At 46.8% G+C, this 115,343-nt stretch carries 107 protein-coding genes, 1 pseudogene, 3 riboswitches and 1 other annotated feature (1 of these 112 running past the window's edge); of the genes and pseudogenes, 21 read left to right on the forward strand and 87 right to left on the reverse strand.

Annotated elements, in window-relative coordinates:
• From ABCW45_RS00005 to tnpA, 3 genes and pseudogenes are all read right to left on the reverse strand, one after another.
• A partial coding sequence (locus ABCW45_RS00005) for a transposase family protein (protein ID WP_485020645.1) occupies positions 1-411 on the reverse strand: 411 nt, incomplete at its 3' end.
• A 386-nt stretch (positions 412-797) separates the two neighbouring features.
• The gene (locus tag ABCW45_RS00010) at positions 798-2,123 is read right to left on the reverse strand and encodes an IS200/IS605 family accessory protein TnpB-related protein (protein ID WP_343219919.1); all 1,326 of its coding nucleotides are present in this window, start codon (positions 2,121-2,123) and stop codon (positions 798-800) included.
• A 9-nt stretch (positions 2,124-2,132) separates the two neighbouring features.
• Positions 2,133-2,573 (reverse strand): annotated as a pseudogene (gene tnpA, locus ABCW45_RS00015) (IS200/IS605 family transposase).
• A gap of 295 nt (positions 2,574-2,868) precedes the next feature.
• Between tnpA and ABCW45_RS00020 the strand changes: the two are divergent.
• The 5 genes from ABCW45_RS00020 to ABCW45_RS00040 all read left to right on the forward strand — a co-directional run bounded on the left by ABCW45_RS00020 (position 2,869) and on the right by ABCW45_RS00040 (position 4,693).
• Positions 2,869-2,997, forward strand: a complete 129-nt coding sequence (locus ABCW45_RS00020) for a transposon-encoded TnpW family protein (RefSeq protein ID WP_242990524.1) — start codon at positions 2,869-2,871, stop codon at positions 2,995-2,997.
• A gap of 73 nt (positions 2,998-3,070) precedes the next feature.
• Positions 3,071-3,619 carry a hypothetical protein gene (locus ABCW45_RS00025; RefSeq protein ID WP_015554548.1) on the forward strand — a complete coding sequence of 183 codons (549 nt, stop codon included), beginning with the start codon at positions 3,071-3,073 and terminating at the stop codon, positions 3,617-3,619.
• Positions 3,620-3,669: 50 nt separating this feature from the next.
• A complete protein-coding gene (locus ABCW45_RS00030; protein WP_015554547.1) occupies positions 3,670-3,831 on the forward strand; it encodes a hypothetical protein in 162 nt (53 codons plus the stop codon).
• Between the two features lie 56 nt (positions 3,832-3,887).
• Positions 3,888-4,031: a hypothetical protein gene (locus ABCW45_RS00035; RefSeq protein ID WP_015554546.1), complete on the forward strand. Its 144-nt coding sequence runs from the start codon at positions 3,888-3,890 to the stop codon at positions 4,029-4,031.
• A gap of 290 nt (positions 4,032-4,321) precedes the next feature.
• The gene (locus ABCW45_RS00040; protein ID WP_343219920.1) at positions 4,322-4,693 is read left to right on the forward strand and encodes a DUF2500 domain-containing protein; all 372 of its coding nucleotides are present in this window, start codon (positions 4,322-4,324) and stop codon (positions 4,691-4,693) included.
• 30 nt (positions 4,694-4,723) lie between these two features.
• On the opposite strand, the gene ABCW45_RS00045 is transcribed toward ABCW45_RS00040, so the two are convergent.
• The 3 genes from ABCW45_RS00045 to ABCW45_RS00055 form a co-directional block, all read right to left on the reverse strand.
• Positions 4,724-5,776: a tyrosine-type recombinase/integrase gene (locus ABCW45_RS00045; RefSeq protein ID WP_343219921.1), complete on the reverse strand. Its 1,053-nt coding sequence runs from the start codon at positions 5,774-5,776 to the stop codon at positions 4,724-4,726.
• The gene (locus ABCW45_RS00050) at positions 5,776-6,660 is read right to left on the reverse strand and encodes a tRNA lysidine(34) synthetase (protein WP_425518579.1); all 885 of its coding nucleotides are present in this window, start codon (positions 6,658-6,660) and stop codon (positions 5,776-5,778) included. Before ABCW45_RS00050 ends, ABCW45_RS00045 begins: the two co-directional genes overlap by 1 nt.
• A gap of 396 nt (positions 6,661-7,056) precedes the next feature.
• Positions 7,057-9,291, reverse strand: a complete 2,235-nt coding sequence (locus tag ABCW45_RS00055; RefSeq protein ID WP_343219922.1) for a C40 family peptidase — start codon at positions 9,289-9,291, stop codon at positions 7,057-7,059.
• A 324-nt stretch (positions 9,292-9,615) separates the two neighbouring features.
• On the opposite strand from ABCW45_RS00055, the gene glmS reads away from it, so the two are divergent.
• On the forward strand, positions 9,616-11,433 hold the full coding sequence (gene glmS, locus ABCW45_RS00060; RefSeq protein ID WP_015554534.1) for a glutamine--fructose-6-phosphate transaminase (isomerizing): 1,818 nt from the start codon (positions 9,616-9,618) through the stop codon (positions 11,431-11,433).
• Between the two features lie 138 nt (positions 11,434-11,571).
• On the opposite strand, the gene ABCW45_RS00065 is transcribed toward glmS, so the two are convergent.
• From ABCW45_RS00065 to pyrG, 27 genes are all read right to left on the reverse strand, one after another.
• The gene (locus ABCW45_RS00065; protein WP_015554533.1) at positions 11,572-12,204 is read right to left on the reverse strand and encodes a cytidylate kinase-like family protein; all 633 of its coding nucleotides are present in this window, start codon (positions 12,202-12,204) and stop codon (positions 11,572-11,574) included.
• A 255-nt stretch (positions 12,205-12,459) separates the two neighbouring features.
• Positions 12,460-13,371 carry an RluA family pseudouridine synthase gene (locus ABCW45_RS00070; RefSeq protein ID WP_343219923.1) on the reverse strand — a complete coding sequence of 304 codons (912 nt, stop codon included), beginning with the start codon at positions 13,369-13,371 and terminating at the stop codon, positions 12,460-12,462.
• A 3-nt stretch (positions 13,372-13,374) separates the two neighbouring features.
• Positions 13,375-13,884, reverse strand: coding sequence for a signal peptidase II (gene lspA / locus ABCW45_RS00075; RefSeq protein ID WP_117567198.1), 510 nt, complete (start codon positions 13,882-13,884; stop codon positions 13,375-13,377).
• Between the two features lie 8 nt (positions 13,885-13,892).
• Complete coding sequence (aroB, locus tag ABCW45_RS00080) at positions 13,893-14,993, reverse strand: 3-dehydroquinate synthase (RefSeq protein WP_343219924.1); 1,101 nt, start codon at positions 14,991-14,993, stop codon at positions 13,893-13,895.
• A 12-nt stretch (positions 14,994-15,005) separates the two neighbouring features.
• Positions 15,006-15,761: a YlmH family RNA-binding protein gene (locus ABCW45_RS00085; protein WP_117470267.1), complete on the reverse strand. Its 756-nt coding sequence runs from the start codon at positions 15,759-15,761 to the stop codon at positions 15,006-15,008.
• 12 nt (positions 15,762-15,773) lie between these two features.
• Entirely contained in the window at positions 15,774-16,286 is a 513-nt protein-coding gene (locus tag ABCW45_RS00090; protein WP_117470268.1) for a cell division protein SepF, read from the reverse strand.
• A gap of 17 nt (positions 16,287-16,303) precedes the next feature.
• Positions 16,304-16,987 carry a YggS family pyridoxal phosphate-dependent enzyme gene (locus ABCW45_RS00095; RefSeq protein ID WP_015554528.1) on the reverse strand — a complete coding sequence of 228 codons (684 nt, stop codon included), beginning with the start codon at positions 16,985-16,987 and terminating at the stop codon, positions 16,304-16,306.
• A 12-nt stretch (positions 16,988-16,999) separates the two neighbouring features.
• Positions 17,000-18,424 carry a biotin/lipoyl attachment domain-containing protein gene (locus ABCW45_RS00100; protein ID WP_117470269.1) on the reverse strand — a complete coding sequence of 475 codons (1,425 nt, stop codon included), beginning with the start codon at positions 18,422-18,424 and terminating at the stop codon, positions 17,000-17,002.
• A 159-nt stretch (positions 18,425-18,583) separates the two neighbouring features.
• Positions 18,584-20,524 (reverse strand): threonine--tRNA ligase, encoded by a 1,941-nt coding sequence (gene thrS, locus ABCW45_RS00105; protein WP_343219925.1) that lies wholly within the window; start codon positions 20,522-20,524, stop codon positions 18,584-18,586.
• A 282-nt stretch (positions 20,525-20,806) separates the two neighbouring features.
• Positions 20,807-21,006 (reverse strand) — a binding site (T-box leader).
• A 3-nt stretch (positions 21,007-21,009) separates the two neighbouring features.
• Positions 21,010-22,149, reverse strand: coding sequence for an ABC transporter ATP-binding protein (locus ABCW45_RS00110; RefSeq protein WP_343219926.1), 1,140 nt, complete (start codon positions 22,147-22,149; stop codon positions 21,010-21,012).
• Between the two features lie 25 nt (positions 22,150-22,174).
• Positions 22,175-23,185, reverse strand: coding sequence for a FecCD family ABC transporter permease (locus ABCW45_RS00115; protein ID WP_343219927.1), 1,011 nt, complete (start codon positions 23,183-23,185; stop codon positions 22,175-22,177).
• A 252-nt stretch (positions 23,186-23,437) separates the two neighbouring features.
• The gene (locus tag ABCW45_RS00120; protein ID WP_343219928.1) at positions 23,438-24,736 is read right to left on the reverse strand and encodes an ABC transporter substrate-binding protein; all 1,299 of its coding nucleotides are present in this window, start codon (positions 24,734-24,736) and stop codon (positions 23,438-23,440) included.
• A gap of 6 nt (positions 24,737-24,742) precedes the next feature.
• Entirely contained in the window at positions 24,743-25,684 is a 942-nt protein-coding gene (locus ABCW45_RS00125) for a hypothetical protein (RefSeq protein WP_117504324.1), read from the reverse strand.
• 136 nt (positions 25,685-25,820) lie between these two features.
• The gene (locus ABCW45_RS00130; RefSeq protein ID WP_117470275.1) at positions 25,821-26,846 is read right to left on the reverse strand and encodes a sirohydrochlorin cobaltochelatase; all 1,026 of its coding nucleotides are present in this window, start codon (positions 26,844-26,846) and stop codon (positions 25,821-25,823) included.
• Between the two features lie 56 nt (positions 26,847-26,902).
• Positions 26,903-27,098, reverse strand: a riboswitch (cobalamin riboswitch).
• Positions 27,099-27,264: 166 nt separating this feature from the next.
• Positions 27,265-28,515, reverse strand: a complete 1,251-nt coding sequence (locus ABCW45_RS00135; RefSeq protein ID WP_117470276.1) for a chloride channel protein — start codon at positions 28,513-28,515, stop codon at positions 27,265-27,267.
• An 88-nt stretch (positions 28,516-28,603) separates the two neighbouring features.
• Entirely contained in the window at positions 28,604-29,836 is a 1,233-nt protein-coding gene (ilvA, locus tag ABCW45_RS00140; protein ID WP_015554520.1) for a threonine ammonia-lyase, read from the reverse strand.
• A 100-nt stretch (positions 29,837-29,936) separates the two neighbouring features.
• On the reverse strand, positions 29,937-30,872 hold the full coding sequence (gene ftsY, locus ABCW45_RS00145; RefSeq protein WP_021905056.1) for a signal recognition particle-docking protein FtsY: 936 nt from the start codon (positions 30,870-30,872) through the stop codon (positions 29,937-29,939).
• An 11-nt stretch (positions 30,873-30,883) separates the two neighbouring features.
• Entirely contained in the window at positions 30,884-34,441 is a 3,558-nt protein-coding gene (gene smc / locus ABCW45_RS00150) for a chromosome segregation protein SMC (RefSeq protein WP_343219929.1), read from the reverse strand.
• Positions 34,442-34,482: 41 nt separating this feature from the next.
• Positions 34,483-35,163 carry a ribonuclease III gene (gene rnc / locus ABCW45_RS00155; protein WP_343219930.1) on the reverse strand — a complete coding sequence of 227 codons (681 nt, stop codon included), beginning with the start codon at positions 35,161-35,163 and terminating at the stop codon, positions 34,483-34,485.
• 55 nt (positions 35,164-35,218) lie between these two features.
• The gene (gene acpP / locus ABCW45_RS00160; RefSeq protein ID WP_015554516.1) at positions 35,219-35,449 is read right to left on the reverse strand and encodes an acyl carrier protein; all 231 of its coding nucleotides are present in this window, start codon (positions 35,447-35,449) and stop codon (positions 35,219-35,221) included.
• A 96-nt stretch (positions 35,450-35,545) separates the two neighbouring features.
• Positions 35,546-36,556 (reverse strand): phosphate acyltransferase PlsX, encoded by a 1,011-nt coding sequence (gene plsX, locus ABCW45_RS00165; protein ID WP_117470279.1) that lies wholly within the window; start codon positions 36,554-36,556, stop codon positions 35,546-35,548.
• 372 nt (positions 36,557-36,928) lie between these two features.
• Positions 36,929-38,362 (reverse strand): Asp-tRNA(Asn)/Glu-tRNA(Gln) amidotransferase subunit GatB, encoded by a 1,434-nt coding sequence (gatB, locus tag ABCW45_RS00170; protein WP_343219931.1) that lies wholly within the window; start codon positions 38,360-38,362, stop codon positions 36,929-36,931.
• Positions 38,362-39,834, reverse strand: coding sequence for an Asp-tRNA(Asn)/Glu-tRNA(Gln) amidotransferase subunit GatA (gatA, locus tag ABCW45_RS00175; RefSeq protein ID WP_343219932.1), 1,473 nt, complete (start codon positions 39,832-39,834; stop codon positions 38,362-38,364). The genes gatB and gatA overlap by 1 nt, the downstream gene beginning before the upstream one ends.
• Positions 39,835-39,846: 12 nt before the next feature.
• The gene (gatC, locus tag ABCW45_RS00180) at positions 39,847-40,140 is read right to left on the reverse strand and encodes an Asp-tRNA(Asn)/Glu-tRNA(Gln) amidotransferase subunit GatC (RefSeq protein ID WP_021905050.1); all 294 of its coding nucleotides are present in this window, start codon (positions 40,138-40,140) and stop codon (positions 39,847-39,849) included.
• Between the two features lie 25 nt (positions 40,141-40,165).
• Positions 40,166-41,497: an aspartate--tRNA(Asn) ligase gene (aspS, locus tag ABCW45_RS00185; protein WP_343219933.1), complete on the reverse strand. Its 1,332-nt coding sequence runs from the start codon at positions 41,495-41,497 to the stop codon at positions 40,166-40,168.
• A gap of 385 nt (positions 41,498-41,882) precedes the next feature.
• Entirely contained in the window at positions 41,883-43,097 is a 1,215-nt protein-coding gene (locus ABCW45_RS00190) for an LL-diaminopimelate aminotransferase (RefSeq protein WP_343219934.1), read from the reverse strand.
• A 415-nt stretch (positions 43,098-43,512) separates the two neighbouring features.
• Entirely contained in the window at positions 43,513-45,261 is a 1,749-nt protein-coding gene (pyrG, locus tag ABCW45_RS00195) for a CTP synthase (protein WP_117470284.1), read from the reverse strand.
• A gap of 837 nt (positions 45,262-46,098) precedes the next feature.
• On the opposite strand from pyrG, the gene ABCW45_RS00200 reads away from it, so the two are divergent.
• Positions 46,099-48,198, forward strand: a complete 2,100-nt coding sequence (locus tag ABCW45_RS00200; RefSeq protein WP_343219935.1) for a glutamine synthetase III family protein — start codon at positions 46,099-46,101, stop codon at positions 48,196-48,198.
• Positions 48,199-48,343: 145 nt separating this feature from the next.
• Here the strand turns inward: ABCW45_RS00200 and ABCW45_RS00205 are convergent, their stop codons facing one another.
• Positions 48,344-49,105 carry a creatininase family protein gene (locus ABCW45_RS00205; RefSeq protein WP_117470286.1) on the reverse strand — a complete coding sequence of 254 codons (762 nt, stop codon included), beginning with the start codon at positions 49,103-49,105 and terminating at the stop codon, positions 48,344-48,346.
• 945 nt (positions 49,106-50,050) lie between these two features.
• On the opposite strand from ABCW45_RS00205, the gene ABCW45_RS00210 reads away from it, so the two are divergent.
• Positions 50,051-51,088 carry a PLP-dependent aminotransferase family protein gene (locus tag ABCW45_RS00210; RefSeq protein WP_118598106.1) on the forward strand — a complete coding sequence of 346 codons (1,038 nt, stop codon included), beginning with the start codon at positions 50,051-50,053 and terminating at the stop codon, positions 51,086-51,088.
• Positions 51,089-51,208: 120 nt separating this feature from the next.
• On the opposite strand, the gene rpmF is transcribed toward ABCW45_RS00210, so the two are convergent.
• The 5 genes from rpmF to ABCW45_RS00235 all read right to left on the reverse strand — a co-directional run bounded on the left by rpmF (position 51,209) and on the right by ABCW45_RS00235 (position 55,241).
• Positions 51,209-51,391, reverse strand: coding sequence for a 50S ribosomal protein L32 (gene rpmF / locus ABCW45_RS00215; protein ID WP_015554505.1), 183 nt, complete (start codon positions 51,389-51,391; stop codon positions 51,209-51,211).
• Positions 51,392-51,393: 2 nt separating this feature from the next.
• Complete coding sequence (locus ABCW45_RS00220) at positions 51,394-51,921, reverse strand: YceD family protein (protein WP_343219936.1); 528 nt, start codon at positions 51,919-51,921, stop codon at positions 51,394-51,396.
• Between the two features lie 433 nt (positions 51,922-52,354).
• Positions 52,355-53,548 (reverse strand): acetate kinase, encoded by a 1,194-nt coding sequence (locus ABCW45_RS00225; RefSeq protein ID WP_015554503.1) that lies wholly within the window; start codon positions 53,546-53,548, stop codon positions 52,355-52,357.
• 99 nt (positions 53,549-53,647) lie between these two features.
• Positions 53,648-54,649 (reverse strand): phosphate acetyltransferase, encoded by a 1,002-nt coding sequence (gene pta / locus ABCW45_RS00230; protein ID WP_015554502.1) that lies wholly within the window; start codon positions 54,647-54,649, stop codon positions 53,648-53,650.
• 259 nt (positions 54,650-54,908) lie between these two features.
• Positions 54,909-55,241, reverse strand: a complete 333-nt coding sequence (locus ABCW45_RS00235; protein ID WP_117504344.1) for a cyclic-di-AMP receptor — start codon at positions 55,239-55,241, stop codon at positions 54,909-54,911.
• Between the two features lie 361 nt (positions 55,242-55,602).
• Between ABCW45_RS00235 and ABCW45_RS00240 the strand changes: the two genes are divergently transcribed.
• Complete coding sequence (locus tag ABCW45_RS00240) at positions 55,603-56,805, forward strand: tRNA(Met) cytidine acetate ligase (protein ID WP_117504346.1); 1,203 nt, start codon at positions 55,603-55,605, stop codon at positions 56,803-56,805.
• A gap of 46 nt (positions 56,806-56,851) precedes the next feature.
• On the opposite strand, the gene ABCW45_RS00245 is transcribed toward ABCW45_RS00240, so the two are convergent.
• The 3 genes from ABCW45_RS00245 to ABCW45_RS00255 form a co-directional block, all read right to left on the reverse strand.
• Positions 56,852-59,683, reverse strand: a complete 2,832-nt coding sequence (locus ABCW45_RS00245) for an AAA family ATPase (protein ID WP_343219937.1) — start codon at positions 59,681-59,683, stop codon at positions 56,852-56,854.
• Positions 59,680-60,813: an exonuclease SbcCD subunit D gene (locus tag ABCW45_RS00250; protein WP_343219938.1), complete on the reverse strand. Its 1,134-nt coding sequence runs from the start codon at positions 60,811-60,813 to the stop codon at positions 59,680-59,682. Before ABCW45_RS00250 ends, ABCW45_RS00245 begins: the two co-directional genes overlap by 4 nt.
• A gap of 179 nt (positions 60,814-60,992) precedes the next feature.
• On the reverse strand, positions 60,993-61,307 hold the full coding sequence (locus ABCW45_RS00255; RefSeq protein ID WP_117470292.1) for a LysM peptidoglycan-binding domain-containing protein: 315 nt from the start codon (positions 61,305-61,307) through the stop codon (positions 60,993-60,995).
• 179 nt (positions 61,308-61,486) lie between these two features.
• Between ABCW45_RS00255 and lexA the strand changes: the two genes are divergently transcribed.
• Positions 61,487-62,104, forward strand: coding sequence for a transcriptional repressor LexA (lexA, locus tag ABCW45_RS00260; RefSeq protein WP_015554496.1), 618 nt, complete (start codon positions 61,487-61,489; stop codon positions 62,102-62,104).
• 210 nt (positions 62,105-62,314) lie between these two features.
• Here lexA and ABCW45_RS00265 read toward each other — a convergent pair whose 3' ends face one another.
• Positions 62,315-63,046: an immunoglobulin-like domain-containing protein gene (locus tag ABCW45_RS00265; RefSeq protein WP_117471830.1), complete on the reverse strand. Its 732-nt coding sequence runs from the start codon at positions 63,044-63,046 to the stop codon at positions 62,315-62,317.
• A gap of 205 nt (positions 63,047-63,251) precedes the next feature.
• On the opposite strand from ABCW45_RS00265, the gene ABCW45_RS00270 reads away from it, so the two are divergent.
• From ABCW45_RS00270 to ABCW45_RS00300, 7 genes are all read left to right on the forward strand, one after another.
• A complete protein-coding gene (locus tag ABCW45_RS00270) occupies positions 63,252-63,836 on the forward strand; it encodes an LptM family lipoprotein (protein ID WP_117471829.1) in 585 nt (194 codons plus the stop codon).
• A gap of 9 nt (positions 63,837-63,845) precedes the next feature.
• Entirely contained in the window at positions 63,846-65,249 is a 1,404-nt protein-coding gene (locus tag ABCW45_RS00275; protein WP_343219939.1) for an MBOAT family O-acyltransferase, read from the forward strand.
• Between the two features lie 28 nt (positions 65,250-65,277).
• Positions 65,278-66,429 (forward strand): alginate O-acetyltransferase AlgX-related protein, encoded by a 1,152-nt coding sequence (locus ABCW45_RS00280; RefSeq protein ID WP_343219940.1) that lies wholly within the window; start codon positions 65,278-65,280, stop codon positions 66,427-66,429.
• A gap of 191 nt (positions 66,430-66,620) precedes the next feature.
• On the forward strand, positions 66,621-66,938 hold the full coding sequence (locus ABCW45_RS00285; RefSeq protein WP_015554491.1) for a helix-turn-helix domain-containing protein: 318 nt from the start codon (positions 66,621-66,623) through the stop codon (positions 66,936-66,938).
• A 22-nt stretch (positions 66,939-66,960) separates the two neighbouring features.
• Positions 66,961-67,473 carry a hypothetical protein gene (locus tag ABCW45_RS00290; protein WP_343219941.1) on the forward strand — a complete coding sequence of 171 codons (513 nt, stop codon included), beginning with the start codon at positions 66,961-66,963 and terminating at the stop codon, positions 67,471-67,473.
• A gap of 262 nt (positions 67,474-67,735) precedes the next feature.
• Complete coding sequence (locus ABCW45_RS00295; protein ID WP_343219942.1) at positions 67,736-68,047, forward strand: hypothetical protein; 312 nt, start codon at positions 67,736-67,738, stop codon at positions 68,045-68,047.
• Complete coding sequence (locus ABCW45_RS00300) at positions 68,044-68,295, forward strand: hypothetical protein (RefSeq protein WP_015554488.1); 252 nt, start codon at positions 68,044-68,046, stop codon at positions 68,293-68,295. The genes ABCW45_RS00295 and ABCW45_RS00300 overlap by 4 nt, the downstream gene beginning before the upstream one ends.
• Here the strand turns inward: ABCW45_RS00300 and ABCW45_RS00305 are convergent.
• From ABCW45_RS00305 to ABCW45_RS00330, 6 genes are all read right to left on the reverse strand, one after another.
• Complete coding sequence (locus tag ABCW45_RS00305) at positions 68,261-68,905, reverse strand: hypothetical protein (RefSeq protein WP_117484557.1); 645 nt, start codon at positions 68,903-68,905, stop codon at positions 68,261-68,263. The two genes, ABCW45_RS00300 and ABCW45_RS00305, sit on opposite strands and share 35 nt — an antisense overlap.
• A 262-nt stretch (positions 68,906-69,167) precedes the next feature.
• Complete coding sequence (locus tag ABCW45_RS00310) at positions 69,168-70,007, reverse strand: TIGR02452 family protein (protein ID WP_343219943.1); 840 nt, start codon at positions 70,005-70,007, stop codon at positions 69,168-69,170.
• A 99-nt stretch (positions 70,008-70,106) separates the two neighbouring features.
• A complete protein-coding gene (locus ABCW45_RS00315; protein ID WP_117470300.1) occupies positions 70,107-70,463 on the reverse strand; it encodes a hypothetical protein in 357 nt (118 codons plus the stop codon).
• 21 nt (positions 70,464-70,484) lie between these two features.
• Positions 70,485-70,781, reverse strand: coding sequence for a hypothetical protein (locus ABCW45_RS00320; RefSeq protein WP_117470301.1), 297 nt, complete (start codon positions 70,779-70,781; stop codon positions 70,485-70,487).
• Positions 70,782-71,105: 324 nt separating this feature from the next.
• On the reverse strand, positions 71,106-71,363 hold the full coding sequence (locus tag ABCW45_RS00325) for a type II toxin-antitoxin system death-on-curing family toxin (protein WP_343219944.1): 258 nt from the start codon (positions 71,361-71,363) through the stop codon (positions 71,106-71,108).
• A 124-nt stretch (positions 71,364-71,487) separates the two neighbouring features.
• On the reverse strand, positions 71,488-71,775 hold the full coding sequence (locus tag ABCW45_RS00330) for a transposase (RefSeq protein ID WP_117470302.1): 288 nt from the start codon (positions 71,773-71,775) through the stop codon (positions 71,488-71,490).
• Between the two features lie 692 nt (positions 71,776-72,467).
• Between ABCW45_RS00330 and ABCW45_RS00335 the strand changes: the two genes are divergently transcribed.
• From ABCW45_RS00335 to ABCW45_RS00345, 3 genes are all read left to right on the forward strand, one after another.
• Positions 72,468-73,019, forward strand: a complete 552-nt coding sequence (locus tag ABCW45_RS00335) for a hypothetical protein (protein WP_117470303.1) — start codon at positions 72,468-72,470, stop codon at positions 73,017-73,019.
• A 74-nt stretch (positions 73,020-73,093) separates the two neighbouring features.
• Positions 73,094-73,178: riboswitch (glycine riboswitch) on the reverse strand.
• 3 nt (positions 73,179-73,181) lie between these two features.
• Positions 73,182-73,262: riboswitch (glycine riboswitch) on the reverse strand.
• Between the two features lie 276 nt (positions 73,263-73,538).
• A complete protein-coding gene (istA, locus tag ABCW45_RS00340; protein ID WP_242990515.1) occupies positions 73,539-74,852 on the forward strand; it encodes an IS21 family transposase in 1,314 nt (437 codons plus the stop codon).
• Positions 74,845-75,630 carry an ATP-binding protein gene (locus tag ABCW45_RS00345; protein ID WP_117470305.1) on the forward strand — a complete coding sequence of 262 codons (786 nt, stop codon included), beginning with the start codon at positions 74,845-74,847 and terminating at the stop codon, positions 75,628-75,630. Before istA ends, ABCW45_RS00345 begins: the two co-directional genes overlap by 8 nt.
• Positions 75,631-75,919: 289 nt before the next feature.
• Here ABCW45_RS00345 and ABCW45_RS00350 read toward each other — a convergent pair whose 3' ends face one another.
• The 15 genes from ABCW45_RS00350 to ABCW45_RS00420 form a co-directional block, all read right to left on the reverse strand.
• Complete coding sequence (locus ABCW45_RS00350; protein ID WP_117470306.1) at positions 75,920-76,792, reverse strand: PD-(D/E)XK nuclease family transposase; 873 nt, start codon at positions 76,790-76,792, stop codon at positions 75,920-75,922.
• A 969-nt stretch (positions 76,793-77,761) separates the two neighbouring features.
• The gene (gene rsfS, locus ABCW45_RS00355; RefSeq protein ID WP_117484561.1) at positions 77,762-78,115 is read right to left on the reverse strand and encodes a ribosome silencing factor; all 354 of its coding nucleotides are present in this window, start codon (positions 78,113-78,115) and stop codon (positions 77,762-77,764) included.
• Entirely contained in the window at positions 78,036-78,764 is a 729-nt protein-coding gene (yqeK, locus tag ABCW45_RS00360; RefSeq protein ID WP_343219946.1) for a bis(5'-nucleosyl)-tetraphosphatase (symmetrical) YqeK, read from the reverse strand. The genes rsfS and yqeK overlap by 80 nt, the downstream gene beginning before the upstream one ends.
• A gap of 124 nt (positions 78,765-78,888) precedes the next feature.
• Positions 78,889-79,500 (reverse strand): nicotinate-nucleotide adenylyltransferase, encoded by a 612-nt coding sequence (nadD, locus tag ABCW45_RS00365; RefSeq protein ID WP_343219947.1) that lies wholly within the window; start codon positions 79,498-79,500, stop codon positions 78,889-78,891.
• Positions 79,501-79,570: 70 nt separating this feature from the next.
• Entirely contained in the window at positions 79,571-79,864 is a 294-nt protein-coding gene (gene yhbY / locus ABCW45_RS00370) for a ribosome assembly RNA-binding protein YhbY (protein ID WP_021905028.1), read from the reverse strand.
• Positions 79,865-79,938: 74 nt separating this feature from the next.
• Positions 79,939-81,222, reverse strand: coding sequence for a GTPase ObgE (obgE, locus tag ABCW45_RS00375; protein ID WP_015554474.1), 1,284 nt, complete (start codon positions 81,220-81,222; stop codon positions 79,939-79,941).
• 133 nt (positions 81,223-81,355) lie between these two features.
• A complete protein-coding gene (rpmA, locus tag ABCW45_RS00380) occupies positions 81,356-81,646 on the reverse strand; it encodes a 50S ribosomal protein L27 (RefSeq protein WP_015554473.1) in 291 nt (96 codons plus the stop codon).
• Positions 81,647-81,650: 4 nt separating this feature from the next.
• Positions 81,651-81,980, reverse strand: coding sequence for a ribosomal-processing cysteine protease Prp (locus ABCW45_RS00385; RefSeq protein WP_015554472.1), 330 nt, complete (start codon positions 81,978-81,980; stop codon positions 81,651-81,653).
• Between the two features lie 8 nt (positions 81,981-81,988).
• Positions 81,989-82,297: a 50S ribosomal protein L21 gene (rplU, locus tag ABCW45_RS00390; protein WP_021905027.1), complete on the reverse strand. Its 309-nt coding sequence runs from the start codon at positions 82,295-82,297 to the stop codon at positions 81,989-81,991.
• 259 nt (positions 82,298-82,556) lie between these two features.
• Positions 82,557-83,849: a ribonuclease E/G gene (locus ABCW45_RS00395; protein WP_343219948.1), complete on the reverse strand. Its 1,293-nt coding sequence runs from the start codon at positions 83,847-83,849 to the stop codon at positions 82,557-82,559.
• Complete coding sequence (locus tag ABCW45_RS00400) at positions 83,839-84,567, reverse strand: TIGR03936 family radical SAM-associated protein (protein WP_117484565.1); 729 nt, start codon at positions 84,565-84,567, stop codon at positions 83,839-83,841. Before ABCW45_RS00400 ends, ABCW45_RS00395 begins: the two co-directional genes overlap by 11 nt.
• Entirely contained in the window at positions 84,551-86,416 is a 1,866-nt protein-coding gene (locus ABCW45_RS00405) for a TIGR03960 family B12-binding radical SAM protein (RefSeq protein WP_343219949.1), read from the reverse strand. Before ABCW45_RS00405 ends, ABCW45_RS00400 begins: the two co-directional genes overlap by 17 nt.
• Before the next feature lie 199 nt (positions 86,417-86,615).
• Positions 86,616-88,034, reverse strand: a complete 1,419-nt coding sequence (locus ABCW45_RS00410; protein ID WP_343219950.1) for a tyrosine-type recombinase/integrase — start codon at positions 88,032-88,034, stop codon at positions 86,616-86,618.
• Position 88,035: 1 nt separating this feature from the next.
• Positions 88,036-89,319 (reverse strand): tyrosine-type recombinase/integrase, encoded by a 1,284-nt coding sequence (locus ABCW45_RS00415; protein WP_343219951.1) that lies wholly within the window; start codon positions 89,317-89,319, stop codon positions 88,036-88,038.
• 80 nt (positions 89,320-89,399) lie between these two features.
• Positions 89,400-89,645 carry a helix-turn-helix domain-containing protein gene (locus ABCW45_RS00420; RefSeq protein WP_343219952.1) on the reverse strand — a complete coding sequence of 82 codons (246 nt, stop codon included), beginning with the start codon at positions 89,643-89,645 and terminating at the stop codon, positions 89,400-89,402.
• Between the two features lie 245 nt (positions 89,646-89,890).
• Between ABCW45_RS00420 and ABCW45_RS00425 the strand changes: the two genes are divergently transcribed.
• A complete protein-coding gene (locus ABCW45_RS00425) occupies positions 89,891-90,163 on the forward strand; it encodes an HU family DNA-binding protein (RefSeq protein WP_343219953.1) in 273 nt (90 codons plus the stop codon).
• 201 nt (positions 90,164-90,364) lie between these two features.
• Here the strand turns inward: ABCW45_RS00425 and ABCW45_RS00430 are convergent, their stop codons facing one another.
• The 23 genes from ABCW45_RS00430 to ABCW45_RS00540 form a co-directional block, all read right to left on the reverse strand.
• Positions 90,365-91,099 (reverse strand): transglutaminase domain-containing protein, encoded by a 735-nt coding sequence (locus ABCW45_RS00430; protein WP_343219954.1) that lies wholly within the window; start codon positions 91,097-91,099, stop codon positions 90,365-90,367.
• Positions 91,100-91,226: 127 nt separating this feature from the next.
• Positions 91,227-91,823, reverse strand: a complete 597-nt coding sequence (locus tag ABCW45_RS00435) for a DUF6273 domain-containing protein (protein WP_343219955.1) — start codon at positions 91,821-91,823, stop codon at positions 91,227-91,229.
• Between the two features lie 470 nt (positions 91,824-92,293).
• On the reverse strand, positions 92,294-92,545 hold the full coding sequence (locus ABCW45_RS00440) for a hypothetical protein (RefSeq protein ID WP_330656407.1): 252 nt from the start codon (positions 92,543-92,545) through the stop codon (positions 92,294-92,296).
• A 91-nt stretch (positions 92,546-92,636) separates the two neighbouring features.
• Positions 92,637-93,161, reverse strand: a complete 525-nt coding sequence (locus ABCW45_RS00445; RefSeq protein ID WP_343219956.1) for a PD-(D/E)XK nuclease family transposase — start codon at positions 93,159-93,161, stop codon at positions 92,637-92,639.
• A gap of 971 nt (positions 93,162-94,132) precedes the next feature.
• A complete protein-coding gene (locus ABCW45_RS00450) occupies positions 94,133-96,238 on the reverse strand; it encodes a TasA family protein (RefSeq protein WP_343219957.1) in 2,106 nt (701 codons plus the stop codon).
• Between the two features lie 740 nt (positions 96,239-96,978).
• Positions 96,979-99,570 carry a VirB4-like conjugal transfer ATPase, CD1110 family gene (locus tag ABCW45_RS00455; protein ID WP_215630928.1) on the reverse strand — a complete coding sequence of 864 codons (2,592 nt, stop codon included), beginning with the start codon at positions 99,568-99,570 and terminating at the stop codon, positions 96,979-96,981.
• A 98-nt stretch (positions 99,571-99,668) separates the two neighbouring features.
• Positions 99,669-100,133, reverse strand: coding sequence for a PrgI family protein (locus tag ABCW45_RS00460; protein WP_215630927.1), 465 nt, complete (start codon positions 100,131-100,133; stop codon positions 99,669-99,671).
• Positions 100,134-100,153: 20 nt separating this feature from the next.
• Positions 100,154-101,434: a hypothetical protein gene (locus ABCW45_RS00465; RefSeq protein ID WP_343219958.1), complete on the reverse strand. Its 1,281-nt coding sequence runs from the start codon at positions 101,432-101,434 to the stop codon at positions 100,154-100,156.
• A 30-nt stretch (positions 101,435-101,464) separates the two neighbouring features.
• Positions 101,465-101,797: a hypothetical protein gene (locus ABCW45_RS00470; RefSeq protein WP_343219959.1), complete on the reverse strand. Its 333-nt coding sequence runs from the start codon at positions 101,795-101,797 to the stop codon at positions 101,465-101,467.
• Positions 101,798-101,823: 26 nt separating this feature from the next.
• A complete protein-coding gene (locus ABCW45_RS00475) occupies positions 101,824-102,366 on the reverse strand; it encodes a hypothetical protein (RefSeq protein WP_343219960.1) in 543 nt (180 codons plus the stop codon).
• A gap of 126 nt (positions 102,367-102,492) precedes the next feature.
• Positions 102,493-102,843 (reverse strand): hypothetical protein, encoded by a 351-nt coding sequence (locus ABCW45_RS00480; RefSeq protein ID WP_343219961.1) that lies wholly within the window; start codon positions 102,841-102,843, stop codon positions 102,493-102,495.
• A gap of 87 nt (positions 102,844-102,930) precedes the next feature.
• Positions 102,931-103,353 carry a hypothetical protein gene (locus ABCW45_RS00485; protein ID WP_343219962.1) on the reverse strand — a complete coding sequence of 141 codons (423 nt, stop codon included), beginning with the start codon at positions 103,351-103,353 and terminating at the stop codon, positions 102,931-102,933.
• 109 nt (positions 103,354-103,462) lie between these two features.
• Positions 103,463-103,756, reverse strand: coding sequence for a hypothetical protein (locus tag ABCW45_RS00490; protein WP_215705314.1), 294 nt, complete (start codon positions 103,754-103,756; stop codon positions 103,463-103,465).
• Between the two features lie 375 nt (positions 103,757-104,131).
• Positions 104,132-105,196, reverse strand: coding sequence for a DNA primase (locus tag ABCW45_RS00495; protein WP_343219963.1), 1,065 nt, complete (start codon positions 105,194-105,196; stop codon positions 104,132-104,134).
• Between the two features lie 35 nt (positions 105,197-105,231).
• Entirely contained in the window at positions 105,232-106,596 is a 1,365-nt protein-coding gene (locus ABCW45_RS00500) for a DEAD/DEAH box helicase (RefSeq protein ID WP_343219965.1), read from the reverse strand.
• Positions 106,597-106,608: 12 nt separating this feature from the next.
• Positions 106,609-107,229, reverse strand: coding sequence for a hypothetical protein (locus tag ABCW45_RS00505; RefSeq protein WP_343219966.1), 621 nt, complete (start codon positions 107,227-107,229; stop codon positions 106,609-106,611).
• 284 nt (positions 107,230-107,513) lie between these two features.
• Entirely contained in the window at positions 107,514-107,795 is a 282-nt protein-coding gene (locus tag ABCW45_RS00510; RefSeq protein WP_343219967.1) for a hypothetical protein, read from the reverse strand.
• A gap of 123 nt (positions 107,796-107,918) precedes the next feature.
• A complete protein-coding gene (locus tag ABCW45_RS00515; RefSeq protein WP_343219968.1) occupies positions 107,919-108,518 on the reverse strand; it encodes a TerD family protein in 600 nt (199 codons plus the stop codon).
• Positions 108,519-108,603: 85 nt separating this feature from the next.
• Positions 108,604-109,182: a TerD family protein gene (locus ABCW45_RS00520; RefSeq protein ID WP_215630916.1), complete on the reverse strand. Its 579-nt coding sequence runs from the start codon at positions 109,180-109,182 to the stop codon at positions 108,604-108,606.
• Positions 109,183-109,290: 108 nt separating this feature from the next.
• The gene (locus ABCW45_RS00525) at positions 109,291-109,869 is read right to left on the reverse strand and encodes a TerD family protein (RefSeq protein ID WP_215705309.1); all 579 of its coding nucleotides are present in this window, start codon (positions 109,867-109,869) and stop codon (positions 109,291-109,293) included.
• Between the two features lie 79 nt (positions 109,870-109,948).
• Positions 109,949-111,091, reverse strand: a complete 1,143-nt coding sequence (locus ABCW45_RS00530; protein ID WP_343219969.1) for a toxic anion resistance protein — start codon at positions 111,089-111,091, stop codon at positions 109,949-109,951.
• Positions 111,092-111,093: 2 nt separating this feature from the next.
• Entirely contained in the window at positions 111,094-113,352 is a 2,259-nt protein-coding gene (locus ABCW45_RS00535; protein WP_343219970.1) for a YceG family protein, read from the reverse strand.
• A gap of 128 nt (positions 113,353-113,480) precedes the next feature.
• Positions 113,481-115,343, reverse strand: the 3' portion of a protein-coding gene (locus ABCW45_RS00540; RefSeq protein WP_343219971.1) for a calcium-translocating P-type ATPase, PMCA-type. The gene runs 735 nt beyond the window's last position; 1,863 of the gene's 2,598 nt are visible here — the last part of the coding sequence; its start codon lies off the right edge, out of view; its stop codon occupies positions 113,481-113,483.

Here is a 115,343-nt window from a genome sequence, read left to right on the forward strand (position 1 = left end):
ACGTCCAAATTTGCAGACTGCAAGCGGAAAACTATCAATAATGCAATAAGAACTGACCGGAACCGGAAAAACAGAGAGCATCTTTTGTCTTAATAATTCGGTTGTCTGCATCAGAGCACGCCTCGTTCTGTTAAAACGACTTCTGCTGCAAAGCTTCGGAAAAAGATGTCTGTAATTCTTTTTCACGAAAGAAAACCAGGCATTTTCAGAATCAACGCCAAGCAACTCACCACAAAGACTAATGGTAATGATTTCCGAATCAGATAGTTTTGCATCTAAAACATGCCGTCGCTTGGCAACCTCAGGAAGTGCAAACTGATGATACAATTCGTCAATAATAACGTAAGTGGTTAAAATAAAGTCTTCAAAAGTTGCAATAACAGTGGTATTATTATTTTGGAACTTCAACATAATGATGCCTCCTTTCGTTGTATTGCCTACAAATAGGATAGCACATTTTGTTGAAGTTTCTTTATATTATTTTATCTAGCACAACAGGTTAAATTAAATTTTTACTTAGATAGTTTACATAATATAATTATGTCAATCAAAAGTAAAAAATTTTGTACTTTATAGTTAGCGGTTAATAAATGGCTTAGATACAAGGATTATAGCATAAAGTACAAAAATGTGAACCTCACATGACTAAAGTCACATGCTTCTCAGCCGTTTTAAACGGCAAGACCGGATACCGGCGGATACGCCTGAAACTTAGAACTGCGCAGATATGCGCATCCTCCATGCCGGGTACGGCTGGGTTCCACATAACAGGTAGTCCTCCGGATATCTGCCTGCATTTATGCAGCTTTCGAACATCCATACTCATTCTGAAGGATGAGCAGATCAGCATAAACGCATGAGGTTCTGCGCTTCACCGCAGGTACTTTTGCCTCCAGTGAAGACCTTTCCGTTTCCGGTAAGGTTTTTATGATTTCCCGAATCCAGTATCTCGCTCCGATATTGTAGGATGCTGACAGATCACAGTTATACTGTTTTCCAGATTGGAAAACACACAGGCTGTGGTTCTTCGGATCTCGGCTGACCGGTCCGCTTCCATCATACGCCAGACGGCTGGTATTCCATGCGCAGACACGGGACACACGGATCCCATACCGGTGTGCTTTGTGTTCACACATAGTCTGGATCTCCCGTTTCTTCCAAAGGTGCAGTTTCTGTCGTTTCTTTCCTGAAATCTTTCCCTTCATTTCCAGGTACTCAAACACGATCACATCCGCATGATTCTCATGAGCATATTCTGTGATCGAACGGGCAGTCTTTCTGGCAAGTTCCGTATTCAGACGTTTCGCATACGCCCATCGGCTTCCGATCTGCTTGGAACCGTGTTCCTTCTGGAATCTCCGGATCCTTCCGAGTACATGGGACAGCCGGTCTTTTTCACTGGGGAAATTGATAAATTTCCGGTCCAGGACAGTTCCGTCTGACCGCATGATACTACAGACTGCATCCGTATTGATTCCAAGATCCACACTGCAGATAAGCTGATCCTTTACAGGTGTTTTTGATAATGTAACTTCTTCCGTATAAGAAAAGCGGAGAAAATATTTCTGATGTCGTTTTTCCAAAACCGGAGCAGAAGACTTTTTTCCGGACCAGTGCCTGCGCAGGTACTCCATATCCGTATGAAGCAGACCTGCGCGGAACCATTTCCAGTCATGACCATCATAAAGCTTCAGGCAGGCCGCGTTTTCACTCTCTTCTCCTGGTTTGTACATGACATTCCGATAAAATACCGGCATCGCATGGTTTTCATATACAAGCTTCGGTTTTCCGGAAATCGCTCCATTTTTCCACTGTTCCAATCTTGTATGGTACGAGGAAACACTCCCGAGCGCATGCTGGATCGCCGCTCTTCTCAGATATGACGGCATTTTCGGAAAACGGGCATCGAAGTCAAATCTTGCATGATTCTTCTTTGTTTCATGTACCAGATGTTCCGCCTCGTTAAATCTCCGTTTTATCTGATCGATCATGGATAACTCTGTCCATACGGTCTCATATATCTCCGTCAGACAGCGGACCGCCTCCCGGTAAAGCGCCAGCGTATGGCGGATCGGGATATTCTTGTTTTTAATTTCCGCGCCATAGCTGGATACGACCTGCATAGGTTTCCTCTACTTTCTGTTCTCTTTTTCTTTCTGTCCTTCGATATAAGCCATGATCTGTTCCCGACTTCGGTCACTGACGGTCACAGCGCAGTAAGATGGGTTCCAGAGATGTCCGCCCCACAGCTCCCTTTTCAGTTCCGGATGTGCAAGAAACAACTGTCTCGCAAGATTTCCTTTCATGATCTTGATCATATCCGAAATAAAGAACTGCGGTTTACAATCCAGCAACAGGTGGATATGGTCCGGCATTACTTCCATCGCAAGGATCCGAAATTGATATTCTTGTGCGATTTCCTGCAACATTTCTTTGCACTCCTGATCTACACCATTGGTCAGAACTTTCTTTCGGTATTTCGTGCATCAGACCAGATGATATTGAAGCGAGTACACATATCCTCTACCATACGAAAGAGAATTTTCTTTAATAGTAAATATATATTTTTCCATATGAATATTATACCATATGTTACTAAGCATGTAAACATATGTTCGATATTATTGTAAATAAATAGCGCACCTAACTCATCACTGAAGTAACGAGAATGCGGTGCGTGTTTTTCAACCTGTCAAGCGTATGGTTATCGAGGACTTTATCCTGAAGCATCGCATATTGAGTTATTTTCCCGTTCATGTATCGTTTTCCAAAGCGGTGTATAGTCAACCATGATCCGTCCTCCTACGGACAATCATAGCGAATGTTTTCACAAATCCATATTGTGTATACAAAAACAGAGGGGAACATATTTACAAAGAAAATTGCCAGACAGTCTATGTTGTCCGTTATCATTTCAATGAAGATGCAAAGGAAACAATGCAGGAGAAGATTAAACGGATGCCGGTTACAGAAGCAAGCCGAATGGCAGTGTACTAAAATTTGGTGGATGTAATTGAAGAAAAAATATGATATCATGTGAGTAACAAGTCGGAATTTGGAGGTAAAAAGCATGATGAAGCTCGATAATTTTATTAATATGATGACGGGACACTTTAATAACAAAGAGCAGTTTGATAATATGCAGAGAGAAGGGAAAACATATCCTTATGCAGAACACATTAATACAATCTGTAATGAGAAAATTTTGAATCTTCCTAAAGATTTTAATGGTAAATTTGTTGTTGAAGAAAGCTACTATGAGACAAATGGTAAACGCCATGCTTCCCCACATCTTTTCCTTATTACAGAGAAAGAAGATGGAATTGTGTTGTATTCTTATGAAATACCAGAAGGAGAAGATAAAAGTACGTTTTCATATGATTCTATGAAAAATGCTGACTACACTGAATTGAAAAAATCTGAAAAATTCACTCCGGCGCTCTATCATGAAAAAGATGGAATCTGGGAAGGAGGCAGTACAAGCCAGTTTTCACCGGTAATGACATTTAAGCTTTGGGAAAAGTTTTCTGATAGTTGTCTGGAGGTATCTGAAAGCATGGAAGTTAATGGAAAGAAAACTTTTGGATATGATGAACCAATTATCTATAAGCGAGTATAATCCAAGAATGAAATGTTGCGATAAATTTCAAATTTATGGAGGCATATATTATGAGAGTAATCATTTCAATCATTCTAATGGTAATTGCAGCGTTGGTCGGTTTTTTCTTTGGTGCTGGAATGAACGAAGCAATGGGTGGAGCAATACTACTTTCAATGATTACAGGTTTTGCTTGCACTATTAATGCTATTGAAAAGAACAAGAAGGACTGACAACTCCCTGTTTTGAGAATTGAGAAAATCGATACTTGTAGATGGAGGTAATCAAAATGAAAGAATATCAATATTTGATTGGAAAAATTATTGTCGCAGTGGCAATTATAGTTGCCGCAATCATTATAGCGCAGGCTATTGGTGGAGCTGGAGAAAGTATCCGTAGTAGCTTGTTGCAATTAAGGGATGCTCTTCGATAACTTCCAGTTTGCCGAGGCCAAAAGGTTAAAACAGAATATCGCGGAGGCAATGGCATGAATAAACTATACGATTTATTAAAATATATTATCTATGCAAGTTTCTACATGATTGTGATTAAAACGGGTATGGATTTCTATGGGTATAAGCGCTTTCCGAAACTATACGAATCGTATTCTGCACCGTGGTATACAGAAGCATTACTGTATATCGCTGCCTCGCTTTTCGTGATTGTCGTATGTTTTGTGCTCAGAGTAATCATTGGACGAAAGATGAAGAAGAGGTGAGCTATATGTTTATGCTGTTTGGGTTTATGTTTCCGATTATCTTCGTAATGGTTTTTGGCATGATCATCTTCCAGTTTGTGACAGGAATCGGAACATGGCATAAAAACAATCAGTCACCGCGTTTGTCAGTGAGTGCAGCCATCGTCGCAAAGCGTGAAAATATCACACATCATAGCCATGCAAATGCGGGTGACCTGTCTGGAACGCATGGCTACCATTCGACTTCAAGTACCAGCTACTATGTCACGTTTCAGGTAGAGAGCGGTGACCGGATGGAATTGCCGGTTTCTGGCAGAGAATATGGAATGCTGGCGGAAGGCGACATTGGGAAACTTACGTTTCAGGGAACGAGATATCTGTCATTTGAGCGCGTGTGATTCTGGAGGTGATAGTGTGAAAGAAATATGTCAATCTTCGCGCAGCCTTACAACGTTCCGCGCCGACCGTCTGCGTTCTTCTTCCTGAGCCGCATAATGTTTTCTTGTCGTATTGACATCATTATGGCCTAAGACGGAGGCAACGAGGTAGATATCGCCGGTTTCCCGGTAAAGGCTTGTACCGTAGGTGCTGCGGAGCTTATGCGGGGTGATCTTTTTCAGCGGTGTGACAAGTTTTGCGTATTTTTTTACGAGATTTTCCACGCTGCGCACATTGATCCGTTTCCGCTGCATGGAGAGAAAGAGGGCATCCTCATTTCCTGGAACGGCATCGATCATTTCCCGCTCATCAAGGTAGTCTTCCAGCACATCGCGAACTTCATCGCTGAAGTAGATCACGGATTCCTTTCCGCCTTTCCGGTAAACTCTGGCACCGCAGGTATCAAGGTCGATGTCGTTGATATTTAATCCAACGCATTCAGAAACACGGATACCGGTTCCGAGGAGGAGTGACATCATGGCAAGGTCTCGAACTTTTGTTCGCTCATGGTAAAGTTTCTGTTTCTCGGTCAGTTTATCACCTTCCTCAACTTCATCGAGGAGCTTTGCCACCTCATCGATCTCCAGACGGATAATTTCCTTTTCGTGGAGCTTCGGCATGCGCACGAGGGCGGCGGGGTTCTTCTCGATCCGCTCATTTCGGAAGAAATAGCTGTAGAAGCTGCGGAGAGAAGAGACCTTCCGCATGAGTCCACGTTCTGTATTTATAACATCTTCATTTGTATCACTCGGATGACATTTCAGATAATCAATATATTCCTCCAGATCTGTCACCGTCAGCTTTTCAAGATCAGACGGTGTGAGAGTATGGGACGGATTGCCGAAGGTGCCGGGATTGGCGGTCTTTAAGAACTGAAAAAATATTTTCAGATCATATGCGTAGGCAATCCTGGTTCTTGTGGACGTGCTTGTCTCGATTCCGCGGAAAAAATCGGAACAGAAAGAAGGGAGTTCCTTCTGCAGTTCCCGAAGTTTCTTGATATTTTCAATATCTTTCTGTTCATGGTAGGAGAGTGTGGCCATCAGAATTCCTCCTTTTTATTCTTGCTTTCACGGTCATTTTCATGGCAATTATGTGATTCGGAAAGTTGTTCTTCCGCACCGGTCTGATCTTTCTGCATTTTCACAGATGTCTCTGATCGACAGGTTTTATCAGCCACCTCCTCAGATGTTCCAGCCATTCCGATATTCCCAGAATTCCACCCTTCAATATTTCCGGAAATTACCGCATGAAACAGCCGTTCCTTAATTCCAGGATTTTCTTTATTTAACTGACTGGTTAAATTCTTAACATACTCGCGTTTCGTATGTCCATCCGCAGGGCATGGATTTTTGCACACCGGAAGATTATATTTATTCTTAAATCCGATCACATCCGCCTCAGAGACATACATGAGAGGGCGGATCACCGTAAGTTCTGTGCGGTCCAAAAATGTCTTTGGTGGGAACGTATAAAAACGTCCTTCGAACATCAAAGACAACAGCATCGTCTCAATAATATCATCCTTATGATGCGCGTAAGCGATCTTATTGCATCCGGCGGCCTTTGCCTCAAGGTTTAAGGCTCCTTTGCGCATTTTCGCACACAGCGCGCAGGGATTTGACTCTTTACGGGTCTCAAAAACGATTTTCCCGATCTCGGTGGGGATTATTGTGAGAGGAACCTGAAAGCCGTCGCAAAAAGCCTTTATGCCGCTGAAATCCTGAATTCCGAATCCGAGATCGACTGTGAATGCATGAAGCGTAAAATGTTTCGGGTAAAAGCGCTGCAGTTCATGGAGCGCATAGAGAAGAGCCAGACTGTCCTTACCGCCGGAAACACCGACAGCAATATGGTCCTGATCATCGATGAGAGTATAATCATCAACAGCCTGACGAACCAGGCTTAAAAGTCTTTGTAATTTCATTAGAAAACCTCATTTCATGGAAAACATGGTAAATCACCGGAATTTCGCCATAACTATTCGATAAACTATTCTTTCACGAATAGTTGGAAATCTATCCATATCATACTCTATTCCATCCCCAATGTCAATATTCCGGCTTTCAAAACAAAAAATGCCATAATATATCTATCATTCATTTATTCAGCACACTAAATCTAAATAAAGCAAGCACCTTCTCTCCAGCCGCATTCCAGTCTTTCTAGACCCCTAATGTGCTGTAAAGAAGGTGCTGCACATGATCCGCACAAAAATGTTCATCACAATCATAAAATCAATTTCATACAGATCAAATTATTTAAAATTACTTTTTCGTCCCCAGAACCAGACAAATCGGTTAATTCCCAGAACTACATTCCATTAATCTAGCAGATTTCTATAATACGGCCAGTTCGCGTTCATCACGCCAATTGTGACATTGTTCGCGGACCCCGTCTCATGGACACACTGGATCTGTCCGTTTGAGGTAAATCCGAGGAACATGATAACATGCGGCGTGGATCCCGTGATTACCACGATATCGCCCGGCTTCAAATCCTGACGTTTTACCTGCCGTCCAAGAGTCCTTAAGCCCTCTGTGCCCTCATACGGCAGATGTGTTCCTGTGACGGACCAGTATACCCAGTTGACCCATCCGGAGCAGTCGAGTCCCTTTAAGATACGTCCCTTGTGGTCCGGGATCGTGACGGAACCGAAATTGTTGCCAGTATAATTCTGGGCGCTGGCCTTTCCACCCCAGTAATACGGAACTTTTCCGACAGACTGAAGGGCGTACCGGATAATATTCTTTCTCGTCTCTGAAGTATCTTTTGGAAGTCTGCTCATGTAGGAGTCAATCTCCGTCGTTGAGAGCGGCGCTCTCGTGCCCTCCACGACTACGTTGAGCCCATATGTCTCTGTCCAGTCCTGGCGGTTGATATGGCTTACAAAGGACATCATTCTGCGGTTCCAGCCTTCCCAGCCGGTTCCGTCCGCGGATACGGACTCCGTCTCTCCCACAGTGTTTCCTGTGTCATCGACACTGTAAAGATTTGAATTTTCGTTGAGTGTGCGGATGGTCGCTGAGATCTTCAGATCGATATGTCCGGGACAGATCAGTGCATGGGATGCAGCCGCCGTATGGACGCTATATCCGTTGGCAGCGCTCTCTTCCACTTCGGCTGCCTGTTCCAGACCACCGGTTTCATTGCCTGCTTCACTTCCTGCCGCCGTTTCCGGCTCTAAAAGGAATGTCTCCGCATTCTGCTCTTCCGCTGCCGCCCTGACAGCATAACCGGAATATTCATGGTCCGCTTCTTCATTGCTGCCGACTCGGATGACCTTCACTGAAGTCTCTTCCGTTCCTTCCGTGGAAGGAGCAGTGGTTTCGCGAACCGTCTCCTCTTTCGTTGTCGGCGCTGCAGTCGTTGAAGCTTCCGCCTCCGGAGATTTCGTGGCTGCCTCGGTCTTATCCTCCACGCGGATGATCGTCGCTTTCTTTGTGGTCTCCTGGATCACGCTCTCAGCCGTCTCAGCCAGGGAATCCAGGGCGCTTGTAGTGGACTCTTTCGTCGCGGCACCTTCTGTATGGTTTGCAGCCGACGGAGGAACTGTCGTTGTTTCAGCCACCATGGACGTATGTGCGGAGGAATCCTGGGCGGAACCTGATGCGGAGGAACCATCACTGTGGTTCTCGCCGTTTACAGAAACCGTATCTCCGGCCTGGTCGATGACCTCATCGCCTGCGTCTGTTCGGATCTCCGTGTCAATATTTCGTCCGGATACAAAGGTATCCTCACCTTCCAGCTCGGAATCTCCCTCTTCCGCAGACGTGTTCGGATCCACGCAGCCGTCGCAGTAATAGACATTTCCAAGGGATGCCTGGTAGGAATGGGACTTCGTCCAGAGGTCATTCACATAGGTGCGGATCGTGTCAAGATCCGTGATCCCGTTATAAAACGCATAAACACTTGCCATGGAAAGAATATCCTGGGCATTTGACACTGCGGACGTGACCTCGCCGTCGCCGTTGTAAAACGTAACCTTGACATTCTTAAAATGCTCCACATACCAGGAAGCCGGATTGTTCTTATCCTGAGTCTTCGAGGTCGGGTTATACTGTCCGAGAACAGAGGACGCCTTGCGGCCAAAGGACGGGGCAAGCTTTGCCGGAGCTTTGTTTGCCATGTCATAGATCGCGGCAAACCACTTGGAGTCCTTCTGGATCAATTCCTTCATCAGGATCTCCGCATAGCTGGTCTCCGATCCCTCCTCGTACATGTTCGAAAAGTTTAATTTATATGGAGCCGGTGCATCCGGATCGATCTCCGCTGTAGTCTCATCCGTCGTATTTTCTGTAGGATCCTCGAGAATATCGACGGTCTCCGGCTCATAGATCCGCTCCGTGCTGGTCTCCGCCGGGGCGATCACCGGAATATAGGGAAGCATGGCGGAAAACGCGATACAGGTGCATAAAACCATCGCTAAAAGCGGTCTCGCATTCTGCCTGCCTGTCACCCAGTGCATGCAGTCCGCGGCGATCTTCTCCACCTGCTCGCGGATCTTTTCTTTATCAAAAGGTAATTTATGAAAATCTAAATGGTCGTTCAACTTCATTTTCGAGCGTACATCTCCTGCATTATGTAAATATAACGGAGTTAGTATAACATATAGGGGAAGGAAAATTTGTTAAGATTTCTTTAATTTTCCCCATGGAAACAGGCGCGGATTGACTTTCCATCCATTTAATACTATAATCGTAACAAGTTGGCTCGTGCAGTCGCCAGGGGGGATACAGGAATGTCCCGTAAGCTTGCTTACAGGAAGGTTTCTGCGTCCCTTCTGAACATTAGGAAGGTCCCGCAGGGGACCTCAAGATAGCATGATACCGCGTGAAACATAGTCTAATATTACATAACGAAAAACTGGAGATGAAAATATATGTGTGGAATTATCGGATACTGCGGTCCTTTAGATGCGCAGACAGTACTGCTCAACGGTCTCACCCAGCTTGAGTACCGCGGCTACGACAGCGCGGGAATCGCTTTATTTGACGAGAACTCAAAAATCCACTTTATCAAAAAAGTCGGAAAAGTTGCTGCCCTGCGCAAAGTATGCGAGGAAGATCCCATCGTTTCCCATTGCGGAATCGGCCACACCCGTTGGGCGACCCACGGCGGCGTGACAAGTGAGAATGCCCATCCGCATGTGGCAGGAAAAGTGACGATGATCCATAACGGCATCATCGAGAACTACCATGCCCTGACAGCAAAATACCACCTGGAGGGAAAGCTCCATTCCCAGACAGACACGGAAGTTGCCGCTGCGACCTTAAACGAGATCTACAACGGTGACCCGTTCTCCTCCATCCATGAGTTCTTAAGACAGCTGGAAGGTTCCTACGCCTTCTGTATCATGTTTGAGGACCGGCCGGGTGAAATTTATGCAGTGAGAAACGTAAGCCCGCTTGTAGCCGCTTACACAGCTTCCGGAGCCATGATCGCCTCTGACCTGACGGCTCTTCTTCCGTACTCAAAAAAATACTTTGTTGTCCCGGAAGGAAAGCTCGTACAGCTCACTGCCTACCACGCGAGCCTCTACGAGCTTGACGGTACAAAGGTGGAGCCGGAGATCCTCGAGGCATCCTGGAACACGGACGCAGCCATGAAGAACGGCTTCCCGCATTTCATGATGAAGGAGATCCACGAGCAGCCGGAAGTATTAAAAAAGACGATCCTTCCGCGCCTCACAAAAGGTCTCCCGGACCTCTCCGATGAGAAGATCCCGGATGAGCTCTTAAAGCGGATCACAAATATCCGTGTCATCGCCTGTGGAACTGCCATGCATGCGGGAATGGTGGCGAGAGCCCTCATTGAGCCACGCCTCAGAATTCCGGTGACCGTGTCCATCGCCTCTGAGTTCCGCTACGAGGAGCCGCTGATCGATGACTCGACCCTCACCATCGTGATCTCCCAGTCCGGCGAGACCATCGATACCCTGGCGGCACTCCGCCTCGCAAGGGAATGCGGTTCCACTGTAATTTCAGTTGTAAACGTAAAGGGATCCACGATCGCCCGCGAGAGCGACTACGTGATCTATACCCATGGAGGCCCTGAAATCGCCGTGGCGAGCACAAAAGCCTACACGGTACAGATCGCTGCCCTCTATCTTCTCTTCTGCCGTATGGCACTTGTACGCGGCGTATACACGGAGGAACATGCAGAGCAGTTCATGAGTGATCTCTTAAACTGCGCTTCCGCCATGGAGACCATGATCCGCGATGAGAATACAATCAATGAGATCGTCACCCACATCGTGAATTACCCGGATGTGTTCTTTATCGGCCGCGGCATGGACTACGCGTTCTCCTTGGAAGGCGCGTTAAAGTTAAAGGAGATCTCCTACATCCACGCGGAGGCTTACGCAGCAGGTGAATTAAAGCACGGAACCATCGCCCTGATCACAGACCATGTCCCGGTGATCGCCATCGCGACCCAGAAACACATCTTCGCGAAGACCATCTCCAACATCCGTGAGGTAAAAGCGAGAGGCGCCTATGTGGTACTCCTTGTGACGGAAGATACCGCTGTCGACGAGGGAATCGCCGATGTGATCATCCGGATCCCGAAGGAAGATGATAAATTCACCGTATTCCCGATCGCCGTTGTCCTCCAGCTCATCGCCTACTACGCTTCCGTCCAGAAAGGCCTCGATGTGGATCAGCCGAGAAATCTTGCGAAATCTGTGACGGTGGAATAAAAAAAGCTATCATATTCAACATTATTAGGCCAGTGCCTCAAAGCGCTGGCCCTTTTTACATACGTTGGTATAATTTCAGACAATAAAACAGGGTAGAAAACAGCTTTGATTCTGCTTCCTGCCCCGTCTTCATATCACTTATTTCTTATAACCTTTCTTGATCTCCACAAAATCCTGGATCATCTTCACAACTCCGTCATAACCGATCTTGCTGCTGTTCATGCAGAGATCGTAGCTCTTGGAATCGCCCCAGCGCTTACTGGAATAATAGTTATAGTAACTGGCACGTTTTTTATCGGTCTTGATCATGACATCCTTCGCCTGGGACTCAGAAATCTTATGGCGTTCCATCAAAGTCCTGATCTTCACGTCCTCGTTGGCTGTAATAAATACGGATACCACGTTCGGATAATCAGCCAGCGCGTAGTCAGCACAGCGTCCGATAATTACGCAGGATTCCTTGTCCGCAAGGTTTTTGATCGTATCAAACTGCGCAAGGAAGATCTTGTGGTTGATCGGCATATCCATATATGCAGAGTTCGTATATCCAAGGGAATATGTATCCATTACCAGGGAATATAAGAAACTGCTCGTCGGCTTCTCGTCGTGGGTCTCAAACAGCTCTTTACAGAGACCGCTCTCTTTTGCGGCCAGATTCAGGAGCTCTTTGTCATAACATTTTACACCGAGTTTTTCTGCTAATGCCTGCCCGATATGTCTTCCTCCGCTTCCGCATTCTCTTCCGATCGTAATAATAAGGTTATCACTCATATGCCACAGCTCCTTTCTGTCATCAAGCCTTCTGATAGCTATATTATACAAAAATTGCAGTCAATATGCAAGAGTTATCCCGTAAATTTTCTGAATTTTTGTATCAGTATATGCATAAAGCAGAATAAGTAAGAATGTGCCAAGTCACATTCTCGCGCCGAGCGCGGTCGCTTGCGACAATCCACATCCTCGTGCGAGTGCGCATCATTGGCACGTTTCGAGGATTTTTTTATTACACAAAAAAGCCGGGAAAAATTATCCCGGCAATTTTCTCAAAAGCTCCTCAAAATATTCCGGCAACGGTGCCGAAAACTCCATATACTCCCCCGTCCGCGGATGCACGAACCCTAAAATCCCTGCGTGCAGCGTCTGCCCCTGAAGCTTATACGGGCATTTCGCCGGACCATAAACGGCATCACCCAAGAGCGGATGTCCAATGCTTGCCATATGGACGCGGATCTGGTGCGTTCTACCCGTTTCCAGGCGGCACTCGATATGGGTGAAATCCTTAAACCGTGTGAGCACCTTGTAATGGGTCACTGCGGATTTTCCGTTGTTATAATTGACTGCCATCTTCTTCCGGTCCTTTGGGCTTCTCCCGATAGGTTCGTCGATCACTCCCTCATCGTCCTTCAGGGCTCCGTGAACGATCGCCTGATAACGGCGGGTGATGGAATGCTCCTTGAGCTGTGCCGCTATGGAATTGTGGGCGAGATCATTCTTGCATGCAATGATGACGCCAGTGGTGTCCATATCGATCCTGTGGACGATTCCCGGGCGCAGAACTCCGTTGATCCCGGAGAGGTCTTCCTTACAGTGAAACATCAGCGCATTCACCAATGTCCCCGTATAATGTCCAGCAGCCGGATGAACCACCATCCCCTTCGGCTTATTTACAAGGATCACATCATGGTCCTCATATAAAATATCCAGTGGAATATCCTCCGGCACGATCTCCGGCTCCACAGCCTCCGGCACCTCGAAGGAGATCAGATCCTCCTCAGCCACCTTGTAGCTTGCCTTCACCGGGCGTCCATCTACCATAACTTCCCCTGATTTTAAAAGCTTCTGAAGGAAAGAGCGTGAAAGATTCTCATACTGTTCCGCAAGGAACTTATCGATACGGTCTCCCGCCGTCTCCTCCGTCACAAAATATTCTTCTCTCACTGGTTATTCTCCTTTTTTCGATGAAAGGAAGGAAAGCTCATCTTCCTTATAGAAAAAGCCGATGAGAAGGATCAGAAGTCCGGCCGCGCAGACTACATAACAGTCTGCCACATTAAAGATCGGGAAATCAATGAGGCTGAAGTAGAAGAAATCCACCACAAATCCTCTCACCGCACGGTCGATCAGGTTTCCGACCGCGCCGGAAAGAAGAAGGACCATGGAAATATAGAGCGGCAGATACCGGTTCCCGGAAGGAAGCTTTGCCACAAAAACAAGGACCGCGATCACAACAGCCGCAGCAACCAGGAAGAAAAACCACTGTTTTCCCTGAAGAATTCCAAAGGCAGCTCCCCTGTTTTCCGAGTACAGAAGCTCAAAGACTCCCTTGATCAGCACAAGCGGCCCATTGACCCGCAGCGTGTTGTAAGCCATACTCTTCGCCCACTGGTCCAGAGCGATGAGCAGGGCGGAACATACGGCAAGAATGCCGTAGCGTTTTCCGATGGTATTCATAAAAACTCCTATCTGAAAATAGTTGCCAGGGCGCGCTCCATCTCATCCTTCGTGACGGTGCGGTCGATATAGGCGTGACCCACACGGTCCAGAAGAATAAACTTGATAACGCCGGCTTCCATCTTCTTATCATTTTTTGTCGCAGCGATGACTTCCTCCGGATCAAGGCCGGAAACGGATATCGGGATAGCGAAGTACTCCATCAGTGCCTTGTACACGCTGATCTCATCCTGTTTTACAAGTCCGCGCTCTTTGCAGATATTCATGGCAGCCAGGGCACCGACAGCGACACAGTGGCCGTGAAGCATCGTAAAGTTCTTTAATTTCTCAATGGCATGGCCTAATGTGTGGCCAAAGTTTAAGGTCGCGCGCTCATTCTGTTCCGTCGGGTCGATCTCAACAACCTCACGCTTGATGAAATCACTGCCCTGGATCAGAAGCTTTAAGGTGTCCGCGTCTTTTGCGAGGATCTTCGCCCTGTTCGTCTGGATCCAGTCAAAATACTCCTTATCGCGGATCAGGCCGTGCTTGATGACCTCTCCCATACCGCCGGAGAACTGATCGTCCGGAAGTGTGCGAAGTACGGACACATTCGTGTATACAAGCTTCGGCATGTGGAAAGCGCCTACCATATTTTTGTAGGAATCAAAGTCTACACCGGTCTTTCCGCCTATTCCGGAGTCCACCTGGGACAACAGTGTTGTCGGGATCTGGACAAAATCCACGCCGCGGAGATAGGTTGCAGCCACAAATCCGCAGAGGTCTCCCGTGACACCGCCACCTAAAGCCACAAGAAGATCCTTTCTGTCATAATGGTTTAAGATCAGGTGCTCGTAAGCGCCCTGGACTGTCTTCAGGTTCTTATTCTCTTCTCCTGCCGGGAACACGTAGGATGTGACCTCACGGCAGCAACCGGAAAGGATCTTTGTCACTTCATCAAGATACAAGTCAGCCACGTTGGAATCCGCGATGATGCAGATCTTTTTCTTCTCAGTGCCCAGCGCGGAGATCTCCTTTGCAAGGGCGTCAAAAGAATCTTCCAGTACGATATCATAAATGGTCTTCCCGTCGAGATGGACAGGGATCCGGTTTACATGTTCTGTGATCATAAGGCTAACCTCCTATTTATAGCGGTACACCACGACAGATGTCCGCCCCTTTTTCGTAAGATTTCCTGGCTCGCCAAACCGGAATTTGCCGATGCCGCGGATCGATAAGATCTCTCCGCCCCGAAGATTCAGCGATACATTCGTGCAGACAGCCCCGTTGACAGAGACCTTCTCGTCTTCGATATATGATGCTGCCCTCGTCCTGGAAAGTCTTCCGCAAAGCGCGATAACAGAATCCAGGCGGACGGAACTCACTGTTCCTGAAATTTCCTCCATCTCTGGCTCCGGAAGCTCAGAAAAATCTGCCGTGATCTCCGTGACAACAGAGGTGTGCCGGATCATCGTGAGATTCTCCGCAAGATATCTGCTCATCTTTTCCATGACAAACGCCCAGGCATTTCCATCCTGCAGGACGATGTCCCCGATCATGGCCCTCTCGATTCCGAGATTCATGATCGCCCCGAGATAGTCTCTGTGGGTCAGCTTCTCCGCGAAGCGCCTGTTTGCGGGAACGATCTTTAAACACACGAAGGGCGGCGCGTAAAGTTCCTCCTCATAGGACGCCAGAAAGCACAAAACCTTTCTTTCAGACATCGGAAAGCCGCCGGAAAGTACGAACTTCACCGGCGGCAGTGTAGCCGACATATTCTGGAAGACAGTCTGTTCTGCGAGCGTCAGAAAATCTGTGTGAAGCGGGATATCGCGGGAGTAAGCGTTTTCTGCCAGTTCCTGGATCCGCTTCCTAAAAAGCTGTTCTTCCTTTTCCATATGGATCCTTAATTAAAGATGGATGTTGAGTCCGGATACGTCTAAGTTTCCTCCGGTAAGAAGATCCTGGAAGTCACCGGACAGCTCAACGGACTGCGGGGTTGCGATAAAAATGTAGTTGGAAATTTTCTGGAGATTTCCGTTCATGGAATATGTGGATCCGGATGTGAAATCGATGATCCGCTGTGCGGTCTCGGTGTGGATTCCCTCCATATTAAGTACAACTGCCTTTCCGGCAAGCAGGTAATCGCAGATCTCCTTTGCGTCATCTAAGGAGGTCGGTTTAATTAAGGAAACTTCCATTCCGCTTCCGCGGCGCATCGGAACAACCTTATTGCTGTTGGTGGTGCGGGGTAAAAATCTTGGCTTCTCCTCCTCATAATCATCTAAATCATCAGCTGTCTGCTTCTTGAAAAGGTTCTTTCTCGCCGGCTTTTCATCCTCATAATCGTCATCTAAGAAGTAATCGTCATCTTCATCGTCGTTCAGACGCATCGTATCCATAATCTTGCCTAAAAAGCTCATATCTAGTTCTCTCCAATCTATCTGGAACCAAAGATTCCGGTTCCTACTCTAATCATGGTTGCACCCTCCTCAACGGCTACCTCGAAGTCGCCGGTCATACCCATGGACAGCACACTCATAGTACCATTATCAATGTTTTTATTTTTGATGTCAACATATAATTGATATAATTCTTTAAAATATTTTCGATTTTCTTCTGCATTTTCGACATTTGGTGCAATGGTCATCATTCCCTTTACGCAGACATGGGGAAATGCCTGGATCTCCTTTAAATTCGGAATTACGTCCTCTAAGAACATGCCGAATTTGCTCTCCTCTCTCGCCACATTGACCTCAAGGAGCACATTGGCGATCATATCGCGCTTTGCGGCTTCCTTCTCGATCTTCTCTGCCAGGTGGACGCTGTCACAGGAGTGGATCAGGACCACTTTGTCGATGACTTGTCCGACCTTGTTTGTCTGGAGATGACCGATCATGTGGAATTTCGCGTCCTCCGGGATCTGTGGGCGCTTCTCCGTGATCTCCTGTACCTTATTCTCGCCGTAGTCGCGCTCTCCCGCCTCATAGGCCTCCATCAACATGGAGACCGGCTTCGTCTTGCTGACGGAGATCAGGGTGACCTCCTTCGGATCTCTTCCCGCGCGAAGGCAGGCTGCGTTCATGCGTTCTCTTACGTTCTTTATATTCTCTGCAACTGACATGATAAAAACCTCCTACTGATAGATGATCATTCCGTTTCCGGTCACGGCGTTGGCGTCCAGGACGATGTGGTCGTAGACGGACAGACCATAATCGGTGCCCTTTTTGATGGTGTAATACTCATCATTCGAAGAAAGGATCTCAATCCTTCTGAATACCGCGTATCCACGGTTGATATTGTAGACGCCCTGTACCGTCTGGGTCATTCCGATCTGGTAACGCTCTTCGGAATCGTCCTTTGTAAGGAAATCCCCGGCTTTCAGTTCACTGTTCTCCCCGGCATCCACGTAATAGTATTCATCATCCGCGTAGTAGATCGTGCACGGAGTGATGACGCCCACCGTCTTTCCATCCGCGTAGGTCTCCTTGCGGAAGCCGCTTTGGGAGACGGAGGAGGAATCGGAAGAATCCTTCTTTGCGCTCACGTAATAATCCTTCGGGATCACATAGAAAGTCACATCGGTGACGGAGCTTCTCGGGATCTTGAGTCCCCGGACTTCATCGGTCACGATCTCAAAATCCACATACCGGTCGGAAACAAACTGTTCCATATATTTAGAAAAATCGAGTTTTCCGTATGTCTTTCCATCTCCGCCTGTCACTGTGGAGAACGCGCCGGAGGTCTCAAGATCCCTGCCGTTAAACTTCACGGCGAGGGAAGTCTTTCCATTATAAGTGGTAAGCTCCTGCTCCGACATCGGGAACACGATGGACCAGTCCTCGGAGGTGATGATCTTGTAGGCCGGTGCCCCGGTCTCCACGAGCTGTCCTGAGCGCACGCTGGATTTCTTGTAGGAACTCTTGTCAAACATATCCGCTGTCACCTGGTTCGGTGTCAGTGTCTCCATGGAATCCACCGAGTAGGACACAATGCCGGACTGATCCGCCCGCACCTGGGTGAAATTTCCGCCCAGTTCAGAGACTGCGCTGTCGAGATTTTTTAAGGTATCAACGCTCACATACTCCAGGACTTCCGCATCCAGGGTGTTTTTCGTATCATAGACCTCCCGGAAATCTTCGTTCGTGAATGTCTGGCTAAAGCTGGACAGCTGCTTTTTTAAGGAAGCGAGGTTTTCCTTTGAGAGGGCTACAGACCCGTCCGTTTTTTCCGCGAGCAGGGCGGAAAGCGTTCCCGTCTCATCAATGGAATAGACTCTCGTACCGACAGCTGCCCTTTTCCCCTCTCTCAGATAAAAGTTGATATTTCCGGCACGGTCCGTGTATTTCGGCTCCTCTGTCCGGAAAATGATTCCGGTGTGCCTCGTATCGTTTACGATACTTCCCTCCACAACTTCATAAAACTCCACCTTGTCCCTGCGAAGGTAGGTATAGAGATAAAATGCCATATATAAGAAAATAAGGGCAAAAATGATCATGCCCACATTGATATTCAGGGGCCGGCGATAACGAACGACTTTCTTGTTCTTTTTCTTCGCCAATTGATAAACCTCCCAACGGTCATATTCCGTAATATGATACCATCATTCGGAAAAAAGTGCAAGCAGACAGACAAAAAACAGAAAAAAAGCCGGTCCCCGGAAAATTCCGAAGACCGGCGAAAATCTGAAATTTCAGCACCTGGTTAAACGAGCAGAGGATTATTTCTCCTCCTCCTTTTTAACCTCGACCGGACGGTTTACACGGCCAGCGATCTCAGCCTTGATGTTTGCGATAAATACGTTGAGATCTTCAGCGCCCTCGTCGCCTTTGAAGCGGCTTCTTACGGATACAGTTCCATCGGCCTGCTCCTTCTGGCCGACAACTAACATGTACGGGATCTTCTGACCCTGTGCCTCACGGATCTTGTAGCCGATCTTCTCAGAACGAAGGTCGATCTCAGCACGGATGTCAGCTGCGTCAAGAGCTGCCTTGACAGATTTTGCGTACTCCTCGTACTTCTCGGAAATCGGGAGGACCTTAACCTGAACCGGTGAAAGCCATGTCGGGAATGCGCCGGCAAAGTGCTCGATCAGGATACCGATGAAACGCTCAATGGAGCCAAAGCATACGCGGTGGATCATGATCGGTCTGTGCTTCTCACCGTCAGCGCCGATGTACTCGAGCTCGAAACGCTGCGGAAGCTGGAAGTCAAGCTGGATCGTACCGCACTGCCATGTTCTGCCGATCGCGTCTACCAGATGGAAGTCGATCTTCGGACCGTAGAATGCGCCGTCTCCTTCGTTGATCACATAGTCAAGTCCAAGGTCGTCTAATGCGCCCTGTAAGGAGTTTGTTGCAAGCTCCCAGTCCTCGTCGCTTCCCATGGAGTCTTCCGGTCTTGTGGAAAGCTCTACATGATATTTGAATCCGAACAGGGAATATACCTGGTTGATCAGACCTGCTACGTTCTTGATCTCATCACGGATCTGCTCCGGAGTCATGAAGATATGGGCATCATCCTGTGTGAAGCAGCGTACACGCATGAGTCCGTGAAGCTGACCGGATTTCTCATGGCGGTGAACGATACCGAGCTCACCCATACGGAGCGGAAGGTCACGGTAGGAACGCGGCTCGGAAGCGTAAACAAGAACGCCGCCCGGGCAGTTCATCGGTTTGATGGCGTAATCTTCGCCGTCGATGACGGTTGTATACATGTTGTTTTTATAGTGATCCCAGTGACCGGATGTCTCCCAGAGGCTTCTGTTTAAGATGATCGGTGTGGAGATTTCTACATAACCTGCTTTTTTGTGGATCTCGCGCCAGTAGTCAAGGAGTGTGTTCTTTAAGATCATTCCCTTTGGAAGGAAGAACGGGAATCCTGGGCCTGCATCGCTCATCATGAAGAGACCGAGCTCTTTGCCGAGCTTTCTGTGGTCACGCTTCTTCGCCTCTTCCATCATGGTAACGTAAGCGTCTAAGTCCTCTTTTTTCGCAAAGGCTGTTGCGTAGATACGGGTCAGCATCTTGTTCTTCTCGCTTCCGCGCCAGTAAGCGCCTGCGATGTTCATGAGCTTGAATGCCTTGCCGACTTCCTTTGTATTCATGAGGTGCGGACCTGCACAGAGGTCGGTGAACTCACCCTGCTTGTAGAAGCTGATGATGGAATCTTCCGGAAGATCCTCAATGAGCTCTACCTTGTACGGCTCGTTCTTCTCTTTCATAAGGGCGATCGCCTCTGCTCTCGGAAGCTCAAAACGCTCTAACGGGAGAGCTTCCTTGATGATCTTCTTCATCTCAGCCTCGATCTTTGCGAGGTCGTCGGATGTTACCGGCTCATCACGGTCGATATCGTAGTAGAAACCGTCAGCAATGGACGGACCGATGGCAAGCTTTGTCTCCGGCCAGATTCGCTTGATCGCCTGAGCCATTACATGGCTTGCTGTGTGGCGGAGTGCTGCAAGTCCTTCTGGATCCTTTGCTGTGAAGATATTTAAAGTGCAGTCCTTGTCAACGATCGTGCGCAGATCCTTTACTTCTCCGTCGATCTCTGCGACACAGGCCATTCTTGCAAGACCTTCGCTGATGTCTTTTGCGATGTCGATGACAGCCATCGGCTGTGCATACTCTTTAAAAGAGCCGTCTTTTAATGTTACTTTCATGTTCATTCTCCTTTTTCTCTTGGAAAAATTTCGTGCAGCCGAGATATTTTACAGCTGCTTTTTCTCAGTGAAAATCTCACGCGAGCCGTGGCTTGTAATACCGCGTTTTCAGTTTCCTGTGTGAACACAGTCTCTGTTTTGTCACTCGCGCAAACAAGTGAAAACACGCTTCGCGAGTTTCCCCTTGTTATCGCGGCAGTCGCCAAGGTCTCGCGCAAGCGCGGACTTTGGCTCGTTGTTCGCGTAAATAAAAAAGTCCCTTGATTATGCGTTTTCACATAATCAAGGGACGAGATTACCCGTGGTTCCACCCTGCTTGTATAGAATTTCTATACCACTTCATTTGATGATAACGGAATCACCGTTCCCGATTAAGGGACACTCCAGGGTGGTCTTCAGCTCGTTCCGTGCAGGATAACTCTCACCAAATGTATCCCTCTCTGAGCAGTTTCCGAACGTACTCTTCCTGTCAACGTGTTGTTTTTTCACTTGTCATTTAGTATATCACCGGAATCAGATTTGTCAAGATGAATTTGCCGTAATTTTCCGAGTTCCGTTCCGATCCGGAGAAGTTCCCGGTTTTTTTTATTCATAGTTCCGAAGACGTTTAACGGGCAGAAAACGGCCTTACAGGACTCTAGCACTTTCTTCGCCCTAAGAAACGCCTGCTCTCCCACCGGTTCGAAGGCCGCTTCCCGGATCACTTCTGCTGCCAGCACTCTCGCTGTCTGGTACTCCATATCGTTTTCATGGATCACGCCCGCCGCAAAGGGGATCCCCGCCCGGTTTAAGGCATGGTACACAGGAATCCCGCTCCCCATGCCGCCGATGACAAAGACCCCCGGCGCTCCGTCTGTTCTCGGGAGTTCCGGAAATCCAAGGGACGTCAGATAGCTCCCGTGTTCGATTCCGTAGAGCTTTGCGATATAGTCTCCCTCAAACACCTCCTGGGGCGTCCCTGTTCTCCCGATGGTCCCGTTTTCCGCGCAGAGCACATAGTCAGAGATCCTCTCCGCAAGATCCAGCTCGTGAAGCGACATGAGGACTGCCACATTGCGCTCATGGACCAGTTTCTTCAAGATATCGAGAAGCTCCAGTTTGTGCCGGATATCGAGAAAGGATGTGGGCTCGTCGAGAACGAGAAGCTCCGGTTCCTGGCAGATCGCCCGGGCTAAGAGGATCCGCTGTTTCTGTCCGTCGCTGGTGTTCTGGAACAGGACATCCGCAAGGCTTTCGCACCGGACCATTTCGAGGGCATCTATGACCTTTTTCTTGTCTTCTTTGGACAGGATCCCGAACCGCCCGGTATACGGATATCTTCCTGCTGCCGCCACGTCAAAACACGTCATAAGCTCCGGATCCGGCCGACCCGTCATGACCACCGCGGTCTTTTTCGCAAAATCAGGATCCGAGTAATCCTCCAGGGCTGTGCCGTCAAGAAATACACTTCCGCCTAATGGGGAAAGTTCCCGGATGATGCTCTTTAAGATCGTGGATTTTCCAGCCCCGTTCGGTCCGATCAGCGTGACGATGGATCCGCGGCGGATGTTCATGGAGATGTCGGACAGGATCGGTTTTCCGCGGTATCCGACGGTTAAATTGTCTGCTGTCAGGTAGTTCTGCATGGGCTCTCCTTTCAGACTATTCCTATCAACGTTTCACTCTTTTTATCATCATGGCAATCACCACCGGCGCTCCGAACACCGCCGTCACAGAACTGATGGAAAGTTCTGTCGGTGAAAACAACGTTCTCGCCAGCAGATCGCTGAACAGGCAGAATACTGCACCGCCAAGGAAACATCCCGGGATCACAACGATGGGCTTCGCGGTCTTAAACAGCTGTTTGATCATATGGGGCACCGCGATCCCCACGAAGGAGACGGGGCCCGCAAAGGCTGTCACTGTAGCGGAAAGAATGCTGGATAACAGGATCAGCTCGATCCGGAACCGTTTGATATTGACACCCATGTTTCTCGCGTAGACCTCCCCCAGCTGATAGGCACCCATGGCTTTTGAGAGCAGCATGGAACAAAAGAAAGCTGCTGCGGTCACAAGGAGACAGATCTTTACCCCATCAATGGAGATGCCGGAAAAACTCCCCATGGACCAGTTGTGGAGGTTCACGATATTGGAGTCATCGGCGAAGGTTACGATAAAATCCGTTGCCGCCGAACAGATATATCCGATCATGATCCCGCTTACCACTAACATGGACATCTGAGGAAGCTTTTTTGAGACCGCCAGCACGAAGCCCATGGAGGCCATGGCACCGAGAAAAGCCGCACCGATCATGACCCAGGAATTCATGATGAGTCCCTGTCCGAGAAACAGGATCATGAAGATCGAAACGGCGAGCTTCGCGCCGGAAGAGATTCCAAGGACGAAGGGGCCGGCGATGGGATTCGAGAAAAATGTCTGCAGCAGAAAGCCCGACACCGATAACGCCCCGCCGAGGATCAACGCCGCCAGCATTCTGGGGAGGCGGATATCAAAGAGAATATGACGGGTCATATCAGTCCCCTCTTTTCCACCCAGGGCCACAAGAATATCTGCTGCCGATACACGCACGCTGCCGACGGCCAGGCTCAGAAAGCTTAAGGCTGCAAGCAGGACAAATAACAGCAGGTAGGCCCGGACGATCCGCTTAGACTGGGTTGACATAGGCGTTCTTCCCCCTTTCATTTATAATTTGTAACTATTCAGTACCTTCATAGTTACGTGCAAAAATCCATTCCAGATCAGCTTCGCTGATGGGATTTTTGCCTTCCAGCCTATGTTTTCTTACGGTCAGCGCAGCAAGTGCGCAGACCTACTGAATAGTTACTATAATTTAAACTTTTTCGTGTTCTCATCAGCAGGTGTGAATTCAACGCAGTGACGATCCCGTGCTGTTGATCAGCTGTCACATGCGTGTCACTTCAGTTGATGAAGATATGTAAAGCTATATTCGGTATCGTCGGCAAACACCGCGTTCATATCCCGGATCATATTCCCCAGGCCCATGGTCTCCTGGAACATGTTCTTTCCGGTACACCAGACATTGCCCTCTTTCACTGCCTTGAAATCCGCAAAAAGCTGATTCTTTGCGCAAAGCTCATCGATCGCGGTGAGTTCCCCGTCAATGGTACTGTTGTAGATCAGCACATCCGCATCCTTCGCGGCGGCATAGAAGGACTCAAAATCCATGTTCATCGTTGAAAGTGCGTTCTCATCAGAACCGGCATTCCCGGGAATGTAAGTTCCGCCTGCCAGGGCGATCATTTTTGCGATATAGTCCCCATTCTTCCTGACATTGACGCTGCCGGAATTCGTCACATAGAAAAAAGCGGCCGTCTTTCCGGATGGTTCCATGTCGAGAACATCGGACAGAGCGTTCATATTTTCGCGAAATACCTGTTCCGCCTCAGCCTCTTTTCCCGTCAGGACACCGTAGAGCCGGATCCACTCCATTCTTCCCAGGGGATGGCCCTCATAGCTGGACCGCTCCACGAGAACCGGGATCCCAAGGCGTTCCAACTGTTCTTTTACCTCGGGAGTATGGTAGATCATGGTGGACTCCACGGCGAGACCGCAGTCACTGCTTAAGATCTTCTCGTAGTCCGGAGCGCTGTACTTTCCTGCATAGGCAATTTTTCCCTCTTCCATTGCCGTTTTTGCTTCCGGCAGATACCATCCGGTGTCCTTTGTGCCGGAGAGCGCAATCAAATCCATTGCGTCCAGGTGAATGAAATCATCCATAGCGGATGTCGCCACAAGATAGATATTTTTTACCGGTTTCTGGAGGATTTTGATGGAATCCGGCAGTCCGGCCGGCGCGGACATCCCTTCCGGCAGAAGAAGGAACTGGTCTGTATCCCCGATGGTGATGAGCGAGATGTCATTCTCATAATAATCCACGGAAAACTGATCCGCATAGAGAAGATCCATGGAACTTACCGGGGACATATTGTTCCAGCTGCGGGAAGCTGTAGCAGCTGTCTCCGTTTTTGGGGCTGCCTCAGTGCTGCTGCCGGCTTCGTTTTGCCGGCTGTCTGCCGCAGCGGTCTGTTCCCCAGAGCCACCGGCAGAGCTTCCCTCTGCGTCTTTCCCGGTGCACCCAGCACATAGCATGACTACACTCAAAAGAATCACGGTGAGGCATCTGACATACCGCCTGTACCTCTTATCTGTCTCCCGCCTTCTGCGGAATAAATGAATTCTGTTCTTGTCCATACCGTGTTATTGTTTCTGCTCTTCCAGCGTGCTGGAATCAAAGGTCAGCGTGTATTCGATCTCATGCGGAGTGCTCATGGCCGTCGTGTCGGCGTAAACAGTCAGCGGGCTGTCAAAACCAGTCACCGTGATCACAAAGGTGGAATTTCCCTCCGTATTGACCGGAAGAAACTTCTCCTCGTCCACCCGCATATAGTCGTAGTTGGAGCTGCTCCAGATGATCGTCGCTTCTGCCTTTCCGTCCTTTACCTCGACCACCGCCGGGGATTCCACAGACGCACGGCCGGACCCGCCGGTCAGAGCGGCTTCTACAGTATAGGTTCCATCTGCAAGACCGAGATCTTCCACAGTCTTTAAGGATGTATTGAGAAACGCATCTGCCGGAATTCCCGATGCCTCAAAGACGAGTTCTCTGTCATACCATTTCTCTTTCTTCTTGCTGAACGCGGTGCACGGAAGCACCTCATTTAATGTCTCCACCGGGACCGTAAAGCTGTGGGTCCCATCAGAATTCTCTTCAAAGGAGATCAGGTCGGATTCCGGAACCTTCGATGCCTCCTCGCCGGTTCCCATGTAGACATAGAGATATCCGGTTCCGCCCATAGTCATTCTCGCGGTCATCGCGCCGTCCTGGACGGTCAGGGCACAGGATATGATCTTAAACATAGAGGAACTGGACTCTACGGAAATATCGTAAGTTCCATTTTTCAGGTCCGCTGCGGATACCGGAACGAGGCCCACGGTGTCAATCGTCTGTTCCGCAGCGGTCTCATTGCCGGAGGCAACGGCGGCTTTTGATTCAACGGCAGCAGTCGTCTCCACCGTAGTTTCAGCCTTGGTTTCTGCAGCAGAGGCAGATGTTGTCTCAGTCGTGCCGGGCTGTCCGCATGCTGTGGACAGGGCGCAGACCGCCGCGAGCGCAAATGTAAACTGTTTCAATTTATGCATAAAATTTTTCTCTCCCTTCAAATTATCAGTGCAGTGCCTGTTATCAGCATTCTGGCTGCTTCAGATAAGTCAGCATCACTACATTCCTGTATCAGAAAAAGGCGGTCGAATCATCGACCGCCCATAGTGAGCTATCTTATTTTGCGAGACTGTCAATGGCAGCCTGGGCATGCTGCACAAAGAGCTGCTGGATCGGCTCGAGTTCACCGAGTCCTCTTACAAGGCAGGTAACCTCATAACCTGCAGCCTTAAACTGGCTCTTCCAGGAATCGTCATCGTCACCGGCCATATCGTTGTTCGCATGGTCACCAGCTACGATCATAAGCGGCTCTAAAACGACCTTCTTGTAGGAGCCCTCTTTTACCTGTGCAATAACATCCTCACAGGACGGAGTTGCCTCAACAGTACCTACATAGTAGTTGTCAAAGCCCTCTTCCTTTAACATATCCTGCATTTTCTGGTAAACAGCGTTGGAATCGGCCTCTGTGCCGTGCCCCATGAAGCAGATCGCTGTCTCGCCGTCATCATACTCCTTTGTTGCGTCTGTGATCGCGGAGATCACAGCCTTGAAATCATCGTCGGAAGTTAAAAGCGGCTCGCCGACAGCAACATGCTCGAAGGCGTCGGAGTTTTCTGCCAACTCATTTACAAGATCTGTGTACTCAAGACCGTTCATAAGGTGGGTCGGCTGTACAACAAGATTCTTGACACCGTTGTCGATGGCACGGTTTAAAGCCTCTGCCACGTTATCGATCGCAACATTGTCTCTTTTCTTTACATGGTCAATGATGATCTGGCTAGTGAAGCCTCTTCTGACGGAATAGTCCGGGAATGCGGTCTCGATGGCGTTCTCGATGGCGCCGACCGTCAGTCTGCGGCTGTCATTATAGCTTGTACCAAAGCTTACTACGAGAAGCTCATTCTCGCCGATCTCATCCTGATTTCTTGTGTTATCCATGGAAGCATCTCCTGTATCGTAATTCTCTTCGTCCTCTTCTTCAGCCTCTGTCGCTTCTGCTGTAGTTTCCTCCGCGGTTGTCTCTGCGACTGTAGTAGTCTCTGCAGCAGTTGTTGCTGCTGTCTGACTTCCGGAGCATCCGGAAAGGATTGCCATGGATACGGCTGCCGCTGTCATAACGGCATAAAGGTTTGCTTTTCTCATTTACTCTTCTCCTCGCTTGAAAAATGAATTTTCAGGTCCCAGCCTGGTTCTTTTTTCTCCCAGCAGACATCCGGCAGGTTTCCTGGCTCATCCATCATCGCGCATGAGACGCCTTCCCGGCAGAAACTGCCAGTGACTGTCCGTTTGTGACGGACAATGCTCATGTACTCCGGATCTACAGTGACGGGCTCGCGCAGGCTTTTGACCTGTTTCCCTTTTAACTCTCATGACGCCTGGGCATATGGATAAAACAACAGCCCGGTGGTTCATGACAGCACCGCATGTATATGGACCTGTAACGATTATCATAACATCCCCGCAATAAAAAAGCAATCGGATATCACGGAAAAACCTTGAAACCCAAGGAGTATTTCCGTAATACCTGACTGCTGATGTGCTAAAGCACGGTCTGATACCTTTAGTGCGCCTTCCGGTTAATAAACTCCGCCTTCGTCTTGGAGTATGTAAACTTCTGTCCGCTGTAGAGACCATAATATCCCGACAGCGTAAAGCTGATGGCGACCGCCACCGCAAAGTACGGCATTGCCTCAAAGCCAAATAGCTCGAATCCCAGGAACATGGTCGCGATCGGGCAGTTTGTGACACCGACAAAGGTAGCGAGCATTCCTGCTGCCGCACAGAGGGACGGTTCGAAGCCTGTGAGCAGTCCGAAGGTGCATCCGAAGGAAGATCCCACCGCCAGTGTTGGAACAATCTCTCCGCCTTTAAATCCGCCGCCCAGGGCGACTGCCGTGAAGATCATTTTCAACAAAAATCCAAGATATGCTGATTCCCCGTCAACCGCTTTCTCTACAAGGTTGAATCCGGCTCCGCAGTAATCCCGTCCGAAGATAAGTGCCAGCGCGATGGAAAGTCCTGCCGCAACAAGGATCCGCACATAGACATTCCCGATCTTATTCTTATAGAGATGCTGGGTCTCATGGAGCAGGATGCAGAAGCAGACACTTAAAAGAGCGCAGGTAAGACCAAGACCAACGGTGTAGAGCGCCGGAACAAGAGAAAACTCCGGAATATGAAGGATCAGGAAGGATTCGCCGTGAAGACCGAGAGCTCCTGAAATCTGCGCCCCGATAAAGGAAGCAAATACGCAGGGAACGAGAGCCGCGTAGTAGGCGACACCAATGCTGATGACCTCAATTCCGAACATGGCTGCCGCAAGCGGCGTCCCGAAGATCGCACCAAAGCAGCCGCTCATGCCGCTCATGATCATGACTTTCTTATCTCTCTCATCCATATGGAACACATCGCCGAAATAATTTCCGATGCATCCGCCGATCTGTAAGGCCGCTCCCTCTTTTCCGGCGGAAGCACCTACAGCCTGGCTTAAGATCGTCGAGATAAAGATACAGGGCAGTGTTGCCATCGGGATCCGCTCGTCCGAGGAGATGGACTCTAAGATCAGGTTCGTTCCCCTGTTTCCGAGCTCATGGAACATCTGGTGAAGCAGGACGATCAGGACGCCGGCCACAGGCATCAGGTACAGCATAAAGCTGTGGGTCTTAAACAGCCGCTGGGCATAGATGACCCCGTATCCAAACGCCGTTCCGATAAGGCCACAGACGGTTCCCATCACGATGGAGATCGCGGTCCAACGGATAAAATACAGGATATTCTTATGAAGCGCTGTCTTAGTTTCGCTTCTGTACATACATTTTCCCCTTTATTAAGTAACAAATTGCCAGATATCCAGGCATATCTTGCCCGGGTCTGCCTGGACATCTGGCAATAAATGAATATTACATATAGATTCCGTTCGTCTTAGTGATCACCGGGCAGTAGCCTGCTGCCTCTAAAGCCTTGATGATCTGATCCTTATGCTCGGTTCCGAAGGACTCGAGAGTGATCGTGAGCTCTACGCCTGCGGTACGGTTTACGTTGGCAAATACGTTGTGCTCCAGCTTGATCACGTTGCCCTGCTCCTTTGCAATCAGTGAGGAAACAGCTGCCAGCTGACCCGGCTTATCCGGAAGCATAACGCTTACGGTGAAGATACGGTCTCTCTGCATCAGTCCATTCTGGACAACGGTAGCCATGGTGAGAACGTCCATGTTTCCACCGCTCAATACGGATACGACTTTCTTACCCTTAAAGTCAAGATGCTTTAAGGCCGCTACAGTTAAAAGTCCGGAGTTCTCGACGATCATCTTGTGATTCTCGGCCATATCGAGGAAGGATAGTGTCAGTTCAGAGTCGTCCACGGTGATCACATGATCCACGTTTGCCTGAAGGTACGGGAACAGCTTGTCACCAGGTGTCTGTACCGCGGTACCGTCGGCGATGGTATTGATCTTTGATACCGTTGTCACCTCTCCTGCCTCTAAGGATGCCTTTAAGCAGGCAGCTCCTGCCGGTTCAACGGCGATGACCTTGATCTTCGGGTTTAAGAGCTTTGCCAGGGTGGAAACGCCTGTGCAGAGTCCGCCGCCGCCAACCGGAACGAGGATATAGTCTACGGTCGGGAGCTCCTTGATGATCTCCATGGCGATGCTGCCCTGACCGGTAGCCACCTCTAAGTCATTGAACGGGTGAACAAAGGTATATCCGTGCTCATCAGCGAGCTCATAAGCGTGGGCGCATGCCTCATCGAAGACATTTCCGTAAAGGACAACTTCAGCACCGTAGGATTTCGTGCGGTTTACCTTGATGAGCGGTGTGGATACCGGCATAACGACTGTCGCCTTAACGCCTGCAAGCTTTGCGGCGTAAGCGACGCCCTGTGCATGGTTTCCGGCAGATGCTGTGATCAGACCGCGGGAGCGCTCTTCCGGTGTGAGCTGGCTGATCTTATAGTAAGCGCCGCGTACCTTGTAAGCACCGGTACGCTGCATGTTCTCCGGTTTAAAATAGATCTTGTTTCCGTAACGCTCAGAGAAATATTCGCTGTAGATCAGCTTTGTCTCCTGTGTCACTTTCTTTACGATCTCGGAAGCTTCTTCAAATTTTTCGAGGCTGAGTTCCTGCATTTCCATTTGTATTCTCCTTATTGTTACAGCTTACGCTGTCATTTACTGTATAATGCCGTGGACAGCCGCGTCTGACGCAGGCATCTGACAGGGCATATTTTTCGGGTTATTCCGGCTGCTTCGCGAACAGGGCCTTCACAAAGTCCTCGGAATTGAATTTCTGTAAGTCATCGATCTTCTCTCCGACTCCCACATATTTTACCGGGATGCCGAGCTCGGACTGGATCGCAACGGCGATGCCGCCCTTTGCGGTTCCGTCAAGCTTTGTGAGGATGATGCCGGTGATATCAGCTGCTTCCATAAACTGGCGGGCCTGTACCAGGGCGTTCTGTCCTGTGGTTCCGTCGAGGACTACGAGAGTCTCACGGTAAGCTTCCGGGTATTCTTTATCGATGATGCGGTTGATCTTCTTAAGCTCCTCCATGAGGTTTTTCTTATTGTGAAGTCTTCCCGCCGTATCGCAGATCAGCACATCCGCATTTCTGGATTTTGCTGCGGAGATGGCGTCGTAGATCACGGCAGCAGGATCGGATCCCTCTTTCTGGGCGATCAGCTCCACGCCCGCGCGGTTCGCCCACTCGGCAAGCTGGTCGATGGCTGCAGCACGGAAGGTATCAGCTGCGGCGAGGACGACTTTCTTTCCCTCTGCCTTTAACTGGTCCGCAAGCTTTCCGATGGATGTGGTCTTTCCGACACCGTTGACACCGATGACAAGAACAACAGATTTTCGGTGTTCGAATTCATATGCGTTCTCACCGAGGTCCATCTTGCTGCGGATGCTGGCGATCAGGGCTTCCCGGCACTGCTCCGGGTCCTTGATATGCTGTTCTTTTACGTTCTTCTTGAGGTCCTCGATGACCGCCATGGTGGTCTGGATCCCCATATCGCCCATGATCAGGGTCTCCTCAAGCTCCTCATAGAAATCGTCATCGATCGCGGAGAAGCCGGAAAAGATGGAATCCATTCCGGACACAATGTTTTCTCTGGTCTTTGTGAGACCTTCGACGAGGCGCGAGAAAAAGCCTTTTTTCTTCTCTTCCATACGAATCCTCCCTATTTTAAATCATTTTCAATCAGGTTCACGGAGACAAGCGTGGATACGCCTTTCTCCTGCATCGTGATTCCGTAGAGACGGTCAGCGGCGACCATGGTGCCTCTCCGGTGTGTGATGACGATGAACTGGGTATGTTTTGTCAGTTTATGCAGATATTTTGCGTAGCGGTCCACATTGGAATCGTCCAGGGCCGCCTCAATCTCATCTAAGAGACAGAACGGGGACGGTTTTAAGTTCTGGATCGCGAAAAGCAGAGCGATGGCCGTCAGTGCCTTTTCTCCGCCGGACATCTGCATCATGTTCTGGAGCTTCTTTCCCGGCGGCTGGGAAATGATCTGGATTCCTGCCTCCAGGATATCTTCATCCTCGATGAGCTCCAGACTTCCGTGTCCGCCTCCGAAGAGTTCCCGGAATACCTTGTCAAATTCCGCCCGGATCATGGCAAATTTTTCCGTGAACTGCTTCCGCATTCCGATATCCAGCTCCTCGATGATCTTATAGAGGGCATCCTGTGCCGTAATAAGATCATCATGCTGGGTCTTCATAAACTCGTAGCGCTCAGAAATTTCCTTGTAGTCCTCGATGGCGTTGACGTTGACATTTCCGAGACCTCGGATCGCGTTTTTCCGCTCAGCGATCTGTCGTTTCATGTCCGCCACATTGTCAAGAGATCCGTCTCTCAAGAGCTCCGCCGTCGAGAATGTGAGACCATATTCATTCCACATATAGTCCACCTGCGCATCCTGTCGTTCTGCCAGTTTGTCGCTCTGGTTCTGGAGACGGAAAAGTTCTTTGTCCAGGTCGGAGATCCTCGCGGAGAGCGCTTCCCGCTTCTCAAAGAAACCCTTCTGGGCCTCATTCTTTGCCGCTTTTTCTTCCTGCGCGGCAGTCATCTCCTGGTAGTAGGTTTCCGCGTCTTTTCCGGCATTCTCAATCTTCTGCTTTAATTCTTCAATCTGTGCGAGGCGCTTCTCCACCTCGTTTTTACTATCCGTGTGTCCGTCCCGCAGGGACATTTTTTCAGTGAGAAGACGGTTCTTCTCCTCTTCGAGACGATGGATATTCTGGTCGAGGAAGGAATCCTGCTGTTTTAAGTTCGCAGCTTCCAGCTGGACTTCTGAGAGAGCCGCGGATGCATTATCCCGGTCTGCCTTCGCCTGCTCTAAAGCTGCGGAATCCGATTCGATCTTTGCGTTCCGGTCGGTATTTTCCTGTTCCAGACTCTTTATCTCTTCTGCGATGGCAGCGAGGCTGTCCCGCAGTTCGTGGATCTGCTCTTCCAGCTGACGGTTTTCCAGGTTCATGTCCGAGGAGGACTCGTAGAGTTCCTCTTTCTTTCCCTCCAACTGTTTCAGCGCAATCTTTGTCGTATTTTCTTCCAGATATTTCTTCTGGAGGTCACTCTTTACATTTTCCAGTTCGCCGCTCTTTTCCTGGAAGATCCCTTCCTGGAATACGGTTTCCGCCTGGATCTTATCAACGGTAGTCAGGGCTTTCTTACAAGCCTCTTCTAATTCCTCCATCTCCCTCTTTCTTCCGAGAAGATTGCTGGAGTTTTTAAAGGCACCACCGCTCATGGATCCGCCTGGATTTAAGAGATCTCCTTCCGGCGTTACGATGCGGATGGAGTGGCGGTATTTTCTCGCGATGGCGATGGCATTGTCAATGTGATCCACCACGAGGACGCGACCGAGAAGGTATCTTGCCAGGGTCTGGTATTCCGGCTGCACATGGACGAGATCCGCGGCGATTCCGATGGCACCAGGCTCTTTTAGGGCACCCGGTGTGTTAAATCCATTTCCCGCGGAGATCGCGGATAACGGAAGAAATGTGGCACGTCCAAACCGGTTCTTTTTCAAGTGTTCGATCAGGATCTTCGCGGTCTGCTCGGAGTCCGTGACGATGTTCTGGATCGATCCTCCGAGAGCTGTCTCGATGGCGATCTCATATTCCTTCGGAACATCGATGAGGTCCGCCACAACGCCATGGATGCCTTTTACCCGGTCACGGACCTCCATGACGCGCTTGATGCTGTTTCCATAGCCGTCATAGCGCTCCGCCAGATTCCTTAAGGATTCCAGCTTTGTGTGGGCCGTGTGGTAATCCTGTTCCGTGTGGCTTAAGTTTTTGTTTAAACGGCGGATCTCTTCGTTTGCCGTCTTTACTTCCTCTTCCAGGGATTCTGCCTGGGAAAGAAGTTTTTCAATCTCGGCGTCGATGGCTGTCAGGCGCTCGTTCTGCTCTGCAATCTGGTTATCCCAGTTCTCCTCGTCGCTCTTGACCTTTAGGAGCTTCTGGGCAACCTCGGATCTGCGAACCTGTACCTGCTCCAGCATCGTATCATAGCGCTGTTTCTTTACAGATAACTCTGATCTTTCATTCAGAGCCGCGATCAGCGCGCCCTTTAACTGCTCGATGGACTGCTCGAGACTGTCGGCGTGGGTGGCGGAGATCTTTAAGGCACCTTCTGCGCCAGAGAGATGTTCCAGTACTTCCAGGATCTTATTTCCGAGGGTTTCCCGCTCCTCTTTGATAGCTTCCTGCTCTTTATTTTTCGCGGATAATTCCTCGTCGATGGCAGCAGTCCTGTTTTTAATGTGCTCCGCGTTTAACTCCTCGGCATGGATCTGCTCCCTTAAGACATTGATCTGACCTTCTAAGTTTCCCGCGGACATCTTCGCTTCGTTCGCGGCGTTCTGCTTTTCGGAGATCTTTTCATCCAGCAGCCGGACTGTCTCGGAGATCCGGTCATACTCCTCTTTTAAAGCCTCTGCAGCGGTTTTGGATTCCTCCATATCGCCGGTTACCGTGTGCTCTTTTCTTGTGAGCTCCAGTTTCTGATCTTCGATGGCCTTCAAGTCGGTAAGGAAGAGGTTTACATCGTAACGCTTTAACTCTTCCCGGAGCCTTAAATACTCCTTCGCCGTCTCCGCCTGCTTTGCGAGAGGACCTACCTGTTTTTCCAGTTCACTTAAGATATCCGATACACGGACGAGATTCTGTTTCTCATCCTCCAGTTTCTTCTGGGCGATGGCCTTTCTTCTCTTAAACTTTACGATTCCGGCTGCCTCATCGAACAGCTCGCGACGGTCCTCAGGGCGTCCGCTTAAGATCTTATCGATCTGGCCCTGTCCGATGATGGAATAGCCCTCTTTACCGATACCTGTATCATAGAAAAGCTCATTGATATCCTTTAAGCGGCAGGCACTGCCGTTTAAGAGATATTCACTTTCACCGGAGCGGTAGATCCGTCTGGAGACCGTGACCTCGTCGTAATCGATGGCAAGCTGGTGGTCGGAATTATCCAGGGTGATAGCTACATAGGCAAATCCCTGGGGCTTTCTCATCTCCGTACCGGAGAAGATCACATCCTGCATGGAGGAACTTCTGAGCTGTTTTACTTTCTGCTCACCGAGCACCCAGCGGACTGCATCGGCAACATTGCTCTTTCCGCTTCCATTCGGACCAACGATGCCGGTAATTCCGTTGTGGAATTCAAATACGATCTTATTGGCAAAGGATTTGAACCCCTGGACTTCGATACTCTTTAAATACATGCGTTAATTTTCCTATTTCTTAAAACTACGTGATCTGTGCCTTACTGGATCTTACAGATTCCGTGGTAGGCGGCAACCTGTTCCGCCGCTTTCTTTGTCCGTCCGAGACCTCTTCCGATCTCCTCGTCCCCGATTTTTACGCAGACCTCAAAGGACTTGTTGTGATCCGGTCCCTCTTCCTTGAGAAGTTCATAGACAAGCGTTTCTTTGTACTTTGCCTGAACCATTTCCTGCAGGATAGTTTTGCTATCGTAAAAGAGCTGTTTATGTTCAATATCATTCAGAATAAAACGATGGATGAACTCTTTTGCATTAGCAAGACCACCATCCAGATAAATCGCGCCAATGACCGCCTCCATCGCGTCGGAAACAACAGACGGACGCTTTCTTCCACCGGTCAGATCCTCGCCTTTTCCGAGAAGCAGATAGTCGCCAAGCGGGATCACATCCGCGCAGTAAGCCAACGTCGGCTCACAGACAAGGCTGGCACGGAGTTTCGTCATCTCGCCCTCCGGCATAGACTCGTATGTGTGGAACAGGAAATCGCTGGAGATCACCTCGAGCACAGCATCGCCAAGGAATTCCAGACGCTCATTGCAGCGCGTCTTATCCCAGTGCTTTTCATTTGCGTAGGAACTGTGGGTCAGGGCGTGAGTCAGAAGTCCTGGATCCCGGAACTGGTAACCGATCACTTCCTGAAGTTTTTCAAGTTTTTCTTTCATGATTAACCTTTCTTTAAAAGAAGGTGTCCCTGTAAAGAGACACCTTTTCCTGCGATTAATTTAATGCGTTTTTGATTGCCTCAACAGCATCGCCGACACTTGCGATCTTCTCAGCTTCCTCAGTCGGGATCTCGATGTCGAACTCTTCCTCGATACCCATGATGATCTGGAATACATCCAGGGAATCTGCGCCAAGATCGTCAACGAATGTAGTGTTCATTGTGATCTCCTCCGGATCGATATTAAGAACCTCTGCGATGATCTGCTGTAATTTTTCAAACTCCATAATTTCCATCCTCTCCTATTTTGCTTAATAATTTAGACTTGATTTTATAATGTGTAACGGTTCGGTCTGCAGCGCAGATAACACCCGACCAAACGGTTATGCTTCTGTCTCTTCCGGGGCAAGACACTCTTTTATTTTATCAGAAATCTCATTCTCCTTAAAGGAGATACACTGGATAATTGAGTTCTTTACCTCTTTTGCCTTGGAACTTCCGTGGGTCTTCACGACAAGTCCTTTTAAGCCTAAGAGCGGTGCGCCGCCGTACTGGCTCGCGTCGAAGCTCTTTAACGTAGTTTTTAAAGCCGGTTTGATGAGAAGCGCACCGATCTTGCTTCTGAGATCGCTCATCAGGCCCTTCTTCACCATCGTCATCATCGTCGCGCCCACGCCCTCGTAGAGCTTTAAGATCACATTTCCCACAAAGGCCTCGCAGACGATCACATCCGCGCCGCCGTGGGGGATCTCACGGGCTTCGATACTTCCGATGAAGTTAATATTTTTGCACTCTTTTAAGAGCGGGAATGTCTCTTTTACAAGGGCATTTCCCTTTTCTTCTTCCACACCGATATTGACGATCGCCACACGCGGATTCTCGATTCCCATCACATATTTCATATAGAGGGAACCCATCTGGGCAAACTGTACCAGGTGGGAAGGTCTCGCATCAACGTTTGCGCCGCAATCGATCAGAAGAGAGACACCCTTTTCCGTAGGGATAAGCGGTGCTAGCGGCGGGCGTTCCACACCCTTGACACGGCCGACGATGACCTGTCCGCCGACGAGAACGGCTCCAGAGCTTCCGGCGGATACAAAGCCGTCCGCTTCCCCGTTTTTCACGAGGTTCAGACCGACCACGAGGGAAGAATTCTTTTTCTTACGGATTGCGTTGACCGGCGGTTCTCCCGTTTCGATCACTTCCGGGGCGTCAACGATCTCGATCTGCTCTTTTTTATAGGTGAATTTTGAGAGCTCTTTCTCGATGGCATCTTTCTGTCCAGTTAAACAGACGGTAATGTCATTTCGTTCTGTGACCGCATCGACAGCACCTTTTACGATCTCACCAGGGGCGTTGTCCCCACCCATGGCGTCTACTGCAATTTTTATCATGTTTTTCTCTCCAATTCCTGTCCGTGCGCAGAAAAGTCTTGATAAATATTTCCATAACACGGATCATCCCATCGAACGGCATAAAAACACATTGCCGCTCTCCGGGACTTTTATAGTAATTAATATACTAAATACCTTTCATAAAATCAATACCTTTTTCATGCAGTTTTCATGAACAGGGAATGACAGGTTTTTGGAAGAAAATACCTTATATATGGAAGAAACAGATAAAAAGTCATGACGATCAGTCTAAGATTTAGATCCGATCATCATGACTTTTTCTAATTATATATGCCCATACCACTTATCAGACCTGCCCTTAACTGGTTCCTTACGAGGCATGCATATCCGTTTAAACGACTTCTTCGCATTCTACTCCTGCACAAGTTTATGGATCATCCCGCTCACCTGTGACGGGTTTGCTTTTCCTTTCATCTCCTTCATGACCTGTCCCATGAGGAATCCGATGACTTTGTCTTTTCCTTCTTTTAACTCGCCCACAGCTTTCGGGTTTGCGTCCAGGATCTTCTTCACGGTCTCCTCCAGAAGTCCGGAATCGCTCTCCATCTTTAGTCCATGTTTCTCAACATAAGTTGCCGGATCCACATCGGACTCAAACATGACGGCAAACACATCCTTTGCAGTCTGGTTGTTGATGACGCTCTTCTCAAGGAGTGCGATAAGGGATGCCAGATGCTCTGCTGTGAAGGTGATCTTCGATGCCTCTGATTCCTTCTCTTTTAACAAACGAAGGGTCTCTCCGGTCAGCCAGTTCGCCGCCTTCTTCGGTGCTGCCCCTGCCTTGATGGTGTTCTCGAAGAGTTCAGCTAACGCCTTATCTCCTGTGAGGATATCTGCATCGTAAGCGTTCAGCCCGTATTCAGTCTGGTATCTCCTGGATTTTGCTTTCTTTAACTCCGGCTGAGCTGCACGGATGGAAGCGATCCACGCGTCGGAGATATCGATCGGCGGAAGATCCGGGTCCGGGAAATAACGGTAGTCCTTCGCATCTTCCTTGGAACGCATCACATGGGAAGCTTCCTTGTTGTCATCCCAGCGGCGTGTCTCCTGGACAACAGCACGTCCATCCTCGAGAAGCTCTATCTGGCGCTCTCTTTCTCCCTCAATGGCATGGGCAATGGCCTTGAAGGAGTTTAAGTTCTTCATCTCAGTTCTCGTTCCAAGTACCGGGCTTCCAATCTCTCGGACAGAAAGGTTCACGTCGGCACGCATGGAACCTTCCTGGAGACGGCAGTCGGAAACGCCGAGGTACTGCATCGTGGACTGAAGATGCTCTAAGTACTGGATGACCTCGTCGGTGCTTCTCATATCCGGTTCGGATACGATCTCAATCAGTGGAACACCGCTTCGGTTGTAATCGACCAGGGAACTGTCGGTCCACTCGTCATGAACCAGCTTTCCGGCATCCTCCTCCATATGAATCTCATGAATGCCGATGCGTTTTGTTCCTGCTGATGTCTCAAGCTCCACATAACCGTCGTGGCAGATCGGAAGGTACAACTGGGAGATCTGGTAGTTCTGTGGGTTATCCGGGTAGAAGTAGTTCTTACGGTCGAACTTGCAGAACTGGTTGATCTGGCAGTTTAACGCAAGACCCGCACGAAGCGCGAACTCCACGACCTGCTTATTTAATATAGGAAGAGATCCCGGCATACCCGTACAGATCGGGCACACATGGGTGTTCGGTTCAGCGCCGAAATCTGTTTTGCATCCGCAGAAAATTTTAGTCTTTGTGGCTAACTCCACATGGACCTCAAGACCGATGACGGTTTCATACTGTTTCATTATAAGGTCTCCTTTCTGGCAAATGGAAGTGTCCATCCACCGCGGACATTCTCGATGGCGGATGCTGCGGCAAACAGGGTCTTTTCTCTGAAGCAGTCACCGAGAAGCTGGACACCGATCGGTAGTCCCTTTTCGTTCATGCTGCACGGAACGGTGAGCCCTGGAAGACCTGCAAGGTTTACGGCAACCGTATAAATATCGCTTAAATACATCTTCATCGGATCGCTTAAAGAAGTTCCGATCTTTGGAGCTGCCGTCGGGGCTGCCGGTCCTAAGATGATGTCATACTTTGCAAATGCTTCATCAAATGCTTTCTTGATCAGGGCGCGTACTTTTAACGCTTTCAGGTAATATGCGTCATAATATCCGGAGCTTAAAACGAAGGAACCGAGCATAATTCTTCTCTTGACCTCCGGTCCGAATCCCTCGGATCTGGAACGCTTGTACATGTCGTGGAGACCTTCGTATGCTTTCGCACGGTAGCCGTACTTGACACCGTCGAAACGCTCTAAGTTGGAGCTTGCCTCCGCAGCCGCGATCACGTAATATGCCGGAATCGTGTATTCCATAAGACCGAGGTCAAAGTATTCTACCTCTGCCCCGCACTCCTTTAAGTAGGCTGCACACTGCTCGACGGCTGCTCTGACATCATCGTCAAGTCCGTCCGACAGATACTCTTTCGGGATACCGATCTTCATGCCGCGTATGCCCTTTCCGATGGAGGAAGTGAAATCCGTGTCATTTCTCTCCATGGAGGTGCTGTCCCTCTCGTCATGGCTTGTGATGGTCTCAAGAAGGGCTGCACAGTCGGCTGCATTCTTGCCAATCGGTCCGATCTGGTCCAGGGAGGACGCGTAAGCCACAAGACCAAAACGGGAAACCGTTCCGTATGTCGGCTTGATTCCGGTAACGCCGCAGTAGGAGCTTGGCTGACGGATGGATCCGCCGGTGTCAGAGCCGAGAGCCGCGAAACACTCACCGGCTGCGACCGCCGCACAGGAACCGCCAGAGGAACCGCCCGGAACATGTTCTGTATCCCACGGGTTCTTTGTAACCGCGAATGCGGAAGTTTCGGTGGTACTTCCCATGGCGAACTCATCCATGTTTGTCTTTCCGAGGATCACCATGCCGGCATCTGTGATTCTTGTGACCGCCGTCGCATCGTAGAACGGGACAAAGTTTTCAAGGATCTTTGAAGCACATGTAGTCTTCATGCCTTTTGTGCAGATATTATCTTTCACTGCAATCGGGACACCTGCCAACGGGCCTGTGTATTTTCCGGAGCGGATTCCATCGTCCACTTCCTTTGCCCGTGCTAAGACCTTCTCCTCATCCACGGTGAGGTACGCGCGGATCTTCTGATCTTCCTTGGCAATCTGCGCCAGGGATGCCTTTGCGGCCTCCTCTGAGGTGATCTCGCCTGCTTTTATCTTCTTTGCCAGCTCTGTGGCGGAAAGTTCCAGTATTTTCATATCCGTCTCCTCCTAACCGATGGTCTTTGGAACAAGGAACTGTCCGTCCTTTTCCTTCGGCGCATTCTTCAATAGTTCTTCCTTCGGGGTACTCTCAAGAACAACGTCCTCGCGGAACACGTTCTTGATCGGGAAGATGTGGGTCAGCGGCTCCACATCGGAGGTATCTAATTGATTCAGCATATCAACATAATCAAGCATCTGCTGAAGATCCTGTCTTGATTTTTCTTTCTCCTCTTCTGTCAGGTGAAGCTTTGCCAGGATCTCGATCTCATCCATCGTCTTATCGGTGATCATCTCTGCCATAATCTTAAATCCTTTCTCTATATCATCACGGTTTTAATCTTGTCATGTCTCTTGGGAACAGGCACGCCTCGCGGACATTGTCCTCGCCGATCATCTTCATGGTCAGACGCTCAAGGCCGATCCCGAGACCACCGTGAGGCGGCATTCCGTATTTGAAGCAGTCAAGATAATCTTCCATCCCCTCGGTGTCCATGCCTTTCTCATCGATCTTCTTTAAGAGCATCTCGTAATCATGGATTCGCTGGCCGCCTGTGGTAATTTCAAGGCCACGGAATAAAAGGTCAAAGCTTAAGGTGAATTCCTTGTTCTCCGGATCGTCCATTGCGTAGAACGGACGTTTCTTTGACGGATAATGGGTAACGAAAACGAAATCTGCACCGTACTCAGATTTGAAGTACTCGCCGATCAGCGCCTCTTCCTCCGGCTCTAAGTCGTGCGGGCTTCTGATCTGCCTGTCATACTTTTCGGCGATCAGCCGTTTCGCTTCATCGAAGCGGACGAATGGGATTTTTTCCACGTTCGGAAGTTCGATCTTTAACAGGGTGACCTCCTTCGCGTAGTCTTTCTTCAGAAGTTCTACCACATACTGCAGCATCGCTGTCTCCATCTTGCAGATATCCATGAAGCTGTCGATGAATCCCATCTCGAAATCAAGGCTTGTGTACTCGTTTAAATGTCTCTTTGTGTTGTGCTTCTCTGCACGGAACACCGGGCCGGTCTCAAAGACTCTGTCGAACACGCCGACCATCATCTGTTTGTAGAACTGCGGGCTCTGTGCCAGGACTGCCGGTCTGTGGAAGTACTGGAGTTTAAAGAGGTTCGCGCCGCCCTCTGCGGATTTCGCACCGATCTTCGGGGTATGGATCTCGGTGAATCCCTGGCTTGTCATAAACTCGCGGAAGCCGCGGCAGATACCTTCCTGGATGCGGAATTTCGCGCGCTCACGGACGTTCCTCAATGCGATGGCACGGCGGTTTAAGTTTGCCTCCAGGGATGTGGGAAGTTTCCACTTGTCGATGGCAATTGGCATCGGCTCTTCCGGTTTTGAAAGGATCCTTGCATCGGCAAGATGGATCTCAATTCCGTGGGGTGCACGCTCTTCCTTGAAAACAGTTCCAGTCACGCGGACTGCCTGACCTTCACGGATCTCGGAGAGGACTTCCTTTTCGGATCCTGCCTGGATCACGGTCTGTAAGAGACCATCGCGGCTTCTTAAGATCACAAAGGAGATTTCTCCCATATCGCGGATGCTGTGTACCATGCCTTCAACAGTAACTTCGGTACCAACGGACTCTTCTCTTTCCAATTCTTCAAGAGTTTTTACTTTTCTGTCTTCTAATCCTGTTACAAACTCCATAATCTGTTCCTCCTAAATTTGTGGGGTAAAATTTGAGGTCTTTTAGCTTGAACAACAAAAATCCCGCCCCGGAGACTTTTGCTTTTAAAAGTTCTCCGGGACGGGATCTATATCACCCGCGGTACCACCCGCATTGCATTTCCATGCCACTCATGAGTCGCCGCTTTCGCTGTCGGACCATCATCCTAACGACTCGGCCGCGTAACGTGCGGCTTGCGTGCTGTCCTACCATCGTATCCGATCTTCGAGCAGCCGGCTCCGGAGCGTTCCCGCCTTTCTCGTTTCTTCCATGCTCTCAGCTGTCACACGGTTCTCTGTAAAGTCTTTCGAAAGGGAGTTTCCTTCAACGCCTTTGTTTGATATCTTTTTGATGTTTTATGTTTTATCAGAGATTTTTGATTCTGTCAAGTGCTTTTAAAGAATTTTCGTAAGTTCCGAATGCAGTGATCCGGAAATATCCCTCTCCGGACGGACCAAATCCTGCACCAGGAGTGCCCACGATACCGGCATTGTTTAACAGATAATCAAAGAAATCCCAGGACTTCATGTCGTTCGGAGTCTTTAACCAGATATACGGGGAGTTTACGCCGCCATATACGGTAAAACCTGCGTCCTTCAAGCCTGTGTAGATCGTCTTCGCGTTCTTCATGTAGCGCGCGATCTGCTCAGCGACCTGCACCTTTCCTTCCGGAGAGTACACAGCCTCACCTGCGCGTTGGATGATATACGGAGTTCCGTTGTACTTGGAACCCTGACGGCGCATCCACATAGCGTTTAAGCTTACATCACCGCTCTTTAAGTCCTTTGGAATTACAGCAAATCCGAGACGCATGCCGGTAAAGCCTGCTTTCTTGGAGAAGCTGCGCAGTTCGATCGCACATGTCTTAGCGCCCTCACATTCATAGATGGAGTGCGGGATGCCTGCCTCTGTGATATATGCCTCGTAAGCAGCGTCATAGATGATGACAGCGCCGTTCTTGTTCGCGAAATCCACCCATGCCTGGAGATCTGCCTTCTTGATCGCCTCACCGGTCGGGTTATTCGGGAAGCAGAGATAGATCAAGTCTACATGCTCCTTCGGAAACTCCGGAAGAAATCCGTTGTCAGCAGTACACGGCATATACACGATCTTGTCGAAACGACCTGTCTCACCGTTGTAAAGACCGCTGCGGCCTGCCATAACATTGGAATCCACGTATACCGGGTATACCGGGTCGCATACAGCGATAACGCTGTCTAAGGAGAATAATTCCTGGATATTTCCGCAGTCGCACTTTGCACCGTCGGATATGAAAATCTCGTCAGCAGAGATGTCGCATCCTTTCTCCTGAAAATCCTCTTTTGCAATAATATTTCTCAAAAAGTCATAGCCCTGCTCCGGAGCGTAGCCGTGGAAAGTCTCAGCATGTCCCATCTCATCGACAGCTTTGTGCATCGCTTCAATGATCGCAGGAGCGATCGGCTGTGTCACATCACCGATTCCGAGACGGATGATCTCCTTCTCCGGGTGCTCTGCCTGGAATGCGGATACTCTCTTTGCGATATTTGCGAAGAGATAGCTGCCCGGCAGCTTGGCAAAATTTTCATTGACTTTAAACATGTCTCAAATCCTCTCTTTCTGTAAATGCATGTGGGGTCTGGTTGCCAAATGCCTAGCCGGCTCTGCGTGCAGGCACGCTATCCGGTTAGTCGCTTTGCACCACTTTTATATGTAAATATACCACACATATGCAAAAACTGCAGTAAAAATCCGGCAAATACTTTAACTTTTTGTTACAGTTCAGCCATGCGCTGGTTTGAATGAGAAAGTGTGTTGCAAGCTTGCTTGCATAAGCACTTTTTCATCCAAATCAGCATATGGTGGAACCACCAAGCTTCTTGTTTTCATGAATATGAAAACAAGAAGCTATAATGACTGAACTGTAACAATTTTTTTTGCAATAACCAGGTAAAGTGCCGGATGATTACCGACTTGCAGGTCCAGCTTGGCTCTCCGCACACGGCGGGGATAAACATTAATCTTCATGGATCAGCATGGTGACCATATGGGCGCTCTCCGTCATGGTTCTTCCTGTGTCCATGCTGGTCTTCTGGAGATAGCGGTGCGCTTCCGGCTCGGAAAGATGATTTCTCTTCATGAGAAGCTTCTTTGCACGTCTGAGTACGCCCTGCTCCTCCGCACTTTCAACAAAGCCTGCGAAAAGCGGATGTGCATGGTTCGGTCTTGATTTTAATTCTGGATGAGCCTGAATTCCCACATAAAACGGGTGATCCGGGAGCTCGATCATCTCAACGATATGACCGTCCGGGGACTGACCGGAGATCATCATGCCATGGGATGTAAAATCATCGCGGTAATGGTTGTTGATCTCAAAGCGGTGTCTGTGACGCTCATTGATCAATTCTGTTCCATAAAGGGCATATGCCTTGGACTTTTTGTCGAGAACACACGGATAGGAACCAAGACGTAAGGTTCCGCCAAGGTTCTCAATGCCGTTCTGATCCGGCATCAGATCAACCACCGGATGTGTTGTATCCGGATTCAGCTCGGAGCTGTTTGCATCCTCATATCCCAGAACATTTCTCGCAAATGCGACCATGGCCATCTGCATGCCGAGGCAGATTCCGAGGAATGGGATCTTGTTCTCTCTCGCATAGTTGGCTGCCAGGATCATTCCCTCGGTTCCTCTGGAACCAAAACCGCCCGGAATAATGATTCCGTCCACACCGGCAAAGGTGTCATCGAGGATCTCCGGAGTTAAGAACTCGGAATCCACCCACTTGATGGATACCTTTGTGCGGTTTGCGATGCCTCCGTGCTTTAATGCCTCCATAACGCTGAGGTATGCGTCATGAAGCTGGATATATTTTCCTACCAGGGCGATGGTCACTTCGCTCGTCGGATTCTTTAACGCGTCCACCATCTGTTTCCAATCGCCGAGCTGCGGCTCCGGGCACGGAATGTTCAGGCACTCACATACGACCTGGGCCAGGCGCTCTTTTTCCATTGCAAGTGGAGCTTCGTATAAATATTCAACATCCAGGTTCTGGAGCACATGATCCTCCGGGACGTTGCAGAATAATGCGATCTTGCTCTCAATGCCATCCTCAAGCGGAACCTCAGTACGGCATACGATCACATCCGGGAAGATTCCCATTCCCTGAAGGGCTTTAACACTCTGCTGGGTCGGTTTTGTCTTTAATTCGCCGGATGCCTTTAAATATGGAACAAGCGTTACATGGATCAGAACTGAGTTCTGGTATCCGATCTCGTGGCGGAACTGACGGATCGCCTCTAAGAACGGCTGGCTCTCGATATCGCCGACGGTACCGCCGACCTCAATGATCGCGATGCGGTCCTCATCCGGGGATTTCGCGCGGTAAAATCTTGCTTTGATCTCGTTTGTGATGTGTGGGATCACCTGTACGGTACCTCCGCCGAAGTCTCCGTGACGCTCTTTTTGAAGAACGGTCCAGTAGATCTTTCCGGTGGTTACGTTGGAGTTCTTATCAAGGCTCTCATCAATGAAGCGTTCATAATGTCCAAGGTCCAGGTCGGTCTCTGTTCCATCGTCTGTGACGAACACTTCTCCATGCTGGATCGGATTCATGGTACCCGGATCAATATTGATATAAGGATCGAACTTCTGCATCGTTACCTGATAACCTCTTGCCTTTAAGAGACGTCCAAGGGATGCGGCGGTAATACCTTTGCCGAGTCCGGAGACAACGCCTCCCGTGACGAATACGTATTTAACTGCCATACCTTACCTCCAAATTTATATTACTGTTAATGTGGGGAAACTGTAGTTTCATATAATGCTGAAAGCCAGCTGCTCCGTGGCTTCGGCACTCCCGCAGCTACCGCCAGCATTCGTAATCCGGGCTATCGCCCTGCTTACCATACCGGCTTGGTCGTCAAATGCCTATTCTTCACTGCATGCAGGCACGCAGAATGTCTAACCGCTTGACAACGCTTTCAAGTAAAAAAAGGTGACAGAAGTACTAAGACTCTGACACCTTTGTCTAATTCATTCCATCACTATGAAACTTATTTTTACGCAGGATTAATTGCTCATAGGTATTGACTGCGCTAAAAAAATATGGAACTACTATATTCCATTTTTTCAAATTTGTAAAGTAGTTTTTTCGCAGTTTGTTAAAGTTTTTTCATCCAATTCCTTCCATACGGGATCCGCAGCCTGAAAAGACGATTCTTATGTCCTGACATAGAATTGTTTAAAACTGTTTTGACTCCTTGAAACGGCAGAACAACTGTAAGACCATCCGAAACAGAAAAATGTTTAATAATAGGAACGCTGTCTGTGATCAAAAAAAGATTCAAAAAAATGTGTTGACAAATCCTGAAAAACGAGTATATTATACCACCATAAGAGCAAGGGCGCTTGGGTGCATGAAACATACACCCCGGTGCCCTTCTCGCATTTTACGGATCTTCCCCATACCCCCCTATACTTAAATATCGATCCGTAAAGTGACTACTGTCTGTTCCCCACCCCGGAACAGGCAGCAAATCAAGTATAATTTCCCGCATATGGGAGCAAAGAAGTTCCCCAGCGGAGTTGAAAGGAGAAACATCTATGAGCAAAAGCATTCCTGAACTGTATGGAAGTCTTGTATTCAACGACTCCGAAATGAAAGCACGTCTCCCGAAGGATATCTACAAAGCACTTGCAAAGACCATCAACAGCGGTTCCCATCTGGAACTGGATGTCGCAAACTCTGTAGCTGTTGCCATGAAAGAATGGGCTCTGGAGCATGGCGCTACCCATTTCACCCACTGGTTCCAGCCGATGACAGGCATCACCGCTGAGAAGCATGACAGTTTTCTCTCTCCGACCGGTGTCGGCGAAGCAATCATGGAATTTTCCGGAAAAGAACTCGTAAAAGGTGAGCCGGACGCGTCCAGCTTCCCGTCAGGCGGTTTACGCGCTACCTTCGAAGCCCGCGGCTATACCGCATGGGATCCTACCTCTTTCGCATTCATCAAGGGACATACGCTCTGTATCCCAACTGCCTTTTGTTCTTACAGCGGCGAGGCACTCGATAAAAAGACTCCGCTGCTCCGCTCCATGGAAGCTGTCAGCAAAGAAGCTACCCACTTACTCCACATTTTAGGAAAAACAGATGTCAAACGCGTCAACACTACGGTAGGCGCTGAGCAGGAATATTTCCTGGTAGACAAAGAGTGCTACCGTTTAAGAAAAGACCTGATCTTCTGCAGACGTACCTTATTCGGCGCTCCGGCTCCGAAGGGACAGGAAATGGATGACCACTACTTTGGTTCCATCAAGCCGAGAGTGGAAGCCTTCATGGAAGAATTAAACGAAGAACTCTGGAAGCTTGGAATCCCGGCAAAGACAGAACACAACGAGGTTGCTCCTGCACAGCATGAGCTTGCTCCTGTCTTTGAAAGCGTCAATGTTGCTGTTGACCACAACCAGCTTGTGATGGAATTGATGAAGAAGGTTGCTGACCGCCATGACCTTGCGTGCCTGCTCCATGAGAAACCGTTCGAGGGCATCAACGGAAGCGGAAAACACAACAACTGGGCACTCTCCACGGATACCGGCGAAAACCTTCTGAATCCGGGAAAGACACCGGCAGAAAACACACAGTTCTTACTGTTCTTAGCAGCCGTTGTGGAAGCTGTTGATGATTATGCGGATCTTTTAAGAATCTCTGTTGCAACAGCCGGAAACGATCACCGTCTCGGAGCAAACGAGGCACCGCCTGCCGTCGTTTCCATGTTTTTAGGTGAAGAGCTGGAAGCTGTTGCCGATTCCATTAAATCCGAAACATATTTTGAAGGAAAGGGTGCCGTTCAGATGTCCATCGGCCCGAAGGTTCTCCCGCACTTCACAAAAGATAACACAGACCGTAACCGTACATCACCGTTCGCCTTCACAGGAAATAAGTTTGAGTTCCGTATGCCGGGCTCCTCTCTCTCCCTGTCAGGTCCGAACGTGATCTTAAATACAGCAGTTGCAGAGTCTCTCGCAGGCTTCTGCAAGGTCTTAGATGGGCTTACCGGCTCAGAGCTTGATTTGGCGATCCACAAGCTTTTAAAGGATACCTTCACAGACCATGCAAGGATCATTTTCAACGGCAACGGCTATACCGATGAGTGGTTAGCGGAAGCCAAGAAACGCGGACTCCCGAACCTGAAATCGACGCCGGAAGCTCTTCCGCATTTAATTGCCGAAAAGAACATCGAGCTTTTCACAAAGCATCATGTATTGACAAAAGAAGAACTCTTCTCCCGTTACGAGATCCTTCTTGAGGATTACGCAAAAACGATCCATATCGAGGCTAAGACTATGGAGGAAATGGTACAGAAAGACTTTCTTCCGTCTCTGTTCTCCTATGTAAATGATCTCGCATGCACAGGCAGCACCAAGAAAGAGCTTGTTCCTGGCATTACAACAAAGGCGGAAGAAAAGCTGATCACAAAGCTCTCCGGACTCGCAGATACGATCTCTGATGAGCTTGATACCTTAAAGGATATGATCGGTACCGCGGAAGGCATGGATGACTACTTAAAGGCTGGTACTTACTACCATGACACGATCCTTGCCGAGATGGAAACGATCCGTCTGGCTGTCAACGATGCGGAAGTCCTGATCCCGGAGGATTATCTCCCGTATCCGACATACGATGCATTGCTCTTCTACATTTAATTGTTTTGCTCATAGGGAAGACCGCCGGTTACCAGAGAAATCTGGACCGGCGGTCTTTTCGTATCATATTTTACTATGCGCCATTTGCATTTAAAATTGCTGCAATCATTTTCAGCGTCACGTTCTTATCCACTCTGGCATTGCTTTATGAAAGTTTAACTTTCTTGAACTCTTCCATGAAATCAACAATATAGTTTGCTGTGGTCTCGAGCATTTCCTTGCCCCACTCTTCTGTAGCGGTACTCGGATGATCCGGTCCAATCCATCCGTTGTCTGTAACATGCGGAGTTTTGCGGGGAATCTCAACGGTAACTCCCTTATACTCAACAGAACGAAAACCAGTTGTCTTCAGATTATCAGACAGGTGCTTAAACTGGAGTTCACCACCTATCTCACTCTTGTCAACTAAAGACGGATCAATTCCAAGAATCGCAGCTGTTTCCTCACCGCCGCCGTGACCGCCTTTCCATGCTGGGTTCATATCCCATGCCATCAGCCACCAGTTAAGCATAGCAACCAGGCAGCCTTTATCCTCGAATTCCATGCCAAGGCGCTGAATCATCTTGATGTTACCGCCATGTCCGTTCAGAAAAACGAATTTTCTTGCGCCGTGACGATACAGACTCAGGAAAACCTGACGGCAAAACTGATAGAGTACCTCGCTGTCAATATCAATTGAACCAGGATACGGAGCTAAACCTGGGCTGGAACCATATGGAATGGTCGGAGCAATCAAAACATCACTCTTCTTCTCGATTTTCTCCAACAAATGATTTGGAATCAGTGTATCGGTTCCAAGCGGCATGTGACGACCGTGACACTCAATACTGCCGATAGATATAAGTACCATATCATTTTTTTCAAAATATTCCTGTGCTTTCGGCCAAGTCAAATTTTCAAGTCTCATAGTTTCTTTCCTTTCACATAATAATTATTATCTGCTGAAAAATCGGACGATCCGAAAACCAGACAGCCCGACATTCATCAATTACTGTGTTGCCGTTAATTACTGTGCAACCTTAACCTTATCCAAGCTGTAGTAACCATTTGCGTCCATAATGAATCCTTCAACATTTTTATTGATATCTTTCCATTGACATCCCAATTTCGTAATGTCTGAACAGATACGCCTATAATTTTTGAAAATTTATGTATAGAATAATATTTACTCAGAGTATTAACTCCTTTTAATAGTACTCTACCCTATATCCTATAAAACTCAACATCTATCTATATGATTTATCTCAGTCGAGAAGACTCTCACCTCTTCAGGTGGCGAGTAATAACAAATTAGTCTCAGTGGGAGTTAGTCTCCGACTGAGATAAACGCTCCACGAGGATGTACAGTGATTCTGTAAAGAATATGTCAGCTTACGCTGAGCAGAATCACGCACCAAGTCTCACGGACGTTTGACTTAAAATTTAACTGTTAATAACCTCCTGTGCCTCTTTAGCATTGAATTTTTATCTGACAATTTAAAAGTTTCGTACCATTCTTGCTAAAATAAGTATAGTCTATGCCAATAGGATTGTCAATAATTTTAGCTTTCTCTTAACAATAAAAAAAGATATTCATTATTTCGTTAATTTTTTGTATTATTTTTTATTATGACAGCATTTTCAGAAGTTTTCATGACTGCCTAACACACTCTTTTTATGCTTTGGCAATCATATTATAAAACAATAATTATTAATGATATTATTGTGTTCCTTTTGTGTAATAGGAAATTTATTATTGCACAAAATAAAGCTTTCGTTTTTATTAACAATCTATTATAATTATAATGAGTTTTTAGCTAACGGACAAAAACATCCGTGTAACCTTTTTCTACTGGTAAGGAGGAAATGAAACATGCGAAAAATTGGTGGTATGTTCCACTACGAACCCAACACACCTATCGAAAACGGATACTTTTCGCGTATCTGCTCACCTGGTGATGATCTGGCATTTACCATGTCCGGACGATGCGGTATCTATTATTGTTTACAAGATATTGCACGGTACGATACGCGTAAAGTCGCGTATGTGCCTATGTATACCTGTGGAACGGTCCTTGCTCCTTTTAAGAAAGCCGGATATCAGCTGAAATTTTATGAGCTGGACCAGAATTTGCATAGCATTTTTGACACAGCGGTTATCGATGAAATCAGTGTTTTATCTCTTTGCGGTTACTATGGCTTCTGCAACTATGATCACAGCTTTGTTAAAGCCTGCAAAGAAAAAGGAGTTGTTATTTTTGAAGATGTAACTCATTCCATGCTTTCAGCTGACGGTATCGATCCTCTCTGTGATTATTTTGCCGGAAGCTTCCGAAAATGGATGGGGGTTGCCTGCGGTGGATTTGCTGTTAAACGAAACGGAACCTTTGAAACACCTCTTCTGCCAGTAGAATTAACACATCTCAAGCAACGCAAAGAATCCATCGAGACAGAAAACAGAGATATTTTCTGGGAGGGAGAACTTCGACTTCGTCAGATGTTTGATAGCTTTGCCAGTGATGATAATTCAGAATATCTCCTACGCCATGCTGACTTCGATTCCATTTGCAGGACAAGGCGTGAAAACTATGCTGCACTTTTAAAAGCCCTTGCAGCACCGCTTCGCGGTGTGCAGATAGTCTTTTCCGAACTTCCGGAGGCTGCTGTTCCAAGCCATTTCTGCCTGTATGCTGAAAAACGCAGCGAATTACAGCAATACCTGACAGATCACCAGATTCTCTCGACTGTCTACTGGCCAATGGGACCGCTGGTTCATCCACTACCGGAATCATCAGTACAATACATTTATGACCACATTATATCCCTTCCCTGCGATCAGCGCTTCTCACCTTCTGATATGCAGTATGTCGCGCAGATCTTAATGGATTATTCTGAAAATTTCACGAGATAAATATGCAGGAACAACGAAAAGCTTCAAATGCAAAAAACCAGATACCGCGGTATCTGGCTTCTTGCTGTAGACGAAAAAATCCCCCGGGGGAAAACCACCGGAGGATCTCATAATTCTTAATTAGTCTTCAACTTTAACGATTTCACGCTTGTTGTAGCTGCCGCATGCCTTGCATACTCTATGAGGCATCATTAAAGCACCGCACTTGCTGCACTTTACTAAGTTCATAGCGGACATTTTCCAGTTCGCTCTGCGGCTGTCTCTTCTCGCTTTGGAAGATTTATTCTTAGGACAGATAGACATGGTTACACCTCCTTAAACTGTTTGAAAATATCCTGGATGGCTGCCATCCGCGGGTCAGGAACCCATGTATCACAGCCGCAATCTCCCTTGTTGAGATTTGCTCCACATCTACTGCAGATTCCCTTGCAATTATCCTTGCAAAGGACCTTCATAGGCAGGTACAATGATAACTCATTGCAAACCAGCATATCGGCATCCAGATTATAACCAGATAAATAAGATTGTTCATCCAAGTCCTTCACTCTGTCCTCATCGGAAGCATTCATATCGATCTCCTGGTCAAACTCAATATCTGTGGTGTAATTCACCAGTTCCAGACATCTTGAACAGGGAATCGCAAGAGTCACGGAAGTATTTCCCGTAAGACTCAGCTTTCTGTTTCCAAGGTTTTTTACAGTGATCTTTACCGGGTTCGCAGAAACCACCGGATACTCAACTCGGGAGCCCTTGTAAGCTTTCGCTTCAAACGGTACTTCCCAGGTTTTCTCTTTGCCTTCCAGAGTAAAAACTTCAGATAAATTAATCAGCATATTATGTTTCTCCTAATACGCACTAAGATATTATATATGAACAGGAACAATTTGTCAACAATTTTTCTAATAAAATATTAAATTTTAAAAGCTCTATTTTTCATGCATTTCTGCGCTCAAACCATATTCTTGTGACAAATTCTTAACCGCGCCAGAGCGCGCATCAAGAGCACCAGGAACGAAATACTTTCGTACCTGTAAGAAACCCCAGCGTATGCCATGAGGGCTTCAAAGCCGTCCTGAAGACGTTAAAACCTCCAGACAGCACAGAAGCCAACCCGCACATCTCCTGCTCTCACAGGGTTCCGAACGGGTCAGCGTCATTGCGAATCGATCAAACCGTATGCTGATTCAGATGAGAAAGCACTTATGCAAGCAGGCTTGCAGCCCATCTTTTCATCGAGACCGGCGCACGGCTGAACTGTACCCTGAATTATTTTACAAGAGCTAAAGTCTCTCTTGCAATCGCAAGCTCCTCGTTTGTCGGGATAACCATAACCTTAACTTTGGAATCCGGTGTGGAGATTACGATATCTTTCCCTCTTACGCTGTTAGCCTCGTCGTCGATCTTGATGCCAAGGTAGGATAAATGCTCGCAAACAGCTTTTCTCATGGACTTGCCGTTCTCACCAAGACCTGCTGTGAATGCGATCACATCTACGCCGTCCATAGCTGCTGTGTAAGCACCGATGTACTTAACAACGCGGTAGTTGTAAGCTGCAAGAGCTTTCGCTGCGCGGTCGTTGCCAGCCTCAGCTGCTTCCTCAATGTCACGGAAGTCGCTGGATACACCGGAAAGGCCAAGAACACCGGACTTCTTGTTCAGAACGTTCATAACGCCTGCGATGTCGAGGTTCTCTTTCTTAGCGATGAACTCCATGATAGCCGGATCCATATCACCGGAACGTGTTCCCATGATAAGTCCCTCAAGCGGAGTAAGACCCATGCTTGTATCTACAGATTTGCCGTTCTTTACAGCGGAAAGGCTTGCACCGTTACCAAGATGGCAAACGATGATCTTTAAATCCTCGTACGGTTTTCCGGCAACCTCAGCAGCTCTCTTGGATACAAAGCTGTGGGATGTTCCGTGGAAGCCGTATCTTCTTACTTTGTACTTCTCATAGTACTCGTACGGAAGACCGTAAAGGTAAGCCTCCTCCGGCATTGTCTGATGGAAAGCAGTATCGAATACAGCTACCATCGGTACGTTCGGCATAAGCTCCTGACAAGCGCGGATACCGATCAGGTTTGCCGGGTTGTGAAGCGGTGCAAGGTCGTTGCACTCTTCGATCGCTTTCATAGCCTCATCTGTGATTACTGTGGAAGAAGTAAACTTCTCACCGCCGTGTACGACACGGTGACCAACAGCGCCAACCTCTGCAAGACTTGCGATAACGCCACTCTTCTTGTTTGTAAGAGCGTCTAATACCATCTGGATAGCCTGTGTGTGTGTCGGCATCGGGGAAACAGTGACTTCCTTCTCTCCGCCTGCTGGCTGGTATGTGATCTGGCTTCCTTCGATACCGATTCTCTCGCAAAGACCCTTTGCAAGAACTGCCTCTGTGTCAGAGTTGATTAACTGGTACTTTAAGGAAGAGCTTCCGCAGTTGATAACTAAAATATTCATGACAGATAAAACTCCTTGTTTAAAATAAGTTTAAAAAGGGAACGCCGTCTCCTCATATCGATTATGCGCCGTTCCCTTATGTTGTTGAGCAATTATAGATTAAGCCATCTGAGCCTGTACAGCTGTGAGGGCTACTACACCAACGATATCCTCAGCGGAGCATCCACGGGAAAGATCGTTGACCGGTCTTGCGATACCCTGAAGCATCGGACCATAAGCTTCTGCTTTTGCAAGTCTCTGAACCAGCTTGTAACCAATGTTACCACAGTCAAGGTTCGGGAAGATCAGTACATTAGCATGTCCGGCAACTTCGCTTCCTTTTGCTTTTGCCTTTGCTACGGACGGAACGATTGCAGCATCAAGCTGTAACTCGCCGTCAAGATCAAGCTGCGGGTACTTCTCGTTTGCGATCTTTGTAGCCTCTACAACCTTGTCTACGAGTGCGTGTTTCGCACTGCCCTTTGTGGAGTGGGAAAGCATAGCCACGATCGGCTTTTCTCCAACAAGTGCGCGGAAGCTCTTAGCGGAGCTGTCAGCGATTGCAGCGAGCTCTGCAGATGTCGGATCCTGGTTTAATCCGCAGTCAGCGAAGAGGAATGTGCCGTTTGCGCCAAATTCGCAGTTCGGAACGTCCATGATGAAGAAACCGGATACAAGCTCTGTTCCCGGAGCTGTCTTTAAGATCTGAAGAGCCGGTCTCAATGTATCAGCTGTTGCGTGGCAAGCACCTGCAACAAGTCCGTCAGCGTCTTTTTCTTTTACCATCATAACGCCGTATGTGATGTAGTCTGTCTTTAAGATCTCCTGTGCTTTCTCGAGAGTCATGCCCTTTTTCTCTCTTAATTTGAACAGTGTCTCTGCATAATGGTCGAATTTCGGATCTGTATCCGGATCTACGACTTTAAGACCTGTAAGGTCCACTTCCAGCCAGTGAGCACCATCCATGATCTTCTCCTCTTTTCCGATCATGATCAGGTCAGCTGTCTTCTCCTTTAATACCTGTGCTGCTGCGATAAGAGTTCTCTTATCGTTGCTCTCTGGCAGGATGATGGTCATTACATCCTGTTTCGCCTTTTCCTTCATAAGATCAATAAATGCCATGATGATTGACTCCTTCCTCAATATAGGTTTTCATACGTATTTTTATTATATCGCAGCTAAATACTGGATACAAGACTATATTCCCCAATTTTTTGCACTTTTTTCAATACCTCTCGTTAAATTAAAAACAATAATAAAAATATAAGAGCTTCGGCAAGCAAAGACTGCCAAAGCTCTTACAATTTCATAGGATCTGTTATCGCCGATCCCTTCCGTCTGGAATATAGAAGAACACTTTTTCCCCATCTATTTTCTGTTATCAGATCTTTTCATACCGCTCAACATCCACAACGAAGATCGTTGCTCCTCCCACATCGACAGACATCGGCATGGTTGCACAATGAACCATAGAGGAACCGGATACATATGGCATATTGATGGTGATCTTCTGGTGATGACCGCATTCCTTCTTAATAATATCGATAGCCTCGTCGACACGTTCCGGCTCAGTAACGATCATCAGAGTTGTATTACCTTTTTTCAGGAATCCACCGGTAGTAGAAAGACGTGTCACACTGAAGTTGTGTTTTGTAAGAGAAGTTGTAACATCGTCCTCATTGTCATAACGGATAATTGCGTAAATCAGTTTCATATAGCATCCATCCTTTCTGCGTCTTATTTCCAAAGATTGCGGTGACCGCCGCAAAGATGTAAAATATAGTCTTAAAAACATATGCGTAAAAATCTGACATCTGTTCAGTTGTGAAATCGTCAGAACTTTCACACATTGTTTAAACGCAGTATATCACATTTTTCCTTTGATAACAATAAATATTGCATTAAGTTTTTGTTTCGTCTATATTATTAAATAATGATTTGTATTTTCGGCACGGTATGACACTGCCTTACTCGCAGCAATAAATCAATTTCACTCTGCCAAAAGAACTGAAAATCTGAAAGAACTGCAAATTTATTTTTGACCACTGATCGACTTTATTTAAGGAGTTTACACCATGAAAACAGCCGCTATCATCGCAGAATATAATCCGTTCCACAATGGCCATAAATATCAGATTGAAGAGACAAAACGCCAGACAGGCGCCAATTTCATTGTCGTTGTCATGAGCGGTGATTTTGTACAGCGGGGGATTCCGGCAATGTACAGCAAAACCTTCCGTACCCGCTCTGCCCTTCTCTCAGGGGCTGATCTCGTGATCGAGATGCCGATCTTTGGAACCTTAAGCGCTGCCCAAGATTTTGCCCGCTGCGGCGTCTCTCTGTTTCACCATATGGGAATGATCGATGTCCTTTCCTTTGGCAGTGAATCCGGCAATATCGAAGAATTGTGGCAACTGGCTAATCATTCCGCATTGGAAACGAACGAACAGTCCGCCCTGATCCGCGAAGGTCTTCGAAGTGGTCTCACATACCCGCAGGCTCTGACTCTCGCAAAGAAAGAGACTGTGCCAGCTTCTCCAAATGACATTCTCGCAGTTGAATATCTGAAAGCATTAAAAGAATTCTCTTCCGATATTAGTCCTTGGACTCTGAAACGCTCAGACCCAGGCTACCATTCTGAGGATCGGAACGGCTCCTTCGCTTCCGCAACAGCTATCCGAAAAGCGGTTTTTTCGAAGGATTTGGAATTTCTCGCTGCTGTTCTACCGGATTCGCATTTTGAATGCATGAAAGAAGAATCTGAGGTTCCGCTGTTCCCAAATGATTTTTCTCTCCTCCTGAATCAGAAAATTTTAACTTCCGATCTGGAGAAACTTCAGAATATTTTCGGAATGCCGGGAGATCTTGCGGCAAAGCTCTATAAAAACCGATTAGAATTCTTTCGGACGGATACTCTGACTGCTCTCAGGAAAGACCGACAGTATACTTATGCCAGAGTCAGCCGTGCACTCATGAATCTCATGCTTGATATTAGCGTCGAAGACCAGTGTATGTTTGCAGATTTATTCCGTGCTCCATGGATCCGGATCCTGGGATTCAAAAGATCTTCCTCACTGCTTCTTTCAGAATTAAAAAGGCACTGTGATATCCCGGTTATTGCAAAAACTGCTGACGCAAAAAATATCCTCTCCTCTTCCGCGTATGAACTTTTTAAGAAAAATCTAACTGCGTCTGAACTCACCAGGATGGTGCGGGAACTAAAATCCGGGAAATCGCAGAAAAACGAATTTACACAGGCACCTGTCATGATTCCATAAATATATATTTTCGTTGGGAGCCACTTTCCGTTGGCTCCCAACGTTTTTACATAAATACGGACACCCCATCGGCTGAATAATCCCCTAATACCGTTATGCTGCTTCCAACTCTCTCTCCGCTGCGATTTTTTGTTATTACAATTTTCTTGTCGATCCTGTCTTTCAGCTCTGAAACATGAGAAATGATGCCAACCAGTTTTTTCCCTTCTGCCAGATTTCCCAATGCCTTTACTGCTTGATTTAATGCGTCTTCATCCAGAGAACCAAACCCCTCGTCCACGAACATGGCATCCATCTGGATTCCACCGGCCATAGACTGGATCTCATCTGAAAGGCCAAGTGCAAGAGACAGAGATGCCTGAAAAGTCTCGCCTCCGGAAAGTGTCTTTACACTCCGCTCACTTCCGTTGTAATGGTCGATGACATTTAGCTCCAACCCACTTTTATCCTTTTTATTGTCAGCACTTTCCCGCCGCTTCATCTCATACTGTCCGCTGCTCATCGTCATCAGCCGAAGATTCGCCCGCCGTAAGATCCGGTCAAAGTATGCCATCTGGACATAGGTTTCAAGTTCAACTTTACTTTTACCGTTTAATGTTCCGCCTGCCGTATCCGCAAGGGAATGGATCCAGACATATTCCTTTTCCGTCTGTTCCATTCTGCCCTGCTGGCCACATACAGCTTCATAGATTCTGAGATTATTGTGCCAGGACGAATGTATTTTTTCACGAAGCTTTGATGTCTCTGCCTTCTCTGTTTCCAAATATTCCATTGTCTCTGAAAGTTCTTTTTCTGGAATATCTTCGAATCCCCGAATCTGCTTTTTAAGAGCTTCCGCTGCTGAATTCAGACTGGCATTCTGGTTCTGACATCGCTCCAGAGCCTTTTTCGCGTCAATTGCTTCCTGATCAAGTTCACTTTTTCTGGTTTTCATGGCTTGCAGATTATTTTCAATCTCCACAGCATTTTGACCTTCCAGCTTTCTCTGAAACTCTTCCACATGCTTCCGCAGCATTGTTAATACTGTCACCAGATTCTGTTCTGAAAGAGCAAGTTCTTTGTTTCTTTCTCCTGCAGCATTCAGATCTGTTTCCAGACGGTTTATCATACCACCCAATCCATCCAGCACTTTCTGCTGTTCTGTGTTCGCTTTTATGCGGATCTCCAAAGCCCGGAATTCATCATCTAATTTTTCAATTACCGGATCTGCTGCAGTCACAAGCTCGTCAGGACCAGTTACAATTAAGGCCTCTTTGACCAGATTTTTTTCCGTTCCGCAGATCAGCTCAGCTGTATTTCTCATTTCCTGATCTAAATTCCTTTTAAAAAAGCTGGCTCTTTCACTAAGTCTCTGGACCTTTTCTTCTGCCTGCGCCTTTTCCTGTTCTTTTCGCTTCAGTTCCTTCTGGTCCGGAATCTCTTCTGAAAGTTTCGCCGGAGCCGGATGATGAATCGAACCGCATACCGGGCAGGGCATTCCAGCCTGTAAATTTTGGGCCAGAATTCCAGCCTGAGCATCCAAAAATAAGCGTTCAAGATGTGCATAGACACTGCGAATCTCATCGCACTGATCAACAGCACTCCGGTATTCCTCCTGAGCATTTTTTAACTCTCTATTGATAGACTCCACCCGGTTCATTTGTTCTTCCAGTTCATTTTTTCGGTGTAAAAGTTTCTCTTTTGCACGTGTGAGCCGTTCTCTTTCTACCGGCACTCCCAGATTATGCTCTTTCTCCCCGCGCCTGTCTTCCAGTTCTTTCTGGAGGCTGCTGACTTGATTTTCATTTTCCTTTTTTTCTTCCTGAATCTTCAAAAGAAGCTTTTCTTTTCCGTCGATCTCTTCACGAGTCTTATCCAGCTCGATAAAGCTTTGACGGCTAAGTTCAAGTTTCTGAATCCGTTCTGTCAGTTTCTCGCGTGTTCCTTCCTGCTTTTCTATCCTGTTCCACTCAGCGAGCACCCGTCCATATTCCGGCTGCAGTAACTCCAACTCCTGCTGTTTTGCTTCAAGTTCAGCTGCTGTCTTTTTTAGTAGGTCCGCTTTTCCCTTTTTTTCACTAACACTGCAAATCTGCTCTTCAATTTTCCTTAGCGTTTCATCCAGTACCTCCAAACGCTCCTGCTCTTTTTTCGTCTCAGCACGCAGTAAATTGATTCCATCAGTTATTTTCCCCTCGAAACCGGCTTTCTTTAAAGCAAGGAACTCCTGACCGGCAGCCGGATCCTCCTCAAAACTGGCATCATTCAAATACTGGCTGATACTCCGGCGCAGTTCATCGTAATCTTTTCTTCTTCTCCGTTCTTCGTCCCTGAGACGTATCTGAATTGTCTGATAGATTTCCGTATGAAAAATCTGCCGGAAGATTTCCCCACGTTCGGCAGTTCCTGCAATCAGGAGTTTCTGAAAATCCCCCTGTGCGATCATCGCGATCTGGGTAAATTGCTTATAGTCAAGACCCATAAGTTCCGTTACCGCCTTTGTCACTGCCCCCATTTTCGTAACAGGCTGACGTTCGTCGGGATAAAAGAGCTCCGCATCTGCCTTTTTTGTTGTAAATCCGGTTCCACGTTTCTTTTGGGTCTGATATTCCGGATTTCTACGAATTTTATATTCTTTTCGCTGGTAGGAGAAGGTCAATTCTACGAATGTTTCTGTCTCTGCCTTTGCGTATTTGCTGCGGAACATTCCGGATTCCCGCACAGTCCCACTCGCTTCCCCATACAGGGCAAATGTGATTGCGTCAAAGACCGTTGTCTTACCGGCACCTGTATCCCCCGTAATCAAGTAGAGCCCGTGTTCTCCAAGTTTTTCAAAATCAATCGTGCTCTCTCCCGCATAGGGGCCAAAAGCACTGATCACCAGTTTTTTTGGCTTCATTCTTTTATCTCCCGGATCAATTTTTCTGCAAACTCTTCCTGCTGTTTCATCATAGGCTGGTTATTCTGAAGTTCATAAAACTCCCGGAATAGTTCTAACTCTGTCTTTTCTTCTACATCCTGAACCGCATCAATCTGGCTGCTGGCTCTTGTCCTTTGATTATCATACAAAAGCTGCATAATATTCGGATAGATGACTCTCAGCTTCTGAAGTCCATCCGGTACATCATCCTCATCCGTCAACGTTACCTGAATATAATCTTCACAGTTCATATCCCGATAAAACGAACGGGTAGTCAGTTCCATATATGTTCCCCGGAGCTTTCGCATATCCCGAAATGGTTTTAAAGGCAGAAGTCTGATCTTTACCGTTCCCTTTTCTTCCATCTCCACGACCGTGATCGATTTTTCCTGATCCGTCTCAGAGAAGGAATATTTCAGGGGCGTTCCGCAGTACCGCACCATGCCCTTTCCCACATTCTGAGGACTATGGATATGCCCCAAGGCTGTATAATCAAAAGCCTCAAAGACTGAAGCATCAATATTATCAAGACCTCCGACCTGGATATCCTCCGATTCGCATCGGGACGCTCCTGTAACAAACTGGTGCGCCACGAGGATATTTCTCTCATTCGGATCGATCTCCATGTGGCTGATCACTGCACGTACTGCAGACTGGACATCTGTAATCAAATCTGACTCATCTTCAAATACGCGGCGCACAGCTGCCGGACGGATAAACGGAAGAAGATGGATCCAGACCGTCCCATACTGATCTGCGATCGGAATTTTCATGACAGTTCCATCATAGACGGGGGAGAGATAAATTCCCCGGCTGTTTAGCAGTCTTCCTCCAAAAGCCAGTCGTTCCGCAGAATCATGGTTTCCGCTGATAACAAAGACGGGGAATTTTCTCTCCGCCAGCTTTGTGATAAACTCATCGAACACCTGAACTGCTTCCGCGGAGGGAATCTGTTTATCATAGATATCTCCTGCCAGGATCACTCCGTCCGGCATCTCCTTCTCCGCGAGATCCAGGATCCTTTCAAGAATATATTTCTGGTCCTCGATCATAGAAAATTCATTCACTCTCTTTCCGATATGAAGATCTGATAAATGGAATAATCTCATCTGTGCCTCCTGTGGTCTCTGCTGTTAATCCTATTGTAATGTCTCTCACCGGCAATAGCAAGCCATTGTCTTATAAAGAATAAGACCCCGGAACATATATCTGTCCATGGGATCTTATTCTCTGGTCAAAAAACGGTTCTTACCGCAACACTCATATCCGGGAAACATCTTTTTGAGGATCACTTTATATACGGATTCCCCGGTGTCTCCGCATAGTATTCCACGGAGATCATATTTCCGGCGCGTATCTCATCTGAAACCATTCCGTTTATCAATTTCAGCTCATAAACGTATTCCCGTACCGACATACCGGAGTGGTGATAATAAGTTTTTGCAATCGACCAGAGTGTATCACCTTTTTCTACCTCGATCGTCGTATAATAGCGGTTATAGACTGTATCATCACTCTCTTCATTCGCCATAACCAGAGTCTTTCCGAAAAAGCAGGACATAATCATTACAATCATAACAAGGGCTATCAAATACTTCTTCATACAGCTTCCTCCTTTGTATCCAGCGAGTCCAAACTTACGTTTGCGAACATCTGTTCTGTATCGAATTCTATCACACGAACATATGTTTGTCAATTCTTTTTCGGTATTTTTCGAACAAAGGTTTGCTTTTTCCCGTATTTTATGGTACTATGTATACAGATGAAAAAAGGAGGGATTTCATGAGTCAGGGAAAAATTACTGATAAGCAGAGAGAAATACTTGAATATATAAAAGAAATGATCTTAAAGAAAGGTTATCCGCCGGCTGTGCGCGAGATTTGTGAAGCGGTACACTTAAAGTCCACTTCCTCCGTGCACTCTCATCTGGAATCCTTGGAAAAAAACGGCTATATCCGTCGTGATCCGACAAAGCCGAGAACGATCGAGATCCTTGATGACGATTTCGCCCTGACGAGACGCGAACTCGTAAACGTGCCGGTGATCGGTACGGTCGCTGCCGGAGTGCCAATCCTTGCAGAACAGAACATCGAAGATTATCTCCCGATTCCTGCAGAAATTCTTCCAAATAAGGAAGTATTTATGTTGAAGGTAAAAGGAAACAGTATGATCGAAGCCGGAATCTACAACGGCGATAAAGTGATCGTTGCAAAGCAGCCAAACGCTGAAAACGGTGATAAGGTCGTTGCTCTGGTGGACGATTCCGCTACTGTAAAAACTTTCTATAAGGAAAATGGCCATTTCCGTCTCCAACCGGAAAATTCCTCGATGGATCCGATCATTCTTGATCAGGTCGAGATCCTTGGAAAGGTCATCGGTCTTTTCCGTATGATGAATTAAACCGATCTTTATTTTTACGGATAGTTCTTAAAGAATCGCTGTGATCCTCGAGGAACGTCTCTCCCCGCCGGAGACCTCACTCCCACCGTGATGAACTTGCGATGACTTGCCGTTCGAAAAAGGCAGACATCTTATATGGCTCAGAGAAAAAGCCCCACTGGATATCTATGACTATACGACATCATTCGAGATCCGGTGGGGCTTCATGTTTTATTGTATTTCAAATTCTGCCGGTACCGAATATACTCTTCCGTCTGGCAAATAGATCTCTTTTATCATTTTATATTTGCCTTTCTGGAGTTCTCCGTATAACCATGCAAAATCTATATCCATAAACCGAGATTCTCCGGGTTCCAATTCGTAGGCAATCTCTATAAAACTATAATCTTCGGGTAAAACCGGAAGTTTCTCCCAACTATCATCCCAAAAGGCCTCCATTGTATACGCTTCCCCATAGATTATCGTTTCATTGCTGACATTGGAAAGCTTCAGCTGAAGGCTGTCAGAAGTTGCCAGCCTAATTCCCGCATGTACATAATCAAGATACTCCGCAGTTTCTTCCTTTGTAGCCTTTTCTGCTTCAAAGAGTGCAAAACCCGAATCATACTTTACATATAGTTTTTGAGGAAATTCCGGATCCCTGTAAACCTCCTGCCCTACGTTTAAGTGGGTGCCGTTTAAATCTTTTGTAGGGTATTCCAAATTATTCACAAAGGCTATCTGACCTAAAAACTCCCAGCTTCCCTTTTGTTGGAGATCAAAGCCGGTGGCATTATACAAATACAGGGAACCATCATAAAATAAAGAGATGCGTGGTACCTCTTCAGAAGCATAACCAGTAGGGGTGATCGTGTTTGTTTCCTGCGCTGCATTGGGTACAGTATGGCAGCCGGCCAGAAGCAGGCCGAAGATTCCAAATATGACTAATAATCTTTTTCTCATTACGACACCACCTCTCCATATGTTTGTATTACAAGACAACATCTCTATTATTATTATAGATAAACTCATGACCGTATGCCATAAAGTTTTCCTTACATTTATCTTTACAATTCTTACTGTTCTTATACCCGCCTTGCTTTATACCTGTTTTTCTGAGATAATAAAGCCTGATATGCAAAAACCTATAATGAAAGGAATTTTCAATATGAAAAAAATAATTACAGCGCTTCTGACTCTTACCATGGCTGCTTCTCTGGCAGGATGCGGCAGCAAGCCTGCAGATGAACCGACGAAATCCCCGGAAACGGTGATTGAATCGGCGGTTGATTTTTATACAGAAGTTTGGGATGCTTTGGGCGAGGACAGACAGTTTGCGGCTGTAGGTGGTGATGCAGAGCACGAAGCGGAAGCGCCGGCAAAATTCGCCATGACTGATGAGAATAAGGAGACATTTGAGTATCTTCTTCATGTAAACGATGAGCTTTATGATATGCTGGATGATGATACAGCTACCCTGCAGCATATGATGAACACCAATACTTTCAGTTCTGCCTTTGCAAAGCTTAAGGATACCTCGAAAGCCGAAAAATTTGCCGAGGATTACAAAGCTGAGATTCAGGGTCAGCACTGGATGTGCGGATTCCCGGATAAAGTGGTTGTCATCTCGGTTGCGGATTATGTCATGATGGCATATGGCGCTGAGGAATGTGTCGATGATCTGGTTGAGGCCTGCTCGGAAGTGGCACCGGATTCCACCGTTCTGGTGGATGCACCGGCTGTACTTGATTAGGAGGAACCTATGCTTTTTTCGAGCATACCATTTTTATTCTGGTTTCTGCCCGGTGTCCTGATCCTCTATGCAGCAGCACCGGGATCATTGAAAAATACGGTTCTCCTGCTTTCCAGCCTTTTTTTCTATGGCTGGGGAGAACCGAGGTATGTGATTTGGATGATGCTTGCCATCCTGATGGCTTATATATTTGGATTGCTGATCGAGCGTTATCAGAGTGTTCCGAAGCTTGCCAGGCTTTTTCTCGCACTTTCGGTTTCATCCAGCCTTCTCATGCTTGGCTATTTTAAATACGCAGATTTTTTTATCCGTAATGTAAATGCCGTCACCGGATGTTCGATTTCCCTGCTTAACATCACACTTCCCATCGGAATCAGCTTTTATACCTTCCAGATACTCAGCTATACGGTGGATGTATACAGGCAGGATGTGAAAGCCCAGAGAAATCTGATAGACCTGGCTACATATGTGGCACTCTTTCCTCAGCTGATCGCCGGTCCCATCGTCCGTTATTCGGATATTGCAGAACAGTTGAAGGGGCGTATTCATACTATGGGTAAGACGGCCCAGGGAATCCGTCGATTTATCTTAGGACTCGGCAAGAAGATTCTGATCGCCAATCTGCTTGGAGAATTGTGCAGCATCTTCCGGGCTTCGGATGATAAATCGGTACTTTTCTTCTGGCTCTATGCAGTTGCCTATACCCTTCATGTATATTTTGATTTTTCAGGATACAGCGATATGGCCATCGGACTTGGAAAGCTATTTGGATTTGATTTTCTGGAAAATTTTAATTATCCTTTTATCTCGAAAAGTATAACTGAATTCTGGCGTCGCTGGCATATGTCTCTCGGCATCTGGTTTCGGGATTATGTCTATATTCCTCTGGGAGGCAGTCGTGTATGTTTACCGCGGCATCTGTTTAATATATTTCTGGTCTGGATGCTGACGGGCTTCTGGCATGGTGCCGCCTGGAATTTCGTAATCTGGGGACTTTATTTTGCTCTGCTGCTGATTCTGGAGAAGATATGGCTTCTGGAAATCCTTAAAAAGAGCCATGTCTTAAACCGCATCTATGTATTGACTGCTGCTGTAATCAGTTTTGTGATCTTTGATGCCACTGATATGTCCCAGGCATTCTCGTACCTGAAAGCCATGTTTGGAACAGGCGGATATCCATTGACTTCTGCAGCATCCAGCTACTATTTCCGCAGCTATTTTGTGGTCTTGATGATAGCCCTGCTTGGTGCGACACCGATTCCAAAGTCCTTTTGCAGACGGATCCAGCAATGGAAAACAGGAACAGCAGTTATGTTATTCGCAGAACCACTGGCACTTTCAGCCCTGCTGCTTATCTGTACGGCTTTTCTGGTGGATGGCTCCTTTAACCCATTTCTTTATTTCAGGTTTTAGAAATTCTGGGGTTGGGAAGGAATGATAGATGATAGAATATAAGAATATAAAAAGCATAAAGAATACAAAAAATATCAATCATATAAATAACATGAACACCATAGTTACAGTGGTTGTGCTGGGAGTCGTATTTGTTAGCCTTACCATGGCGTCCTGGCTGCTGCCGCCCCAGGAGTTTTCTGACAACGAACGGCGAAAGCTTGCACAGCGCCCGAAGTTTTCCCTGGATACCATGTCCGATGGAAGCTTTATGACGGAATTTGAAAAGTATACTCTTGATCAATTTCCGCTGCGGGATCAGTTCCGGACATTGAAAGCCTATACTACCTACGATGTGTTTGGTCAGCTTGATAATCATGATATTTATATACAGGATGGTTATGCAGCAAAGCTTGAATATCCGCTTCAAATGGATTCTCTGGAACATGCAGCGGACCGGTTTGCATATATCTATGAGAAATATCTGGCTGGCAAGGAGATGAATATCTATCTCTCCATTGTCCCGGATAAAAGCTACTTTCTTGCGGAGAAACATGGATACCTCTCCACGGACTATGAAAAACTGTTCCATGTGATGCGGAATCACATGAACTACGCAGACTATATCGATATCACAGGAACGCTGGATATTACGGATTACTATAAGACAGATACCCATTGGCGTCAGGAGAAGCTTCCAGATACGGCAGCTGTTCTTGCGGAGGGCATGGGGACATCTATCTCCGGAGCTTACACAGAATATGCGCTGGATGTCCCTTTTTATGGTGTATATTATGGTCTGTCTGCTCTTCCACTGCCGCCGGAAACGCTATATTATTTATCCAATGATGTTTTAGATGGCTGTATCGTGACCAATCATGAGGATCAGACGATGGGTTCCATCTACAATATGGAGAAAAAATCCGGCAAAGATCCTTATGAGATCTTTCTTTCCGGTCCCCGCTCTCTGATAACCATCGAGAATCCGAACTGTGAATCGGACAAAGAGCTTGTCATTTTCCGGGATTCCTTTGGCAGCAGTATCGCGCCTCTTCTTTCGGAAGGGTATGCCAAAATCACTCTGGTGGATATCCGGTATCTGAGGGCAGATTTACTTGAACGTTTTATAGAATTTAAGAATCAGGATGTACTGTTTCTGTACAGTACATCGGTACTGAATCATAGTGAGACATTGACCTGATTGTAAACCTTGCAGAAGCATTGATCTGCCAAAATCAAAACAGATTTTACTCGCCCACCTTCTATTGTCCATGCCAATCAGCTTTCTAAATAAACCGTCCGGCCGGATAAATTTCGCTGTTCAATCCGCTGCGTTCGTGATAGAATGAAAGCAAGTGTTTCGGGATAGTACAGAATCATGGAGGGATGCAAATGGAACCGATGTATTTGTCAATCCAGCCCGTGGAAACCGGGAAGCGGATAAAGCAGCTGCTTTCGGAGCAAAACTATACGATCCGCGAGATCCAGGGTGCGTTCGGCTTTGAAAACCCACAGGCAATCTATAAGTGGATCGCCGGAAAATCGCTGCCGAGCCTGGACAACTTTATCATTCTCAGCAGATTATTACATACCAGTATTGAAAATATCCTCGTCATTGACGGGGATATTCCTCGTTTATGGGTCAGTTTAAACCAGTGGTTCAATGACATCTTCTCTCTCCTGCCTTATAATCGTGTCATAAGGAAGTGATGCGAAGGAGGCGAAACACATTATGAAAATAACTTCGGCTTATGCCAATAAACTGCTCAAAAGTCTGGCGGACGAAAAATCTTACTGGGAGGCCCAGGAAGCGTCATCCCGCACTTACGTTGCCGCTGTCGGCGAGGAACCGGTCATCCCGAAATATGACTATTCCGCCGTTTCTGAGACGTTAAAAGAAATCGACCGAAAAGCCGTCATCATCAAGCACGCCCTGAACCTGGCCAATGCCACCGCAAAGATCAGGGTAGGCGATACGGAAATGAGTGTCGACAGCATTCTGGTAAGAATCGCACAACTTAGCTCCCGCAAAGCGACTCTGGACACCATGCGGAAATATCTGCCAAAAATGAGGGAATCTTCCCATGCATTCAGCTCCAGAAATGCCGTTCCTGAATACCGCTACACCAATTATGATCCAGAACTGGTAAAACGTGATTATGAATGCATCTCCGGTGAGATCATGGAAATGCAGATTGCCCTTGACCGGTACAATCAGACTTTCCTGTTTGAAGCGGACATTTAAATGATTTTTCCGTACAGGGTCATTTTAAAAATGCAGATGGTCTTGTTAATGTTCAGTGGCATAGATTATTTTGTTATCTTTTATCCATTGTATCTTTCGGTTCATGGTAAATTAATTCAAAAAATAAAAAGGTAAACAATTCCCCTGTAGAAAACCCGTGAGTGATCACGCCGGTGCCAGGGTACGGTTTCAGGCACCACGGCTGCGGAATGCAAATTTCGCAGCATTTTCCTTACAGACAGCTATCACAAAGGAGGAGCCTATGAAAAATTTTCTGAGACTGGACGGCCGGTCCATCCTGTCCGTCCCATATATGTACATCGACCACAAGGACTATCTTGCAGATTCCCTGCTCACACAGAACCATGTTTCCGTGCGGTTCGGAAGTGAATTCTCACGGGACAATTCCCCGTACCACATCATTATCTGCAAAGTCAGAAAGAAAGATATGGCGGAATTTGAGAAATCCATGGAATTGCTGTGCAACAAGATGCTTCTTTTCGGACACAACGATTACATGGAATTCTGCAATAACATCATGGAAACACTGGGACAGAATCGAGGTGCCGCATGAAGAAATCATTTGTTCCGATCAGCAAACAGAGTAAGAAAGCACAAAAGACATACCATTCCGCACAGCGTTCTACCTGGGGAATTTTGAACCCGGCAACGCGGACCATGCCGAACGGCAAGGCATATTACCGGAAGAAACAGAAAGCCCATGACAGAAGCGGCAGGGAATCCTCCTTCGATTCCCCACCTCTTCCTTTTTGTCCGTCCCTGCATATCAATCCCACAGGTTCCGAAAATACTTCGTCATAAGCTCCATGCCCTGCTTCAGGCACTGGTCCCGATACTCACGCAGTTCGCCCTCTGCCGCCAGCCACTTTCCCGAGATTTCTACATATTCCGGCACATCGCTCATCATATACAACCGGTGTGTATGCTCCCGCTTTTCTCTCGCAATCTCCTCTTCCGTCTTCAGCTTCTCACCGAACATGCCGTATTTTGTCGTGAATTCTTCCTGTGCCAGGTCATGCTCTTCCTCATACAGATTCTTCTTTCTGCATGTATCCTCATTTGCTTCCCGGAACAGAAATTCCATTCTTCCCAGAATACGATCCCATTTCCGGATATTTTCTTCTTCCGGTCCTTCAAAGAAGCTGGGATAACCATGGCTGTTGACACGAAGGTCATGAATCATGTTCGGAACAACCGTAAGAAACCATTGGTCAATCGACCAGATGTCACGGTAACAGTATCCGTACCGCAGTCTTTGATAAATACAGATGACGTCCTCTTTCCATATGGAAATCCTTTCCCATAATGATTCTTTCTTCCGATGTGACAGGAAAACGGAACATTCTTCCTTGTAACTCTTTCTGTTTTCCTTCGGACTCATTCGCTTTGCAATTCTCTTTACAGTATCCATGGACAGTTTCTCCTTTCCCGTAATATCCCTGATACGACAGTTATATCACGGCACAGGAAAAACTGCATTGAACCTGCGGTTTAATTCTTGCGAATATACGAAAGACAATCCCTACCTAAGCAGAGACTGCCTTTCTTTTGCTATTCAAAAATCATGTTTTTGCACGGGTTATTCCACCAACTTTAATATCCTGCAATTCCATCACCTCATCGGCATCCATATATGCATAATTTTCTCCCATCGCTTGTCTCCTTTCAATTCTTTACGCTCCCATCACCCGCTTAAACACTTTGAAGTTCGTATCATCCCGCGGCGGGCAATAGACCGCAAATTCAATGGTTTTAAATGCGTACAGATAATCCGCAATCACTTCTTTGGCAGCACGCGCCACCACTTCCGGCTTATTCTGAAATGCTCCGCATCCGAATGCGCCCAGAATCACCACTTCGTCACCGTTCAGTACGGCAACATCCAGAATCCTGGTCAGCCTCTTCTTATGGATTTCCAGGAGTTCCCGGTCACTGACTTTTACCGCCCGGTCGCCGTTACCCTGGTTGAACCGGTTGCTCGGCCGTTCCCGCAGGTTCGGTGCTGCACAGGTGATCACATCCACTTCATACCAGTCTTTTTCATCCATCAGCTTCGGCTTGTTCGTATCTGTCTTAAATACAGTCACATCCGGCGTATAGATGATATCCGCATTGTTGATCGGATTCTTTTCATTCCGATGAGGGTAATAGAATCCTTTCATCATTTCCGGTACGCTCAGGCAGAAATACAGGCCGGAACACCGACACAGACATTCCTCCTGTGCGCTGGATCCTCTTGTCACGCCGCCGCCCGGATTTGTGGCAGAGGCAAAGTTATGTACCGCCACCTTCTGACCTGCATAATCTGCAGCCGCCTCGAAAGTCCGCTTTGTGGATACAACAATCTTCGCTTCATCTTCAAAGCGTGCCTTATCCACGGCAGACAGCTCCTCTTCTTCCAGAATGAGTTTCTGGTTTTTCACCGACCGTGCAAGAACTTCCTTAATCTTTCCGTTTGTCTCGCACAGCTTTTTAGTATCTTCAAAAACCTCTACATTCTCAAAACTGCTCATATGTTTATCATTCCTTTTTCTCTCTGTTAATTTCAGATCTAACGCTATGAAAACGGCCGCGGAATCGCTCCCGCAGCCCAGTACCTGGCATTGTCTGCCTTACATGCCATCATCACGAAAATACTCGTTTACCATACGTAACAGCAAAATCATATCCACTTCTGATACGCATGATGCATCCAGCTCAAACTCATAGACGCTGTTCTTTGTTCTGATTGTCAATGAACCATCTTCCACCTGGATACTTCCGTAGGTTGTATGCAGGTATTTGCCGGGACATTTACTTGCCGGACTTGTGAAAAAGTAAATCATATACTTCTCATACCGGCTGTCGGATTTATAGACCATGATCAGTCCTAGCTGATCCATATACGGTATCCGCCAATCCATGTATTTCCGACCGTTCTTATCTTCTGCTTTACGCAGGATTCCCAATGCCGACTGATCCAAATGCATCTCATCAACTCCTTAATCTTATCACACGGGTATTTCGCCGACCGCCGCAATAAAATCCCGATCCCGGTATCCGACTTCGTCGAATTTCCGCAGCCCGGCTTCCGCTTCAAATACGTGACCGCAGCAACAACACTTAAGCTTTCGTGTAACAACAATTCCCGGCTCGCCCAGAAGTAACTCCAAGGATGATTTTCCCTCACTGGCTGCCACATACGCATCCATCTTCGCCTGTTCCTCATCCGTCAGCTGGATATGCCACCAATTATGTTCCTCATGGCACTTGGGACACGGCGGGTTGATTTTATAAAGCCTTCCCATAGTCTGGTCTCCTTTCGATTTTCACTCACTTTGAATTCTTTGCAAATCTTGACAGCATTTTCGCTATCTCGTTCTTTGTAATCTCCGAAACCAGAGAGAGAATTTTAATATCTTCCTCTGTTAATTCATCGTGATAAAACACAAGCATTTCTCACAGCAGTATTTGCTGGTGAGAATCTCAGGGACAAGTATTGCAATCCGTGCTTTTTATTGCAAATTCAGTAGATTCATCACCAGTTTCACCATTACTTCTTTTTCTTCTGGATTGGATTCAGCAATCATCAACGTAACGGCCACCAAGGTTCCATCGCTGAGTCGTTTTTCTCAATCTTGGAATAAAGCGTTGTTTTTATCCAGGAATTCAAGAAAAAGTGATGCCGCAATTCTCTTGCAGCCATCCGCATAAGGATGGTCCTTGATCATAAAATACAATAGATTTGCGGCTTTTTCTTCTAATGATGGATATGCATACTTGCCGAATATACTTTGATATACTGCAGCAAGGATTCCCTCAACCTTACCTTTTTCTTTTTCAACTCCAAAGACGTCCGAATGAAACGAATCCTCCATAACATCGACCATATGACGGCAATCTTCATAAGTGATCCTGTAAATCGGCTGATTTCCTTTTGGCTTCTCCAATGTCTGGTGATCATACCACCAATTTGCACTACATTATCAGCAACACCATCAACCCACTGCCCATCTACAAGAGCCTCGTACTGACGTTGTCTAAAAGGCACATCACCATAAAGATCTCGTACTGCTGTTTCATAGCTTTGCCCATAATCAAGGGCAGCTTTTCGTCATCATAGCCAGGATACCCGCAGAAATATTGAAGATATGGGTTTTCCTGGATCTGGAGCGCGGTTTCCTCGTCAGAATAGCCATACTCCGCCTGAATAATGCAGACCTCCAAGGCCAGACGCAGCGGCTTGGCCACATTGCCTTTCCGGTTGGTGAATAGTGCGGCGTAGCGCTTCTCGATCTCCAGTCAGGGGATCGTCTGGGCTTTCTTTACCCAACGGTTGCTTTCCTTCAGATTCATATCCACCGGCTGTTTGAAATCCGCCAAGCTGATCTGGCCATTGCTGTAACGATACATAGTTGCCCTCCAGGTGCACGATTTTTGCTGGATTTTTGCCAGTTCCCTTGCTCCTATTATACCACGGATTGGCTTCTATGGATTGAAATATAAGGCTTTTTCTATTATTCAGTGCATATTAAATACGCGGAACCCCCTTCGCCATGATCCGGTTTGGGTAACGGCGCATGACAAACGCGCGCGGACACGCAAAATGAGGGCGAAAGGGACCGCCCCGCTTTTCCCTTCTTGACAGCGATGGATCAGCCTTAACCGGTGCCCGGGATATGGAGATCCTCAGCGGCCAGATCCTCCTTGGCGTTCGCGAAGGACAGCAGCGTTACAAACGTCAGCAGCAAAGCAATCGCTTTTTTCATGATGTTCTCTCCCCTTCTCGGTTTCAACCGGAGCGTTTGTTCCCACAAGGTCTTGTCGAGGAAGGGCGGTCCGGCAGTGGTCTTGCCCACGATCAGTTAAGCTTTTGTCCTGTTTTCCGTGCTCCGGCTTAAATCCGGACCCTTTTCTGTCGATAATAAGGATATGAAAAACATTTTTCTGTCGATAATAAGGATATGAAAAACATTTAGACAGGAGGTTCCGCAATGAAAATTCAAGATGCGAAGAAGGCATACGCCGCGCAGATGGATACGCTGTGGACACGGAAACGCGACCTGTCGCAGGCGCTCAAAAATTGCCAGCAGGGCGGCGCGCCCAATGTGGATCGTGTGGAGATCTCCCGTGAGCTGTCCGCCGTGGACGCGCAATACAACGAGGCCCAGGGCGTGATGGAGAGCATCATCGAGCGGGAGACTGCCATCCACAACGCCGAGGTTGCAAAGCAGCAGGGCAATGCTCTGTCGAAGGCCGCAGAGGAGATGGGCAAGATGCTGGAGATCTACCACCGCATCGCCTCCGGCGGTCAAGTCCCTCCGGAGGATGAACAGCGGCTGATGGAATACAACCACAAGCTTTACATGGCGGCCAAGACCGCGGCCATGCTGCAAGAGGGAGACGGCGAGGAGTACGACTCCCTCTTTGAGGACGAGGAGGAAAAAAACGGCGAAGAAAAGACCGCCAGCGAGATCGCGGGCGAGGCGGAGATCTCCGTCCCCGGCGGAGGCGGGGACGCCGGTCTCGACATCGCCTCGGAGTGATGGCTATACCGCTCCTCCGTTTCTTTTTTAGGACAGCAAAAAAGGGCACAAAACCGCCCTTTACGGTTTTGTGCCCCCGTTGAGTTACCTGAGAGATTCCCTCCGCTTTGGGAGGTTGCACCTTCGGTGGTCGGGCGCTGCCGCCCGGCCTTTTCGGAGCGTCGTCCGAAACCGGTCCTTTTGCCTGGGAGCTTCTGCGTTCCCCTTCGGCATCGCCTGAGCGATCTCTCCCAAAACAAAACTACTTTTTTATTTCCAAAATAGAAAATTATCGCAAATCCTTTATCCATGCGGATTTGCCGCTATTTTGTACATTTCCTAAATTTTTTCCAAAATCCAAAATAGGACGTCAAATCTTACCTCTGTTAGAGTCCGATAGAAACAGCCATCCTAAGACCAGCAGAATTAACCAATCTGAGTCCGATAGAAACAGCCAATCTTAATCCAATAAAAGAAGCCATTACGATATTACTTCATGTTCTATAATGGTGTTAGCCAATGCACCACGAAAGGAGAAACATGAATGAGAATAACAGTAATGACTTGCAGACTATCATAACACAAGTCATTGAAGAAATGAAGTCAGAGCAAGGTGATAAGTTCGATATCAATAGAATTAACCTTGCTGAAATGGAACGCCGTACAGGAATGACAAGAGCACAGCTACGACGATTAAAAAAGAATGATTTCCAGATAACACCACATGCTCTTACAGGCCGCAAAGCGGATACAACCATTATCTCTGGATATACAGGAGTTATTGATGACCTGCTGAAAAAAGGGGTATCTAATTCTGAAGTTATTCTGGAACGAATTCAGGAACAAGGCTTTCAAGGGAGCTTAACTACGGTAAAGAGATACATTCAATCTCATAAATATCTTATTCCGCCCAAAAGGCAGACAGTTGCACCGCAGGGCAACCGTGGACGCAGATATTCCAGTGATGCTGGTGAGAGTTATCAAATGGACTGGGGATTTGTAAATGTGGACACAGGTGATGGCACTTCTTACAAAGTAGCTTGTTTTGCAATGATCTGCCATCATTGCGGGGAACGCTATATAGAGTTCTTTCCAAATGCAAAACAGGAAAATCTCTTTATTGGTATGATTCATGCTTTTAAACGTATGGGAGTTCCTGGACACGTTCTGACGGACAATATGAAAAGTGTTGTGCTCCATCGTGATTCGGAAGGACATCCGGTTTGGAATCATGATTATGAAGCTTTTATGAATACCATCGGCTTTGAAACGAAACTGTGCAGACCCAGACATCCGTTCACGAAAGGTTCTGTTGAGCGCCTGGTACGCTTTGTAAAAGAAAACTTTCTAGCAGGACGAGTTTTTGGTACTATTACAGATCTCAACTATGAAGCATGGAAATGGTGCGATAATCAGAACAATCGATATCACAAAGCTGTTGACTGTATTCCTCATGAAAGACATTCTGTAAGCTGTATAAAAAATGCATCCATACTTATGGATACCTTTGATGTCCGAAAGTATTTGTGCCCGATCCGCTGTATTTCATTTGATGGTTTTGTCACATATGAAGGAAGACGTTTTGGAATTCCATACAGTTATGTTCAACAGACCTGCCGTGTTCAAAGAGAAGATTTTACATTGTATATCTATGACCTGGAGTTGAGAAAAGTCTTAATAACCCACGATGTGACATGGAGCCGCAAAGACAGTTTCTGCAAAGGTCAGTTTACTGATGATCAACCAGAAGAAAACCCTTCTGTTCCTGTAAAGATCAGTATCACTCAGAAAAAAGAAGATCCACCAAAATCTGCTTTCGCAAAGTTTGCTTTTGGAGGTGACAGAAATGAATGATACACTGATTGAACAGATTCAGGCAGATGCTGCTGCTCTGGATATAAAAATAACAGCACAGGAGATTGCTTTATATCTTTCTGAAAAGAAAGTTCCACCGGAGCACCTGGAAGCCATAAAAAGATTCATAGCTTTTCTCAGAAAAAATCAGCGAGATAAAGCAATAAGCGCACTATTGCAGCACAGCCGTATTCCACAGAAAGAGCCAAGTACATTCGAAAACTTTGATTTCAGCAGAGTGACTGGCGAGCATGCAGCGCAGATAAGAAATCTTCCGAATCTGACAGCGCTATACTCAAGACAGAATATAGCTTTTATCGGTCCTCCAGGTGTTGGAAAAACGCATTTATCAATGGCATATGGTAATGCCTGTTGCCAAAAAGGATTAAAAGCTTATTTCATAAAAGCCACAGAACTGAATGAAAAATTCACAAAGGCCCGAAGAACAGGCACTGAAAGCAGTGCAATATCTGGGCTTGTCAGACCATCATGTCTGATTATCGATGAAATCGGCAGAAGCATCTTCGACATGGAAAACACCCGTCTGTTTTTCGATATGATTGACCGAAGATGCAGTAAGGAAGGCCCAAACTGCATGATTTTCACCAGTAACCTAACACCAGATAAGTGGAGGGACTTCTTTCGAGAAGAGGATTCATTACTCTGTGCGTTAGATAGGACTTTTGATGCTGCCACCGTTTATCTCATGATAGGTGAAAGCTATCGAGGTCGTAACCTGAAAACTTATTCGATAGAAATCAGTGATCCTACCGAATAATTGTCGATAATTAATTAGCCAAGCAGGTGCATTGGCTATTTCTAATGAGCTCGGATTGGTTGTTTCTACTGGACTCTGAGTGGTCGATTCCTCCGGGCTCTAACACTTCAAATTTTCCAAAATGAATTTTTCCAATATCGCCCCATTTTGGCTGTAAAATTTTTGACAGCCAGCAGGGTATGTGTCGCAAAAGTTGGTGCTGGCATCAAAAAAGAGCCTCCTCTCAGGGAAGCTCTTGGGGAAATATCTTTTGCTGTAATTTTTCTCCACAAGGAGAGTTTCGGCAGCTCTACAAGTTTAATGCCTTATAAATAGCATCAACGTTGTAATCCGGACCAAAGTTCGGGGCTACATCCATAATTTTCTGAATCAAAGGCACGTCCTGTTCGACAAGATCATTTGCAATTTCCTCTGCTGAAGAAAACTTCTGCATCTTGGCGCAGACCTGCTTAATCAACTGCAGCATTCTACCTTTTTTGATGCCTATTTCAACACCTTCCTCATGTGCCTGATTTCTCATAATTTCCATTTCACGACACATAATCGCCACTCCTCTCTCATCTTCCTTAAAATACCGGACGCGGTCTGCAAGGACCTTGTTATGCATATCCTTTGCGTTTGTGCAGCTGAAATCATGCATTAATCGCCCAAGTTTCGTTTCATCCTTAATCTGGGAATTCACATATATGATATGCGCCTCATCCTTAAACAATTTCCCAGTTTCCTTTACAACCCTATCAATATGATAGATTGGGAGATCTGCTTTCATAACATCATTTTCTGTAATGAAGATTACGAAAGTCTCATTCAGAGCCTCATACAAATCACCTGGTTCGGTGACATTCGCATCAATCAATGCGCTGTTGTATCGGGCCCTCTTCGCGCCAGCACCTTTGTCACTCCGCTGAACCTCTACATTAAATACACGGTCATGACTATCGATAGCAAGAATGTCCAGTCTTACGGACCGGCCCTGTAAATTCTTGATGCCACGCTGACTGTGTACTTCCAGAACGTGGATGCCTTCATCATTCAGGATGATCCGAAGCAACAGTTCCGCACACTGGATATCTTCAAATACTTTCGTCATGAAGTCATCATCCAATAAGCGGAAACCTCTGAGTCTTTGCAGATCTTCCTGATGTTTCTTTTCAAAATCCATTCATCTTCCTCACTTTCTCTGTGATATTTTATATAAACAGGGAAAGCCCTTCTGTAGGCATCCCCTGATCATATCGATCTCGGGGCAATGCCCACTTATCAACTTTTTGGAATTAATAATGTATAGTATTATCTTACCACACTTGAAACAGCGTCGCAAGATTTCCTTCGATATTTCACCATTACTCTATGCCTTGCATCAACCTATTATAAGTATGGATATGGATCATGGTTCCCAACTGCGATTTTTCGGTGTAGAGGAATTTTAAGCTTCTTTTTATCCCCTCAATTCCTCATTTATATGTAACATTATCAGTATGTCTTTTGTACTGTGTCAAAAGACATCAAAATCCTGACAGCTACAGGTAGATGGAACCCTCATTGAACCAAAATGTGAGGTCAGCCACGGGAACTTCCGTGACTGGCCTCATGTGTTTTATATCTACAAACAAGTGAGTAAATTCTGTGATTGTATAAAGATATACATTTTCCATTTTGGATATTTTTGGGGGGACATATCCAAAATGCATTCTACTGATGTTAACCTATTTTGCGGATAACGGTTTTTGGAATTCTTGTAACCCAATCCATTCCATTTTTGTAACCCGTTTTATTCCATTTTTGTAACCCAAAACAGTACATTTTTGTAACCCATTTCGTTCCATTTTTGTAACCCACTTTGGTTCACAAATTTTGAAATATCCAAAATGGAGCGATTTTAAAAAGTAAGTTTTTCATCATAATCAGATGTTTGAGAAATAAAAGGAAAACACTTTACCAGCCTTGTTCGCGATAGATGGGAAAACACAGATTTCAAGTTTTTCTCTCTTATTCGCGATAAAAGGGAAAAACCATTTGCAGGTTTTTCCCTTTCTGTTCGTGATATAAAAGGAATTTTTCACGCTTATTTTATCCCTTGTTCGTGATTAGAGGGAATGTTCGCGAAATAAAAGGAATTAAACAATATTATTTACAGCTCATCCACAGACTCCACGATCTTTCCGTCTCTCCAGATCCTCTCCAGATCATAAAACAGGCGGTCTTCCTTGGAGAATACGTGTACGATCACATCGCCGTAATCCATAAGGACCCATGTGGAGCTCATGCTTCCCTCTTTCTGATGACACTCATAACCGGCTTTGAAAAGCTTTTCTTCTACATTATCAACTAAAGCCTGTGTCTGGTTTGCATTGGAAGCGCTTGCGAGAACGAAGTAATCCGCGATCACGGAAACGCCCTCAATGTCAATAATTTTTACGTCTTCGCCTTTTTTCTCTTCCAAAGCCTCGACTGCAAGTTTTACCATTTCTTTTGACTGATTCAACTGATTGTTCCTCCTTGTCCTGATGGGTTATTCCGGTCACGGCTGATGCCTCTCCGGCTGTCTCTTTCTTCCTTTCCGAAACGACACGGCGCATATCCTCACACGCCGCCTCTGTCATCGGATCGATCCGGCAGCCCGTACTTTTTAAATATACAAGAATGCTCTCCATAATCTCGAGGCACGCCTCGTCAAGATCAATGAACGCAAGCTTCCGCATAGCCGTAAGGTTGTCCGCCTTGGATCGTCTCGGTTCAATGTAATCTGCCACATAGAGGATCTTGTCGAGCAGGCTCATGCCCGGCTTTCCCGTCGTATGGCAGGTGATCGCGCTTAAGATCTCCGGATCATCCACCTCGTATTTATGTTCCGCCATCCATGCCCCGAGTTTTGCGTGAAGCAGGGACGGATCCCTCTCTTCCTCGGCAGTCACCGGAATATTGCGGTCCAGACATTTTTGAAGCATGACCGGATCCTCAAAACGCTTTGCCGAATCATGCAGGAGTCCCGCAAGATCGGCTTTATCAAGATCGTACCCATATCGCATCGCAAGTGCCTGGCAGGTAAATTCCACGCCAAGCGTATGCTCATAGCGGTACGCATCGAGTTTTTTCTTTAAATGTTTTCTGATTTCAGGTACACGACTATCCATAATGAATCTTCTTTCTGAATTCAAGAATGCCCCGGCATTTTTGCTGTGAGATGCGGGTCATCTGTTTCCGCATGTTCTTTTCCCGCGTCTGATGCACCGTCCTGATACCGGAATATCCGGCAGACTATTTTGTCAGATACAGGCCTGTCTCTCTGATATACTCCGCCACAGCCGCCGGCATGTCTTTTGAAAGATCCCTGCCTTCTGCCGCCTTTTTCCGGATATCCGCGGACGCCACGTCGATCTTTGGATTATGAAGGAGCCGGATATCCGCGTTGTACTTCTCATTGAAGTAAGCAACCTTATCCTCAAGCGGCACACCACCGTCCTCGTAGGTTCTTCCGGATACCAGAAGCACAGCCTGCGCCATCACCTGTTCCGGATGATACCAGGATTCCAGCTGGTACAGGGAATCTGCCCCTATGATAAAATAGACCTCTATATCCGGATATGCCTCTTTTAAGAGTGCCAGAGTCTGCGCCGTGTAGGTGTTCCCTTCCCGTCCCATCTCAAAATCAGAGACAGTAAAATACGGGATTGATTCCGTGGCAAGCTCCAGCATCCTGATGCGCGCCGCCCCATCCGTGATAAGATGATCTTTTTTGTGCGGCGGAACATGGGACGGCATAAACCAGATCTCATCCAGTCCATACTCCCGGTATGCCTGTTCCCCAAGAAGCAGGTGACCGTTGTGGACCGGATCAAATGTTCCCCCAAGAATACCGATGCGTCTCATCGTATCCCCCCTTTGCCCGCGCACAATCCGGACGTCAAACAGTCCCGGATTGCCGCGATCGTCACACTGTTTACGGAAGAATGATCTTTCTGTCCTTCTCTTCCTTCGCCGGCTTATACAGAACGATCATCTTTCCGATGACCTGTACAACCTCGGAATGAGTGCGCTCTGCAAGGATCTGCGCAAGGTCTTTTCCGTCGTCCGCACAGTTCTTCAGTACATGGATCTTAATCAATTCTCTTGCGTTTAACGCTTCCTCGACGGATTTGGTGATCTCCGGTGTGAGGCTGGACTTGCCGATCTGTAAAACGGCATCCATGGTCATTGCAAGTCCCTTTAAATAGGAACGCTGTTTGCTGGTCATAGTAACTCCTTTTCATATATGGAAAAGCATGGTCTCCGGGCATTTATACGGACACCCGGAGAAGATCCGATGCATTATTTATAGTAGTCAAATACGAGTCCGTACATGCGGACCGTATCGCCTTCCTGAATTCCCGCCTTTTCAAGATCGGCAAGGATTCCGGACTGCTTTAAGAATTTCTGGAAGAAATCAAAGCCCTTCTCAGAATCAAGGTTCGTGTAACCAAGCATCTTCTCGATTCTCGGCCCCTCAACCACATAGATGCCCTCTTCATCCTTCTCAACAGTATAAGGAAGCGAACGGTCACCCACATACTCGATCTCAAATTCTTTCTCAAAGATCTTCGGCGTACGGTCTGTCTTCCTGATCACATCATAGAGATAGTAGAGAAGATCATTTACACCTTCGCCGCTGACAGCAGAAATTCCAAATACCGGGATTCCCATCGGCTCGAACTCTTTCTTTAAGTCTGCGAGCGGATCCGCCCCCTCATCATAAACTGCATCCAGCTTATTGGCTGCGATAGCCTGTGGCAACTTTAAGAGCTCCGGATTATAAGCGGAAAGCTCGTCCATGATCGCATGGACATCCTCGATCGGGTCACGTCCCTCAACGGAAGCTGCGTCTACCACATGAAGCAGGACTTTCGTGCGCTCGATATGGCGAAGAAACTCATGTCCAAGGCCGGCTCCCTCAGACGCACCCTCTATAAGACCAGGGATATCCGCCATTACAAAACTGTTGCCATCGCCTAAATTAACTACGCCGAGATGCGGGTTCAAAGTCGTGAAATGATAATTCGCGATTTTCGGTCTTGCGTTGGAAACACGGGATAACAGAGTGGATTTTCCGACATTCGGAAACCCTACGAGTCCCACATCTGCGATCACCTTCAGCTCTAACTGTACCCAGAGCTCCTGCCCCGGCTGTCCCGGCTGGGCATATTTCGGAACCTGCATGGTTGCTGTCGCAAAATGCATATTCCCAAGACCGCCTTTACCGCCCTTTAAGATCACTTCCCGGCGGTTTTCACCGGACATGTCTGTGATAACCTTACCGGTTTCCAGGTCCTTAACGACAGTACCTTCCGGGACCCTGACGATCAGGTCCTTTCCGTCAGCGCCATGGCAGCGGCGTTTTCCGCCCTCTTCGCCATTTTCGGCCGCATACTTCCTTACATGACGGAAATCCACAAGCGTGTTCAGTCCATCATCTACTTCAAAGATGATGTCTCCGCCTCTTCCGCCGTCACCGCCGTCAGGTCCTCCATTCGGAACATACAGTTCACGCCGGAAGCTCACATGTCCGTTTCCGCCGTTTCCTGATCTGATATATACTTTTGCACTGTCTGTAAACATGGAAAACCGTCCTCTCAATAAAATTAAAAAATATAACAGTGCCGCTTCTTATTCTTTTCATGAATCCAAAGTCTCACTGTTACACATAAATCTTAAAAAAGCTCCATACCATCCAGTATGGAGCTCATCGTTATTATTCGTTGATTGCCTGAGGATATACAGAAACCTGTTTTTTGTCTCTGCCCTTTCTCTCAAACTTAACAACACCGTCAACTTTAGCGAATAAAGTATCATCACCGCCGATGCCTACGTTGAGACCCGGGTGAATCTTTGTTCCGCGCTGTCTGTAAAGGATGTTGCCAGCTAATACGAACTGTCCGTCTGCTCTCTTAGCTCCAAGGCGTTTGGACTCAGAATCACGTCCGTTCTTTGTGGAACCAACACCTTTCTTATGAGCAAATAACTGAAGGTTCATCTTAAACATATCGTTACACCTCCCTGAATCGAAATTTGATATATTCTGCTCCATATTCATCCCGGATATTTTCGAGTCCGAGAATCAGGGATTTCATGAGGAGCTGCGACTCAGAACTTATTTTGTCCGGGAAGGAAAAAGAAAAGCTTCCACCATCTTCCCCCACACTTCCTTCAAAGTGATCGTCCGTAAATGTTTCAACGGAGTTTGCCATGTTGAGAACCAGTGCGGAAACAGCAGCACAAATCACGTCCTGTCCGTATTCTGCATAGCCAGCATGACCATTGATATCGATTCCCTTTACTACTTCGTTCCTGTCACGCAGGATATTTACCTGAATCATAATCTTAATTAAGCATTGATCTTTTCAATCTTAACCTGAGTATAAAGCTGTCTGTGGCCATTTTTCTTATGGTAGCCAGATTTACGCTTATACTTGTAAACGATAACTTTTTTGCCCTTGCCAACTTTCTCTACTGTTGCAGATACTGTTGCACCCTCAACGGTCGGGCATCCGATTGTAAGCTCTCCGTTGTTAACAGCAAGAACCTGATCAAAAGTCACTGCAGAACCAACCTCTGCGTCAATTCTCTCGATCTTGATGCTGTCGCCCTCGGCTACTCTATACTGCTTACCGCCAGTTGCAATAATCGCGTACATATTGCACCTCCTATTATCATTACTCGCCAGTTATGGTGTCTTCCATCATGGAATCCTTGAAAACCTCACTGTGCGGCACACTATAAAACTATAACAAACAGTGCTTGTATTGTCAAGCATTTTTTTCGCAATTTCGATATTTTTCGGTAATGGCTGAACTGTAACATTTTTCGTTATGGCCGAACAATAACATTTCCTGTATCCGTTCTCCGGACCTGTTTCTCCGGGACTTCTGTATCCGGCAGTCCTTTTCCCGGACTCACCGCACCTGTTCATGCAGCGGTCTGCGGATCTTCTTTCTCGTGAGTTCCACAAGACCAAGAGGTGTCATATCAACAAGTACGGTCTTCACCGGGTCTGCTGTTACAGCGCGCCGCAGTGCTGCGAGAAGTGTCTTCCGGCTCTCCTCTTCCTTCATATCAATAAAGTCCACAATCATGATCCCGGAGAGATTCCTGAGACGGAGCTGGACAGCGATCTCCCCCGCCGCTTCCAGATTTGTCTTCAGGTATGTCTCTTCGGACGTCTTCTTTGAAACGCTCTTAGCCGTATTCACATCAATAACCGTGAGCGCCTCTGTAGGCTCGATCACAAGATTTCCGCCAGATTTTAACCAGACCGTCTTTGAGAGCGCCTGGGACAGGATCGTCTCCAGATGGTAGAGGGCTGTGAGTGGAAAATCATCCGTATAAAGTCTGAGTGATGGCATTCCTGCTGCCATGGAACATGCCATCTTTGCAGAATCAACCGCTGTGGAATCCGCTGTTGCTGCAGAGCTTTCTGTTGCCTCAGAATCCGCTGCTGTCCCGGAATTCTCCGCCGCCCTGCTGTCTGTAATCCCTAACGCATCCTGCAGTTCTTTATAAACTTCCGGCAGATCCGTGACAACTTCCAGTCCATCACAGATCTTCAGATCCCGGACCGCACGAACCGCAAAACTCTCCGGCCGATACAGCACATTGTAACAGGTCCGGCTTGCCGCTGCTTTACAGATCACCAGATACCGTTCATAAAGCGCTGCAAACTCCTCAAACACCTTATCGATCCCAGCCGCCTCTCCGTTCGTCCTGACGACAAGACCGCAGTCTCCGTGTTCTGTCGCCTCCCAGCGCCGTTTTACCGCATCCCGCCATTCCTTATCCCGGATCTTCGCGGAAATTCCAAGGGAACTTTTCCCGGCACTCAGAACCGCCGTCTGCCCTGTCAGCGTAAGATTTGAGGTCAGCACCGCGTCCTTCGTCTTCACCGCGGACCGTTCCACCTGCACCAGGATCTCATCCCCTGCTTTTAAAGTTCCATGTTCCGTCTTCCCGTCCGCGTAGATCGGACGCGCATTTTCCTTCAGGCTGTAAAAACCGTTGACACCCGGCCGGTACTCCACAAAAGCCGCATTGATGTTCTTTGAAATATTCTTTACTTTCCCGACAAAGATCACGCCGGTCTCTTCCTCCGCTGCCTCCGGCTCAAAGTCGATCTGGGCAGCATGTCCATCTTTAAAAAGCACTGCGGCGGTCTTCCCGCGCAGTGCCGTAATGATCAGTTTATCCAACATGTTCTCCAATTTCTTCTCCGAAGGATTCCAGAGTCACAAAGTCATGTTCTCCCGCGTCCGCGTAAACTTCCTCACGATTGATGCGGAACGCGAACTGCGGATATTCTTTTCCCAGAGACTTACAGTATGCCTCGAGGACCAGCTCCGGCTTTACGTTTGCAGCACTTCCAGAAGAAAGCTGCAGGAAGAGTCCGTTTCCGTCCACCACGCGGTGTGCCTCGTAGATCAGCGGCTTTAAGTCCATCTCCTTCTCGCCCTTTTTCGTCTTTTTCACGATATTCAGGTTTCCGTTTTCGATGAAATCAAGAATTCCGTTGTAGAATTCTTCCGCTGTCATGGAAAGTCCGTTCTCGTAATCGTCTCTCAGGACGATGGTATAATCACATGCCGCAACGATGGACATGGCGTTTTCCGCGTCATCCGGCAGTTTCCGGTAGCTCAATACCTCAACGCCTTCCACCATCGTGTCGTTCAGCCGCTTCACCATCTCCGCGGAAGAGTCCGTGGACAGCACCTCAATATCCAGATACTCGCCGCTTCCGGTGAGGCCCACGCCGAGCGGTGCCGCAAAGGACATGATCTGATGCGGGGAGAAACCTTCGGAATAGCGGATATCCACATCCGCGCGGCGCATGGCCTTCTGGAAATACCGCATCGTGTCGAGATGTCCGATGAACTTCATGGCTCCCTGCTTGGAAAACTTAATTCTGATCTTCATAACAGACACCTCCTCCAAATCTTCTCACACCGCAGCCGGAACAGCGCATTCTGCAGTTCGGGGTGACAGTCTCTTTTGTCGCGTTGATCCACTCTCTCTTTAAGAATTCCTTCGTCACACCTGTGTCGATGAAATCCCACGGGAATATCTCATCGAGAGAGCGTGCTCTCGTCGTATAGAAATCGATGTCCACGCCACATGTCTCAAAGGCATTCATCCAGATCTCATTGTGAAAGCTCTCAGACCATGCGTCATAGAGCGCACCCTGTCTGTAGGCCTCCTCAATGACAGCAGCGACCTTCCGGTCTCCACGGGCAAGAACGCCCTCGAGGACCGTCACGTCCGCCTCATGCCAGTTGTATTTTAAGCTCTTGTGGTTCAGCATCTCGTGCATCTTGTGGTTTACAATGCGGGCTTTTCCGAGGAACTCCTCTTTTGTACTCATCTGCGCCCACTGGAACGGGGTAAATGGCTTCGGAACGAAGAATGACGTACTCGCAACGACCTGTACCTTTCCGTTTCGCTTGTCCTTCGGAATCTCGTAGTACTTCTCCGCGATCTTCTCGGAAAGCAGGGCAATTCCTTCCATATCTTCCACGGTCTCTGTCGGAAGTCCCAGCATGAAATACAGCTTTACACGGTTCCATCCGCCCTGAAATGCCAATGCGGAGCCGTTTAAGATATCTTCCTCTGTCAGTCCCTTATTAATAACATTTCTCAGTCTCTGGGAACCCGCCTCCGGCGCGAAGGTCAGGCTGCTCTTCTTGACATCCTGAACCTTGCTCATAACGTCAAGGGAGAAGGCGTCGATACGCAGGGACGGCAGGGACACGTTCACGCCTTTGCCGTGGAAGGTATCGATCAGGAATGTTACAAGTTCTTCCAGACTTCTGTAGTCACTAGAACTTAAGGAGCTTAAGGAGATCTCCTCGTGTCCCGTGCTCTTTAACATCTTATAAGCCAGCTCTTTTAAATGCTCTACATTCTTCTCGCGGACCGGACGGTAGATCATTCCAGCCTGACAGAAACGACAGCCGCGGATGCAGCCACGCATGATCTCGAGAACCACGCGGTCCTGGGTCGCCTTGATAAACGGAACCAACGGTTTCTCCGGGTAGACGGACTCTGTCATTTCCATAACAAGCTGCTTTTCCACCTTCTCCGGCACCCCCGTCGCTGTCGGCAGAAAGCTCCTGATCGTGCCGTCTTCCTCATATGTCACTTCGTATAAGGACGGAACATAGATTCCCGGAATTCCCGCTGCCTTTCTCAAGAACTCCTGTCTGGAATCCCCGTTCTTTCTGGACTCCTTGTAGACATCAAGAAGCTTCCGGTAGGAGACTTCTCCCTCTCCGATATAAAACATATCAAAGAACACCGCGATCGGCTCCGGGTTGTAGGAACACGGACCGCCACCGATGACGACCGGATCATCCCAGGTACGATCCTCCGCGTGAAGCGGAATGCCGGAAAGCTCCAGCACCTGTAAAATATTCGTGTAGCACATCTCGTACTGAAGCGTGATTCCAAGGAAATCGAATTCCTTCACCGGGTCCTGGGACTCAAGGGCAAATAATGGGATATGTTTCTCTCTCATGACCTTGTCGAGATCCGACCACGGGGAGTACACACGCTCACAGTATACGTCCTCGTACTTGTTAAACATGTCATAAAGGATCTGGATTCCCAGATGGGACATACCGATGTCATACACGTCCGGGAAACACATACAAAAGCGGATTGTCTCCGGGGTGAGGACTTTTGTGACGGAGTTTACTTCGCCTCCGATATAGCGGGCGGGCTGCTGAATACTCAAAAGAGTCTCGTCATCTAATGCTAATTTCTTCATATTGTTCTTATTTTTCACCTGACTTTTCTATTCTTTTTGTCCTTTTTATGTGGCAAAGTCCGTCATACGCGGACACGCTGATATTTGATTTTTATGTTCTCTGACGTGTTACAACAAAATTGAAATTGCACCTGTTTTCCGCACGATTTTGCCGTATTTGGATGGAATGTTTATTTTTCACACATCCTGGACTGCATCATTATACGGTATTTCCCCGTTTTGCGCAAGGGACTCTTTGGCTGTGACACTCGCGTATGCACCGGTCCAGCATGTTTATATATGCCCCCGGATCAAAAATCTCCCTCTGTTTTCCCGGCATCGGGCATTGTACCGTATAGGGAAAAACCGATTCCAACATCCGTTCGTATGGCGACAACAGCTCATATACCGGTTGCTCCGAGACAACGTACATCTGCATGGTAAATTCTGCCTTTGCATGCCCAAGCACGGTTGCCAGTTCTCTGATGTTGACATCGTGTTTGGCCATGATGGTTGCATAGGTATGTCTCAGATCGTGCCAGTGAAAATCTTCCGGCATGCCAAGTTCCTGCTTCAGTTTTTTGAACGGTTTTGCATAACCGTATCGGGTGTAAGAACGTCCGTTTTCCTGATGCCATACCGCAACATCATCTGTATTAAAGTGCATGGATGCTTCAGTCTGTTCCCAACGTATCCGGTTTACCAGGATTTCATCCAGAACAAAGCCCGGTACCGGGATGGTACGCACTCCGTTTTTGGATTTTGTCGGGATCCGGCACGATGTAATTTCCCCTTTCTTTAAAGCAGACGCATCAACAGGGCGTCCAAGCTGTGCCTTCAGGTAAATTACTTTCTTCTGATAATCCACGTCACGGTAACGGATGGCAAGTAACTCGCTGATCCGGCATCCCGTCACACATGCAAGCAGCAAAGCAATGAATAAGGACGGATACTTTGTCTTGGCAACCGCCAGCATCTGTCCTGTCTGCTCGGCTGTCAGTGCGTAATGACGTTTTGTCCAGTCAATGCGTTCCGTATCCGGTTCTTCCCTTGCACGTTTGTCGGCTTCCTGTTTCTTTCTGTGTTTTTCCTGTTTGCGGATGTAATCCGTTGCCAGTTTCGCCACATTTTTGTTTAACAGATGCATCTTCACAGCAAACTGGAAAGATGTCTCCAGGATGACCTGTACCATTTTGGCAACGGACGGCGATTTTTGGCCAATCAAGGTCACGATGGTTTCGGTTGTAACCGCATCCAGATATAGATTCCCAATTTGCGGAATAATGTGACACCGAATGGCACTCTGATAGGAGCTGAATGTCTGATAAGAAATCGGCTTTACTTTACGCTTCGCCATATGCTCCTTTAACCAATAGTCCAGAAACAGGCCGGTTTTGACACGGAATGGCAGATATGTACGGTCTGTTAATGCAGCAAGAAGCTCCAATCGTTTCTTTGCCGCGCTTTTGGAATCCGGATACCCTCCATATTCCCGCCTCTGCGTGGCGCCGTCCAAAAAAGTCAGTTCCAATCTTATGGCATATTTTCCATGCGCCCGTGTGGGTGTGTCACGCATGTTCCAACTGACCACTGAGCCATGCGCCAGCATTTCCGCAATGGTTTCAATCCGTTTTGCCATGTCACATACCTCCTGTTTTCGATGCAAACAGGAATGGGTCCTGGTGCGCTTCCGATACCTGGCGGATTTTTGACAGTGATTCCACGTGCGTCATGTAGACGTCGATTGTGATATTGGTACTGGAATGTCCGAGATACCGGGAAACTGCCTTTAACACGGCTTCTTTATCCGGATTTCCTTCTGCTCCATATTCATACATCAGGGTTGCGGTGATATGACGCAGATCATGCGGACTGACGTTCGGAATGCCGGCAGATGCGCAGATGCGTTTTAAAGCGCATCCGACTGTATTTTCATCCTTGAGTCTTCCAAAATCTGCGATGGAAACATATCCGTCGTACTGCATTTCCCATGGTCTGCCCTGCGACAGCCGTTTAGCCTTTAAATCCTCCAGATATTCCTTGCGTTCCTTCACAAGTGTAAAAATATATCCAGGAACTCTCAGGATACGATCGCTGGTTTCGTTTTTGGTGGTTTTGATTTTTGGATCCGTATTCCGAACGGAGAATGTGCCATCCGGCTTCATATTGAGGGTGCATTGTCTGGCTGCCTGTCTGCGGATATGCAAAGTCCCATTATTTTCGTCAAAATCCGTGAATCGGAGCCCGCGTATTTCCCCGCTTCTCAATCCTAAAAGCAACAGGCAGATTTCCAGGAAATGTACGGTATACCTGGCTTCTTCCAATAACTTCCTCACATCTTCCATCGTGTAAGATGGGAATTCCTTAACTGGTCTTTTAAACAGGCACGGCTCGACATGTTGCATGGGATTCATGCGGATCCGGTCCAGTGCCATGGCATGGGAAAAGAAACTCTTCAGAAGCTTGTAAACCAGTGGCTGCGAGGAAACGCAAATACCGTTCGCGCGGGCGATGATATCTTCAACGTCTTTCCAGGTAACCTGTTCCAGCGTTTTTTCACCTGTCTGTCCAAGATTCGGCAGCAGATAATGGAAGAGCGTATAGGCCATCAGGACCGCATAAGCATCTGCTGAATCAGACGGGAAGGTAGTGTGGTACCAGTGCTGCAGTTCCTCTGCGAACGAAAGAGTTTTTTTAACCTGTTCCTGCAATTTCTTCATTTCGCCAGTGAACTCATTTAAGGCATTGACGCTGTTTCGCAAGGCATCTTCCATCTGATCGTACCCTTCCGGGTGTACCCGGTATACAATTTCATGGTTGTCGTTTAAATATTTCTCACGAAAATACCATTTACCGTCTTCCTCATTCATAAAAATAGGCGCCTGCGTGGCAGCAGGCTGTGTATGTTTCTTCTGTTTCATCATGTGGTCTCCTTCTGTGAGATTCCACAATCAGCCACTTCAAGGATAACACGAACTGACTGTTTGTGAAATCCCCATTTTTGTTATTTTTCTGTCTTTTTTCCATAAAACCAATCATCGAAACTTTCTTTCGGGATGCGGTACATGGTGCCGATTTTATGGACCAAGAACGGACCGTGGTCGCGATATACCTGAGCCAGGAAATTGTAGGCCGCGGAACGCTTGACACCAAGCATCGTCTGGATATCTTCCGGTGTGTAGGCAATGCGTTCGGTGTCTGACAGATATGTCTGATCCGACCCGCCATTTACTGATGTCGTTTTTGCCATAATTTCTCCTTTCATTTGATTTTTTTTGTTCGCGAAAGAATTATGGTCTGAAAATCCATATTAATGGTTGAAAGGAAAGCTGCGTAATGTCTGCATCTGGGAACAAAAACGATGCGTTTTCTCCAAAAATAATATACAGAACCGAACAAATGTGCTATGATATGGACAGTACCTCATAAACCGGCACGTGGATACATGTTCCTTTGTCGGAAATAATAGAATGATAAGAAGGAGAACAAAAAGATATGAACAGACAGGATTTAATCGCAGCGATTGCAGAAAAGACAGGAGTAACCAAAAAAGATGCAGATGCAGTTGTAAAGGCATTTACGGAAGTTGTGATGGACGATGTGGCAGCAGGAAATAAAGTCCAGCTGATCGGCTTTGGAACGTTTGAGTCCGTGGAAAGAGCGGCTCGTGAGGGGCGGAATCCGAGAACCAATGAGACAATGACCATTGCAGCATCCAGAAGCCCGAAGTTCAAACCGGCAGCTCCGTTCAAACAGAAACTGAAATAATAATTTTCAGTCACAAAAAGAGTAGAGAAACCAATCTCTACTCTTTTTTTGCGCTTTTGGAATGGTTATTGAATTACCCAAGACAAGCCCTGCTATGGTTTTGTTGTCCTACCATAGATAGACCGGGCTCATGTAGGTGTCATGATAACAGAAACGCACACTGTCGGCCACACTCATATGACAGTACCGCAGTTCCCCATATCAGTTACCATACATGGCAATCTGAGACGAATCATAATAATACCAGGCTCCGTCGGTATCCTGTACGGCATTCCACTGATGAATTTCATTCTGGACCAGAACCGGTTCTGTAAAGATTGGATCTTCACAATTCCAATCCACAACTGCGGTTGCCGGATTAAACGGGATAGCTTTGACCAGGGCACAAAATGCTTTTGCGAAAGACGCGCAGACGCCTTCCCCTGTTGTAATAAGATAGTATGCCCCCTGTGCCTGTTTTAATTGTTCCCTTGAAATATCCGCATTAAAATGATAGTTTCTTCCAAGATGCAGACAGGCAGTCTGCAATGCATCCCGTTTGGACAAACCGTTCGGGAAAATGACTTTGGCGGCATCTGATGCCCACCGATCCACGGCATCCTGGCGGTTTATACAAGTCTGAAGTTGTTCCTGGTTCATGGTAAAGTGCAGGGTCAGATCCCCGGTTCTGGAAAATGTCGAGGAAACTTCCGCCGGGCTGCATGCCGGAAAAACCTTCGACCATACACGGGTTAGGGCATTATAACTGTCAGTCAGAGTTTGGTTTCCGGGGAATGAAAAAGTCAGATTGTTTCCGTCATACGTCTGTGACAGTTCCGCCCCCTGGAATAATCCGACTGCTTCATGCGCGGTTTTGGGTGATGCAAATGCCGTAATATTCATACACAGGGACAAAAACAATACCAGCGCCGTTGAAAGAAAAGTATTTTTTCTCATAATCTCCTCCCGGATGCGGATGACGCCGTATCCTTTTTTTGGTATTTTGTTAATTATGGAAGGAGAACTTTTTCCAAAACAAAAGGGATGCGATCCGGAGATTGCATCCCTTTTGTTTCGCCGTGCTTTATTCCAGGCAAAATCCCGGTGAAATTCCGTAATGGTTCCAAACGGGTGCTCCGCGCCAGTTTCCGTTTCCATCCGTAACATAACAGGAAATCTGGTTTAAGCGGTAGATGGAACGCAGCCAGCTTGTGGCAGCCGCTCCGGTTTCGCAATATGCGACATTCTTTTCATACGTCTGATCCGTAATGCCAAGTTTCTGCTGTCTGCTGTAAGTTTTTCCCTCGTTCGGGCGCCGGTCATTTTCATTTGGACCGCCTCGGTGTTCTTTTCCTGAGAACAGCCACAATTTATCATAAGTTGTGATCATTTTGCCAGTCGTATTGCCGGATACAGAATCCGATTTCACGGTTTTTGGCACGATCGCGGTTTTGAGGTTATAATCATCATGAGCATCGGTCTGCCCGAGTCGTCCGAAGTTCCACGGCGTACCCAATTCAAAATGGCGCAGTACCGTGCGCGGGCTGACGAGCAGGCAGTGGCCTTCGATCATGAACCAGTATTTGTTATTCGTCTTCACGCTGATCTGTGCCGGGTCTGTGTGGTTTCTCTGCCGGTCAAACAGCTCCAGCATCCCGGCATGTTCTGAAATCATCTGCATCTCTATTTCCTCCTAAAACTGAAATGTGAGGTCGACCACGGGAACCTCCGTGACCGGCCTCATGTGCTTTATATCTACAAACAAGTGAATAAATTTTGCGACTGTATAAATATATCCATTTTTCATTTTGGATATTTTTTAGGGACATATCCAAAAAACTACTTTTTTATTTCCAAAATAGCAAATCATCGCAAATCCTTTATCCATGCGGCTTTGCCTCTATTTTGTACATTTCCTAAATTTTTTCCAAAATCCAAAATAGACCGTCAAATCTTACCTCAAATCTTCTCCAATTTTCCAAAATGAATTTTTCCAATATCGCCCCATTTTGGCTGTAAAATTTTTGACAGCCAGCAGGGTATGTGTCGCAAAAGTTGGTGCTGGCATCAAAAAAGAGCCTCCTCTCAGGGAAGCTCTTGGGGAAATATCTTTTGCTGTAATGTTTCTCCACAAGGAGAGTTTCGGCAGCTCTACAAGTTTAATGCCTTATAAATAGCATCAACGTTGTAATCCGGACCAAAGTTCGGGGCTACATCCATAATTTTCTGAATCAAAGGCACGTCCTGTTCGACAAGATCATTTGCAATTTCCTCTGCTGAAGAAAACTTCTGCATCTTGGCGCAAACCTGCTTAATCAACTGCAGCATTCTACCTTTTTTGATGCCTATTTCAACACCTTCCTCATGTGCCTGATTTCTCATAATTTCCATTTCACGACACATAATCGCCACTCCTCTCTCATCTTCCTTAAAATACCGGACGCGGTCTGCAAGGACCTTGTTATGCATATCCTTTGCATTTGTACAGCTGAAATCATGCATTAATCGCCCAAGTTTCATCCTTAATCTGGGAATTCACATATATGATATGCGCCTCATCCTTAAACAATTTCCCGGTTTCCTTTACAACCCTATCAATATGATAGATTGGGAGATATGCTTTCATAACATCATTTTCGGTAATGAAGATTACGAAAGTCTCATTCAGAGCCTCATACAAATCACCTGGTTCGGTGACATTCGCATCAATTAATGCGCTGTTGTATCGAGCCCTCTTCGCGCCAGCACCTTTGTCACTCCGCTGAACCTCTACATTAAATACACGGCCATGACTATCGATAGCAAGAATATCCAGTCTTACGGACCGGCCCTGTAAGTTCTTGATGCCACGCTGACTGTGTACTTCCAGAACGTGGATGCCTTCATCGTTCAGGATGATCCGAAGCAACAGTTCCGCACACTGGATATCTTCAAATACTTTCGTCATGAAGTCATCATCCAATAAGCGGAAACCTCTGAGTCTTTGCAGATCTTCCTGATGTTTCTTTTCAAAATCCATGCATCTTCCTCACTTTCTCTGTGATATTTTATATAAACAGGGAAAGCCCTTCTGTAGGCATCCCCTGATCATATCGATCTCGGGGCAATGCCCACTTATCAACTTTTTGGAACTAATAATGTATAGTATTATCTTACCACACTTGAAACAGCGTCGCAAGATTTCCTTCGATATTTCACCATTACTCTATGCCTTGCATCAACCTATTATAAGTATGGATATGGATCATGGTTCCCAACTGCGATTTTTCGGTGTAGAGGAATTTTAAGCTTCTTTTTATCCCCTCAATTCCTCATTTATAGTAACATTATCAGTATGTCTTTTGTACTGTGTCAAAAGACATCAAAATCCTGACAGCTACAGGTAGATGGAACCCTCATTGAACCAAAATGTGAGGTCAGCCACGGGAACTTCCGTGACTGGCCTCATGTGTTTTATATCTACAAACAAGTGAGTAAATTCTGTGATTGTATAAAGATATACATTTTCCATTTTGGATATTTTTGGGGGGACATATCCAAAATGCATTCTACTGATGTTAACCTATTTTGCGGATAACGGTTTTTGGAATTCTTGTAACCCAATTCATTCTATTTTTGTAACCCGTTTTATTCCATTTTTGTAACCCAAAACAGTACATTTTTGTAACCCATTTCGTTCCATTTTTGTAACCCACTTTGGTTCACAAATTTTGAAATATCCAAAATGGAGCGATTTTAAAAAGTAGGTTTTGAGGTAAAAACCTTCTTTCGTTTTTTGAGTTCGAATGCAAGGTCAGCCATGAAAAACTCCATGACCGACCTCATATGTTTCTTATTCACAAATCGACGAGTGAATCCTGCAATTGTATACGTATAGGCATAAAAATCATCCTTTTTTTAAAGTAGATTTCGTTAACGATTTCTAAGAAAAAAGGTTATTTTTGGATCTGCTCTTAGCCTAATAACGTTGGTTTTTTGATGTCTTTCTTTTTATACGAAGTTATGAAATACCAAACAAGTGTCTGCGTTTCTATCGTCATAATCTGTGAATGTTTTTACATATTCATTTGCACCATGTACTTTTGTAGCTCTAACGGCATCTTTGCAATTTTGATTGCCATACCCGTACGAATAACGATATCCCACCAATGCTGTCTCGCGAATATCTCCCGTATGTCCAAATTCGGCTCCCAGATATAAATCCGTTAAACTTACACATTGATACAACATATTATCATATTCCTGCATCAAGGAAGTATCCCAATTAGAAAGGTTCAGTTCACTAACCTTTTCGCAATAATAAAACGCCTTACTTGCTTTTGAGACTTTTGCTGTGGTGATGCCAGAAACATTTATTTTTGTAGCCGCCTTGCAATTATCAAATGCACTAGTTAAGTCGTTCAATTTAGGAGTTCCGCCTAATTGTGATAGATCGATGCTTGTAACTGCACTGGCATACGCAAACATTCGTTGCATGCTCTGTACTTGTTTTCCTCTAAAGCTGGACACATTGATGCTTGTGCTGTTAGCATAATAAAACATTTCTTTAAATGTTGTTACATTACTGGTATCAAACGAGGTTAAATCCAAATTGGTTATATGTGTTTGATAAAACATTCGTTCCATACTGGTAGCATTAGAAGTATCAAATTTACTAAAATCAACATAAGTCATGTTGTTAAGATAACCACCATAGAACATCTCATTGCAATTTACATCCGTACAATATTTCTCTGCTTCTGAATACCAGTAATAAATTCCACTTGAATCCTCAGTAAATACGTATATTGGCGTACCTGAAGCGTCTGATGATACGATATTTCCAGCAATCAGATACTGAGCATCCGGTGCTTCACTTTCCGTCCAGTTTTCGAGACGCTTAATATTTGTTTTGTAGCGAGTCTGAATTGCTCTCAATGTTGTATTAAATTGTTTGCCCGGTAAAAATGTTGCCGTCTTAGCCTTTGTATCTTCCCAACCAGCAGTAAAAGTAATCTCCCCTGTGGTTCCGGAAGGGATGCTCGCAGGACTCCAGCCAGTAAACTTGCAGCCTTCTTTTGTTGGTGTTGGCGGTGTGTATCCATAATCATCAGAAGTATATTCGGTCTTTTCTCCTGTCAGCGTTCCACCATCTAACACATAATGGATATTATAGGACTGTTTATTTGCTTCCCACTGAGCTGTAAAAGTTATGTTTCCGGTGCTGTCTGTTGGAATACTTGCTGGGCTCCACCCAGCAAACGTAAAACCTGTTTTCGTCGGTTCCGGAGGTGTGTATCCATAATTGGCACTTCCGTACTCCGTCAAGGATCCATCTGCCAAAGTACCTCCATCCAGCGCATAACTGATCTTGCCCAGTTTCCCGGTCGGATTCTGGTCATCTTTATCCGACGGCCGGCTTGTCTGGTTCCCGGACTGGTTCAGGAAGATGGTGTATACCTGATCCAGAGCATCCTTACTCAGATTTCCATCACTGCCAGGTGTCAGGTTCACATTCTGGATATCCGTTGCCTGGATGGCGCAGGCGGTCACGATGATGTCTTCCACGTTACTGCTCAAATCGGATTCCACCGCGTTTTTCATCTGTACCTTCTGGAACAGCTTGTCCGTGGTTGCGCCCTTACCAAGGGTCTTTTTATAACCGTAGACGTAGGATGTCTTCGCTTTCCCGTTTTCCCCGGTCACTGTTTCCGTCCGCAGTAGCTCCCACTGGTCACTGACGCCTTTTAACCGGAACAGATCCTGCTTTTTCTGCGCTCCTGTGCCGTCATCCCCGTCGGTAAACATTTCCTGCGGTACCTCGACCCGTAAAAACGTCAGGGCATCGTTATTGCCTGTGTTCTCGATCTGCGGATCCTTCACGATCTCCTGGTTTGGGACGATGTTTTTGACCTCATCACTGTCATTGCCCGGATAACCAGGTTCTTCCAGGTCGATCTGGACCCTGCCGATCGTGAACGTGTTGGTGGCTGTCTCGGCATCGGTCAGATAGGCCACGGTGCCGCCCGCTGCCACGGAAACCACCAGACCACAGGCAATCAGTGTCCGAAGCAGCTGCTTCTTTGATTTCCTCATAAAAAGAAAACCTCCTTCCATAATTTTTCTTGCGGAACAATTATGGACAGAAATGCTTCATAAATCGCAAAAAGTTGAATCTGTTGTTTCGGTTTCCCGGATCATTCCAGGACCATATTCCTGTTCCGGCATCTCAATGGGTGAATCCGGCACGTTTTTGGTTTGAGGTGGATTGCTTTGTTTCGGAAATAAAAGGAAAACCAGTTCTCGCCCTTATACCCTCTTGTTTCGGAAATAAAAGGAAATTTACAAAAACTGTTTCTTTCCTTTTATTTCGCAAACATATTCTCCTCTTTTCCCTTGTTTTTCTGTGCGTTTTTTCCTTTTATATCGCAAACAAGCATGTTCTGCTCCATTTCATGTTTTCCTTTTATTTCCTAAACAAGGAAGTTTCATGTCGGTGAGTTTTTTCCATAATGTTCCGTGTTTTCGCCCCATACAGCTGTCGCTGCAACTAGAAAAGCTCCTCCCATACATTGGCTGTCGGGACAATTATGGAAGCATTGAATTAAAATTTTGCATATAGGTGTCTTTAAGATTGCTTTGTTTCGGAAATAAAAGGAAAAAGTGCATGTGCTTCAGTTCATCCTTGTTTGCGATATAAAAGGAAAACGCATATCGGTCAAAAACATGCTTATTTAAGAAATAAAAGGAAAAAGTAATTCCCTCTATACCGCTTGTTTGCGATATAAAGGGAATATTTACGAAATAAAAGGAAAATTACAAAAACATCGATAATTTCATAAATAGTCTGAAATTTATCAATTTTCATTGGGGTTAGTTGATAAAATTTCATATAATTTATTATTTTTTGGAAATTTATTAACAAATGGTACAATAGCGCCATTGCAAAATACAAGTCCCTGTCCGGATTCCGCATTTTTGATATAGTTCAGCTGTGATTCCGAAATATGAAGCATGGAACCGATCTCCCGTCTGTCTTCGTTGGACTGGTTCAGCATGACGATGAACGGCGAGTTGTTGATGATACCTCTGGACTCGCGGTTCGTCAGCAGGTCTTCTACATTCTGAGTGATGCCGGTCGGAACGCCGCCATATTTTCGAAATTGTTTCCACATATAGAGTAGCTGCTGCGCGCATAACGCGGACTGCGTCAGGATATACAGCTCATCGATGTAGATCCAGGTACGGATATTTCTTTTTCTGTTCATGATGGTGCGGTTCTTAATATCATTCAGGCACACCTGCATGCCAATCTCGTTCATACCAGTACCGATATCGCGGATATCATAGGTTACGAAGCGGTTCTGGGTATCCACGTTTGTCCGGAAGGAAAATGTATTGTAGGAACCCTGACAATACTTCTCAATCGCGATCTGGATATAACGGGCTTCCGGCTCCGGCTGGCGTCCGAGGATCTTGTAGAAATCCATGAACGTCGGGCTGGCGTTGGTGTCGCAAGTCTTTTTGATTCCTCTCCTCTTCAGCTCCTCCATATGCGCCAGGTAGGGTTCATACAACTGACGGACGCAACGGTCAATAACGGAAATCTGAATCGGGTTCAGTCCTGCCCTGCCATTGATGGCAGACGCACAAATGGAACAGATATAGTCTGACTTGACCGTAACCGGATCATCCCCGTCTTTCGCATCGTATGTAATATCCATATCGAACGGATTGATGTGGGTATCGGATCCCGGCGCGATACGAATTACCTGGCCGCCAAGTGCTTCGCATAAGGGGCGGTACTCAGCCTGCGGGTCAATGACAAAAATTTCGTTCTGTTTGCTGGAAAGAAAAGCCTGTGCCATCTCCAGCTTCGCAGTGAAACTTTTACCGGAACCCGGCATACCGAGTATCAGACCGTTTGAGTTCTGCCCCCGGAGCCTGTTGATCATGATCAGGTTCCTGCTCGTCACATTCACTCCATAGAAGGTTCCGTGTGGCTGTGTGAGCTCCATAGACTCAAACGGGATAAAAAGGGCGGCTGACTCCGTGTTCATCAGACGGTTTAACCGTGCTTTGTTACATCCGATCGGGAGACAGGAATTAAATCCGTTTTCCTGGTCCGAAGTACGTACCGATATCTTACAGAGGTGTTTTTCGACACGGTTCTGTACCAGCTTGGTAAATTTTGTAAGTTCCTCCAGGTCATCCGCAAATACGGTTACGAGCACCGTCATCAGGATGGATTTCTGGTCACGTACCGTAATATCATCATAGGCTTTCGCGGCATCCTTGCGATCCTGTTCCAAATCCGGAGAAATCAAGTCGGAGCCAAGACCGACCTTGGCATTTCGCTTCGCGGCCTCCGCTACATTACGGTTGATTTCCAACATCTGGTTGCGGACCAGCTTGATACCTTCATCCTGCCGCATTGGGGAGAAATGCACGCTGGTCAAAGCCTGACACGGAACATTGGCGATATCCGTTAAAATCTCAGCGGATAACTGCGTCGGAAGATCTCTGAGATACAGAACTCTCGCATATTTATCGCCCAGCCTCAAATAGTCGCGTTCAAATTCCATGGAACTTGGACCGACCACATCCTTAGTCGTCAGACCCAGTGACTGCATCCAGCCGAGATCAAAGGTCCTCGCTTCCTTGCCGTCGATATTCATCTTTTTAAAGAACGGGACATCCGTATCCTGGTTATAAATGTTGTATAAAAGCTCCAGCCGATCCTGCAATTCCATCGGGTCTGTTGTATGTTCATTGATTGCCTTGATTCTGGAAGAAATTTCCCCATCCACACGGGAGAAGGTACCGTTTGCCAACTCGATGTTTTCCGCTTTAATGGAAATGATTAGATACTTTTCCTGTGTGATGTTGGACTGTCCTTCGCTGATTTTGGAACGCAGCACTGAGTTCATGTCCTCGCGCATTTCGTCATACCCGTCATTCTCCATCTCAAACAGGGTTTCGCGGTTGAACTTGTCCATGTCAATCCTGCGGTTAAAAATCAGAAGCTGCGGTCTTACATCCGGTGAAAAGTAATTAAGCAGATCTCCATATGCAAAATACATATCCTCCTGGGTCTGCTGTGTTGCTGTTTTAAAATTTGCATCCGTCAGACGGTAACATTTAGTAAAGATACCTTCTTCCGTCTCGATGATACCATTTGTATATACTTTACGGTATGGAATAGACTGCTGCACGGTTTTGGGAACGCTGATAGACTGGATGAGGGCCTTTTTAGATTTTGCACCCTTACTTGCCAGTCCTGCATTTTTTTTCTTTTCTTTTAAAGGTTTGTCTGCCCCAATTCGGCCAACATCGCCGGAAAAATCCTGGATCTGTCCGCTGCTACTGCCGGCTTTCATTCTGCTGCTTCCGTTTCCAATGTCGGTGACGTCTGCGTTTGACTGCATTTTTTTATTTTTGCCGAACATGTCTTTGGTCTCCTTTCGTTTGTTCTTTGGATAATTATGGAATTTTGTCGGTTCAACATCGCAAAACCGGGATGGCAGATGCACATCCCGGTCCGGTTCTAATCGATTGGTTTCATATCCGGATTGGTTTTCAGATATTTTTCCAGCCTCTTTTTATTCAGTTTCTGTTTTTTCTTCATTTCCTTATCCGTATACTCCTTATCATCACCATCGAAATATTCGTAGGTGATCTTGCTCTGCTTTGCCAGCTTGTCGAAGGTGTTTTCCGTGACGTATGGACGACATTTTGGAGCAAAAAATTTCACGATCGCCACGTCTCTTAAAAACACGGCAAGCGGCATATCACATACATCAATAAAACCACATGCGATAATCGGACTGACTGCCGCGATGGTAATGACAACTTTTAAGTCAGACGGCAATCCAAGTTTTCCAAGAAATGTATTCAGCAGCAAGCCGACAACAACCGCCGGGACAATCGCATAGGTCTGGCGTTTGGTAAACGGTCCGATGAATTTTGCCTTTACATTGCGGATATCTTTCGGTACCGGCATAATAATCATGGTGCATTCCTCCTTCCTGTTTAATGGACGCCGATGATGTCATTGGCAATCTGTCTTGATTTTGCAAACATACCGATCATGGTCAGGTTAATGGCTGTGTTCGTGATGACAGAAAATGATGCACCCAGGCTATCTTTAAAAATATCCGTTACATAAATGATCAGGAAAATGACCGCACCCTGCATGGAAACAGCAAAAAGTTTTTTTAACCACATCCAGCCGTTGCTGCGCCACTTCTCCGAGTACAGGTCCGCAATAGCAAGTGGGGTAAAGAGGTAACGGATGGCGATTTCAATAGCAACCGCATAAACAACCAGCGAAGATGCTAACTGGACCAGTCCATTGCCAAATAAACCAGTGATGCTGCCAAACAGACCGCTTAATCCCGATCCAAGATCGCTGACCACGTTACCAAGACCAGCTACCCAGTCTGATCCCATTGTTGCTAACTGGTTTTGCGATATTACGGACACAAAGCTTTTAACAAGGGCATATTTTACTGCAGCCCCCGATGAACCTTGAACCCCGACGATGACGTTTTCCAAAATTAATGTACCGGCACGAATAATGAGCAGTGCAAAGAATTTATAGTTATAAATGAACCAAACACCAATCATCAGTTTGATAAACTCCCTACTGAGAGCTTCATTGCTGGCGTTTTTATCCTGAATCATGTTCATCATACTAACAGCCCCAAAGGTAATAGCCAGAGCAATCGCAAAAGTCCGAATGTTATCCGAAAAACCAGCCATTCCTGTCGAAACCTTTTCCAATAATTTCGATACCATGCCCTGATTGGCCTTACTAAACGCTGTATCATGTTCATCTTTTGTACGGTTCCATGTCAGAATATTGACTTTTACTCCAGCATCTACTGCATCATTGTCTCCTGCGCCTGCATTGACTATTTCATCTCCTGTTTCTGATTCGTAAGTTGTTGATCCAAAATTAACACCTAACGCCATGGCTTCTTCTTTAAAATATTTTTTCCATTGCACTTTGGCGCCGCTCATGGTATTTGCCAAATCCACCTTTTCATCTTTTAAAATTTCATCGATGATTTTGTATCCGCCTTCCACAGTTGGATCATTTTTAAGATCTTCAGAATCAAGTTTTTCTTCCAATAATTCTACAATGCGATCTCTTTTTGGAGCTGAGTCTGCGTCCTGATAAATTTCTTTCGCCTTTGTAATAAGTTCATCCACCTGGGGATCATTTTCGGCATATGCATTTACAGGTGCGAAAGCGGTCATTGTTACACACAGGCCAAGAAGAAGCGGGATTTTTTTAATCAATCTCATATTTTTATCATTCCTCCTTTTTGACTTGATTTAATTAATAATATTAGCTGCCCGCAGGATGGTCGGCAGGCAGACCATGCAGAAACCAAGCGTTAATTTTGTGAATGCCATGCCGTACTGTCTGGCATCACCGGATTTCTTGGCAATGATTGCGTTGTATAGGCCCCAGATCAGCGCCAGGATGCCGAACAGGCGCAGGATAAAAAAGACTGTGCCAAGAACAACGCCCTGAAAATCACCTATAGTATAGGAGTCAAAGTCGCTTGGTTTTGCATTTGGACTGATAGAAAGTGCGTGAGCGTTTATACTGCAACAAATTGCTGTTACTGCGGCAGTGCAACTTGCGGATAGCTTTTTTTTCATTTTTTCTCTCCTTTCTGACGGCGTCGTTACCAGAGTCCTAATATACACATCAGAAATGGCGCAAAGAACAATACCAGGCCGCCTAAAATATGAGCGACGTTTTCTTTTAAGATTTTTTTAGTTTTAATGCTGGAACCCATTCCTAACAGAACCATACATACGCCGCTTATCTGAGATATACCCGTGACAAATGCAATAGCATTGTCCATGGAAATAAATAGGAACCGGCAAAGTATCAGCATCAGGCCATAACTACTACACCAAACCCATTTCTTTGATCCGGTAATTTCGCCATCCGGTCCGGCTACTTTTTTTGTCGCCAGATAACCCAACTGGCCACTCACAAACATAACAGTACCAATCGGCGCGCAGAGCTGCAGTATAATCCTGCCGATCAAAAGAATTGTTTCGTTTGTAGCAATGCCAAAAATGTTATGCTGCCACATGACACATCCAATAGCTACAATCAATACGAAGAACCATGACTTAAGCCAATCGATCCATTTCATCCACAGCTTCTTCTGATTCTCTTCTGTTGATGCTTCGTTTGAAGCATTCTGATTTTCCATTTCCAATCCTCCTTTCTTCTTTTGGGATAATTATGGACACGGTTTGATGCTTTTGCGCGAAATCCGTGTACCGCAAAGAAAAAACACAGAGTTATGATTTCTGTCACAACTCTGCGTTTGGCAATATCAGAATATTCCAGCCACATGTAATGCTGCCGGTAAACAATATAATGTAAGGCCAATGACCCATACCAGCAGTTCCAAAATTGGTTTTGCAATTTTTTCTACTTGCGAATCTTTCTTTTTCGCAATGAAATGAACACGCATGACAAGATAGAAGCCGAATAACTGCGCCATCTGAGCTGCGACCCAGCAAAACAGGGAGTATTTGTTCATGGTCGGCATACTCTGGATATTCAGACCCCAAATAATAATGGTTGCCACAAAAACAAACCCAAACGCTCCAGTCAGAAATGCAATGCAGTTAATAAGCCAAAGGATTTTTGTTTTTTTGTCAATGTTACTGAAAAATTTCAAGCCCATCTCTCCTTTCAAAATGAAAACGGGCCGCTGTCAGATGACAACGGCCACCAAATACAGTTGTATGCAAATTGTCAGTGTACATTAGATGATGCCGACTGCCTTCAGAATGGATGGCATACAAACCAGTGCCAAGCCACCGATCAGGGTGTTCATTGCTCCGTTCATGGCCTCGGAATCTCCGCCTCTTCTGGCGGTGATGTAACCATACAGGCCCCAGATAAACATACCGATACCGATCAGTCTGCAGATCCAGAAAGATACGCCAAGCACCAGACCCTCTGGGTTTACATTCGCCACACTGGCCTTTACGGTGTAGTTGGTATCAATGTTCAGTGCAAATGCATTCAGTCTCCAAATCATGCAGCTTACGAATGCTACAAAAGCTGCCATGCAGTTCTGAAACCACGCAACGCACCGAGTCCGCAGATTTGCCATTTCTTTTCTTGCAGTTACGGTCTCGTTTTTTGCAGCTGCAACGCCGTTTACAGTACCGAATCTATTCATGTCCGGTTCCTCCTTCCTTTTTGTTTGTCTAATTATGGAAGGAGATGCATTCAATGTCGCAAAAACTTTTTGGCAGCACAAAATCCCCGGGGATTTCCCGGGGTAATCTCTATTCTGTAAATTCCGTGCATTCTTTCATGGCGTCCTGCAGGATCTGATACGCTTCTTTCTGTTCTCCTCTCAGCTCCATATCCGGATTGGATTCCAGAATCCAGAGAATAAACTCATAATTTTCTACCGGATTCAATGTCAACTCCAGAGCATCGTCAATACTTGGAAACCATCCTGTCAGCGGATGCATCCTGCCGGTCAGACGCTCCAGCATGGCATTAAAATGCTCATGCGAAATGCTCATTTTTTCTTCTTTTTCGTCTACATATTCATTCTCTCTCTCTTCTTCCATAAATTACGCAGGGAATCCGCCTGGACGGACACATGCGTTGAAAACGTTACATTACCAGCGTGTTCATGATAAAAGAATTCTGCATTTCCCCCTTCTCCTTTCTGATTTTTGCGCCGTTTAAGGCATTGATTGGGTATATACTGTTTTGTGTACTGAGGATCGATGATCTTCTCTTTCGTTGATAGCATGCGTGATCGTGAGCCGAAATCGTTTCCCACAATCTTTTGCTGTGCAAATTATGGAGCGAAAGTTCGAAATATTGGTTTTGCTTTTGTATGTGCTGCTTTCTTATCCGCAGATATTCGGTTTGTTAGCAAAAAAATAGATCCTCTCTTTTCTGGAAAGGATCTATTTGGAAGATAGTTTGTTTGACGCTTACGGAACCTGTCTTGCTAGAATACCTGCAAGCTCCCCGATATCCGATGCATGTCTGGCCAGAAATTGACATGCCGGCAACGCCTGTTCCACGCGCTTATGGAAGGCATCCACGCCATATGGGTTGCTTCGTAAAAATTCATCCGGATCTTTGTACGGTCTGAAATCCAGAACGCGGACCGGCAGTCCGGCTGCTTTTAAAAGTCCGATGGATTTTTTTGTGGCATTGATTCCGGCGCCGTCACTATCCATGGACAGATACACTTTTTTATAGTGTGAAGCAATGAGACGCACATGCTCTTCGGTCAGCGCCGTTCCAAGTACCGCTGCGCAGTCCTGATATCCGGCGCTGTGCAGCGCGATGTAATCCATATAGCCTTCGCAGATAATGATCGCCTCGCTGCGTCTTTCCGCTTTGTATGGATAACCATATAATCTGGTTCTTTTACTGAAGAGCTGTGAATCCGGTGAGTTGATGTATTTCGGTTTGGTGTCATCCATGACGCGGCCACCGAATGCAATCACATCCCCGTTTTCATCCATGATCGGAAACATGACACGGTTCCGGAACAGGTCATATACATTTCCCTTTTTACTGATCTTAAACAGGCCGGAACGGATCAGGTCACTGTATTCGTATCGACTTTTCAGGGAATCGTACAGGCAGCAGAATGCATCCGGAGCAAATCCAAGTCCATACTCCGCCATCTCTTCTTCCGTAATTCCGCGTTTTTTCAAGTATTGGTTTCCGATATTTCCGCGGGTTGTCAGTTGCTGATAGTAAAAAAATGCTGCATCCGCATACATTCTTAAAAGCACTGGGTCTTTTCCCCGCTGAGGAGGCGTCTGTCTTACCGCGCCGATCCGTTCCAGGAAATCATAACGGTTCCCGCCAGCACCGCAGGCGTAACAGAAAAAAGTACCGTTTTTCTCATCCGCGGAAAATGATGCGATATCTCCGTGACAGAACGGACATTTTCCAAAATATTTTCCGGATACCCGGTCACGATACATTTTTGTATACATGGATGCCAGTTCCGGCATTGTTTTTGGTTTGCTGTACATATTTTTTTCCTCTTTTCGCATTGTATGTTGCCGTATTACAATACAGTCTGTCTTTGCAGTGCCTCTGCCAGAGCGGCGGCTGGGACAGAAAAACATTTAGCACAGGCAAGGAGCATTTTATAATGTGTTTCATTCTGTTTCCAGAGCTCCAAGCCATGATATATGCCACCGCCAAATCCGGTGTATTTTTTCACAGCCTTTTCCAGTTTCTCCTTCCGGTCCATTTCCGACCCCATGGAGGTGTAAAGCCGCAAAAATTCCTCAATGCCTTTCCATTCCCTGTCAGCGCCGATTCCAAGCGTGAAAATCGGTTTAGTGCGCCCGGAGCCGTCCCCGTTTTCTCTGGATTTGTTTTCTCCATCCATTCGGTAAAGTTTTGCAAGCATTTCCGGACCGGAGCTGGATGCGTCGGCAATCACTGGTTCCGTCTTGTTGCTCATGGAGCATACACGCCCTAAAATTTGTTGGAACGTAACCAGTGATGTGACATTTCGGAATAATACAATCCCCGTAACATCCGGCAGATGTACTCCTTCCAGAAGCATATCCACGGAAAGGATGACTGCTTTTTCTGCTTTCTGCATGCCGGCAATGACCTGAGACAGATTTCTTAAATCCGCATACAGAATAAACACTTCATATCCTGCAAAAATTTTTCTCATCCGGTCTTCGTATTCATGCAGTTTGGTTTTGCCGGCAAAATAAACAATCCATTTATTTCGCGGATACATTGCAACGATTCTGGCAAGCGTCTGTTCACATTCTTCATACGCGATCTTTACATTAACATTCCCTTCGTATTCTTCGCGGATCTGTTTCGGATCTTTTTCCGGAAGCATGACGCGGTAGTTAAATTTCGGCATCAGCCCAAGCCGGATTGCTTCAAAGTTGCTGATACCGTTTACGGTCTGATCAAAAATACTGCCTGTATGGACTGATTTCTTATGCCCGTATTCCTTGATGTCGCGTTCCGGAGTGGCTGTCAAGCCGAGGAAACGCGTTCTTGACAACAGGTGCATGCATTCCGCAAGGTTTTTGCCATACCGGTCGCTCCACAGATGATGTGCCTCATCAATTACGACAAGATCATATCCGGACAGTTTTTTTATTCCTTTTTCCTTATCCGTAAAAAAATTGAATGTTACAAAATCGACCGGAATCTTAGAACTGAGCCACTGAAAATCCGTATATTCACTGATGTTTTCCTGTACGGCATATTTTGGGATGACATACAAAATGCTTTTCAGTTCCTGCAGCATGCGTTCCACGATACCCATGAAGACATAGGATTTCCCAGTTCCTACTCCTGAGGTGTACAGGATGCTTCTCGTACCTGAGTGATATGAATCAACAATTTTTTCTACAACCGGCAAGTTGTGTTTGCTGATTTTAATTTTCATAGCTGATCTCCTTTAAAATGCCCGTTGGATGCCCATATGTTCCATAATCTCAAGAGGTGTGCAAATATCTTTTGTTCCGTCAGGGAATGTGCAGATGTAATAAACGTCATGCTCTGTTGAAAAACCCCGTTGTGTTTTAACACCGTGGAAATTCCCGTCTGAATTGGTCCCAATATGCGGATGTCCGATCTGTCCGGAGCGGAACTGTTTCATGGCTTTGTGCTGATTTATAACGCCATCTTCAAACATGATGTCAACATCACATGCACCACGGTATTCCACAATCTTCATACGCAAGCCGTTTTTTGCTGTTCTTACCATGCCGACAGGAGAGGTTGTGACCGGTTTGATTTTCCCGGATAAAAAATCTCTATATGCCACATGTTCTTTAATTTCTCCAGTGGAAAATCTGACATCCATGTCATGCGCGGTCCGATACGCGATGATTTCCATTTCAAGTCCACAGTTAGCCATGCGTATTTCTCCGACTCTGTGATACATGGTTTCCGGATTGATTTCAGGATGTTTGATGCATCCCTGTAAAAATGCACGGTAGCTTCTGTGTTGCACAATAATCCCGTCTGCAAATTCAACATCGATATCTGTTGTCGTCCGATATGCGACAATCGTCATGACCATCCCGTTTAATGCTGTGGATGTTTCATGATAGCGGATCACACACATGGGAAAGATCCTGTGCTGAAAATTATAGTATCGCGTATGTTGTAGGATAAACCCGTTTGAAAATTCAACGTCGATATCCGTAGCTTCCCGATACGCAATAATTTCCATTTGCAAATTTTTGTATGTACCGGTTTCATGCAGTCGCGACTTCATTTTTTTCTCCTTTTTTCTTCAATTACAAATATGAGAAGCCAAGGCATGGCCCAGGCTCCCCATATGTAAGATTGAACGGTTTAATTCCAAATATCTGCTTCCTGATCGCTGTAAAAATCATAGCCGTCACGGAGCCTGTCTTTTTCCAGTTCCCGCAGCAGCTCGTTGTCTTCTTTTGAACGCAGGCCGTATGCCGGAGCATGGTCGTAATCCAGTCCAAGCACTTTTTTGTGGATTGCTGCAACCTCGTCATCGGTATATTCTTCTTTGTCAGAACTTTCGATTTCTCTGATTGCATCAACCACAGACTTTGTCTGTTTTTGTACCTTTAAGCTGTACAGTACTTTGTACTTACTTAACATTGTTTTATCCTCCTTATACTCGGATGCCTCATCATTGTTTCGTGAAAATTATGGCAGTGGATAACCGTAAAAAGAGCCGCCGGATTTCCGGCGGCCCTATAGCAACACTTGTGCGCAAGCTGTTTAATAGATGTGGTTTGCCAAGGCATTGATAGAATTATCCTTGGTGCCCTGTCCGATGGCATTAAATTTCCACTCACTGCCTTCACGATAGATTTCGCCGAAGATCATTGCGGTCTGATTCGGGTAGGAATCAGTTAAATTGTATCTGCACATTTCCTCGTGTCTGTGCTCGTCCACCAGGCGGCAGAAAGCATTTTTGATCATGCCGAAATGCTGGTGGCGCTGGGCTGCCTGGTAAATGTTTACCGTAATGACGAGACGGTCGTACTCCGGCGGCAGTTTGCTCAGATCAATCATAATCTGCTCATCATCACCGTCACCATCTCCGGTCAGATTATCTCCCATGTGTTTGACTGCACCGGATGCGTGCTTCAGATTTCCGAAATATACAACATCCTTATTGGATTCCAGGCGTCCGTTCTTTAATAAAATCACGGAAGCATCACAGTCGATGTTATGGGTACTACCTCCGCCGAACCCGAAAAGCCCGCGCTTCTTTACCTCCGCTGCGTCCCAGCCGAGTCCTACCATGATCTTACTTAATCCCTCACGATCCTTGGACAGGCTTACTCTCTGTCCCTTCTGAAGATTTACTGACATATCTTTTTCCTCCCATCAGTTTCTGTTTTTTATATAGATCCGCAGGATCCTGTTCGGTTCCTGCGGATAACTTTTTCTCTCTTTTTTACTCTACGTCGATGCCGTAACGTCTGCACAGCCCAGCCAGGCCGCCCTGGTATCCGTCACCGATTGCGTGGAACTCCCATTCGCCATCATGACGATACAGCTCCGCCATGACTACCGCAGTCTCAATGGACGCTTCCTCATTCAGGTTATAACGGGTTAATTCTGCTCCGTCATTTTCATCCACAACGCGGCAGTAAGCATTTCTTACCATACCAAAGTTCTGACCGCGGCGCTCTGCATCGTCAATCGTGATCGTAAAGACGATTTTTTCGATATCTGCAGGAACTTTTGACAGGATCACCTTTACCTGCTCATCGTCGCCGTCTCCATCACCGGTGCGGTTATCACCCATATGGATAACAGAACCGGAGGGATGGTCAAGATTGTTATAAAAAACAAAATCCTTGTCCCTTCTGCATTTTCCGTTTGCGGCACACAGGAATGCAGATACATCCAGGTCAAATGCGTAGCCGCCTCCCTCCTGTGCATCCCATCCCAGGCCTACGGTTACTTCCTTTAATGACGGACGCTTCTTTGTCAGGCTGACTTTCTGGCCTTTTGATAAACTAACTGGCATATGTAATCTCCTTTCTATTCTTTCTATACAGACCCATACATAGAGTGGGTCGCACCCGCAGGAACACACTCGGTTCCTGCGGATAACTGTTTTTCCATTGTTGTTTCTTTATACTTCGAGACCGAAATGAGTGCAAAGTGCAGCCAGACCGCCCTGATAGCCGCTTCCGATCGCGTTAAACTTCCACTCGCCGTCATGACGGTAGAGTTCTGCCATGATAACGGCAGTCTCGATGGAGGCATCCTCGCCCAGATCGAAGCGCATCAGCTCCTCACCGTTATCCTCGTTGACGATACGGCAGTAGGCATTGGATACCATGCCGAAATTCTGGCCGCGGGTATCCGCCTGATCGATCGTTACGGTAAAAGCGATTTTTTCGATCTCTGCAGGTACCTTGGAAAGATCTACCTTTACCTGCTCATCGTCGCCGTTACCATCACCGGTACGGTTATCACCCATATGAATGACTGCGCCGGATGCATGCTCCTTGTGGTTGTAGAAAATGAAATCCTTTTCACCGCTGCACTTTCCATTTGCTCCGGTCATAAATACGGATACATCCAGGTCAAAATCATGACCGCCGTCATAGCGGTTAGTATCCCATCCGAGTCCTACAAGGATCTTTTTTAATCCCGGGTTATCTTTGGTCAGATTAATCTTCTGACCCTTTGCTAAACTGATTGGCATCTTTTAAAGCCCTCCTTTGTTCTTTGTACCGTAATTATGGAAGAGTTTCTGCCATTATTGGTTTTTTGCGGACCATACCTTATTTTTTCTGAAGCGCGCGGTATTCCTGTTTGATTGCATCCAGACGTTTTGCGTCCTCAACCCGTTTTGCCCTTGCGTTTTCCTGAATCTGTTTTGTTTCCTCAATGCCGTTTACAATGGTTCTCCAGGTGGTTTCCAGCGTCTCGATCTTAATAGAGCTGCCGGATGCGAGCTGTGTGGTCAGTTTGCTCTGCTCCACGGTATTCTGGGCATTTTTAATCAGCATTTCGTTTGTTTTAGCATCCAGCGCCGCCATGGATTCTGCCTGGATCCGCTGTCTCTTTAACATGATTGCCTGCGCCAGTGCCTGTTTGAATACCGGGAGGGTAATGATGAAGGCTGAGTTGATCTTGCGCACCAGGTTCATATTGGAAAATTCCATGGTCTTGATCATCGGAATGGACTGGATGGCTACGCTTTCCGCTGTCCTTAAATCCTGTGTTCTCTGTTCCAGGAGCATCAGTACCTGATTCAGATTGGAGATTTCAAACTGAATGGACTGGTCGCCGGATGCTTCCATGTCCTTTTTTCTCTGCTCAATATAAGCTTCGATCTCTTTACAGCCCTGCTCTCCTGCCAGAATGTACTTCACCAGTTCGTGGTAATAACCGACATTGGCTTCAAACAGCTGATTGAGTCTGCCATTGGAAGTTTTGATCTCCTCTTCGTACTGCTTCAGCTGCACATAAATCTTGTCCACTTCCCCACCCATGGTGTGATATTTGTCCAAGATCTTGTCGAGTTTCTTTTTGGCATTACCAAACCATTTTTCCAGAAATCCCGGATTGTCCTTGATCTCCTCGATATCAAACTGAGACATAATCTTGGATAACTCTGCAAGCATCTTGCCGGAATCATCAATCTGATTCATGCTCATGCTGTTTAAGACCACATCGGATGCTTTGGAGATCTCTTCGGCTACGGAAGCACCGAATGTCACGACGGATTCCATGTTGTTTACCTCAATGGTGCTGACGATGTCGTCCACCTCTTTGGAGCCGACCAGCGCTTTGGTCATATCCTGTCTGTCGGCCTCGATGTTATATTCCTTAACTTCCGGAAGTTCCGGGGCTGCCGGGGCGATTCCTGCTGCGGTCTGTGCCATGTTTTTTTCTGCTGTCTTACTGAAATCTACTGCCATTTTTAAAGTCCTCCTAAAAATTTTCTAAACCACCCTTTTGTGGCTGTTTGCTGAAATGTTGTAAAATCCGGTATCCGCAGATCATACTGATACGGGCCGGACTGGTATTCCGTGATCTGAAAATCGTTCCAATATCGTTCCACACACCGGTATCCGGTCGGAATGAAAAACAGGATGTCGAATCCGATCAGATGAAGCAGCGCTGCCTCAATGGTGTCCCGAAGCGAAAGCTGTGTTTCTCCGGTGATCAGATAGATACGTTTCGGATTCTTTTTTGTAAAATCAAAATTCTGAATCAGCCGAAGTGTTTCCTTATCCAGACTGAGTGCTGATGCCACAATCGTATATTCTGTCCCGTTCTCCCATGTGCCGCGGATCCATCCGGTATCCAGAAGCTGCTGGGTCTTTTTTAAGATATGGTCCTGTACTTCTTCCCGAAGAAAACCGTATGGGTAATCCGGGCTGTTTTTCACGGACTCTGTTCTGAGTTTCTTATTTTTTAAAAAAGCGGTGACGGGGATCTGCGCGCGTCCGGCTGTATCATCTGACATTTTGGGAATCTGCCGGATTACCTGTGTGTCCGCGGTTGTGAGACGCTGGATCTTTTTCCAATACTCTTCCGTGTTTCCGTCCTTTACACCGGAAATTTTCGCAAGGAAAACCGGCATCCGGACCGTTCCATCTGATGAAAATCCAGGACGGAAACGAAGTTCCTGATCCCAGAGAATCGGGATTTCTTCTTCCATGGACTGCAGGATAACGGCGTCTGCCGTGGCAAACTGTTTTTCCCGGTACATGCCGGTATCCTGATACAGCATGGTATCCAGTTCCTGCTCTGCGTGATACGCAACCGTTCCGATTTTTCCACCTGTTTCTTCCGGGAACCATTCCATGCGTGCGGTATTGGGCAGGTGTACTTTAAAAAGTGCGCCGGATTCCGGCATTCCACCCTCTCCTGCTTCTGGGCGGAAAACAACCATGTCTACTGGAAGCATGGATAAAAGCCGAAAAAAGACCGCTTCTTTTTCATTTACGCTGCCGCCGAAACGATAAAAGGTTGCGACCTGCGGGAAGTGCATGCCTTTCCATAAGCGGTACGCATATGAACGAAGCCAGCAGATCATATAAACACCAAGAGCTGTCAGCCTGCCACCGTTCATTCCGCCAGCAGCCTCTTCTTCCATCGTGTGGCAGAACGCATCCCTCACCATTGTTTCCAACCGGTTGTTTTCCGGAAAACTGAAATTTCCAGCCAGAAGGCGGAATAAGGGACGGCCGGAAAGTGCCGGGTCACGCTTGACTGCAGCAATCGCTGCGGCATCTGGTGTAGGGAGAGATTTATTTACAATAACCAGTCCATGTTTTTCTGACTTTCTGCCAGCAGCCAGCCTATAAAGCGTTTCCTGGTATGCGGCCGGAGAATCCACTCCTTCGATTTCACAGAATGCGTTGTAAAAGATGTTTTCTTCCTGGCCGCGTTCTTTGGCTGGTATAGAAAGATCGTGGAAAATATCTCCTGACATCCATGCGTTTGTGCATGGAGTGGGATACATGGATGACTGTGGTATGACTGTTGACGAAGGAACAGTAATTCTGCGCTTTTTCACAATTTCATCCATGATGGAACGCACTCCGAATTTATCCGGGAACGGTTCTGGGTTGGTCGGGACTATCTCCAGCGTTTCGTCTTCTTTTGCACCGGATGTTTTAAAAAATGCATCACGGTCACGGGAAAGGATTACAACGCTACATCCTGCAAGGCACAATGCCCGCAAAAACAGAAATCCGTAGGTGGAAGGATCTCCCTCGTACAAAACCGCGGAGGCATTCCCATTCTGTTCCATCAAACTTCCAAGGCGGTAATACATCCAGCACATGAATTTCACGAATGTGTTTTTTAATGCACCTGCAGTTTTTCCCTCTTTCTGCAGTTTTGTAAACATTCCGAGCATAGCCTCCGCAAGCCGTTCCTTTTTATTTGCTTTGCATCCCGGCAGCAATTTGCCGATTACACACTGGAAGAATTCCGCATCCATACGAAAGTCTTGTCCGGCCATTTCCGTATAATATTTCAGCTGTTCCGGCGTCGGGTTTGCCAAGCCTCCGGCAATGATGGCTCCGTTTTTCTGTGCTTCCGCACAGTATTCGGTAAGAAAACGGCGGATATCTTCCCCGTACCGGCATACCAGGGCAGGAAGTCTGCCGGAGGTGTTATCTACGGATATGAATTTTGTAAACTCTTCCGGTGTTATTGATGTCATCAGCCTTTTTCTCTCCTTTCTTTCTGATTGTTACGGTGTAATTATGGATAGGAAGCACCCGAAATTGGTTTTTTCTACCGTCTAGCAAAAAAAGAAAGACACGGCCAGGCCGTGCCTTTCGAATATTTCTAATGTTTTCTGATAATCAGTTTGCGTGCTACATCGATCGGAATGACCATAAATGCCAAGATCAGACAGATCATCCAGGAATGGACACTCAGCCGTTCTACACTCAGTACTTCTCCACCGAATGTCACGAACACGAACTGCATCAGGAAGATTGCTCCCATGACAAGCAGGAAGTTTTTATTTCGTCCGATGTGCTCAAACGGGTTGATGTGCTCGGTTCTGGCATTGAAGCCATTGAAGGTAATTGCCATCATAAAGGTTGCAAACAGCGCAGATTTTAAATATGTCACATCCACATCGCCGAACAGATTCCGTACTGCCGGGACAAAAAGGATAGACAGACAGATGCCGGTGATATACAGGGCTCCGATCAGAATCTCCGTCATCATATTTTTGGTGATGATGCTTTCTTTTCTCGGAATCGGGCGGTCTTTCATATACTCTTCCAGCGCAGGCTCGCTTCCGAACGCGATCGCTGCCAGAGTATCCATGGCAAGGTTGATCATGAGCAGCTGGGTAACAGTTAAAATAGTATTTTCTCCAAGCAGAGGTCCGATAAAGCAGGTCAGGACAGCCGCTACGTTAACGGTCAGCTGGAAGATCAGGAACTTACGAATGCTCTTAAACATGGTGCGGCCATAAAGGATTGCTTTCTTAATGGAAGCGAAGTTATCGTCCAGAATGGTGATGTCACCCGCTTCTTTTGCGACTTCCGTGCCGCTTCCCATTGCAAAGCCCACGTCTGCTTTTTTCAGAGCCGGGGAATCGTTGACGCCGTCACCGGTCATGCCAACGACTTCATCCAGTTCCTGCGCCAGTCTGACCAGACGGCTCTTATCTGTCGGCAGAGCTCTGGATACCACGCGCAGATGCGGCAGCAGGGCCTTCATTTCCTCATCGCTCTTCTCAGCCATTTCCGCAGATGTCAGGGCGATATCATCCGGATCCACAAGGAGTCCGGCTTCCTTTGCGATTGCAACAGCCGTTTCTTTTCGGTCTCCGGTTACCATAACAACCTGAATTCCGGCGCGCTGCACTTCGCGGATCGCATCTTTTGCTTCCATACGGACGTTATCACGGATACTGATAACGCACACCAGGGTCAAAGCACCTTCATCAGAATCACCGTTCCGTTTTGCCACGGCAAGCAGGCGCATGGAACGTTCAGCCTGTTCGTTCATATAGGTATCCAGATAACCGCGCTCTTTTAATTCTTTTTCTGTTCCGTTTTCATCCAGATATTTGTCGCAGCGCTCCAGGATCTTTTCCGGCGCGCCCTTGATATAGGTAACAGCCTGTCCGTTGCCACCGATCGTAACACTGGAATATTTCTTTGCGGAATCAAAGGAATTAAATTTAATGACATTTTCCTTATCCGCAAACTCAGTCTGCTTCGCATCAAGCAGGAAGGACATCAGCGCACGGTCCGTGCTGTTTCCGCCAATGACGGCATTATCAGAAATCGTGGCGCTGTTATTGATACCGATGCCGGTGACAATATCTTTTTTCAGAACATCCCCAACTTCTGACAGTTTTTTGAACTGCTTCACATCACCAGTGGCCATTTCCGTAACAGTCAGTTTGCCTTCTGTAATCGTACCGGTCTTATCACTGAAAAGAATGCTTAAGCTGCCTGCTGTTTCCAGGCCGTTGATCTTATGTACCAGAACATTATCTTTGATCATCCGGATGCTCTGGAAGGAAGACAGGATGGATGTTAATGACGGTAAGCCTTCCGGTACCGCGCATACAATGATGGTCACGGAAGTGGAAACGGCTGCGACAATTAAGAACATCCATGCGTGCCAGTTTTCCGGCATGTGTCCGGTCAGTACATTCTGCAGAATGATTGCAATCATAAT

The sequence above is a fragment of the Pilosibacter fragilis genome (assembly GCF_032490495.1).
GTDB lineage: Bacteria > Bacillota > Clostridia > Lachnospirales > Lachnospiraceae > Pilosibacter > Pilosibacter fragilis.

What these genes read in the sequence shown, in the direction of transcription:
- ABCW45_RS00210 (WP_118598106.1), top strand. Translation starts at nt 50,051, where the DNA reads ATGCGAAAAATTGGTGGTATGTTCCACTACGAACCCAACACACCTATC.
- ABCW45_RS00090 (WP_117470268.1), bottom strand. Translation starts at nt 16,286, where the DNA reads ATGAGCTTTTTAGGCAAGATTATGGATACGATGCGTCTGAACGACGAT.
- thrS (WP_343219925.1), bottom strand. Translation starts at nt 20,524, where the DNA reads ATGAAAGTAACATTAAAAGACGGCTCTTTTAAAGAGTATGCACAGCCG.
- ABCW45_RS00405 (WP_343219949.1), bottom strand. Translation starts at nt 86,416, where the DNA reads ATGAAGAAATTAGCATTAGATGACGAGACTCTTTTGAGTATTCAGCAG.
- lspA (WP_117567198.1), bottom strand. Translation starts at nt 13,884, where the DNA reads ATGAATACCATCGGAAAACGCTACGGCATTCTTGCCGTATGTTCCGCC.
- ABCW45_RS00055 (WP_343219922.1), bottom strand. Translation starts at nt 9,291, where the DNA reads ATGAAGTTGAACGACCATTTAGATTTTCATAAATTACCTTTTGATAAA.
- ABCW45_RS00305 (WP_117484557.1), bottom strand. Translation starts at nt 68,905, where the DNA reads ATGGATACTGTAAAGAGAATTGCAAAGCGAATGAGTCCGAAGGAAAAC.
- ABCW45_RS00495 (WP_343219963.1), bottom strand. Translation starts at nt 105,196, where the DNA reads ATGTACAGCAAACCAAAAACAATGCCGGAACTGGCATCCATGTATACA.
- ABCW45_RS00115 (WP_343219927.1), bottom strand. Translation starts at nt 23,185, where the DNA reads ATGTCAACCCAGTCTAAGCGGATCGTCCGGGCCTACCTGCTGTTATTT.
- ABCW45_RS00430 (WP_343219954.1), bottom strand. Translation starts at nt 91,099, where the DNA reads ATGAGAAAAAATACTTTTCTTTCAACGGCGCTGGTATTGTTTTTGTCC.
- ABCW45_RS00420 (WP_343219952.1), bottom strand. Translation starts at nt 89,645, where the DNA reads ATGGCAAAAACGACATCAGTAAATGGCGGGTCGGATCAGACATATCTG.
- ABCW45_RS00440 (WP_330656407.1), bottom strand. Translation starts at nt 92,545, where the DNA reads ATGTGTCGTGAAATGGAAATTATGAGAAATCAGGCACATGAGGAAGGT.
- ABCW45_RS00515 (WP_343219968.1), bottom strand. Translation starts at nt 108,518, where the DNA reads ATGTCAGTAAATCTTCAGAAGGGACAGAGAGTAAGCCTGTCCAAGGAT.
- nadD (WP_343219947.1), bottom strand. Translation starts at nt 79,500, where the DNA reads ATGAGACGCATCGGTATTCTTGGGGGAACATTTGATCCGGTCCACAAC.
- ABCW45_RS00040 (WP_343219920.1), top strand. Translation starts at nt 4,322, where the DNA reads ATGTTTATGCTGTTTGGGTTTATGTTTCCGATTATCTTCGTAATGGTT.
- ABCW45_RS00335 (WP_117470303.1), top strand. Translation starts at nt 72,468, where the DNA reads ATGAAAATTCAAGATGCGAAGAAGGCATACGCCGCGCAGATGGATACG.
- ABCW45_RS00050 (WP_425518579.1), bottom strand. Translation starts at nt 6,660, where the DNA reads ATGAAATTACAAAGACTTTTAAGCCTGGTTCGTCAGGCTGTTGATGAT.
- ABCW45_RS00010 (WP_343219919.1), bottom strand. Translation starts at nt 2,123, where the DNA reads ATGCAGGTCGTATCCAGCTATGGCGCGGAAATTAAAAACAAGAATATC.
- gatC (WP_021905050.1), bottom strand. Translation starts at nt 40,140, where the DNA reads ATGGCAGAGATGATCACCGATAAGACGATGGATGAGATCGAGATCCTG.
- ABCW45_RS00505 (WP_343219966.1), bottom strand. Translation starts at nt 107,229, where the DNA reads ATGACGATTGTCGCATATCGGACGACAACAGATATCGATGTTGAATTT.
- ABCW45_RS00220 (WP_343219936.1), bottom strand. Translation starts at nt 51,921, where the DNA reads ATGCTGATTAATTTATCTGAAGTTTTTACTCTGGAAGGCAAAGAGAAA.
- yqeK (WP_343219946.1), bottom strand. Translation starts at nt 78,764, where the DNA reads ATGGATAGTCGTGTACCTGAAATCAGAAAACATTTAAAGAAAAAACTC.
- ABCW45_RS00500 (WP_343219965.1), bottom strand. Translation starts at nt 106,596, where the DNA reads ATGAAAATTAAAATCAGCAAACACAACTTGCCGGTTGTAGAAAAAATT.
- ABCW45_RS00125 (WP_117504324.1), bottom strand. Translation starts at nt 25,684, where the DNA reads ATGCATAAATTGAAACAGTTTACATTTGCGCTCGCGGCGGTCTGCGCC.
- glmS (WP_015554534.1), top strand. Translation starts at nt 9,616, where the DNA reads ATGTGTGGAATTATCGGATACTGCGGTCCTTTAGATGCGCAGACAGTA.
- ABCW45_RS00465 (WP_343219958.1), bottom strand. Translation starts at nt 101,434, where the DNA reads ATGAGATTGATTAAAAAAATCCCGCTTCTTCTTGGCCTGTGTGTAACA.
- ABCW45_RS00095 (WP_015554528.1), bottom strand. Translation starts at nt 16,987, where the DNA reads ATGTCAGTTGCAGAGAATATAAAGAACGTAAGAGAACGCATGAACGCA.
- plsX (WP_117470279.1), bottom strand. Translation starts at nt 36,556, where the DNA reads ATGATAAAAATTGCAGTAGACGCCATGGGTGGGGACAACGCCCCTGGT.
- ABCW45_RS00290 (WP_343219941.1), top strand. Translation starts at nt 66,961, where the DNA reads ATGAAAATAACTTCGGCTTATGCCAATAAACTGCTCAAAAGTCTGGCG.
- ABCW45_RS00270 (WP_117471829.1), top strand. Translation starts at nt 63,252, where the DNA reads ATGAAAAAAATAATTACAGCGCTTCTGACTCTTACCATGGCTGCTTCT.
- ABCW45_RS00350 (WP_117470306.1), bottom strand. Translation starts at nt 76,792, where the DNA reads ATGGATTTTGAAAAGAAACATCAGGAAGATCTGCAAAGACTCAGAGGT.
- ABCW45_RS00475 (WP_343219960.1), bottom strand. Translation starts at nt 102,366, where the DNA reads ATGGAAAATCAGAATGCTTCAAACGAAGCATCAACAGAAGAGAATCAG.
- ABCW45_RS00065 (WP_015554533.1), bottom strand. Translation starts at nt 12,204, where the DNA reads ATGAGTGATAACCTTATTATTACGATCGGAAGAGAATGCGGAAGCGGA.
- ilvA (WP_015554520.1), bottom strand. Translation starts at nt 29,836, where the DNA reads ATGGAAATGCAGGAACTCAGCCTCGAAAAATTTGAAGAAGCTTCCGAG.
- ABCW45_RS00190 (WP_343219934.1), bottom strand. Translation starts at nt 43,097, where the DNA reads ATGTTTAAAGTCAATGAAAATTTTGCCAAGCTGCCGGGCAGCTATCTC.
- ABCW45_RS00135 (WP_117470276.1), bottom strand. Translation starts at nt 28,515, where the DNA reads ATGTACAGAAGCGAAACTAAGACAGCGCTTCATAAGAATATCCTGTAT.
- pyrG (WP_117470284.1), bottom strand. Translation starts at nt 45,261, where the DNA reads ATGGCAGTTAAATACGTATTCGTCACGGGAGGCGTTGTCTCCGGACTC.
- aspS (WP_343219933.1), bottom strand. Translation starts at nt 41,497, where the DNA reads ATGGAGTTTGTAACAGGATTAGAAGACAGAAAAGTAAAAACTCTTGAA.
- ABCW45_RS00280 (WP_343219940.1), top strand. Translation starts at nt 65,278, where the DNA reads ATGATAGAATATAAGAATATAAAAAGCATAAAGAATACAAAAAATATC.
- gatA (WP_343219932.1), bottom strand. Translation starts at nt 39,834, where the DNA reads ATGAAAATACTGGAACTTTCCGCCACAGAGCTGGCAAAGAAGATAAAA.
- rpmA (WP_015554473.1), bottom strand. Translation starts at nt 81,646, where the DNA reads ATGTTTAAGATGAACCTTCAGTTATTTGCTCATAAGAAAGGTGTTGGT.
- ABCW45_RS00530 (WP_343219969.1), bottom strand. Translation starts at nt 111,091, where the DNA reads ATGGCAGTAGATTTCAGTAAGACAGCAGAAAAAAACATGGCACAGACC.
- ABCW45_RS00250 (WP_343219938.1), bottom strand. Translation starts at nt 60,813, where the DNA reads ATGAGATTATTCCATTTATCAGATCTTCATATCGGAAAGAGAGTGAAT.
- ABCW45_RS00315 (WP_117470300.1), bottom strand. Translation starts at nt 70,463, where the DNA reads ATGCATTTGGATCAGTCGGCATTGGGAATCCTGCGTAAAGCAGAAGAT.
- ABCW45_RS00445 (WP_343219956.1), bottom strand. Translation starts at nt 93,161, where the DNA reads ATGGATTTTGAAAAGAAACATCAGGAAGATCTGCAAAGACTCAGAGGT.
- ABCW45_RS00470 (WP_343219959.1), bottom strand. Translation starts at nt 101,797, where the DNA reads ATGAAAAAAAAGCTATCCGCAAGTTGCACTGCCGCAGTAACAGCAATT.
- obgE (WP_015554474.1), bottom strand. Translation starts at nt 81,222, where the DNA reads ATGTTTACAGACAGTGCAAAAGTATATATCAGATCAGGAAACGGCGGA.
- rnc (WP_343219930.1), bottom strand. Translation starts at nt 35,163, where the DNA reads ATGAAAGAAAAACTTGAAAAACTTCAGGAAGTGATCGGTTACCAGTTC.
- ABCW45_RS00455 (WP_215630928.1), bottom strand. Translation starts at nt 99,570, where the DNA reads ATGTTCGGCAAAAATAAAAAAATGCAGTCAAACGCAGACGTCACCGAC.
- ABCW45_RS00035 (WP_015554546.1), top strand. Translation starts at nt 3,888, where the DNA reads ATGAAAGAATATCAATATTTGATTGGAAAAATTATTGTCGCAGTGGCA.
- ABCW45_RS00285 (WP_015554491.1), top strand. Translation starts at nt 66,621, where the DNA reads ATGGAACCGATGTATTTGTCAATCCAGCCCGTGGAAACCGGGAAGCGG.
- acpP (WP_015554516.1), bottom strand. Translation starts at nt 35,449, where the DNA reads ATGGAGTTTGAAAAATTACAGCAGATCATCGCAGAGGTTCTTAATATC.
- ABCW45_RS00310 (WP_343219943.1), bottom strand. Translation starts at nt 70,007, where the DNA reads ATGAGCAGTTTTGAGAATGTAGAGGTTTTTGAAGATACTAAAAAGCTG.
- ftsY (WP_021905056.1), bottom strand. Translation starts at nt 30,872, where the DNA reads ATGGAAGAGAAGAAAAAAGGCTTTTTCTCGCGCCTCGTCGAAGGTCTC.
- ABCW45_RS00275 (WP_343219939.1), top strand. Translation starts at nt 63,846, where the DNA reads ATGCTTTTTTCGAGCATACCATTTTTATTCTGGTTTCTGCCCGGTGTC.
- istA (WP_242990515.1), top strand. Translation starts at nt 73,539, where the DNA reads ATGAATGAGAATAACAGTAATGACTTGCAGACTATCATAACACAAGTC.
- lexA (WP_015554496.1), top strand. Translation starts at nt 61,487, where the DNA reads ATGAGTCAGGGAAAAATTACTGATAAGCAGAGAGAAATACTTGAATAT.
- ABCW45_RS00205 (WP_117470286.1), bottom strand. Translation starts at nt 49,105, where the DNA reads ATGAGACTTGAAAATTTGACTTGGCCGAAAGCACAGGAATATTTTGAA.
- ABCW45_RS00110 (WP_343219926.1), bottom strand. Translation starts at nt 22,149, where the DNA reads ATGCAGAACTACCTGACAGCAGACAATTTAACCGTCGGATACCGCGGA.
- yhbY (WP_021905028.1), bottom strand. Translation starts at nt 79,864, where the DNA reads ATGACCAGCAAACAGCGTTCCTATTTAAAGGGACTTGCAATGACCATG.
- ABCW45_RS00535 (WP_343219970.1), bottom strand. Translation starts at nt 113,352, where the DNA reads ATGACATCAATAACACCGGAAGAGTTTACAAAATTCATATCCGTAGAT.
- ABCW45_RS00520 (WP_215630916.1), bottom strand. Translation starts at nt 109,182, where the DNA reads ATGCCAGTTAGTTTATCAAAAGGCCAGAAAGTCAGCCTGACAAAGAAG.
- rpmF (WP_015554505.1), bottom strand. Translation starts at nt 51,391, where the DNA reads ATGTCTATCTGTCCTAAGAATAAATCTTCCAAAGCGAGAAGAGACAGC.
- pta (WP_015554502.1), bottom strand. Translation starts at nt 54,649, where the DNA reads ATGGCATTTATTGATCTTATGAAGGAAAAGGCGAAACAGGATGTAATG.
- gatB (WP_343219931.1), bottom strand. Translation starts at nt 38,362, where the DNA reads ATGAAACAGTATGAAACCGTCATCGGTCTTGAGGTCCATGTGGAGTTA.
- ABCW45_RS00345 (WP_117470305.1), top strand. Translation starts at nt 74,845, where the DNA reads ATGAATGATACACTGATTGAACAGATTCAGGCAGATGCTGCTGCTCTG.
- ABCW45_RS00265 (WP_117471830.1), bottom strand. Translation starts at nt 63,046, where the DNA reads ATGAGAAAAAGATTATTAGTCATATTTGGAATCTTCGGCCTGCTTCTG.
- rplU (WP_021905027.1), bottom strand. Translation starts at nt 82,297, where the DNA reads ATGTACGCGATTATTGCAACTGGCGGTAAGCAGTATAGAGTAGCCGAG.
- ABCW45_RS00325 (WP_343219944.1), bottom strand. Translation starts at nt 71,363, where the DNA reads ATGGTCGATGTTATGGAGGATTCGTTTCATTCGGACGTCTTTGGAGTT.
- ABCW45_RS00395 (WP_343219948.1), bottom strand. Translation starts at nt 83,849, where the DNA reads ATGTTGGATAAACTGATCATTACGGCACTGCGCGGGAAGACCGCCGCA.
- ABCW45_RS00320 (WP_117470301.1), bottom strand. Translation starts at nt 70,781, where the DNA reads ATGGGAAGGCTTTATAAAATCAACCCGCCGTGTCCCAAGTGCCATGAG.
- ABCW45_RS00510 (WP_343219967.1), bottom strand. Translation starts at nt 107,795, where the DNA reads ATGTTAAGTAAGTACAAAGTACTGTACAGCTTAAAGGTACAAAAACAG.
- ABCW45_RS00295 (WP_343219942.1), top strand. Translation starts at nt 67,736, where the DNA reads ATGAAAAATTTTCTGAGACTGGACGGCCGGTCCATCCTGTCCGTCCCA.
- ABCW45_RS00120 (WP_343219928.1), bottom strand. Translation starts at nt 24,736, where the DNA reads ATGGACAAGAACAGAATTCATTTATTCCGCAGAAGGCGGGAGACAGAT.
- ABCW45_RS00225 (WP_015554503.1), bottom strand. Translation starts at nt 53,548, where the DNA reads ATGAATATTTTAGTTATCAACTGCGGAAGCTCTTCCTTAAAGTACCAG.
- ABCW45_RS00300 (WP_015554488.1), top strand. Translation starts at nt 68,044, where the DNA reads ATGAAGAAATCATTTGTTCCGATCAGCAAACAGAGTAAGAAAGCACAA.
- ABCW45_RS00490 (WP_215705314.1), bottom strand. Translation starts at nt 103,756, where the DNA reads ATGGAAGAAGAGAGAGAGAATGAATATGTAGACGAAAAAGAAGAAAAA.
- ABCW45_RS00485 (WP_343219962.1), bottom strand. Translation starts at nt 103,353, where the DNA reads ATGAATAGATTCGGTACTGTAAACGGCGTTGCAGCTGCAAAAAACGAG.
- ABCW45_RS00045 (WP_343219921.1), bottom strand. Translation starts at nt 5,776, where the DNA reads ATGGCCACACTCTCCTACCATGAACAGAAAGATATTGAAAATATCAAG.
- ABCW45_RS00450 (WP_343219957.1), bottom strand. Translation starts at nt 96,238, where the DNA reads ATGGAAGGAGGTTTTCTTTTTATGAGGAAATCAAAGAAGCAGCTGCTT.
- ABCW45_RS00410 (WP_343219950.1), bottom strand. Translation starts at nt 88,034, where the DNA reads ATGGCAAAACGGATTGAAACCATTGCGGAAATGCTGGCGCATGGCTCA.
- ABCW45_RS00085 (WP_117470267.1), bottom strand. Translation starts at nt 15,761, where the DNA reads ATGGAAAAGGAAGAACAGCTTTTTAGGAAGCGGATCCAGGAACTGGCA.
- smc (WP_343219929.1), bottom strand. Translation starts at nt 34,441, where the DNA reads ATGTATTTAAAGAGTATCGAAGTCCAGGGGTTCAAATCCTTTGCCAAT.
- ABCW45_RS00435 (WP_343219955.1), bottom strand. Translation starts at nt 91,823, where the DNA reads ATGCAGATGATTTCAGAACATGCCGGGATGCTGGAGCTGTTTGACCGG.
- ABCW45_RS00130 (WP_117470275.1), bottom strand. Translation starts at nt 26,846, where the DNA reads ATGAGAAAAGCAAACCTTTATGCCGTTATGACAGCGGCAGCCGTATCC.
- ABCW45_RS00240 (WP_117504346.1), top strand. Translation starts at nt 55,603, where the DNA reads ATGAAAACAGCCGCTATCATCGCAGAATATAATCCGTTCCACAATGGC.
- ABCW45_RS00235 (WP_117504344.1), bottom strand. Translation starts at nt 55,241, where the DNA reads ATGAAACTGATTTACGCAATTATCCGTTATGACAATGAGGACGATGTT.
- ABCW45_RS00415 (WP_343219951.1), bottom strand. Translation starts at nt 89,319, where the DNA reads ATGATGAAACAGAAGAAACATACACAGCCTGCTGCCACGCAGGCGCCT.
- ABCW45_RS00385 (WP_015554472.1), bottom strand. Translation starts at nt 81,980, where the DNA reads ATGATTCAGGTAAATATCCTGCGTGACAGGAACGAAGTAGTAAAGGGA.
- ABCW45_RS00460 (WP_215630927.1), bottom strand. Translation starts at nt 100,133, where the DNA reads ATGATTATTATGCCGGTACCGAAAGATATCCGCAATGTAAAGGCAAAA.
- ABCW45_RS00030 (WP_015554547.1), top strand. Translation starts at nt 3,670, where the DNA reads ATGAGAGTAATCATTTCAATCATTCTAATGGTAATTGCAGCGTTGGTC.
- ABCW45_RS00025 (WP_015554548.1), top strand. Translation starts at nt 3,071, where the DNA reads ATGATGAAGCTCGATAATTTTATTAATATGATGACGGGACACTTTAAT.
- aroB (WP_343219924.1), bottom strand. Translation starts at nt 14,993, where the DNA reads ATGATCACAGAACATGTAAACCGGATCCCTGTCCATCTCGACGGGAAG.
- ABCW45_RS00200 (WP_343219935.1), top strand. Translation starts at nt 46,099, where the DNA reads ATGAGCAAAAGCATTCCTGAACTGTATGGAAGTCTTGTATTCAACGAC.
- ABCW45_RS00400 (WP_117484565.1), bottom strand. Translation starts at nt 84,567, where the DNA reads ATGAAGATCAGAATTAAGTTTTCCAAGCAGGGAGCCATGAAGTTCATC.
- ABCW45_RS00255 (WP_117470292.1), bottom strand. Translation starts at nt 61,307, where the DNA reads ATGAAGAAGTATTTGATAGCCCTTGTTATGATTGTAATGATTATGTCC.
- ABCW45_RS00525 (WP_215705309.1), bottom strand. Translation starts at nt 109,869, where the DNA reads ATGCCAATCAGTTTAGCAAAGGGTCAGAAGATTAATCTGACCAAAGAT.
- ABCW45_RS00425 (WP_343219953.1), top strand. Translation starts at nt 89,891, where the DNA reads ATGAACAGACAGGATTTAATCGCAGCGATTGCAGAAAAGACAGGAGTA.
- ABCW45_RS00245 (WP_343219937.1), bottom strand. Translation starts at nt 59,683, where the DNA reads ATGAAGCCAAAAAAACTGGTGATCAGTGCTTTTGGCCCCTATGCGGGA.